The organism is Variovorax sp. RA8 (assembly GCF_901827175.1).
GTDB lineage: Bacteria > Pseudomonadota > Gammaproteobacteria > Burkholderiales > Burkholderiaceae_C > Variovorax.
The window spans coordinates 2,908,495-3,019,856 of sequence record NZ_LR594662.1; the positions used below are offsets into that span (position 1 = coordinate 2,908,495).

Annotated in this window: 104 protein-coding genes, 1 tRNA gene and 1 pseudogene (2 of these 106 only partly in view); 50 read left to right on the forward strand and 56 right to left on the reverse strand. The window is 68.1% G+C overall.

Annotated features, from left to right (window positions below; all coding sequences use genetic code 11):
* A protein-coding gene (gene tsaD / locus E5P3_RS13695) for a tRNA (adenosine(37)-N6)-threonylcarbamoyltransferase complex transferase subunit TsaD (RefSeq protein WP_162586486.1) crosses the window boundary here: on the forward strand, positions 1-998 show its 3' portion. Its footprint begins 55 nt before the window's first position; only the last 998 of its 1,053 coding nucleotides appear in the window; its start codon lies off the left edge, out of view; the stop codon is at positions 996-998.
* Here tsaD and E5P3_RS13700 read toward each other — a convergent pair.
* The 3 genes from E5P3_RS13700 to E5P3_RS35795 all read right to left on the reverse strand — a co-directional run bounded on the left by E5P3_RS13700 (position 943) and on the right by E5P3_RS35795 (position 2,512).
* Positions 943-1,689, reverse strand: coding sequence for an alpha/beta hydrolase (locus E5P3_RS13700; RefSeq protein ID WP_162586487.1), 747 nt, complete (start codon positions 1,687-1,689; stop codon positions 943-945). The two genes, tsaD and E5P3_RS13700, sit on opposite strands and share 56 nt — an antisense overlap.
* A 213-nt stretch (positions 1,690-1,902) precedes the next feature.
* Positions 1,903-2,262, reverse strand: coding sequence for an Hsp20/alpha crystallin family protein (locus E5P3_RS13705; protein WP_162586488.1), 360 nt, complete (start codon positions 2,260-2,262; stop codon positions 1,903-1,905).
* 49 nt (positions 2,263-2,311) lie between these two features.
* On the reverse strand, positions 2,312-2,512 hold the full coding sequence (locus E5P3_RS35795) for a hypothetical protein (protein ID WP_232073522.1): 201 nt from the start codon (positions 2,510-2,512) through the stop codon (positions 2,312-2,314).
* Between E5P3_RS35795 and E5P3_RS13710 the strand changes: the two genes are divergently transcribed.
* From E5P3_RS13710 to E5P3_RS13830, 25 genes are all read left to right on the forward strand, one after another.
* Positions 2,511-3,665: a branched-chain amino acid ABC transporter substrate-binding protein gene (locus tag E5P3_RS13710; protein ID WP_443083248.1), complete on the forward strand. Its 1,155-nt coding sequence runs from the start codon at positions 2,511-2,513 to the stop codon at positions 3,663-3,665. The two genes, E5P3_RS35795 and E5P3_RS13710, sit on opposite strands and share 2 nt — an antisense overlap.
* The gene (locus E5P3_RS13715; protein ID WP_269474006.1) at positions 3,662-4,870 is read left to right on the forward strand and encodes a pyridoxal phosphate-dependent aminotransferase; all 1,209 of its coding nucleotides are present in this window, start codon (positions 3,662-3,664) and stop codon (positions 4,868-4,870) included. The genes E5P3_RS13710 and E5P3_RS13715 overlap by 4 nt, the downstream gene beginning before the upstream one ends.
* 90 nt (positions 4,871-4,960) lie before the next feature.
* Positions 4,961-5,227: a 30S ribosomal protein S15 gene (rpsO, locus tag E5P3_RS13720; protein ID WP_007837783.1), complete on the forward strand. Its 267-nt coding sequence runs from the start codon at positions 4,961-4,963 to the stop codon at positions 5,225-5,227.
* A 220-nt stretch (positions 5,228-5,447) separates the two neighbouring features.
* Positions 5,448-7,748 carry a polyribonucleotide nucleotidyltransferase gene (gene pnp, locus E5P3_RS13725; protein WP_162586491.1) on the forward strand — a complete coding sequence of 767 codons (2,301 nt, stop codon included), beginning with the start codon at positions 5,448-5,450 and terminating at the stop codon, positions 7,746-7,748.
* 78 nt (positions 7,749-7,826) lie between these two features.
* Complete coding sequence (locus tag E5P3_RS13730) at positions 7,827-8,825, forward strand: NAD(P)H-quinone oxidoreductase (protein ID WP_162586492.1); 999 nt, start codon at positions 7,827-7,829, stop codon at positions 8,823-8,825.
* A gap of 14 nt (positions 8,826-8,839) precedes the next feature.
* Positions 8,840-9,592 carry a triose-phosphate isomerase gene (gene tpiA / locus E5P3_RS13735; protein WP_162586493.1) on the forward strand — a complete coding sequence of 251 codons (753 nt, stop codon included), beginning with the start codon at positions 8,840-8,842 and terminating at the stop codon, positions 9,590-9,592.
* A gap of 39 nt (positions 9,593-9,631) precedes the next feature.
* Entirely contained in the window at positions 9,632-10,054 is a 423-nt protein-coding gene (gene secG, locus E5P3_RS13740; protein WP_162586494.1) for a preprotein translocase subunit SecG, read from the forward strand.
* Between the two features lie 158 nt (positions 10,055-10,212).
* A tRNA-Leu gene (locus tag E5P3_RS13745) sits at positions 10,213-10,297 on the forward strand.
* A 57-nt stretch (positions 10,298-10,354) separates the two neighbouring features.
* Positions 10,355-10,714 (forward strand): NADH-quinone oxidoreductase subunit A, encoded by a 360-nt coding sequence (locus tag E5P3_RS13750; protein ID WP_068678761.1) that lies wholly within the window; start codon positions 10,355-10,357, stop codon positions 10,712-10,714.
* Positions 10,715-10,726: 12 nt separating this feature from the next.
* The gene (locus tag E5P3_RS13755; protein ID WP_021008163.1) at positions 10,727-11,206 is read left to right on the forward strand and encodes a NuoB/complex I 20 kDa subunit family protein; all 480 of its coding nucleotides are present in this window, start codon (positions 10,727-10,729) and stop codon (positions 11,204-11,206) included.
* 13 nt (positions 11,207-11,219) lie between these two features.
* Positions 11,220-11,828, forward strand: a complete 609-nt coding sequence (locus E5P3_RS13760; protein ID WP_162586495.1) for an NADH-quinone oxidoreductase subunit C — start codon at positions 11,220-11,222, stop codon at positions 11,826-11,828.
* Between the two features lie 7 nt (positions 11,829-11,835).
* Complete coding sequence (locus E5P3_RS13765) at positions 11,836-13,089, forward strand: NADH-quinone oxidoreductase subunit D (protein ID WP_162586496.1); 1,254 nt, start codon at positions 11,836-11,838, stop codon at positions 13,087-13,089.
* 8 nt (positions 13,090-13,097) lie between these two features.
* Positions 13,098-13,628: an NADH-quinone oxidoreductase subunit NuoE family protein gene (locus E5P3_RS13770; protein ID WP_162586497.1), complete on the forward strand. Its 531-nt coding sequence runs from the start codon at positions 13,098-13,100 to the stop codon at positions 13,626-13,628.
* Entirely contained in the window at positions 13,625-14,968 is a 1,344-nt protein-coding gene (gene nuoF, locus E5P3_RS13775) for an NADH-quinone oxidoreductase subunit NuoF (RefSeq protein WP_162586498.1), read from the forward strand. The genes E5P3_RS13770 and nuoF overlap by 4 nt, the downstream gene beginning before the upstream one ends.
* Positions 14,969-14,983: 15 nt before the next feature.
* Positions 14,984-17,140 carry an NADH-quinone oxidoreductase subunit NuoG gene (gene nuoG / locus E5P3_RS13780; protein WP_162586499.1) on the forward strand — a complete coding sequence of 719 codons (2,157 nt, stop codon included), beginning with the start codon at positions 14,984-14,986 and terminating at the stop codon, positions 17,138-17,140.
* Positions 17,137-18,213 carry an NADH-quinone oxidoreductase subunit NuoH gene (gene nuoH, locus E5P3_RS13785; RefSeq protein WP_068678772.1) on the forward strand — a complete coding sequence of 359 codons (1,077 nt, stop codon included), beginning with the start codon at positions 17,137-17,139 and terminating at the stop codon, positions 18,211-18,213. Before nuoG ends, nuoH begins: the two co-directional genes overlap by 4 nt.
* Before the next feature lie 11 nt (positions 18,214-18,224).
* On the forward strand, positions 18,225-18,743 hold the full coding sequence (gene nuoI, locus E5P3_RS13790) for an NADH-quinone oxidoreductase subunit NuoI (protein ID WP_162586500.1): 519 nt from the start codon (positions 18,225-18,227) through the stop codon (positions 18,741-18,743).
* A 40-nt stretch (positions 18,744-18,783) separates the two neighbouring features.
* Positions 18,784-19,431 (forward strand): NADH-quinone oxidoreductase subunit J, encoded by a 648-nt coding sequence (locus E5P3_RS13795; RefSeq protein WP_162586501.1) that lies wholly within the window; start codon positions 18,784-18,786, stop codon positions 19,429-19,431.
* Positions 19,428-19,736, forward strand: coding sequence for an NADH-quinone oxidoreductase subunit NuoK (gene nuoK / locus E5P3_RS13800; protein WP_028248920.1), 309 nt, complete (start codon positions 19,428-19,430; stop codon positions 19,734-19,736). Before E5P3_RS13795 ends, nuoK begins: the two co-directional genes overlap by 4 nt.
* Before the next feature lie 10 nt (positions 19,737-19,746).
* Positions 19,747-21,780: an NADH-quinone oxidoreductase subunit L gene (nuoL, locus tag E5P3_RS13805; protein WP_162586502.1), complete on the forward strand. Its 2,034-nt coding sequence runs from the start codon at positions 19,747-19,749 to the stop codon at positions 21,778-21,780.
* Positions 21,781-21,803: 23 nt separating this feature from the next.
* The gene (locus tag E5P3_RS13810; protein WP_162586503.1) at positions 21,804-23,282 is read left to right on the forward strand and encodes an NADH-quinone oxidoreductase subunit M; all 1,479 of its coding nucleotides are present in this window, start codon (positions 21,804-21,806) and stop codon (positions 23,280-23,282) included.
* Positions 23,283-23,307: 25 nt separating this feature from the next.
* Positions 23,308-24,795, forward strand: a complete 1,488-nt coding sequence (gene nuoN / locus E5P3_RS13815; RefSeq protein WP_162586504.1) for an NADH-quinone oxidoreductase subunit NuoN — start codon at positions 23,308-23,310, stop codon at positions 24,793-24,795.
* Positions 24,796-24,800: 5 nt separating this feature from the next.
* Positions 24,801-25,106, forward strand: coding sequence for a DUF2818 family protein (locus E5P3_RS13820; RefSeq protein WP_162586505.1), 306 nt, complete (start codon positions 24,801-24,803; stop codon positions 25,104-25,106).
* A 173-nt stretch (positions 25,107-25,279) separates the two neighbouring features.
* Complete coding sequence (locus E5P3_RS13825; RefSeq protein ID WP_162586506.1) at positions 25,280-25,870, forward strand: NUDIX domain-containing protein; 591 nt, start codon at positions 25,280-25,282, stop codon at positions 25,868-25,870.
* Between the two features lie 11 nt (positions 25,871-25,881).
* Entirely contained in the window at positions 25,882-26,325 is a 444-nt protein-coding gene (locus E5P3_RS13830) for a DUF1178 family protein (RefSeq protein ID WP_162586507.1), read from the forward strand.
* Between the two features lie 24 nt (positions 26,326-26,349).
* On the opposite strand, the gene E5P3_RS13835 is transcribed toward E5P3_RS13830, so the two are convergent.
* Complete coding sequence (locus tag E5P3_RS13835) at positions 26,350-28,134, reverse strand: ABC transporter transmembrane domain-containing protein (RefSeq protein ID WP_162586508.1); 1,785 nt, start codon at positions 28,132-28,134, stop codon at positions 26,350-26,352.
* A gap of 78 nt (positions 28,135-28,212) precedes the next feature.
* On the opposite strand from E5P3_RS13835, the gene E5P3_RS13840 reads away from it, so the two are divergent.
* The 10 genes from E5P3_RS13840 (at position 28,213) to E5P3_RS13885 (ending at position 39,166) form a co-directional block, all read left to right on the forward strand.
* On the forward strand, positions 28,213-28,761 hold the full coding sequence (locus E5P3_RS13840; RefSeq protein ID WP_162586509.1) for a MarR family winged helix-turn-helix transcriptional regulator: 549 nt from the start codon (positions 28,213-28,215) through the stop codon (positions 28,759-28,761).
* Complete coding sequence (locus tag E5P3_RS13845) at positions 28,742-30,220, forward strand: efflux transporter outer membrane subunit (RefSeq protein ID WP_162586510.1); 1,479 nt, start codon at positions 28,742-28,744, stop codon at positions 30,218-30,220. Before E5P3_RS13840 ends, E5P3_RS13845 begins: the two co-directional genes overlap by 20 nt.
* 29 nt (positions 30,221-30,249) lie before the next feature.
* Positions 30,250-31,557: an HlyD family secretion protein gene (locus E5P3_RS13850; RefSeq protein WP_162586511.1), complete on the forward strand. Its 1,308-nt coding sequence runs from the start codon at positions 30,250-30,252 to the stop codon at positions 31,555-31,557.
* Positions 31,558-31,571: 14 nt separating this feature from the next.
* Complete coding sequence (locus tag E5P3_RS13855; protein WP_162586512.1) at positions 31,572-33,143, forward strand: DHA2 family efflux MFS transporter permease subunit; 1,572 nt, start codon at positions 31,572-31,574, stop codon at positions 33,141-33,143.
* Positions 33,144-33,305: 162 nt separating this feature from the next.
* On the forward strand, positions 33,306-34,076 hold the full coding sequence (locus E5P3_RS13860) for an ABC transporter ATP-binding protein (protein WP_162586513.1): 771 nt from the start codon (positions 33,306-33,308) through the stop codon (positions 34,074-34,076).
* Positions 34,077-34,787 carry an ABC transporter ATP-binding protein gene (locus E5P3_RS13865; RefSeq protein WP_162586514.1) on the forward strand — a complete coding sequence of 237 codons (711 nt, stop codon included), beginning with the start codon at positions 34,077-34,079 and terminating at the stop codon, positions 34,785-34,787.
* A 31-nt stretch (positions 34,788-34,818) separates the two neighbouring features.
* Positions 34,819-36,012 (forward strand): ABC transporter substrate-binding protein, encoded by a 1,194-nt coding sequence (locus E5P3_RS13870; RefSeq protein WP_162586515.1) that lies wholly within the window; start codon positions 34,819-34,821, stop codon positions 36,010-36,012.
* Between the two features lie 28 nt (positions 36,013-36,040).
* Positions 36,041-37,228: an ABC transporter substrate-binding protein gene (locus tag E5P3_RS13875; RefSeq protein ID WP_162586516.1), complete on the forward strand. Its 1,188-nt coding sequence runs from the start codon at positions 36,041-36,043 to the stop codon at positions 37,226-37,228.
* Between the two features lie 68 nt (positions 37,229-37,296).
* Entirely contained in the window at positions 37,297-38,172 is an 876-nt protein-coding gene (locus E5P3_RS13880) for a branched-chain amino acid ABC transporter permease (protein ID WP_162586517.1), read from the forward strand.
* Between the two features lie 13 nt (positions 38,173-38,185).
* Positions 38,186-39,166, forward strand: coding sequence for a branched-chain amino acid ABC transporter permease (locus E5P3_RS13885; RefSeq protein WP_162586518.1), 981 nt, complete (start codon positions 38,186-38,188; stop codon positions 39,164-39,166).
* Here E5P3_RS13885 and E5P3_RS13890 read toward each other — a convergent pair.
* Positions 39,163-39,558, reverse strand: coding sequence for a type II toxin-antitoxin system VapC family toxin (locus E5P3_RS13890; protein WP_162586519.1), 396 nt, complete (start codon positions 39,556-39,558; stop codon positions 39,163-39,165). The two genes, E5P3_RS13885 and E5P3_RS13890, sit on opposite strands and share 4 nt — an antisense overlap.
* The gene (locus tag E5P3_RS13895) at positions 39,555-39,800 is read right to left on the reverse strand and encodes a FitA-like ribbon-helix-helix domain-containing protein (protein WP_162586520.1); all 246 of its coding nucleotides are present in this window, start codon (positions 39,798-39,800) and stop codon (positions 39,555-39,557) included. Before E5P3_RS13895 ends, E5P3_RS13890 begins: the two co-directional genes overlap by 4 nt.
* 70 nt (positions 39,801-39,870) lie before the next feature.
* On the opposite strand from E5P3_RS13895, the pseudogene E5P3_RS13900 reads away from it, so the two are divergent.
* Positions 39,871-40,809: pseudogene (locus tag E5P3_RS13900) on the forward strand (SMP-30/gluconolactonase/LRE family protein).
* Between the two features lie 12 nt (positions 40,810-40,821).
* On the opposite strand, the gene E5P3_RS13905 reads toward E5P3_RS13900, so the two are convergent.
* Genes E5P3_RS13905 through E5P3_RS13920 form a run of 4 tightly spaced genes read right to left on the reverse strand, consistent with a single transcriptional unit; the run spans position 40,822 to position 45,815 of the window.
* Complete coding sequence (locus E5P3_RS13905) at positions 40,822-41,562, reverse strand: aspartate/glutamate racemase family protein (RefSeq protein ID WP_162586521.1); 741 nt, start codon at positions 41,560-41,562, stop codon at positions 40,822-40,824.
* 26 nt (positions 41,563-41,588) lie between these two features.
* Complete coding sequence (locus E5P3_RS13910; protein WP_162586522.1) at positions 41,589-42,977, reverse strand: amidase; 1,389 nt, start codon at positions 42,975-42,977, stop codon at positions 41,589-41,591.
* Positions 42,970-44,460 carry a dihydropyrimidinase gene (gene hydA, locus E5P3_RS13915; RefSeq protein ID WP_162589680.1) on the reverse strand — a complete coding sequence of 497 codons (1,491 nt, stop codon included), beginning with the start codon at positions 44,458-44,460 and terminating at the stop codon, positions 42,970-42,972. Before hydA ends, E5P3_RS13910 begins: the two co-directional genes overlap by 8 nt.
* 29 nt (positions 44,461-44,489) lie before the next feature.
* Positions 44,490-45,815, reverse strand: coding sequence for an MFS transporter (locus E5P3_RS13920; protein WP_162586523.1), 1,326 nt, complete (start codon positions 45,813-45,815; stop codon positions 44,490-44,492).
* 262 nt (positions 45,816-46,077) lie between these two features.
* Between E5P3_RS13920 and E5P3_RS13925 the strand changes: the two genes are divergently transcribed.
* The gene (locus E5P3_RS13925; protein WP_162586524.1) at positions 46,078-46,779 is read left to right on the forward strand and encodes a GntR family transcriptional regulator; all 702 of its coding nucleotides are present in this window, start codon (positions 46,078-46,080) and stop codon (positions 46,777-46,779) included.
* 24 nt (positions 46,780-46,803) lie between these two features.
* Here E5P3_RS13925 and E5P3_RS13930 read toward each other — a convergent pair whose 3' ends face one another.
* On the reverse strand, positions 46,804-47,907 hold the full coding sequence (locus tag E5P3_RS13930) for a glycosyltransferase family 2 protein (protein ID WP_162586525.1): 1,104 nt from the start codon (positions 47,905-47,907) through the stop codon (positions 46,804-46,806).
* A 242-nt stretch (positions 47,908-48,149) separates the two neighbouring features.
* On the opposite strand from E5P3_RS13930, the gene E5P3_RS13935 reads away from it, so the two are divergent.
* On the forward strand, positions 48,150-48,725 hold the full coding sequence (locus E5P3_RS13935) for an NnrU family protein (protein ID WP_162586526.1): 576 nt from the start codon (positions 48,150-48,152) through the stop codon (positions 48,723-48,725).
* Here the strand turns inward: E5P3_RS13935 and E5P3_RS13940 are convergent.
* The 4 genes from E5P3_RS13940 to E5P3_RS13955 form a co-directional block, all read right to left on the reverse strand.
* On the reverse strand, positions 48,700-49,359 hold the full coding sequence (locus E5P3_RS13940; protein ID WP_162586527.1) for an FABP family protein: 660 nt from the start codon (positions 49,357-49,359) through the stop codon (positions 48,700-48,702). The genes E5P3_RS13935 and E5P3_RS13940 overlap by 26 nt on opposite strands.
* Before the next feature lie 111 nt (positions 49,360-49,470).
* A complete protein-coding gene (locus tag E5P3_RS13945; protein WP_162589681.1) occupies positions 49,471-50,490 on the reverse strand; it encodes a lipocalin-like domain-containing protein in 1,020 nt (339 codons plus the stop codon).
* A gap of 35 nt (positions 50,491-50,525) precedes the next feature.
* Positions 50,526-51,596, reverse strand: coding sequence for a PLP-dependent cysteine synthase family protein (locus E5P3_RS13950; RefSeq protein WP_162586528.1), 1,071 nt, complete (start codon positions 51,594-51,596; stop codon positions 50,526-50,528).
* A gap of 11 nt (positions 51,597-51,607) precedes the next feature.
* A complete protein-coding gene (locus E5P3_RS13955) occupies positions 51,608-54,160 on the reverse strand; it encodes an FtsX-like permease family protein (RefSeq protein ID WP_162586529.1) in 2,553 nt (850 codons plus the stop codon).
* Positions 54,161-54,283: 123 nt separating this feature from the next.
* Between E5P3_RS13955 and E5P3_RS13960 the strand changes: the two genes are divergently transcribed.
* A complete protein-coding gene (locus tag E5P3_RS13960; protein ID WP_162586530.1) occupies positions 54,284-55,930 on the forward strand; it encodes a phosphoethanolamine transferase in 1,647 nt (548 codons plus the stop codon).
* Positions 55,931-55,956: 26 nt separating this feature from the next.
* Here the strand turns inward: E5P3_RS13960 and E5P3_RS13965 are convergent, their stop codons facing one another.
* From E5P3_RS13965 to E5P3_RS13990, 6 genes are read right to left on the reverse strand one after another with little or no spacing between them, the layout of a single operon-like run.
* Positions 55,957-56,904 carry a PDR/VanB family oxidoreductase gene (locus E5P3_RS13965; RefSeq protein ID WP_162586531.1) on the reverse strand — a complete coding sequence of 316 codons (948 nt, stop codon included), beginning with the start codon at positions 56,902-56,904 and terminating at the stop codon, positions 55,957-55,959.
* Positions 56,901-58,196 (reverse strand): amidase, encoded by a 1,296-nt coding sequence (locus E5P3_RS13970; protein WP_162586532.1) that lies wholly within the window; start codon positions 58,194-58,196, stop codon positions 56,901-56,903. Before E5P3_RS13970 ends, E5P3_RS13965 begins: the two co-directional genes overlap by 4 nt.
* Complete coding sequence (locus tag E5P3_RS13975; RefSeq protein WP_162586533.1) at positions 58,193-59,377, reverse strand: CaiB/BaiF CoA transferase family protein; 1,185 nt, start codon at positions 59,375-59,377, stop codon at positions 58,193-58,195. The genes E5P3_RS13970 and E5P3_RS13975 overlap by 4 nt, the downstream gene beginning before the upstream one ends.
* Before the next feature lie 19 nt (positions 59,378-59,396).
* Complete coding sequence (gene hutU / locus E5P3_RS13980) at positions 59,397-61,079, reverse strand: urocanate hydratase (protein WP_162586534.1); 1,683 nt, start codon at positions 61,077-61,079, stop codon at positions 59,397-59,399.
* Positions 61,076-62,050 carry an NADPH:quinone oxidoreductase family protein gene (locus tag E5P3_RS13985; RefSeq protein WP_162586535.1) on the reverse strand — a complete coding sequence of 325 codons (975 nt, stop codon included), beginning with the start codon at positions 62,048-62,050 and terminating at the stop codon, positions 61,076-61,078. The genes hutU and E5P3_RS13985 overlap by 4 nt, the downstream gene beginning before the upstream one ends.
* An 11-nt stretch (positions 62,051-62,061) precedes the next feature.
* Complete coding sequence (locus E5P3_RS13990; protein WP_197893965.1) at positions 62,062-62,835, reverse strand: class II aldolase/adducin family protein; 774 nt, start codon at positions 62,833-62,835, stop codon at positions 62,062-62,064.
* Between the two features lie 59 nt (positions 62,836-62,894).
* On the opposite strand from E5P3_RS13990, the gene E5P3_RS13995 reads away from it, so the two are divergent.
* On the forward strand, positions 62,895-63,842 hold the full coding sequence (locus E5P3_RS13995; protein ID WP_232073133.1) for a LysR family transcriptional regulator: 948 nt from the start codon (positions 62,895-62,897) through the stop codon (positions 63,840-63,842).
* Positions 63,843-63,870: 28 nt separating this feature from the next.
* Here E5P3_RS13995 and E5P3_RS14000 read toward each other — a convergent pair whose 3' ends face one another.
* The 10 genes from E5P3_RS14000 to E5P3_RS14045 form a co-directional block, all read right to left on the reverse strand.
* Positions 63,871-65,007 (reverse strand): ABC transporter substrate-binding protein, encoded by a 1,137-nt coding sequence (locus E5P3_RS14000; RefSeq protein ID WP_162586536.1) that lies wholly within the window; start codon positions 65,005-65,007, stop codon positions 63,871-63,873.
* Positions 65,008-65,030: 23 nt separating this feature from the next.
* Positions 65,031-66,206: a DUF1116 domain-containing protein gene (locus tag E5P3_RS14005; RefSeq protein ID WP_162586537.1), complete on the reverse strand. Its 1,176-nt coding sequence runs from the start codon at positions 66,204-66,206 to the stop codon at positions 65,031-65,033.
* The gene (locus E5P3_RS14010) at positions 66,203-67,816 is read right to left on the reverse strand and encodes an ATP-binding cassette domain-containing protein (protein WP_162586538.1); all 1,614 of its coding nucleotides are present in this window, start codon (positions 67,814-67,816) and stop codon (positions 66,203-66,205) included. The genes E5P3_RS14005 and E5P3_RS14010 overlap by 4 nt, the downstream gene beginning before the upstream one ends.
* Before the next feature lie 56 nt (positions 67,817-67,872).
* The gene (locus E5P3_RS14015) at positions 67,873-68,814 is read right to left on the reverse strand and encodes a branched-chain amino acid ABC transporter permease (protein WP_162586539.1); all 942 of its coding nucleotides are present in this window, start codon (positions 68,812-68,814) and stop codon (positions 67,873-67,875) included.
* A complete protein-coding gene (locus E5P3_RS14020; protein WP_162586540.1) occupies positions 68,811-69,680 on the reverse strand; it encodes a branched-chain amino acid ABC transporter permease in 870 nt (289 codons plus the stop codon). Before E5P3_RS14020 ends, E5P3_RS14015 begins: the two co-directional genes overlap by 4 nt.
* Positions 69,677-70,306 (reverse strand): hypothetical protein, encoded by a 630-nt coding sequence (locus E5P3_RS14025; RefSeq protein WP_162586541.1) that lies wholly within the window; start codon positions 70,304-70,306, stop codon positions 69,677-69,679. The genes E5P3_RS14020 and E5P3_RS14025 overlap by 4 nt, the downstream gene beginning before the upstream one ends.
* Positions 70,307-70,356: 50 nt before the next feature.
* Positions 70,357-71,721 (reverse strand): aromatic ring-hydroxylating dioxygenase subunit alpha, encoded by a 1,365-nt coding sequence (locus E5P3_RS14030; protein WP_162586542.1) that lies wholly within the window; start codon positions 71,719-71,721, stop codon positions 70,357-70,359.
* An 855-nt stretch (positions 71,722-72,576) separates the two neighbouring features.
* Entirely contained in the window at positions 72,577-73,935 is a 1,359-nt protein-coding gene (locus E5P3_RS14035) for an NAD(P)H-dependent oxidoreductase (RefSeq protein ID WP_162586543.1), read from the reverse strand.
* 3 nt (positions 73,936-73,938) lie between these two features.
* On the reverse strand, positions 73,939-74,814 hold the full coding sequence (locus E5P3_RS14040; protein WP_162586544.1) for a phytanoyl-CoA dioxygenase family protein: 876 nt from the start codon (positions 74,812-74,814) through the stop codon (positions 73,939-73,941).
* Positions 74,811-75,500: a GntR family transcriptional regulator gene (locus tag E5P3_RS14045; RefSeq protein WP_162586545.1), complete on the reverse strand. Its 690-nt coding sequence runs from the start codon at positions 75,498-75,500 to the stop codon at positions 74,811-74,813. The genes E5P3_RS14040 and E5P3_RS14045 overlap by 4 nt, the downstream gene beginning before the upstream one ends.
* A gap of 117 nt (positions 75,501-75,617) precedes the next feature.
* On the opposite strand from E5P3_RS14045, the gene E5P3_RS14050 reads away from it, so the two are divergent.
* Positions 75,618-76,037 carry a DUF4189 domain-containing protein gene (locus E5P3_RS14050; protein WP_162586546.1) on the forward strand — a complete coding sequence of 140 codons (420 nt, stop codon included), beginning with the start codon at positions 75,618-75,620 and terminating at the stop codon, positions 76,035-76,037.
* A gap of 23 nt (positions 76,038-76,060) precedes the next feature.
* On the opposite strand, the gene E5P3_RS14055 is transcribed toward E5P3_RS14050, so the two are convergent.
* From E5P3_RS14055 to mutL, 8 genes are all read right to left on the reverse strand, one after another.
* Positions 76,061-77,020 (reverse strand): Bug family tripartite tricarboxylate transporter substrate binding protein, encoded by a 960-nt coding sequence (locus E5P3_RS14055; protein ID WP_162586547.1) that lies wholly within the window; start codon positions 77,018-77,020, stop codon positions 76,061-76,063.
* Between the two features lie 178 nt (positions 77,021-77,198).
* Positions 77,199-78,413, reverse strand: coding sequence for a CaiB/BaiF CoA transferase family protein (locus E5P3_RS14060; protein WP_162586548.1), 1,215 nt, complete (start codon positions 78,411-78,413; stop codon positions 77,199-77,201).
* Positions 78,414-78,521: 108 nt separating this feature from the next.
* The gene (locus E5P3_RS14065) at positions 78,522-79,433 is read right to left on the reverse strand and encodes a LysR family transcriptional regulator (RefSeq protein ID WP_162586549.1); all 912 of its coding nucleotides are present in this window, start codon (positions 79,431-79,433) and stop codon (positions 78,522-78,524) included.
* A gap of 184 nt (positions 79,434-79,617) precedes the next feature.
* Positions 79,618-80,268, reverse strand: a complete 651-nt coding sequence (locus E5P3_RS14070) for an ABC transporter ATP-binding protein (RefSeq protein WP_162586550.1) — start codon at positions 80,266-80,268, stop codon at positions 79,618-79,620.
* A gap of 61 nt (positions 80,269-80,329) precedes the next feature.
* Positions 80,330-81,259 (reverse strand): tRNA (adenosine(37)-N6)-dimethylallyltransferase MiaA, encoded by a 930-nt coding sequence (miaA, locus tag E5P3_RS14075; protein WP_162586551.1) that lies wholly within the window; start codon positions 81,257-81,259, stop codon positions 80,330-80,332.
* Positions 81,249-82,508, reverse strand: coding sequence for a multidrug effflux MFS transporter (locus E5P3_RS14080; RefSeq protein ID WP_174263068.1), 1,260 nt, complete (start codon positions 82,506-82,508; stop codon positions 81,249-81,251). The genes miaA and E5P3_RS14080 overlap by 11 nt, the downstream gene beginning before the upstream one ends.
* Before the next feature lie 51 nt (positions 82,509-82,559).
* Entirely contained in the window at positions 82,560-83,522 is a 963-nt protein-coding gene (locus E5P3_RS14085) for an alpha/beta hydrolase (protein WP_162586552.1), read from the reverse strand.
* Between the two features lie 168 nt (positions 83,523-83,690).
* A complete protein-coding gene (gene mutL / locus E5P3_RS14090; protein WP_162586553.1) occupies positions 83,691-85,553 on the reverse strand; it encodes a DNA mismatch repair endonuclease MutL in 1,863 nt (620 codons plus the stop codon).
* A gap of 60 nt (positions 85,554-85,613) precedes the next feature.
* On the opposite strand from mutL, the gene E5P3_RS14095 reads away from it, so the two are divergent.
* Positions 85,614-86,264, forward strand: coding sequence for a DedA family protein (locus tag E5P3_RS14095; protein WP_162586554.1), 651 nt, complete (start codon positions 85,614-85,616; stop codon positions 86,262-86,264).
* A gap of 76 nt (positions 86,265-86,340) precedes the next feature.
* Here E5P3_RS14095 and E5P3_RS14100 read toward each other — a convergent pair whose 3' ends face one another.
* From E5P3_RS14100 to tsaE, 4 genes are all read right to left on the reverse strand, one after another.
* Entirely contained in the window at positions 86,341-86,628 is a 288-nt protein-coding gene (locus E5P3_RS14100) for a glycine zipper domain-containing protein (protein WP_162586555.1), read from the reverse strand.
* A gap of 146 nt (positions 86,629-86,774) precedes the next feature.
* Positions 86,775-90,353, reverse strand: coding sequence for an indolepyruvate ferredoxin oxidoreductase family protein (locus E5P3_RS14105; protein WP_162586556.1), 3,579 nt, complete (start codon positions 90,351-90,353; stop codon positions 86,775-86,777).
* Positions 90,354-90,478: 125 nt separating this feature from the next.
* On the reverse strand, positions 90,479-91,984 hold the full coding sequence (locus E5P3_RS14110; RefSeq protein ID WP_443083284.1) for an N-acetylmuramoyl-L-alanine amidase: 1,506 nt from the start codon (positions 91,982-91,984) through the stop codon (positions 90,479-90,481).
* Positions 91,985-92,049: 65 nt separating this feature from the next.
* Complete coding sequence (tsaE, locus tag E5P3_RS14115; RefSeq protein ID WP_162586557.1) at positions 92,050-92,550, reverse strand: tRNA (adenosine(37)-N6)-threonylcarbamoyltransferase complex ATPase subunit type 1 TsaE; 501 nt, start codon at positions 92,548-92,550, stop codon at positions 92,050-92,052.
* On the opposite strand from tsaE, the gene queG reads away from it, so the two are divergent.
* Entirely contained in the window at positions 92,536-93,603 is a 1,068-nt protein-coding gene (queG, locus tag E5P3_RS14120; protein ID WP_162586558.1) for a tRNA epoxyqueuosine(34) reductase QueG, read from the forward strand. The genes tsaE and queG overlap by 15 nt on opposite strands.
* Positions 93,604-93,607: 4 nt before the next feature.
* Here queG and E5P3_RS14125 read toward each other — a convergent pair whose 3' ends face one another.
* The gene (locus tag E5P3_RS14125; protein WP_162586559.1) at positions 93,608-94,039 is read right to left on the reverse strand and encodes a hypothetical protein; all 432 of its coding nucleotides are present in this window, start codon (positions 94,037-94,039) and stop codon (positions 93,608-93,610) included.
* A 13-nt stretch (positions 94,040-94,052) separates the two neighbouring features.
* Positions 94,053-94,964, reverse strand: a complete 912-nt coding sequence (locus E5P3_RS14130) for an AEC family transporter (RefSeq protein WP_162586560.1) — start codon at positions 94,962-94,964, stop codon at positions 94,053-94,055.
* Between the two features lie 107 nt (positions 94,965-95,071).
* On the opposite strand from E5P3_RS14130, the gene E5P3_RS14135 reads away from it, so the two are divergent.
* From E5P3_RS14135 to E5P3_RS14150, 4 genes are all read left to right on the forward strand, one after another.
* Positions 95,072-96,049, forward strand: coding sequence for a tripartite tricarboxylate transporter substrate binding protein BugE (locus E5P3_RS14135; RefSeq protein WP_162586561.1), 978 nt, complete (start codon positions 95,072-95,074; stop codon positions 96,047-96,049).
* 76 nt (positions 96,050-96,125) lie between these two features.
* Positions 96,126-97,040: a site-specific tyrosine recombinase XerD gene (gene xerD / locus E5P3_RS14140; RefSeq protein ID WP_162586562.1), complete on the forward strand. Its 915-nt coding sequence runs from the start codon at positions 96,126-96,128 to the stop codon at positions 97,038-97,040.
* Positions 97,015-97,812: a DUF72 domain-containing protein gene (locus E5P3_RS14145; RefSeq protein WP_162586563.1), complete on the forward strand. Its 798-nt coding sequence runs from the start codon at positions 97,015-97,017 to the stop codon at positions 97,810-97,812. Before xerD ends, E5P3_RS14145 begins: the two co-directional genes overlap by 26 nt.
* Positions 97,809-98,789 carry a Bug family tripartite tricarboxylate transporter substrate binding protein gene (locus tag E5P3_RS14150; protein WP_162586564.1) on the forward strand — a complete coding sequence of 327 codons (981 nt, stop codon included), beginning with the start codon at positions 97,809-97,811 and terminating at the stop codon, positions 98,787-98,789. The genes E5P3_RS14145 and E5P3_RS14150 overlap by 4 nt, the downstream gene beginning before the upstream one ends.
* 23 nt (positions 98,790-98,812) lie before the next feature.
* Here E5P3_RS14150 and E5P3_RS14155 read toward each other — a convergent pair whose 3' ends face one another.
* From E5P3_RS14155 to E5P3_RS14175, 5 genes are all read right to left on the reverse strand, one after another.
* Positions 98,813-101,278, reverse strand: a complete 2,466-nt coding sequence (locus E5P3_RS14155) for a hypothetical protein (protein WP_162586565.1) — start codon at positions 101,276-101,278, stop codon at positions 98,813-98,815.
* Positions 101,239-101,979, reverse strand: a complete 741-nt coding sequence (locus tag E5P3_RS14160; protein ID WP_162586566.1) for a hypothetical protein — start codon at positions 101,977-101,979, stop codon at positions 101,239-101,241. The genes E5P3_RS14155 and E5P3_RS14160 overlap by 40 nt, the downstream gene beginning before the upstream one ends.
* Entirely contained in the window at positions 101,936-103,054 is a 1,119-nt protein-coding gene (locus E5P3_RS14165; protein ID WP_162586567.1) for a hypothetical protein, read from the reverse strand. Before E5P3_RS14165 ends, E5P3_RS14160 begins: the two co-directional genes overlap by 44 nt.
* The gene (locus tag E5P3_RS14170; RefSeq protein WP_162586568.1) at positions 103,047-104,321 is read right to left on the reverse strand and encodes a hypothetical protein; all 1,275 of its coding nucleotides are present in this window, start codon (positions 104,319-104,321) and stop codon (positions 103,047-103,049) included. Before E5P3_RS14170 ends, E5P3_RS14165 begins: the two co-directional genes overlap by 8 nt.
* Positions 104,322-104,886: 565 nt before the next feature.
* Positions 104,887-105,693, reverse strand: a complete 807-nt coding sequence (locus tag E5P3_RS14175) for a ferritin-like domain-containing protein (RefSeq protein ID WP_162586569.1) — start codon at positions 105,691-105,693, stop codon at positions 104,887-104,889.
* A gap of 37 nt (positions 105,694-105,730) precedes the next feature.
* Here E5P3_RS14175 and E5P3_RS14180 point away from each other — a divergent pair, with 37 nt between their 5' ends.
* Together E5P3_RS14180 and hslO are read left to right on the forward strand one after the other, a co-directional pair.
* Complete coding sequence (locus tag E5P3_RS14180; RefSeq protein ID WP_068680588.1) at positions 105,731-106,255, forward strand: gamma carbonic anhydrase family protein; 525 nt, start codon at positions 105,731-105,733, stop codon at positions 106,253-106,255.
* Positions 106,256-106,277: 22 nt separating this feature from the next.
* Positions 106,278-107,276, forward strand: coding sequence for an Hsp33 family molecular chaperone HslO (gene hslO / locus E5P3_RS14185; protein WP_162586570.1), 999 nt, complete (start codon positions 106,278-106,280; stop codon positions 107,274-107,276).
* Between the two features lie 7 nt (positions 107,277-107,283).
* On the opposite strand, the gene E5P3_RS14190 is transcribed toward hslO, so the two are convergent.
* The 6 genes from E5P3_RS14190 to kdsA all read right to left on the reverse strand — a co-directional run.
* A complete protein-coding gene (locus E5P3_RS14190; RefSeq protein ID WP_162586571.1) occupies positions 107,284-108,243 on the reverse strand; it encodes a hypothetical protein in 960 nt (319 codons plus the stop codon).
* An 18-nt stretch (positions 108,244-108,261) separates the two neighbouring features.
* A complete protein-coding gene (locus E5P3_RS14195) occupies positions 108,262-108,726 on the reverse strand; it encodes a hypothetical protein (protein ID WP_162586572.1) in 465 nt (154 codons plus the stop codon).
* Between the two features lie 94 nt (positions 108,727-108,820).
* Positions 108,821-109,096: a cell division protein FtsB gene (gene ftsB, locus E5P3_RS14200; protein WP_162586573.1), complete on the reverse strand. Its 276-nt coding sequence runs from the start codon at positions 109,094-109,096 to the stop codon at positions 108,821-108,823.
* Positions 109,097-109,115: 19 nt separating this feature from the next.
* Positions 109,116-110,399, reverse strand: coding sequence for a phosphopyruvate hydratase (gene eno / locus E5P3_RS14205; protein ID WP_162586574.1), 1,284 nt, complete (start codon positions 110,397-110,399; stop codon positions 109,116-109,118).
* Positions 110,400-110,454: 55 nt separating this feature from the next.
* Positions 110,455-110,745, reverse strand: a complete 291-nt coding sequence (locus tag E5P3_RS14210; RefSeq protein ID WP_162586575.1) for a DUF1330 domain-containing protein — start codon at positions 110,743-110,745, stop codon at positions 110,455-110,457.
* Positions 110,742-111,362: the 3' portion of a 3-deoxy-8-phosphooctulonate synthase gene (kdsA, locus tag E5P3_RS14215; protein ID WP_162586576.1), read on the reverse strand. The gene runs 234 nt beyond the window's last position; the window shows 621 of its 855 coding nt (coding positions 235-855); its start codon lies off the right edge, out of view; the stop codon is at positions 110,742-110,744. Before kdsA ends, E5P3_RS14210 begins: the two co-directional genes overlap by 4 nt.

Below are 111,362 nucleotides of genomic sequence, written 5' to 3' on the forward strand. Positions count from 1 at the left end.
AGTCGAGCGCCAGCGGCCTGCCGCGCCTGGTCGCCCACGCCCTGCACAGCCAGATCGCAATGCACCAGGCCTATGGCGGCGTGGTGCCCGAACTCGCGAGTCGCGACCACATCCGGCGCGTGCTCCCGCTGGCGCAGCAGGTGCTGTCGGAAGCCGGGCGCGGGTTGACCGATATCGACGTCGTCGCCTACACGCGCGGGCCGGGGCTGGCCGGCGCGCTACTGGTAGGTGCGGGCGTGGCCTGCGCCCTGGGGGCGGCCCTGGCCAAGCCGGTGCTGGGCGTGCATCACCTCGAGGGCCATCTCCTGTCGCCCTTCCTGAGTGCCGATCCGCCCGAATTTCCTTTCGTCGCGCTGCTGGTGTCCGGCGGGCACACGCAGTTGATGCAGGTGAACGGCGTGGGGCGCTACGAGCTGCTTGGCGAGACCATCGACGACGCGGCCGGCGAGGCCTTCGACAAGAGTGCCAAGCTGATGGGTCTGCCTTATCCCGGCGGCCCGTGGCTGGCCAAGCTGGCGGAGCAGGGCGATCCCGCCGCCTTCAAGCTGCCGCGGCCGCTGATGCACAGCGGCGATCTCGACTTTTCCTTTGCGGGGCTCAAGACAGCGGTGCTGACGCAGGTCCGCAAGCTCGGCGACGCGCTGGAAGCGCGCAAGGCCGACCTGGCGGCTTCGACCCAGGCGGCGATCGTCGAGGTGCTGCTGAAGAAATCCCTTCGCGCCCTCGAGCACAGTGGGCTGCAGCGCCTGGTGGTCGCCGGCGGCGTGGGGGCCAATCGCGAGCTGCGCGCGCAGCTGGATGCAGCTTGCGCAAAGCGTGGCGTGCGGGTGCACTACCCCGAGCTGCATCTTTGCACCGACAACGGCGCCATGATCGCGATGGCCGCCGCGATGCGCTTGCAGGCTGGCCTGCAGGCCGCTACGGATCGCTACGGCTTCGACGTCAAGCCGCGATGGCCACTGGCCTCGCTGGGTGTGCCGGAGCCGCAGTTCGGCTAGGCGCATGCCTGCGGGTGCTGTGCGAGGGCAGCGGCAGCACGTCGAGCATCTTGCGCCAGAGCTGCGACCACTGAGGCCAGTCGTGGCCCCCCTCGGTCGTGAACACGCGCCCGGCCGGCAGGGCGTCGGCAAGGAGGCGATGGTTGGCGGCGAAGCGGTCAGCCAGTCCGAAGCCGAGGTAGAGCGGCGGCAACTCCTTGGCCGGCTGGTCGGCGGCATATTGCTGAAGCCAGGGCCAGAGCTTGCGATCGACCTCCTGGTCCGGCGGAGGGCCCTCGGGCGCCTTCCAGGCGCGCAGGCCGCCGGCCTTGTGGATCTCGGCGCCCAGCGGGCGTCGCCCCAGGTAGGGGGCCAGCGCCACGATGCCGTCGACGGTGCCAGGCTTGGCCAGTTCGTGGATCAGGGCGCCGAAGCCGCCGATCGAGATGCCGACCAGCCAGAGCGACTTGTAGCCCAGGGCCCGCTGCGGCTGGAGGATGTCATGGTGCAGCCGTTCGATGAAGGTCTGGTCGTAGTAATAGGAGACGTCGGCATCGACCAGCAGGGCGTCCGCCGCCAAGTCGCGTTCCCGGACCGCACTGATGAAGCCTTCGCGTTCGAATTCCTCGGGCTTCAGAAAAGCGCCCGGCAGGAACACCAGCAGGGTGTCCGAGCGGGCGTCGTTGCTGGCAGGTTTCAGGTGCGTTTTCATGGGTGCTTCATCAAGCGCGTGTGACTTCTTTTTTTGCCGCATTCGCGGCCCGGCTCAGGCTCGCGAACTAGGAACAAAGCATTGAAAAAACGCCACAAATGTGACGTTCTTGGCACATATTTTGTGGTCAGGAATGAAAAAGGCCGGCAACAAAAAGTTACCGGCCCATTGAGAATGTTGTGTTTTAGCGCTTCGGAAACACCTTGTGCCCGCTCAGTGGATCGCCAATTGGGTCACATTGCTGACCGGGACTTGCTTGCCGAGCTTCAGGGTCAAGACGCCGTTCTCGAGTTTGGCCTCGCTGGCAGCGGCATCGATGTCCTGCGGCAACTCGTAGGCGGCCTTGAACTGGCGCTTGGCGTCGGCCTTGCTCTCGATGCGGACCACCGCACCTTCAATGCCGATCGTGAGGTCCTCGCGCGCGAAGCCCGGCACGTCGAGGGTCACCGTCCAGCTCTTGTCGTCCTGCTCGACGTTGAGCGAGCGGCGCGCGGCGACGAAGGTGTCGGCCACGAAGCGGTCGTACGCATTCGGCACAAAGCGGGGGGTACGAAGAACGGGGGCGAAAAACATGATGTGGTACTCCTGGATGAACACAATGGGGACAGGAAATGTGTGTCCCTTACACTGCGCGGCCTTTCAACAGAGTGCCGCTTGCCACCTCAATTAGGCGCGGGGGCAAGCGTTTCAAGATGAGTTCTTCCAGCTTTATTTGCCGTCGCTCGGCCTTGAAATTTGCGGCTGCGGCGCTATGCGCGGCCGCGGCATCGGCGACGTATGCGCAGCCTGCCGGACCGATCCGGCTGGCGCTGATCGAAAGCATGAGCGGGCCTTTCGCCAACACCGGCGAGGCGGTGTTCCGCAACCTGCTCTGGGCCGTGGAGCGCGTGAACGCGCGCGGCGGCGTCAAGCTGCCGGGCGGCGCGCGCTTCCTGCAGCTGGACCGGTACGACAGCAAGGGCCAGAACGAAGAGGCGCTGTCGGCGCTGCGCGCGGCAATCGACGACGGCGCGCGCATCGTGCTGCAGGGCAACTCGTCGGCCACGGCGGCGGCGCTGCTGGATGCGATCGAGAAGAACAACGAGCGCGATACCTCCCGCCGCGTGCTCTTCCTCAACTACTCGGCGGTCGACCCGGTGCTCACCAACGAGCGCTGCAGCTTCTGGCACTTTCGCTTCGACGCTCACGCCGACATGCGCGTCACCGCACTGATGGACGTGATGAAGAACGATGCCGCGCTCAAGCGCGTCTACCTGATCGGTCAGGACTACAGCTTCGGCCAATCGGTCCTGCGCGAGTCGAAACGCCAGCTCGCCCAACTGCGGCCGGACGTGCAGATCGTCGGCGAGGAACTGCATCCGATGGGCCGCGTGAAGGACTTCGCGCCCTATGCGAGCAAGATCCTCGCGAGCGGGGCGCAGGCGGTGGTCACGGGCAACTGGGGCAACGACCTCACGCTGCTGGTGAAGGCGGCGCGCGAGGCGGGCTTCAACGGGAGCTTCTACACGTTCTATGGCAATGCGCTCGGCGCGCCCGCGGCCATCGGCGATGCCGGCATAGGCCGGGTGGTTGCGGTCGCCGACTGGCTGCCCAATGTGCAGACGCGCGAATCCGAGAGCTTCTACCGTGCGTTCCGGGAACGCTTTCCCAAGCCGGCCGATGACTACGTGCACATGCGTATGCAACTGCTCGTCGAGGCTCTGGCGCAGGCCATCGAGCGCGCCGGCAGTGTCGACATCGTGGCGGTCGCTCGCGCGCTCGAGAAGGCCGAGGTCAGCCTGGCCGGCCAGGGTGGCCGCATGCGCGCCGCCGACCACCAGTTCCAGCAGGCCCTGGTGGTCGGCGTGATGGATCGGCAGGGCAGTCCCGGCGTGAAGTTCGACGTCGAGGGATCCGGCTACGGCTTCCGCGTGGTGCGCACCATTCCTGCCGAGCGCGCCGAGATGTCCACCAGTTGCAAGATGCAACGCCCCTGAACAGCAAGGAAAGAACCAAGATGCGCGAAGCCATCCACAACCTCGAAGCCTCCAAGATCCGCGAGGTCGCCAATGCCGGCATGGGCCGTGCCGACGTATTGGCCTTCTGGTTCGGCGAAGGCGACGAGGTGACGCCGGAACCGATCCGCCGGGCGGCCATCGAGTCGCTGCAACAAGGCGAGACTTTCTATGCCCACAACCTCGGGCTGCCTGAGCTGCGCGAGGCGGTCGCACGCTATATGAGCGGGCTCCATCCGGCCATCGATGCGGGGCGCATTGCCATCACGTCGGGCGGCGTGAGCGCCCTGATGCTGGCGGTGCAGGCCCTGGTCGACGCCGGGGACGAGGTGGTGGCGGTCACGCCGGTGTGGCCCAACCTGATGGCGCAGCCCGCGATTCTGGGTGCGCGCCTGCGCAGTGTGCCTCTGGTGCCGAGGGAGGGACAGTGGACGCTGGACCTGGATGCGCTGCGCGCGGCCGTGACGTCCGCGACCAAGCTGCTGATTCTCAACGCGCCCAACAACCCGACCGGCTGGACTCTGACGCGCGCCGAGCAGCAGGCGATCCTCGACCATTGCAGGCAGACGGGCACCTGGATCCTGGCCGACGAGGTCTACGAGCGCCTCTACTACGAGCCGACGTCCAACGGATGCGCGCCCAGCTTCCTCGACGTGGCGGCGCCGGATGACCGGCTGGTGGTGGTCCACAGCTTCTCGAAGAGCTTCCTCATGACTGGCTGGCGCCTCGGCTGGCTGGTATTGCCGCCGGCGATGGTGGACGGCATGGGCAAGCTGATCGAGTTCAACACCTCCTGCACCAGCGTGTTCACCCAGCGCGCGGGCATCGCGGCGCTCGCGCACAGCGCGGAGATCACGCCGGGCGTGGTGGCACACCTGAAAACCTGCCGCGACACGCTGGTGCCCCTGCTGGCCGGGCTCCCCGGTGTGCAGGTCGCGCCGGCGCGCGGGGGCATGTACGCGTTCTTCCGTCTCGAGGGGTTCGACGATTCGCTGGTGCTGGCCAAGCGCCTGGTGGCCGAGGCTGGGCTCGGCCTGGCGCCCGGCAACGCCTTCGCGCCGGAGGCGCAGGGCTGGCTGCGTTGGTGCTTTGCGTCCAAGGATCCGCAGCGCCTGGTACTGGGTGTGGAGCGGCTGCGGGGCTGGCTCGCGGAACAGCCCGGGCCTGATCGGGGCGACGATATATAATCCCAAGGCTTTGCATGCCGCAAGGCGCACGGCGAGCGCAGTTCCACCGCTCGCCGCAAGTCAAACATCCCGGAACAGGAAACTCATCAAATGATCGCAGCCTCCATCAAGGCCGAAGTTGTCAAGGACAACGCCCGCGCCGCCAACGACACCGGCAGCCCTGAAGTGCAAGTCGCACTGCTGACCGCCCGCATCAACGAACTCACCCCGCACTTCAAGACGCATGCCAAGGACCACCATGGTCGCCGCGGCCTGCTTCGCATGGTGAGCCGCCGCCGCAAGCTGCTGGACTATCTGAAGTCCAAGGACGCCGACCGTTACACCGCGCTGATCGCCAAGCTGGGTCTGCGCAAGTAAGCTGATTCGCATGAAGGAACGCCTGGGTTAGTCCGCTAGCTCAGGCGTTTTTTACTTCGCGAATCGAATCAGGAGTGCCGTACAGAGCGAAGCTGTGTCATTCCAATGGAGCTTTTCCCCGAGCTTCCCTGGAATGGCATCGTGTTCTGCAAAGCGCCCCATCCCCGCGGAACCTGCGATTGCCGCAGGCCGAACCGCCCACAAGAAACAGGAGCTAGACATGAGCCTCTTCAACAAAGTCACCAAGACCTTCCAATGGGGCGACAAGACCGTTGTCCTCGAAACCGGTGAAATCGCCCGCCAGGCCAGCGGCGCTGTCCTGGTCGACATCGAGGGCACCGTGGTGCTGGCGACGGTGGTCGCCTCCAAGTCCGCCAAGCCCGGCCAGGACTTCTTCCCGCTGACCGTCGACTACATCGAGAAGACCTACGCAGCGGGCAAGATCCCCGGCAGCTTCTTCAAGCGCGAAGCCAAGCCGAGCGAACTGGAAACCCTGACCTCGCGCCTGATCGACCGCCCGATCCGTCCGCTGTTCCCCGAGGGCTTCCTGAACGAGGTGCATGTGGTGATCCACACGCTCTCGCTCAATCCTGAAGTCGATGCCGACATCGCCGCGATGATCGGCGTGAGCGCCGCGCTCTCGATCTCCGGCATTCCCTTCAACGGCCCGATCGGTGCTGCGCGCGTGGGTTACGTCAACGGCCAGTACGTGCTGAATCCGGGCCAGACCGCCCGCAAGGAATCGCAGATGGACCTGGTCGTGGCCGGCACCGAAGCGGCCGTGCTGATGGTCGAGTCCGAAGCGCTGCAACTGAGCGAGGAAATCATGCTCGGCGGCGTGGTGTTCGGTCACGAGCAGGCCGGCGTTGCGATCAACGCGATCCATGAACTCGTGCGTGAAGCCGGCAAGCCCGTCTGGGACTGGCAGCCGGCGGCCGAGGACGAAGCCTTCGTCGCCAAGATCAAGGGCCTGGCGGAGGAAAAGCTGCGCGCCGCCTACCAGATCCGCAGCAAGCAGGCCCGCACGCAGGCCCTGCGCGAGGCCAACGCGAGCGTGATGGAGTCGCTCAAGGAAAGCGGCGAGGCTTTCGACGCGGGCAAGGTCAGCGACCTGCTGTTCGCCATCGAATCGAAGATCGTGCGCGGCCAGATCCTATCGGGCGAGCCGCGCATCGACGGCCGCGACACCCGCACCGTGCGCCCCATCGAGATCCGCAACGGCGTGCTGCCCCGCACCCATGGCTCGGCGCTGTTCACGCGCGGCGAGACGCAGGCGCTCGTCGTCACGACCCTGGGTACCGAGCGTGACGCGCAGCGCATCGACGCATTGGCTGGCGAGTACGAGGACCGTTTCCTGTTCCACTACAACATGCCTCCCTTCGCCACCGGTGAAGTGGGCCGCATGGGCTCGACCAAGCGTCGCGAAGTCGGCCATGGCCGCCTCGCAAAGCGCGCCCTCGTAGCCTGCCTGCCGACCAAGGAAGAGTTCCCCTACACGATCCGCGTGGTGTCCGAGATCACCGAGTCGAACGGCTCCTCGTCGATGGCCTCGGTCTGCGGCGGCTGCCTTTCGATGATGGATGCCGGCGTGCCGATGAAGGCGCATGTGGCCGGCATCGCCATGGGCCTGATCAAGGAAGACAACCGCTTTGCGGTGCTGACCGACATCCTGGGCGACGAGGATCACCTGGGCGACATGGACTTCAAGGTGGCCGGCACGACCAACGGCATCACCGCGCTGCAAATGGACATCAAGATCCAGGGCATCACCAAGGAAATCATGCAGGTCGCCCTGGCCCAGGCCAAGGAAGCACGCATGCACATCCTGGGCAAGATGCAGGAAGCGATGGGCGAGGCCAAGGCCGAGGTGTCCAGCTTCGCGCCGCGCCTGTTCACGATGAAGATCAACCCCGAGAAGATCCGCGACGTGATCGGCAAGGGCGGCTCCGTGATCCGTGCGCTGACCGAGGAAACCGGCACCCAGATCAACATCGACGAGGACGGCACCATCACCATCGCCTCCACCGATCCGGCCAAGGCCGAGGAGGCCAAGAAGCGCATCGAGCAGATCACGGCGGAAGTCGAGATCGGCAGGATCTACGAAGGCCCGGTCACCAAGATCCTGGACTTCGGCGCGCTGGTCAACCTGCTCCCCGGCAAGGACGGCCTGCTGCACATCAGCCAGATCGCCCACGAGCGGGTGGAGAAGGTGACCGACTACCTCAGCGAAGGTCAGATCGTGAAGGTCAAGGTGCTGGAAACGGACGACAAGGGTCGCGTCAAGCTGTCAATGAAGGCGCTGGCCGAGCGTCCGGCCGGCATGGAGTCCAGCGAGCGTCCGCCGCGCGAGGAGCGCGGCGAGCGGCGCGAGCGGGGTGAGCGGGGTGAGCGCGGCGATCGTCCGCCTCGCGGCGAGCGCGCACCGCGTATGGACAGCGGCGAGCCGGCGGGCGAGCAGGCCGTGGCCGTCGAGCATGACTCGCGTCCGCAAGAGCCCACCGGCGGGGACCGCCAGTTTTGAAAGGCGAGGGCGGTGACGTTGTTGCCGTCGTTCCATCCTGCGCCCGCCCTCGATGGCGGGCGTTCAGCCGAGAAAAGCATGAAAGCCATTGAAATCACTTCCTTCGGCGCACCCGAGGTGCTGCGCTTGGCCGAGCGGCCTGTGCCGGCCACCGGCGCGGGCGAACTGCTGATCCGCGTGGCCGCCAGCGGCGTGAACCGGCCCGACGTGCTGCAGCGCACCGGCAACTATCCGGTGCCGCCGGGTGCCTCGGATCTTCCCGGCCTCGAGGTCGCTGGCGAGATCGTTTCGGGCGATGCCGCGGCCATGAAGGAGGCCGGCTTCGCGGTCGGCGACCGCGTGTGTGCGCTGGTTGCGGGCGGCGGCTACGCCGAGCTCTGCGTGGCGCCGGTGGCCCAGTGCCTGCCGGTGCCCAAGGGCTGGAGCGATGTCGAGGCGGCCTCGCTGCCCGAGACCTTCTTCACCGTCTGGAGCAACGTGTTCGACCGCGGCCGCCTGCAGAAAGGCGAGACCCTGCTGATCCAGGGCGGCACCAGCGGCATCGGCGTGACCGCGATCCAGCTCGGCAAGGCCTTCGGCGCCACCGTGATCGCAACTGCGGGCAGCGACGAGAAGTGCGAAGCCTGCAGAAAGCTCGGCGCCGACCATGCGATCAACTACAAGACGGCTGACTTCGCCGAGGAGGCCAAGCGCCTGACCGGCGGAAAGGGCGTCGACGTGATTCTCGACATGGTGGCGGGTGCCTACGTGCCGCGTGAGATCGAATGCCTGGCCGAGGACGGCCGGCTGGTGATCATCGCGGTGCAGGGCGGCACCAAGAGCGAATTCAACGCGGGCCTCGTGCTGCGCCGGCGGCTGACCATCACCGGTTCGACTCTGCGGCCGCGGCCGGTTGCGTTCAAGGGCGCGATCGCCAAATCCTTGCGCGAGAAGGTGTGGCCGCTGCTCGAGCGGGGCGCCGTCAAACCCGTGATCCATAGCGTCTTTGCGGCGCAGGGCGAGCCCAGCGGCGCCGCCCAGGCCCATGTGCTGATGGAATCGAACCAGCACATCGGCAAGATCGTGCTGACCTGGTGAACGACGACAAAGACATGACGACGAAAAAGAAGCTCATCGCCGGCAATTGGAAGATGAACGGCAGCCTGGCTGCCAACGAAGTGCTGGCGAAAGCCCTTCTACAGGGCGTAGGCGCGCCGGCCTGCGAGGTTGCGGTGTGCGTTCCGGCGCCTTACCTGGCGCAGATGCAGGCGCTGCTGGCCGGCTCGCCGATCGCACTCGGCGCGCAGGACCTGTCGGCCCAGCCGCAGGGCGCGTTCACCGGCGAGCAATCCGCCGCGATGCTGAAGGATTTCGGCGTGCGCTACGCAATCGTGGGTCATTCGGAACGCCGCCAGTACCATGGCGAGACGGATGAAGGGGTGGCGGCGAAGGCCGCCGCCGCGCTTGCCAACGGCATCACGCCCATCGTGTGCGTCGGTGAGACGCTGGCGCAGCGCGAGGCGGGGCATACCGAGGAGGTGGTCAAGCGCCAGCTCGCGGCGGTCATCCATGTCAATGGCCATTGCATCAGCGAGATCGTGGTGGCCTACGAGCCGGTATGGGCCATCGGCACGGGCAAGACCGCGACGCCCGAGCAGGCGCAGTCGGTGCACGCGCTGTTGCGTGCGCAACTGCACCATGCAGCGAACGAACATGCGGCGGGCATTCGCATCCTGTACGGCGGCAGCATGAACGCCGCCAACGCGGCCGAGCTGCTGGCCCAGCCCGACATCGACGGCGGCCTGATCGGCGGCGCTTCGCTCAAGGCCCCCGACTTTCTGCAGATCATTGCTGCGGCACGCTGAACACTGCGCAGCCGCGAACGAATTTAGGAGTTAGAACGAATGAACGTGGTCCTCAACATCCTCGTGGGCGTGCAGATGCTCGCAGCGCTCGCGATGATCGGGCTGATCCTGATCCAGCACGGCAAGGGCGCCGACATGGGTGCCGCCTTCGGCAGCGGCAGCGCGGGCAGCCTGTTCGGTGCGAGTGGCAGCGCGAACTTCCTTTCGCGCACCACCGGTGTGCTGGCCGCGGTCTTCTTCGCCTGCACCCTCCTGCTGGCCTACTTCAGCCATGCGCGTCCCACCGGCGGCGGCAGCCTGCTCGAGCGGGCCGCGATCGGCACGGCGGCGCCCGCACCTGCGCCGGCCGCATCGGGACCGGCCTCACAGATTCCTTCGGGCAACGCGCCTGTCGCACCGCCCGCGGGTGCACCTGCACCGGCCGCGCCGGCTTCGGGCGCTGCACAGATCCCGACCAAGTAAGCCGGCGCCCTTTGGAACCGCAGTGATCGCGACTGGAAGTTCCTCGTCGTTTCAGTGCGTCGCTAAAAGAAAACGGCCCCGTTTCAGGGTAAACTCTAAAGCTGTCCGGAAAGCCAAAACCTCACAGGTTCCTCATGCCATCCGGACATGCAAACACCGCCGTCGTGGTGAAATTGGTAGACACGCTATCTTGAGGGGGTAGTGGCGAAAGCTGTGCGAGTTCGAGTCTCGCCGACGGCACCAAATCTCGCCGGCAGGAAGCTTCATCTTCCTGCCGGCGTTAAGCGGTAAAAGACCCCGATGAACCTCGATTCCTACCTCCCCGTCCTGTTGTTCATCCTGGTCGGTGTCGGTGTCGGCGTAGCGCCTCAGGTTCTCGGTTACATCCTCGGCCCCAACCGGCCAGACGCGCAAAAGAATTCGCCCTACGAATGCGGCTTCGAGGCCTTCGAAGACGCGCGCATGAAGTTCGACGTGCGCTATTACCTGGTGGCGATTCTCTTCATCCTTTTCGACCTCGAAATCGCCTTTCTCTTCCCGTGGGCGATCGCGCTCAAGCAGATCGGTCCGGTCGGCTTCTGGGCCATGATGATTTTTCTCGCCATCCTCGTCGTGGGCTTCGTCTACGAATGGAAAAAGGGTGCGCTCGATTGGGAATGACAAGGAACCACGATGGCCATTGAAGGCGTCATGAAAGAAGGCTTCGTCACCACGACCTATGACTCGGTCGTGAACTGGGCCAAGACGGGATCGCTCTGGCCGATGACCTTCGGCCTCGCCTGCTGCGCGGTTGAGATGATGCACGCGGGCGCCGCCCGCTACGACATCGACCGCTTCGGCATGCTGTTCCGTCCGAGCCCGCGCCAGTCCGATCTGATGATCGTGGCCGGCACGTTGTGCAACAAGATGGCGCCGGCCCTGCGCAAGGTCTACGACCAGATGCCCGAGCCGCGCTGGGTGCTCTCGATGGGCTCGTGCGCCAACGGCGGCGGCTACTACCACTACAGCTACTCGGTCGTGCGCGGCTGCGATCGCATCGTGCCGGTCGACGTCTATGTGCCGGGCTGCCCGCCCACCGCAGAGGCGCTGCTGTACGGGATCATCCAGCTGCAGCAGAAGATTCGCCGTACCAACACGATCGCGCGAGCCTGAGAAGCGAGAGACGATGACCGACTTTGCGATTTCTCCCGAGGCACTGCACGCCCAGATCTCCGAGACGCTCGGCAACAAAGCCAAGAGCGTGACCGTCGCGCTTGGCGAAGTGACAGCGGTGGTTCCTGCTGCCGACTACCTCGAGGCCGCGCGGCTGTTGCGCGATGCACCCGGCTGCAAGTTCGAGCAGCTGATCGATCTCTGCGGCATGGACTATTCCGACTACCGCGAAGGCGAGTGGGAAGGCGAGCGCTTCTGCGTGGTCTCCCATCTGCTGTCCGTGAGCCTGAACCAGCGCGTGCGTCTCAAGGTCTTCGTGCCCAACGAGGACCTGCCGGTGGTCGACTCCCTGACCGGCATCTGGAGTGCCGCGACCTGGTTCGAGCGCGAAGCCTTCGACCTCTACGGCATCGTTTTCGAGGGTCACGACGACCTGCGCCGCATCCTGACCGACTACGGCTTCATCGGCCATCCCTTCCGCAAGGACTTCCCGGTCTCCGGCCACGTCGAGATGCGCTACGACGCGGAGCAGAAGCGCGTGATTTACCAGCCGGTCTCGATCGAGCCGCGCGAGATCACCCCGCGCGTGATTCGCGAAGACAACTACGGCGGATTGCACTGAAACCGATATGGCCGACATCAAGAACTACACGCTCAACTTCGGACCCCAGCACCCCGCGGCGCACGGCGTGTTGCGCCTGGTGCTCGAGCTCGACGGCGAGGTGATCCAGCGCGCCGATCCCCACATCGGGCTGCTGCACCGCGCGACCGAGAAGCTCGCCGAGACTCGCACCTACATCCAGTCGCTGCCCTACATGGACCGGCTGGACTATGTCTCGATGATGAGCAACGAGCACGCCTACTGCCTTGCCATCGAGCGGATGCTGGGCCTCGAGGTGCCGCTGCGCGCGCAGTACATCCGCGTCATGTTTGCCGAGATCACCCGCCTGCTGAACCACTTGTTGTGGCTGGGGGCGCATGGCCTGGACTGCGGTGCGATGAACATGCTCATCTACTGCTTCCGCGAGCGCGAGGACCTGTTCGACCTGTACGAGGCGGTGTCCGGTGCTCGCATGCACGCGGCCTACTTCCGCCCGGGCGGCGTCTATCGCGACCTGCCGGACGCGATGCCGCAATACAAGGTCAGCAAGATCAAGAATGCAAAGGCAATCGAGAAGCTCAACGAGAACCGCCAGGGTTCGATGCTTGATTTCGTCGACGACTTCTGCAGGCGCTTCCCCCAGATGGTCGACGAGTACGAGACGCTGCTCACCGACAACCGCATCTGGAAGCAGCGCACCGTCGGCATCGGCGTGGTCACGCCCGAGCGCGCGCTCAACCTGGGCTTCACCGGCCCGATGCTGCGCGGCTCCGGCGTCGAATGGGATCTGCGCAAGAAGCAGCCCTACGACGTCTACGACAAGATGCAATTCGACGTGCCGGTCGGCAAGACCGGCGACTGCTACGACCGCTACCTGGTGCGCGTCGAGGAGATGCGCCAGGCCAACCGGATCATCCAGCAGTGTTCGGCCTGGCTGCGTACCAACCCCGGCCCGGTGATCACCGACAACCACAAGGTGGCAGCCCCCGCCCGCGAATCGATGAAGGCGAACATGGAGGAGCTGATCCACCATTTCAAGCTCTTCACCGAAGGTTTCCACGTGCCCGAGGGCGAGGCCTATGCGGCCGTCGAGCACCCCAAGGGCGAGTTCGGCATCTATCTTGTCAGTGATGGCGCCAACAAGCCCTACCGCCTGAAGATCCGTGCGCCCGGCTTCCCGCATCTGGCAGCGCTCGACGAGATGTCGCGCGGCCACATGATCGCCGATGCGGTCGCGGTGATCGGCACCATGGACATCGTCTTCGGCGAGATCGACAGGTGAGCGAACGAATGACTTCCGACACCACCCACAGCACCCAGGCGCCGCTGTCTGACGCCACCCTGGCGCTTTTCGCGCGCGAGGTCGACAAGTACCCGCCGGCAGGCAAGCAGTCGGCCGTGATGGCCTTGCTCACGATCGTGCAGAAGGACGAGGGCTACGTCAGCGTGCAGCGCGAGCGCGAGATCGCCGCCTACCTCGGCATGGCGCCGATCGCGGTGCACGAGGTCACGACCTTCTACAACATGTACAACCAGCAGCCGGTGGGCAAGTTCAAGCTCAATGTCTGCACCAATCTGCCGTGCCAGCTGCGCGACGGCGCGGTTGCGCTCGCGCATCTCGAGAAGAAGCTGGGCATCCAGATGGGCGAGACCACCGCCGACGGCATGTTCACCCTGCAGCAGAGCGAGTGCCTCGGCGCCTGTGCCGATTCGCCCGTGATGCTCGTCAACGACCGCACCATGTGCAGCTTCATGAGCAACGAAAAGCTCGACCAGCTGGTCGACGGCCTGCGCGGCGCGAAGGCGGAGGGCGCGCAATGATGACACCCGAGCAAGTGCTCTCGCAGTTCCAGGCGACCGGCGTCCAGACCTGCTTCCACGATCGCCACATCCAGCCCCAGATCTATGCCGGCCTCGATGGCACGAACTGGCGCCTGGCGGACTACGAAGCGCGCGGCGGCTATAAGGCGCTGCGCAAGATCCTCAGCGAGGGCCTTACGCCCGAGCAGGTGATCGCCGAGGTCAAGGCCTCAGGCCTGCGCGGCCGCGGCGGCGCAGGCTTCCCGACCGGTCTGAAGTGGAGCTTCATGCCCCGCCAGTTTCCCGGGCAGAAGTACCTGGTCTGCAACTCGGACGAGGGCGAGCCCGGGACCTGCAAGGACCGCGACATCCTGCAGTTCAACCCGCACATCGTGATCGAGGGCATGGCCATCGCCGCTTACGCGATGGGCATCACCGTGGGCTACAACTACATCCACGGCGAGATCTTCCAGACCTACCAGCGTTTCGAAGAAGCGCTGGAAGAGGCGAGGGCGGCCGGCTTCCTGGGCGACAACATCCTGGGCAGCAGCTTCAGCTTCCAGCTGCATGCGTCGCACGGCTTCGGTGCCTACATCTGCGGCGAAGAGACGGCGCTGCTGGAGTCCCTCGAAGGCAAGAAGGGCCAGCCGCGCTTCAAGCCGCCGTTCCCGGCCAGCTTCGGCCTCTACGGCAAGCCGACCACCATCAACAATACCGAGACCTTCGCGGCGGTGCCCTGGATCATCGTCAACGGCGGTCCGGCCTACCTCGAGTGCGGCAAGCCGAACAACGGCGGCACCAAGATCTTCTCCGTCAGTGGTGACGTCGAGCTGCCCGGCAACTACGAAGTGCCGATGGGAACCCCCTTCTCCAAGCTCCTCGAGCTCGCGGGCGGCGTGCGCAAGGGCCGCCAGCTCAAGGCCGTGATCCCCGGCGGCTCGTCGGCGCCGGTGCTGCCGGCCTCGATCATGATGGAGTGCACGATGGACTACGACTCCATCGCCAAGGCCGGCTCCATGCTGGGCTCGGGCGCGGTCATCGTGATGGACGACAGCCGCTCCATGGTCGAGTCCCTCAAGCGTCTCTCCTACTTCTACATGCACGAGTCCTGCGGCCAGTGCACCCCCTGCCGCGAGGGCACGGGCTGGATGTGGCGCGTGGTGGACCGCATCCACAACGGCCATGGCAAGGCGAGCGACATGGACCTGCTGAACTCGGTCGCCGACAACATCCAGGGGCGCACCATCTGTGCGCTGGGCGACGCCGCCGCGATGCCGGTGCGGGCCATGATCAAGCATTTCCGGCACGAGTTCGAAGCCTTGATTCCCGGGTATGTGCCCACGGCACCGGTCAAGGCCTGAGCGAGAAAACAAGACATGGTTGAAATCGAACTCGACGGCAAGAAGGTCGAAGTGACCGAAGGCAGCATGGTGATGCATGCGGCCGACAAGGCGGGTACCTACATCCCGCACTTCTGCTATCACAAGAAGCTCAGCATCGCGGCCAACTGCCGCATGTGCCTGGTCGACGTCGAAAAGGCGCCGAAGCCCATGCCGGCCTGCGCCACGCCGGTGACGCAGGGCATGATCGTGCGCACCAAGAGCGACAAGGCCATCAAGGCCCAGCAGTCGGTCATGGAATTCCTGCTGATCAACCATCCGCTCGACTGCCCCATCTGCGACCAGGGCGGCGAGTGCCAGCTGCAGGACCTGGCCGTGGGCTACGGCGGCTCCTCCTCGCGCTACGAGGAAGAGAAGCGCGTGGTCTTCCACAAGGACGTGGGTCCGCTCATCAGCATGGAAGAGATGAGCCGGTGCATCCATTGCACGCGCTGCGTGCGCTTCGGCCAGGAAGTGGCCGGTGTCATGGAGCTCGGCATGACGCAGCGCGGCGAGCATTCCGAGATCGAGACCTTCCTCGGGGATTCGGTCGACTCCGAGCTGTCGGGCAACATGATCGACATCTGCCCGGTCGGCGCGCTCACTAGCAAGCCCTTCCGCTACAGCGCCCGCACCTGGGAGCTGTCGCGACGCAAGTCGGTGAGCCCGCACGATTCGACGGGTGCCAACCTGATCGTCCAGGTCAAGAACAACCGCGTGATGCGCGTGGTGCCACTCGAGAACGAAGACGTCAACGAGTGCTGGATCGCGGACCGCGACCGCTTCTCCTACGAGGCGCTGAACGGGCCCGAGCGCCTGACGCAGCCCATGCTGAAGCAGGGCGGCCAGTGGCAGCAGGTCGACTGGCAGACCGCGCTCGAATACGTGGCAAACGGTCTCAAGCAGATCAAGGCAGATCATGGCGCGCACAGCATCGGTACGCTGGCGAGCCCGCACAGCACGCTGGAAGAACTGCACCTGGCCAAGCTGCTCATGCAGGGCCTGGGCAGCGCCAACATCGACCACCGCCTGCGCCATGCCGAGTTCCGCGCCTTCGAGGGCGTGCGCTGGCTGGGCACCTCGATCGCCTCGCTGTCGCAGCTGCAGCGCGTCCTGGTGATCGGCAGCAACCTGCGCAAGGACCATCCGCTGTTCGCGCAGCGCATTCGTCAGGCCGTGCGCAAGGGCGGAGCGCTGAGCGCGATCACGTCGCCCGAGCTGCTGGCCGACGATGAGGCCTGGGCCATGTCCGTCGCAAACGCCGTGCGCGTGCCGGCGCACGACTGGATCGACGCGCTCGCCGAGATTGCCGGCGCGATCGCCGCGACGACTGGTGCCGCCGCCCCGATCGCCCGCTCTGCCGAAGCTGGCGACCAGGCCAAGGCCATCGCTGCCTCCCTGCTCGGCGGCGAGCGCAAGGCCATCCTGCTCGGCAATGCCGCTGCCCACCACGCAGAGGCCGGCGCGCTGCTGGCACTGGCGAACTGGATAGGTGCCCAGACTGGCGCCAGCGTCGGCTACCTGACCGAGGCCGCCAATACAGTCGGCGCCCAACTCGTCGGCGCATTGCCGATGGATGCAGGGCTGAACGCGGGCGAGATGCTGTCGGGTGCGCTCAAGGCCGTCCTGCTGCTCAACACCGAGCCAGTCTTCGACTCGGCGGCCGGCACCCAGGCAGCCGACGCGCTCACGCATGCCCAGATGGTCGTGACCTTGAGCCCCTTCAAGGCCAATCTCGAATTCAGCGACGTCCTGCTGCCGATCGCGCCTTTCAGCGAAACGCCCGGCAGCTTCGTCAACGCCGAGGGCCGCGTGCAGGGCTTCCATGCCGTGGTGAAGCCGCTGGGCGAGACACGCCCCGCCTGGAAGGTGCTGCGCGTGCTGGCCAACCTGCTGGGCCTGCCGGGCTTCTCCTTCGAGTCGGCGGCCGACGTGCAGGCCGACATCGGCCTGGACCAGGGGCTGCTGCCGGCCGTCAGGCTGAGCAACGCCACCGCGGTGCGCCCTGGCAGCGAACGCGCCGCCCCGGCCGCGGCGCCCGTGGTCGCCTCCATCTACCAGCTCGACTCGATCGTGCGTCGTGCACCGTCGCTCCAGCTCACCGCTGATGCACGAGCTGCGTATGCCGGGGCCGCGCAGGAGGTGCTCGCATGATCGACACCCTTCATGGCTTCGGCCTCGGCCTGGTCGCGGCCCCGTGGTGGACCTCCGTCGCCTGGCCGGTGATCTGGACGCTGATCAAGATCGTGGTCGTGGTGCTGCCGTTGATGGGCGCCGTGGCCTACCTCACGCTGTGGGAGCGCAAGGCCATCGGCTTCACCCAGATCCGTCTGGGCCCGAACCGCATCGGTCCGTTGGGCTTGCTGCAGCCCATCGCCGATGCGCTCAAGCTGCTGACCAAGGAAATCATCCTCCCCACGGTCGCCAACAAGGGCCTGTTCCTGCTGGGGCCGATCATGACCATCATGCCGGCGCTCGCCGCCTGGGCCGTGATTCCCTTCGGCCCCGAGGTCGCGCTGGCCAACATCAATGCCGGCCTGCTCTTCGTCATGGCCATCACCTCGCTCGAGGTCTACGGCGTGATCATTGCCGGCTGGGCCTCGAATTCCAAGTACGCCTTCCTGGGCGCGCTGCGCGCCTCGGCGCAGATGGTGAGCTATGAGATCGCAATGGGCTTCTGCTTCGTCGTCGTGCTCATGGTGTCCGCCAGCCTCAACATGACCGACATCGTGATGGGGCAGGGCAAGGGCCACTTCGCCTCGATGGGCATCGGCTTCCTGTCGTGGAACTGGCTGTCGCTGCTGCCGATCTTCGTCGTCTACTTCATCTCGGGCCTGGCCGAAACCAACCGCCATCCCTTCGACGTGGTGGAAGGCGAGTCGGAAATCGTCGCCGGCCACATGATCGAGTACTCGGGCATGAGCTTCGCCATGTTCTTCCTGGCCGAGTACGCCAACATGTGGCTGGTCTCGATCCTGTGCGCCGTGCTGTTCCTCGGCGGCTGGCTGCCTCCCTTCGATTTCCTCGGCTTCATCCCCGGGTGGATCTGGCTGGGGCTCAAGACCTTCGTCGTGGTCACCATGTTCCTGTGGGTCCGCTCGACCTTCCCGCGCTTCCGCTATGACCAGATCATGCGTCTGGGCTGGAAGATCTTCATCCCGGTCACGCTGGTATGGCTGGTGGTCGTGGGCGCCTGGATGCAGACCCCGTTCAATATCTGGAAATAACTGGAATCGCCATGGCTGCGACCACTGCAACTACGAACGCCCCGTTCTCGCTCAAGGACTTCCTGTCCAGCTTCATGCTGGTCGAGCTGTTCAAGGGCCTGGCCATCACGGGAAAGTACGCCTTCAGCCGCAAGATCACGGTGCAGTTTCCAGAAGAGAAGACGCCGCTCAGCCCGCGCTTCCGCGGCCTGCACGCGCTGCGCCGCTACGAGAACGGCGAGGAGCGCTGCATTGCCTGCAAGCTCTGCGAAGCCGTGTGCCCTGCGCTCGCCATCACCATCGAATCGGACGTGCGCGACGACGGCTCGCGCCGTACCACGCGCTACGACATCGACCTGACCAAGTGCATCTTCTGCGGCTTCTGCGAGGAGAGCTGCCCGGTCGACTCCATCGTCGAGACCCACATCTTCGAATACCACGGCGAGAAGCGCGGCGACCTGTACTTCACCAAGGACATGCTGCTGGCCGTGGGCGACCGCTACGAAAAAGAAATCGCCGCCAACAAGGCGGCCGACGCCAAGTACCGCTGAGGCGGACTTGGCCCGATAACAAATACAACGAAACCGATCCATGGACGTCAAGACCGGTCTGTTCTACCTGTTCGCCGCGGTGCTGCTGTTCGCGGCCTTCCGCGTCATCACCTCGCGCAACCCCGTGTATGCGGCGCTGTACCTGGTGCTGGCCTTCTTCCAGGCGTCGGCCATCTGGCTGCTGCTGCGTGCCGAGTTCCTTGCCATCGCGCTGGTGCTGGTCTACGTCGGCGCCGTGATGGTGCTGTTCCTGTTCGTGGTGATGATGCTCGACATCAACGTCGACGCATTGCGGCAGGGCTTCTGGAAGCATTTCCCGCTCGCCGCGGGCGTCGGTGCGCTCATTGCGCTGGAGATGGCCGCGGTGCTGATGGGCGGCTTCCGCCTCGCCGAGCCGCGCCGTCCGATGGCCACCGGCCCCGACACCTCCAACACCCTGGAGCTCGGCAAGCTGCTCTATTCCGAATACCTCTACCCGCTCGAAATAGCAGCCGTCATCCTGCTCGTGGCCATCGTCGCGGCCATCGCCCTGACGCTGCGCACGCGCAAGGACAGCAAGTACGTGAACCCCTCCGACCAGGTGCGCGTGAAGGCACGCGACCGCGTGCGCATCGTGCAGATGCCCGTGACGCAGGCGGCCCAGCCCGTGGCCGATGAAGCGCCCGCGGCCGGGGAGACCAAGGCATGACCCTCACGCTCGGACACTTTCTCTCGCTCGGCGCGATGCTCTTCGCGCTGTCGGTGATCGGCATCTTCCTGAACCGCAAGAACCTGATCGTGCTCTTGATGTGCATCGAGCTGATGCTGCTCGCCGTCAACATGAACTTCGTCGCCTTCTCGTACTTCCTGGGCGACATGCACGGCCAGATCTTCGTGTTCTTCATCCTGACAGTCGCCGCGGCAGAATCGGCGATCGGGCTGGCGCTGCTGGTGCTGCTGTTCCGCAACAAGTCGAACATCAACGTCGACGAACTCAACGCGCTCAAGGGTTAAGGACAATCAAATGAGCGCAACACTCTCCGCATCCGCACTGCTGGCAGTGCCGCTGGCACCCCTGGTCGGCTCGCTGCTCGCCGGCGTGTTCGGCACGAAGTTCGGCGGCAACCGCTTCGGCCGCCGCGCCTCGCACTCGATGACCATCCTGGGCGTGTTCATCGCCTTCGTCATCTCGGCCATGACGCTCAAGAGCGTCGTGGTCGACGGCGCGCGCTTCAACGCCACGATCTACGAATGGATGATCGTCGGCGGCATCAAGATGGAAGTCGGCTTCCTGGTCGACGGCCTCACAGCCATGATGATGTGCGTCGTGACCTTCGTCTCGCTGATGGTGCACATCTACACCATCGGCTACATGGAGGAGGACGAGGGCTACAACCGCTTCTTTGCCTACATCTCGCTCTTCACCTTCTCCATGCTGATGCTGGTGATGAGCAACAACATGCTCCAGCTGTTCTTCGGCTGGGAAGCCGTGGGCCTGGTGTCCTACCTGCTGATCGGCTTTTGGTACAACAAGCCCAGCGCCATCTTCGCCAACCTCAAGGCCTTCCTGGTCAACCGCGTGGGCGACTTCGGCTTCATCCTCGGCATCGGCCTGATCGCCGCCTACGCCGGCACGCTGAACTACGGCGAGGCCTTCGCCAAGGCGGATGAACTGGCCAAGCTGGGCTTCCCCGGCACTGACTGGATGCTGATCACCGTGATCTGCATCTGCCTGTTCATCGGTGCCATGGGCAAGAGCGCCCAGTTCCCGCTGCACGTGTGGCTGCCCGACTCGATGGAAGGCCCGACCCCGATCTCGGCGCTGATCCACGCGGCGACCATGGTCACCGCCGGCATCTTCATGGTGGCGCGCATGTCGCCGTTGTTCGAGCTGAGCGACACGGCCCTGTCCTTCGTGCTGGTGATCGGTGCGATCACCGCGCTCTTCATGGGCTTCCTCGGCATCATCCAAAACGACATCAAGCGCGTGGTGGCCTATTCCACGCTCTCCCAACTGGGCTACATGACGGTCGCGCTGGGCGCCTCGGCGTACTCGGTGGCGGTGTTCCACCTGATGACCCACGCCTTCTTCAAGGCGCTGCTGTTCCTGGGCGCTGGCTCGGTGATCATCGGCATGCACCACAACCAGGACATCCGGTGGATGGGCGGCGTGCGCAAGTACATGCCCATCACCTGGATCACGTCGCTGCTGGGCTCGCTGGCGCTGATCGGCACGCCGCTGTTCGCGGGCTTCTACTCGAAGGACAGCATCATCGAGGCGGTGCACGAGAGCCATCTCTGGGGCGCCAGCTTCGCCTACTGGGCCGTACTAGCGGGCGTGTTCGTGACGGCCTTCTATTCGTTCCGGATGTACTTCCTCGTCTTCCACGGGAAGGAGCGCTACGACCAGAATCCGGATGCGCACCACCACGAGCCCGACGCGGAGCCCGACCACGGCCATCACGACGACCATTCCAAGCCGCACGAGTCGCCCTGGGTGGTCTGGCTGCCGCTGGTGCTGCTGGCCATTCCGTCGGTCGTGATCGGCTACATGACCATCGAGCCGATGCTCTATGGCGAGTTCTTCAAGGACGCGATCTTCGTCGACGCCGACAAGCATCACGCGATGAAGGAAATGGCCGAGGCCTTCCACGGCCCGATGGCCATGGCCCTGCATGGCCTGACCGCACCGCCGTTCTGGCTGGCGCTGGCCGGCGTGGTGCTGGCCTGGTACATGTACCTCGTCAACCCGGCGCTGCCCGAGGCCATCAAGCGCGCCTTCGGCCCGGTCTACCGGCTGCTGGAGAACAAGTACTACATGGACTGGATCAACGAGAACCTCATCGCGCGCGGCACGCGCGCCCTGGGCATGGGCCTGTGGAAGGGCGGCGACCAGGGGATCATCGACGGGGCCATCGTCGACGGCTCCTGGAAGGCGATCGGCCGCATTGCCGGCGTCGTCCGCTGGATGCAGTCCGGCTACATCTATCACTACGCTTTCGCGATGCTCCTGGGCATCTTCATCCTCATGACGTATTTCGTCTGGTTCAACAGATAAGCGCGCGCTGGAGAAAAACAAAAATGGGTCTGTTGAGCCTTGCCATCTGGGTGCCGATCGTCTTCGGCGCCGTGCTGCTGGCCATCGGTCGCGAGCAGCACGCGAGCATCGTGCGCTGGATCGCGCTCGTCGGTTCGATCGTGAGCTTCCTGGCCACCGTGCCGCTCTACACGCGCTTCCAGAACGGCACCGCCGCGATGCAGTTCGTCGAGAAGAGCAACTGGATCGAGCGCTTCAATGTCCACTACCACGTCGGTCTCGACGGCCTGTCGCTGTGGCTGGTGCTGCTGACGGCCTTCATCACCGTCATCGTGGTGATCTCGGCGTGGGAAGTGATCACCGAGCGCGTCAACCAGTACATGGGCGCCTTCCTCATCCTCTCGGGGCTCATGATCGGTACCTTCTCGGCGCTCGACGGCGTGCTGTTCTACGTCTTCTTCGAAGCCACGCTGATCCCGATGTACCTGATCATCGGCATCTGGGGCGGTCCGAAGAAGATCTATGCCGCCTTCAAGTTCTTCATCTATACGCTGCTCGGCTCGCTCCTCACTCTGGTCGCGCTGATCTACCTGTACAACCGCTCGGGCGGCAGCTTCGACATCCTGAGCTGGCACCAGCTGCCGCTGACGGCCAGGGAACAGACCTTCCTGTTCTTCGCCTTCTTCGCGGCCTTCGCGGTCAAGGTGCCGATGTGGCCGGTCCACACCTGGCTGCCCGACGTCCACGTCGAGGCTCCCACCGGTGGCTCGGCCGTTCTGGCGGCGATCATGCTGAAGCTGGGCGCCTATGGCTTCCTGCGCTTCTCGATGCCGATCGCGCCCGATGCCTCGCACGAGTGGGCCTGGCTCATGATCGCGCTGTCGCTGGTCGCGGTGATCTACGTCGGCCTCGTGGCGCTGGTCCAGCAGGACATGAAGAAGCTGGTGGCTTATTCGTCGGTGGCCCACATGGGCTTCGTCACGCTGGGCTTCTTCATCTTCAACGAGATCGGGATCTCGGGCGGCATCGTCCAGATGATCGCGCACGGCTTCGTGTCGGGCGCCATGTTCCTGTGCATCGGGGTGCTGTACGACCGCGTGCACTCGCGCCAGATCGCCGACTACGGCGGTGTGGTCAACACCATGCCCAAGTTCGCGGCCTTCGCCTTGCTGTTCGCAATGGCCAACTGCGGGCTGCCCGCGACCGCCGGCTTCGTCGGCGAATGGATGGTGATCATCGGCGCCGTGCAAGCCAACTTCTGGCTGGGCCTGGGCGCGGCAACGGCGCTGATCTTCGGTGCGGCCTACACGCTGTGGATGTACAAGCGCGTCTACCTGGGCCCGGTGGGCAACGATCACGTCAAGGCGCTGGACGACATCAACGCCCGCGAGTTCCTCATGCTTGCCCTGCTCGCGATCGCGGTGCTGTGGATGGGCCTGTATCCCAAGCCCTTCACCGATGCGACCAATGCCTCGGTGAGCGAACTGCTGCGCCACGTGCAGACGTCCAAGATTCCAGGCTGAGTGGCCAGGTCCCCAAGAGAACGAGATGATTGACAAACTCAGCTGGATGACGATCTACCCCGAGGTGGTGCTGCTGGTCATGGCCTGCATCATCGCGCTGGTCGACCTGTCCACGACCGACACCCACCGCACGCGCACCTACGTGCTGACTCTGCTGACGCTGGCCGTGGTGGCCGTACTGACCGGCATGCAGGCCACCGACGCCACCAGCCACTACGGCTTCGGCGGCATGGTCGTGAGCGACCCGATGGGCAACTGGCTCAAGTGCTTCGCCTCGGTGGCGCTGATGGTCACGCTGGTCTACGGCCGGCCCTATGCGGCCGACCGCGGCATGCTGCGCGGCGGCGAGCTCTTCACCCTGAGCATGTTCTCGCTGCTGGGCATCTTCGTGATGATCTCGGGCAGCAACTTCCTGGTGATCTACCTCGGCCTGGAGCTGCTCACGCTGTCGAGTTATGCGCTGGTCGCGCTGCGGCGCGACAACGCGGTGGCCAGCGAGGCCGCGATGAAGTACTTCGTCCTCGGGGCCATGGCCAGCGGCTTCCTGCTCTACGGCCTGTCGATGATGTACGGCGCCACCGGCTCGCTCGACACCACCGAGGTCTTCAAGGCCATCGCCAGCCGCAAGGTCAACCATCAGGTGCTGGTCTTCGGGCTGGTGTTCATCGTGGCCGGCCTGGCCTTCAAGGTCGGCGCCGCGCCGTTCCACATGTGGGTGCCCGACGTCTACCAGGGCGCTCCCACGGCCGTCACCCTGATGATCGGCGCCGCGCCCGAACTCGCAGCCTTCGCCATCATCATCCGCCTGCTGGTGGAAGGGCTGCTGCCGCTCGCGATCGACTGGCAGCAGATGCTCGCGCTGCTGGCCATCGCCTCGCTGCTGGTGGGCAACCTGGCGGCCATCGCGCAGACCAACCTCAAGCGCATGCTGGCCTACTCGACCATCTCGCAGATGGGCTTCATGCTGCTGGGCATGGTTGCGGGCGTGGTCAACAACAGCACCTACAACGCGCAGTTCGCGTACAGCGCCGCGATGTTCTACATCGTGACCTACGTGCTGACCACGCTGGCGAGCTTCGGCATCATCCTGTTGCTGGCGCGCGAGGGCTTCGAGAGCGAGGAGATCACCGATCTCGCCGGCCTCAACCAGCGCAGCCCGCTCTATGCCGGCGTGATGGCCATCGCCATGTTCTCGCTGGCGGGCATCCCGCCGCTGGTCGGCTTCTACGCCAAGCTGGCGGTGCTGCAGGCGCTGATCGCCTCGGGCCAGGGCCTGTACATCGCGCTGGCGGTGTTCGCGGTCGTGATGTCGCTGGTCGGCGCGTTCTACTACATCCGCGTGGTCAAGGTCATGTACTTCGACGCCCCGGTGACGGCGAGCACGGTGTCGGCGCCGCGCGATGTGCGCGCCGTGCTGGCGCTCAATGGCGCGCTGATCCTGATCCTGGGCATCGTGCCCGGCGGCCTGATGGCGCTATGCGCCAAGGCCATTGTCGCGACACTGGCCGGCTGAGGGCCGTGTCGCAGGGGGCGTCCGTCTGGGTGGTGCTGCTGGTCGCGCTTCTTGCGGCCAACCTGCCCTTCGTGAACGAGCGCCTGCTCGGCGTCGTGCCGCTCGCGGCGCGTGCCAAGTCGCTGGCCCTGCGGCTGGGCGAGCTGGTCATTCTCTATTTCGCGGCCGGCGGCATCGGGCTCCTCTTCGAGCGGCGCGCCGGCCAGATCGCGCCGCAGGGCTGGGAGTTCTACGCGGTGACGGCGGCGCTGTTCGTCGTGCTGGCGTTCCCGGGCTTCACCTGGCGCTACCTCCTCAAGCACCGGAAATGACATGAGCCCCCACGCTTTTCACTTCGAGTATTCGCTGCCCCCCGAGGGGGCTGAATGCCGCGGCTCCAAGCCTGCCTGTGCAGGCTTGGACGGCATGAAGAGCCGACGCGTCTCGCGACGGCGCGACCTGCAAGGTAAGTCCTCCCTTATGGCGGCCCGGCGGGAGGCCTGACATGGACGACGCGCATCTGAAGGAAGAGGGCACTGCCAGCGAGGAGCTCTTCAAGGGCAACTTCCTGCATGCCAGGCGCGACACCGTGCGCCTGCCCGATGGCAAGAGCGCAACCCGCGAGTACATCGTCCATCCCGGGGCGGTGGTGGTCGTCCCGCTGCTCGACGATGGGCTCGTGGCGATGGTGCGCCAATACCGCTACCCGATCGACCGGGTGATGACCGAGTTTCCGGCCGGCAAGCTCGACCCGGGTGAGGACCCGTTGTTCTGCGGCCAGCGCGAGCTGCAGGAGGAAACCGGCTACACGGCACGCGAATGGGCCTATGCCGGCGCCATGCACCTCGCGGTGGCCTATTCGACCGAGATCATCCACATCTATTTCGCGCGTGGCCTCACGGTGGGTAGCCAGCAGCTCGATCACGAGGAGTTCGTCGAGGCGACCACGGCCACGCCCGCGCAATTGCTGGACTGGTGCCGCGACGGCACCGTGTCGGATGCCAAGACCCTGACCTGCACGCTCTGGCTGCAGAACGTCCTGTCCGGCGCATGGGTGCTCGACTGGCAAACCACTGCTTCGCCCGCGGGCGGCTGATAATCCGCCCAATGAAGGTCCTCAATCTCCAATGCGCGCACGGCCACGGCTTCGAAGGCTGGTTCGCATCCAATGACGACTTCGAGACGCAGCTCGCCGGCGGCCTCGTGTCCTGCCCCATGTGCAGCAACACGGCCATCACCAAGTTGCTCACTGCGCCGCGCCTGAACCTCGGCAGCGCCAAGCCGCCCGCCGAGGCTGCCCCGGCGCCCGTTGTCGCCCAGAACGACTCGCCCGAGGGGCGGTGGATGCGCGCGGTGCGCGAGGTCATGGCCAAGACCGAGGACGTCGGCGACCGCTTCGCCGCCGAGGCGCGCAAGATGCACTACGGCGAGGCCGAGGAGCGCGGCATCCGCGGCCAGGCCACGCGCGAGGAGGCCCGCGACTTGCTGGAGGAGGGTATTTCCGTCTTCTCGCTGCCGTTGCCGCCGGCCCTGAAGGAAACGCTTCAGTAGGCGGCTGCGCGGCCGCCTCTTGTCTCAGGCTGCGAACTGCAGCGCTGCCAGGCGCGCGTAGACGCCGTTTTGCGCAACCAGCGCGGCGTGCGTTCCCTGTTCCACGATGCCCCCGTGGTCGAGCACGACGATGCGATCGGCCTTCTGCACCGTCGCCAGCCGGTGCGCGATGACCAGCGTGGTGCGGCCCGTCATCGCCGATTCCAGCGCGGCCTGCACCATGCGCTCGCTCTCGGCATCGAGCGCGCTGGTCGCCTCGTCGAGCAGCAGCAGCGGCGGGTTCTTCAGCATGGCCCGCGCGATCGCGATGCGCTGGCGCTGGCCACCCGACAGGCGCACGCCACGCTCGCCGAGGAAGGTGTCATAGCCCTCGGGCAGGGCCCGCAGGAAACCGTCGGCAAAGGCCGCGCGCGCCGCGGCATGCACCTCCTCGGCGCTGGCTTCGGGCCGGCCGTAGCGGATGTTCTCGAAGGCGCTGGCGGAGAAGATCACCGCGTCCTGCGGTACCAGCCCGATGCGCGTGCGCAGGGCGTCGAGCGCCAGGTCGGCGAGCGGCGCCCCGTCGAGCAGGATGCGGCCTGATTGCGGATCGTAGTAGCGCAGCAGCAGCTGGAACACCGTGCTCTTGCCCGCGCCGCTCGATCCCACCAGCGCCACCGTCTCCCCGGGTGCGATGTCCAGGCTGAAGTCCCGCAGCGCCGGCGTGCCGGGGCGCGAGGGGTAGTGGAAGGTGACCCGCTCGAAGCGCACCGCACTCCCGGCCTCCGGCACCGTGGCCGGCGCGGGCCGGTCCGGCGACACGATCGCCGGCTTCGCGTGCAGCAGCTCCATCAGCCGCTCGGTGGCGCCTGCCGCGCGCAGCAGGTCGCCATACACCTCGCCCAGCACCGCCGCGGCGCTCGCCAGGATGATCACGTAGACCACCGTCTGCCCAAGGTGCCCGGCGGTGATGTCGCCGTGCAGCACCGCCTGCGTGCCCTGGTACAGCCCCCACAGCAGCGCAGCAGAGGTGGCAATGATGATGAAGGCGACCAGCACCGAGCGCGCCTTGGTGCGGCGCACGGCGGTGCGGAAGGCGCTGTCGGTCGAGGCGTCGAAGCGCGCCGCCTCGCGCCCCTCGGCCGTGTAGCTCTGCACCACGGGAATGGCGTTCAGCACCTCGGCCGCGATGGCGCTCGAATCGGCCACCCGGTCCTGGCTGGCGCGCGAAAGCCGGCGCACCCGGCGGCCGAACCACATGCTGGGCAGCACCACCAGCACCAGGATGCCCAGCACCTGCACCATCACGTAGGGATTGGTCCAGACCAGCATCGCCAGCGCGCCGGCGCCCATCACCGCATTGCGCAGCCCCATGCTGAGCGACGACCCGACCACGGTCTGGACCAGCGTCGTGTCGGCCGTCAGGCGCGACAGCACCTCGCCGGTCTGGGTAGTCTCGAAAAAGGCCGGGCTCTGGCGCAGTACATGGGCGTAGACCGCATTGCGCAGGTCCGCCGTGACGCGCTCGCCCAGCCAGCTCACCGTGTAGAAGCGCGCCGCCGAGAAGACCCCGAGCGCCACAGCGACACCGAAGAGGGCCAGGAAATGCCCGCGCAGTGCCATCGTCTGCGCGCCGCGGTCGGCGCCCACCAGGCCGCCATCGATCAGGCTGCGCAGGGCGACCGGGAACACCAGGGTGGTCATGGCTGCCAGGACCAGGAATACCGCGGCCAGGGCGATCTGGACGCGGTAGGGCCGCAGGAAGGGCGAGAGGCCGGAAAGCGATCGGGGCGCGCCCTTGGGCGCGGGCGACGAGCGAGGGGAAACCATGGGGTCGCATTCTACCGAACGCTTGCCCTTTCAAAGGTCGCCTTGACAATTACTGTCACGGCAACTATTATTTCTGGCATGCCTGCTTCCACCGATCCTGCCGCTGCCGTCCCGCCGCCCGATCCCGGGGGCGAGACGGTCGGGTTCTACAAGCCCGATTCGTACAACGCCGAGGAGAGTGTCGGCCACATGATGCGGCGCATCACCACCATGCTCTCGCAGGCGGTTGCCAGCCAGATGTCGGAGCCGAGCGGCCCGACCTTCCCGCAGTGGGCACCCCTGTTCAAGTTGCACATGGGCCACGCGACCACGGTCGCCGAACTCGCGCGCGAGTGCCAGCTCGACACCGGCGCCATGACCCGCCTGCTCGACCGGCTGGAGGCCAAGGGCCTGTGCCGGCGCGTGCGCTCGGTCTCCGATCGCCGCGTGGTCAACATCGAGCTGACGGAGGAGGGGCGCGAAGCCGCGCGCCAGGTGCCGCATGTGCTGTGCAGCGTGCAGAACGAACTCCTCACTGGCTTCAGCGCCGAGGAATGGACGCAGCTCAAGCACTATCTGCGCCGCCTCCTGGACAACGCCCAGGCCATCGCGGCCCGTGGAGAAAAGAATGACCCCGCTTCTTCCTGAAACCGCCCGGCGACCCGTGGCGGTGCTCGCCGCTGCCGCCGCGTTGTTCCTCGCCGGCTGCGCCGACATGGGCCGCATCGACTCGCACGCCAGCCTGCGCGACGCCGCTTCGATCGGCCTCACGCCCGAGGCCGCCGCCATGACCGTACCCACCGTCGACAGCCAATGGTGGATGGGCTTCGGCGATGCCCAGCTCAACGCCCTGGTGGACCAGGCGCTGCAAGGCAATCCAAACCTGCAGGTGGCGCGATCCCGCCTCGAGCGCGCGCAGGCCGCAATCGGCGCTGCCGAGGCCGCCCGCCTGCCAAAGGTCGACGGGCAGCTCGACCTCAACAAGCAGAAGTTCAGCAGCAACTACATTTATCCCGCGCCCCTGGGCGGCTCGCGGCAAGAGCTCGGCACGCTGCAGCTCAATGCCAGCTGGGAGCTGGATTTCTTCGGTCGCAACCGCACCGCCATCGAGACTGCAGTCGGCAGCACCAATGCCGCGGCGGCCGATGCGGACGCGGCACGAGTCCTGCTGGCGAGCAACGTGGCACGCGCCTATGTCCAATGGGCCCGCCTCGATGACCAGCTGACGGTGGCCCGGCGCACGCTCTCCCAGCGCGAGGAGACCCTCAAGCTGGTGCGCGACCGCGTCTCGGCAGGCCTCGACACGCGCCTCGAGCAGTTCCAGAGCGAAGGCGGCCTGCCCCAGGCGCGCCAGCAGATCGAGTCGTTGAACGAGCAGATCGCCCTCGCACGCAATGCGCTGGACGCGCTGGTGGGCCAGCCCGGGGCCACCGGGGCGCTGGCGGCGCCGAGGACCGACGGCCTCCGTCCGATCGCACTGCAGCCCACGATCCCCGCCGACCTGCTGGGCCGGCGCGCCGACATCGCCGCTGCGCGCTGGCGTGTCGAGGCCGCGACCAGCGACGTCGCCAATGCGAAGACCCAGTTCTATCCCAACGTCAACCTGGTCGCCTTCGCCGGTTTCTCGGCGCTCGGCTTCGGCCAGCTCACCAAGTCGGGCAGCGAGCAGTGGAGCGTGGGCCCGGCGGTGCGGCTGCCGATCTTCGAGGGCGGCCGACTGCGCGCCAACCTGCGCGGCAAGACGGCCGACCTCGATGCCGCGATCGAGAGCTACAACGCGGCCGTGCTCGACGCGGTGCGCGACGTGGCCGACCAGGTCGCGACTGCCCAGTCCGTCGCGCGCCAGCAGGCCGAGCAGGCCGCCTCCCAGCGTGCCGCCGAATCTGCCTACGACATCGCGGTGCAGCGCTATGGCGCGGGCCTGGGCAACTACCTCAACGTGCTGACGGCCGAAACCACTGTGCTCGCCGAACGCCGCCAGGCCGTCGACCTGTCTGCGCGCGCCCTCGAAACTCAGGTGGGGCTCGCGCGCGCACTGGGCGGCGGCTGGCAGCCGCCGGCGCAGGCCACCGCCGATGCCGGCCGGACGGCGTCCCGACACCCCTGAACACATTGCGCGATTCCGAAGGACATTCCATGGACAGCAACAACACACCCGATGCGAACGTTCCGGCCGAGGCGCCGGCCTCCAACGGCAAGCGACGCCGCGCCCTCACCGCGCTGGCCGCCGCCGTGGTCGTGGCCGGCGCCGGCTGGGGCGCGTACGAATGGCTGGTCGCCAGCCACTACGAGTCGACCGACAACGCCTACGTGCAGGGCAACGTGATCCAGATCACGCCCCAGATCGGCGGCACGGTGATGGCCATCATGGCCGACGACACCGACCTGGTGAAGACCGGCCAGCCGCTGGTGCAGCTCGATCCCGCCGATGCCAAGGTCGCCCTCGAGCAGGCCGAGGCGGCGCTCGGGCAGGCGGTGCGCCAGGTCCGCACGCTCTACGCCAACAACGGCTCGCTGGCCGCGCAGGTCTCGCTGCGCCAGGCCGACATCGTCAAGGCGCAGAGCGACATCGCCCGTGCGCAGGACGACCTCAGGCGCCGCCAGGCGCTGTCGGGCAACGGCGCGGTGTCGAAGGAAGAACTCAACCACGCCGAAACCACGCTCGCCAACGCGAAGAGCGCGTTGGCCGCGGCGCAGGCCGGCGTGATCGCGGCGCGCGAGCAGTTGGCCAGCAACCAGTCGCTCACCGAAGGCACCAGCGTCGAGGAGCACCCCAGCGTGCAGGCCGCCGCCGCCAAGGTGCGCGAAGCCTATCTCGCGACGCAGCGCGTCGCGCTGCCCGCCCCGGTGGAAGGCTACGTCGCCAAGCGCACCGTGCAGCTCGGCCAGCGCGTGGCGGCCGGCACGCCCATGATGTCGATCGTGCCGCTCAACCAGCTGTGGGTCGATGCCAACTTCAAGGAAGTCCAGCTTCGCAACATCCGCATCGACCAGCCGGTGAAACTCATCGCCGACGTGTACGGCAAGAAGGTCGAGTACACCGGCCATGTCGCCGGCCTCGGCGTGGGCACCGGCGCCGCCTTTGCGCTGCTGCCGGCGCAGAACGCCACCGGCAACTGGATCAAGGTGGTGCAGCGGGTGCCCGTGCGCATCGCGCTCGACGCCGAGCAGCTCAAGGCCAACCCGCTGCGCGTGGGCCTGTCGATGGACGTCGAGGTCGACGTGCGGCAAAAGGGCGGCAAGATGCTGGCCGATGCGCCGCGCGCCAGCGCGCTGGCCCAGACGCAGGTCTACAGCCAGCTCGACCAGGGCGCCGATGCCGAGGTGCAGCGCATCATCGCGGCCAACCTGGGCCGCGGCGCGGCGCTCGCGAACACGGCCTCCAAGCCACCCGTCGCCACCGTGCCGCCCGCCGGCCCGCGCTCGCACGTCAACCCGATCTGAGGCAGGGCACGACGATGGCGACCGCAGCAACGCCCGCCCCGCCCGCCGCCGTTCATCCGCCGCTCGAGGGCTCGGCCCGCCTGTGGGGCACGATCGCGCTCTCTGCGGCGACCTTCATGAACGTGCTCGACACCTCGATCGCGAACGTATCGCTGCCGGCCATCTCGGGCGACCTGGGCGTGAGCTCCACGCAGGGCACCTGGGTCATCACCAGCTTCGCAGTCGCCAATGCGATCGCCGTCCCGCTCACCGGTTGGCTGACCCAGCGCTTCGGCCAGGTGCGGCTGTTCATGACCAGCGTGCTGCTGTTCATCATCAGCTCCTGGCTGTGCGGCCTGGCGCCCAACATGACCATGCTGATCGCCTTCCGCGCGTTGCAGGGCTTCGTAGCCGGGCCGATGATCCCGCTGTCGCAGACGCTGCTGCTGTCGAGCTACCCGAAGGCCAAGGCCGGGCTGGCGATGGCGATGTGGTCGATGACCACGCTGGTCGCGCCCGTCATGGGGCCGCTGCTGGGCGGCTGGATCACCGACAACATTTCCTGGCCCTGGATCTTCTACATCAACATCCCCGTGGGCCTGCTCGCCGCAGGCATCACCTGGGGCATCTACCACAAGCGCGAGAGCACCACGCGCAAGGTGCCGATCGACGGCATCGGCCTGGCGCTGCTGGTGCTGTGGGTAGGCTCGCTGCAGCTCATGCTCGACAAGGGCAAGGAGCTCGACTGGTTCCACTCGCCCGAGGTCGTCGCGATGGCGGTGGTGGCGGCGGTCGGCTTCGCCTTCTTCCTCGTGTGGGAGCTGACGGACAAGCACCCGGTGGTCGACCTGTCGCTCTTCAAGCGGCGCAACTTCTGGTCCGGCGCGCTCGCCACCGCGGTGGCCTACGGCCTGTTCTTCGGCAACGTGGTGATCCTGCCGCTGTGGCTGCAGCAGTTCATGGGCTACACCGCCACGCAGGCCGGCATGATCATGGCGCCGGTGGGGCTGCTGGCGATCGTGTTCTCGCCGATCGTCGGCCTCACGGTCGGCAGGATCGATCCGCGCCGCTATGCGACCTTCTCCTTCCTGGTGTTCGCGCTCGTGCTGTGGATGCGCTCGAACTTCAACACCCAGGCCGACTTCTGGACCATCATGATCCCGACCGTGATCCAGGGCGTCGCGATGGCCTTCTTCTTCATCCCGCTGGTGACGATCACGCTCTCGGGCCTGTCGCCCGATCGTATCGCGGCGGCCTCGGGCCTGTCGAACTTCGCGCGCATCACCGCGGGCGCCATGGGCACCTCGATCGCGACCACCCTGTGGGAGAACCGCGCCGCGCTGCACCATGCGCAGCTGGTCGAGTCGGTCAACCAGGGCAGCCCGGCGACCCAAAGTGCCATGGCCGGGCTGAGTGCGAGCGGCTTCTCCGCCGAGCAGGTGCTGGGACAGATCAACCGCCTGGTGGACCAGCAGTCCTTCATGCTGGCAGCCAACGACGTGTTCTACGCGTCGGCGGTGCTGTTCCTGCTGCTGATTCCCTTCGTCTGGCTGGCGAAGCCTGCGCGCAGCGGCGGCGCATCGGACGCCGCCGCAGGCGCGCACTGATTCCTCTCGCGGCGAGTCGTTCCCGCACCGCAGCATAGGCATTTGCCCCAGTAGGCAAGTCCTGCTGCGGCTGCAAACAATGCGTTCCGCGCAGCCATGGTGGCGCGCTCAGATGGACCGCATGACCGATCTTTCCTTCCAGCACCCGGGCGACCGCGCGAGATGAGCGACATCATTCTCGAGACACGTCAGCTCACCAAGGAATTCAAGGGCTTCACCGCCGTCAGCAAAGTCGATCTGAAGGTGGTGCGCGGCTCGATCCATGCCTTGATCGGACCCAACGGCGCGGGCAAGACGACCTGCTTCAACCTGCTCACCAAGTTCCTCGAGCCGACTTCGGGGACCATCCTCTTCAATGGACAGGACATCACGGGCGAGCGCCCGGCGCAGATCGCGCGCCGCGGCATCATCCGCTCCTTCCAGATCTCCGCCGTGTTCCCTCATCTCACCCTGCTCGAGAATGTGCGCCTGGGCCTGCAGCGCGCGCTCGGCACCTCCTACCATTTCTGGAAGAGCGAGAAGACGCTCAAGCCGCTCGAAGTCCGCGCCCGCGCGCTGCTGGCCGAGGTCGGCCTCGAGGAGCTCGCCGACGAGCAGACCGTGAACCTGCCCTACGGCCGCAAGCGCGCGCTCGAGATCGCGACCACGCTCGCGATGGAGCCCGAGCTGATGCTCCTCGACGAGCCGACACAGGGCATGGGCCACGAGGATGTGCACCGCGTGGCCGAGCTGATCAAGCGCGTCTCGGCCGGCCGCACCATCCTGATGGTGGAGCACAACATGAGCGTGGTCTCCACCATCGCCGACACGATCACGGTGCTGCAGCGCGGCGCCGTGCTGGCCGAGGGGCCGTATGCCGAAGTCTCGCGCAACCCGCAGGTGATGGAAGCCTACATGGGCACCACCGACGGCCAGCTGCAGGGAGCCCATTGAATGAGTGCTCCTGCACTTGAGATCAAGAACCTGCAGGCCTGGTACGGCGAATCCCACGTGCTGCACGGCGTCGACATGGTGGTTCAGCCGGGCGAGGTCGTCACGCTGCTCGGGCGCAACGGAGCAGGGCGCACCACCACGATGCGCGCCATCCTCGGCCTGACCGGCGCGCGCAAGGGCAGCATCAAGGTGCACGGCGTCGAGACCATCGGCATGCCCACGCACCGCATCGCGCACCACGGCATCGGCTACTGCCCGGAGGAGCGCGGCATCTTCGCCAGCCTGTCGGCCGAAGAAAACCTCATGCTGCCGCCCGCGCTCAAGGGCACGGACAAGGGCATGTCGGTGGAGGAGATCTATGCCATGTTCCCCAACCTGGCCGAGCGCCGCCACAGCCAGGGCACGCGCCTGTCCGGCGGCGAGCAGCAGATGCTGGCGGTGGCGCGCATCCTGCGCACCGGCGCCAGGCTGCTCCTGCTCGACGAGATCTCGGAGGGACTGGCCCCGGTGATCGTGCAGGCTTTGGCGCGCATGATCCACACCTTGCGCGGCAAGGGCTACACGGTGGTCATGGTGGAGCAGAACTTCCGTTTTGCCGCGCCACTGGCCGATCGTTTCTACGTGATGGAGCACGGCCGCATCGTCGAAGCCTTCGGCGCGGCCGAACTCGACGCCAAGATGCCGGTGCTGCACGAGCTGCTCGGCGTCTGAACCGCTCACTTTTTTTCTTGAAGGAGACACCATGAAGACTGCATTCACCGCGATCGCGCTGGCCGTCGGCGCCCTGGCCCTGGCTTCCGGCGCGCAGGCGCAGGAGAAGGTCAAGATCGGCTTCGTCACCGACATGTCCAGCCTGTATTCCGACCTCGAGGGCAAGGGCGGCGCCACCGCGATCGAGATGGCGATCGCCGACTTCGGCGGCAAGGCGCTGGGCCAGCCCATCGAGCTGATCACGGCCGACCACCAGAACAAGGCCGACATCGCCGCCTCCAAGGCGCGCGAATGGATCGACACCGCCGGGGTCACCATGATCTTCGGTGGCACCAACTCCGGCACCGCGCTGGCCACGGCCAAGGTGGCGCAGGAGAAGAAGCGCGTCTACTTCAACAACGGCGCCGCCAGCTCGGCGCTCACCAACGAGCAGTGCAGCCCCTACACCGTGCACTACGCCTACGACACCGTCGCGCTGGCGAAGGGCACCGGCGCCACGGTGGTCGAGCAGGGCGGCAAGAGCTGGTTCTTCCTGACGGCCGACTACGCATTCGGCCATGCGCTGGAAGCCGACACCACCCGCATCGTGAAGGAGAAGGGCGGCACGGTGGTGGGCGCGGTGCGCCATCCGCTCAATGCCTCGGACTTCTCGTCCTTCCTGCTGCAGGCGCAGAACTCCAAGGCGCAGATCCTCGGGCTCGCGAACGCGGGCGGCGACACCATCAACTCGATCAAGGCCGCCCGCGAATTCGGCATCGGCAAGACGATGAAGGTGGCGGGCCTGCTGGTGTTCCTGAGCGACATCCACAGCCTGGGCCTGAAGAACACCGAGGGCCTGCTGCACACCACCAGCTGGTATTGGGACTTGAACGACGACACGCGCAAGTGGGCCGCGCGCTACTTCGAAAAGACCAAGCGCATGCCGACCGACATCCAGGCGGCCGACTACTCGGCCACCATGACCTACCTGAAGGCGGTCGAGGCCGCCAAGACCACCGATTCCGACAAGGTGATGGAGCAGCTCAAGAAGATGCCGATCAGCGACTTCTTCGGCAAAGGCCAGATCCGTGCGGACGGCCGCTATGTCCACGACATGTACCTGGTGCAGGTCAAGGCTCCGTCCGAGTCGAAGAAGGAGTGGGACTACCTGAAGGTGGTCAAGACGCTGCCGGGCGACCAGGTCTTCACGACCAAGGCCGAGTCCAAGTGCGCGCTCTGGAAATGACCCGGATCCATTTGCAAGGAAAGAACACATGAAGAACAAGTTTGCACTGTCAGGCGTCGTCCTCGGCCTCGCCCTGGCAGCGGGCGCAGCCCAGGCGCAGGTCAAGATTGGCTTCATCACCGACATGTCCAGCCTGTACGCCGACGTCGAGGGCCGCAACGGCGCCACGGCGATCCAGATGGCCATCGACGACTTCGGCGGCAAGGTCAACGGCCAGCCCATCGAGCTGCTCACGGCCGACCACCAGAACAAGGCCGACATCGCCGCCTCCAAGGCGCGCGAATGGATCGACACGGCAGGCCTGACGATGCTCTTCGGCGGCACCAATTCCGGCACCGGCCTCGCGATGGCGAAGGTGGCGCAGGAGAAGAAGCGCGTCTTCATCGTCAACGGCGCCGGCACCTCGGCGCTTACCAACGAGCAGTGCAGCCCCTACACCGTGCACTACGCGTACGACACCGTGGCACTCGCCAAGGGCACGGGCGGCGCGGTGGTGGGGCAGGGCGGCAAGAGCTGGTTCTTCCTGACCGCTGACTACGCCTTCGGCGCGGCACTCGAGGCCGACACCGCCAAGGTGGTCAAGGAGAAGGGCGGCACGGTGGTCGGCGGCGTCAAGCATCCGCTCAATGCCTCCGACTTCTCGTCCTTCCTGCTCCAGGCGCAGAACTCCAAGGCCCAGATCCTGGGCCTCGCGAACGCGGGCGGCGACACCATCAACGCGATCAAGGCGGCCAAGGAATTCGGCATTACCAAGTCGATGAAGATGGCGGGCCTGCTGGTCTTCATCACCGACATCCACAGCCTCGGCCTGAAGAACACCGAGGGCCTGCTGCTCACCACCAGCTGGGACTGGAACATCGACGACAGGACGCGCGCCTTCGGCAAGAAGTTCTTCGACAAGACCAAGCGCATGCCGACCGACATCCAGGCCGCCGACTACTCGGCCACGATGACCTACCTGAAGGCGGTGCAGGCCGCCGGCACCACCGATGCCGACAAGGTGATGGAGCAGCTCAAGAAGACGCCCGTCGACGACTTCTACGCCAAGGGCCGCATCCGCGAGGACGGGCGCTTCGTGCACGACATGTACCTGGTGCAGGTCAAGAGCCCGGCCGAGTCGAAGCAGCCGTGGGACTACTACAAGGTCGTGAGCAAGCTGCCGGGCGACCAGGTCTTCACCACCAAGGCCGAGAGCAAGTGCGCCCTCTGGAAGTAGCGCTCGCGCCCCAGGCTGCTGCCCGGCTGGCCGGGCGCGGCGGCCCTGCTGAAGAAAAATAGCATCCAATGACCATTTCCTTTCCAGCACTGCTGAGCCAGCTCCTCCTCGGGCTGGTCAACGGATCGTTCTACGCGATCCTGAGCCTCGGGCTCGCGGTGATCTTCGGCCTGCTCAACGTCATCAACTTCGCGCACGGCGCGCTGTTCATGCTGGGCGCGGTGCTGGCGTGGATGGCGATGAACTACTTCGGCATCAACTACTGGGTGATGCTGGTGGCGGCGCCGATCGTCGTCGGCCTGTTCGGCATCGTGATCGAGCGGCTGCTGCTGCGCTGGATCTACAAGCTCGACCATCTCTACGGCCTCTTGCTCACGCTCGGCCTCACGCTGCTGATCGAGGGCGTGTTCCGCTCCGTCTACGGCGTCTCGGGCCTGCCCTACGACACGCCCGATGCGCTGGCGAGCGCCACCGACCTCGGCTTCATGATCCTGCCCAACTACCGCGCCTGGGTGGTGGTGGCCTCGCTGGTGGTCTGCTTCGCGACCTGGTTCGTGATCGAGAAGACGCGCCTGGGCGCCTACCTGCGCGCCGGGACCGAGAACCCGCGGCTCGTGGAGGCCTTCGGCGTCAACGTGCCGCTGATGGTCACGCTGACCTACGGCTTCGGCGTTGCGCTCGCCGCCTTTGCGGGCGTGCTGGCCGCGCCGGTGATCCAGGTCTCGCCGCTGATGGGGCAGAACCTCATCATCGTCGTCTTCGCGGTGGTGGTGATCGGCGGCATGGGTTCGATCATGGGTGCCATCCTCACCGGCCTGGGCCTGGGCGTGATCGAGGGACTCACCAAGGTCTTCTACCCCGAGGCCTCGTCCACCGTCGTCTTCGTGATCATGGTCATCGTGCTGCTGATCCGGCCGGCCGGCTTGTTCGGCAAAGAGAAGTGAAGCGGCCCGCGTGATGAAGAACAACAACGTCTCCCTCGTCCTGTACGGCCTGCTGCTGCTCGGACTGATTGCCGCGCCCTTCCTCGGCGCGTACCCGGTGTTCGTGATGAAGCTCATGTGCTTCGCGCTGTTCGCCTCGGCGTTCAACCTGCTGCTCGGCTACACGGGGCTGCTGTCCTTCGGCCACGCGGCCTTCCTCGGCGGCTCGGCCTATGTGGCCGGGCATGCGATGAAGGTCTGGGGCCTGTCGCCGGAACTGGGCCTGATCGCCGGCACCCTCACCGGCGCGCTGCTGGGCTGGCTCTTCGGCGTGCTGGCGATCCGGCGCCAGGGCATCTACTTCGCGATGATCACGCTCGCGCTGGCGCAGATGGTCTTCTTCATCTGTCTGCAGGCCAAATTCACCGGCGGCGAGGACGGCCTGCAGGGCGTGCCGCGGGGCAAGCTCTTCGGCCTGCTCGACCTGCAGGACGACCTGATCATGTACTACGTGGCCTTGGTCATCGTGGTCGTCGGCTTCCTGCTGATCGTGCGCACCATTCATTCGCCTTTCGGCCAGGTGCTCAAGGGCATCAAGGAGAACGAACCGCGCGCGCTCTCGCTGGGCTACGACGTGGCGCGCTTCAAGCTGCTGGCCTTCGTGATCTCGGCCGCTCTGTCGGGCCTGGCCGGCTCGCTCAAGACACTGGTGCTGGGCTTCGCCACGCTGTCCGACGTGCACTGGACCGCCTCGGGCCAGGTGATCCTGATGACACTGGTGGGCGGCCTGGGCACGCTGTCCGGTCCGCTGGTCGGCTCGGCGGTGGTGGTGCTGCTCGAAAACAAGATCGGAGAATTCGGCCACCTGCTCGCCAGCCTCACCTCCATCGAATGGTTCGGCACGCTGGGCGAGTCGGTCACCATGGTCACGGGCCTGATCTTCGTGATCTGCGTGCTGGCCTTCCGGCGGGGGATCATGGGCGAGATCATCGCCCTGGTGACGCGCAAACGTTAGCTCTCAGAAAGTGCCACCGCGTGAGTTGGGAATGCGCGCAGCAACTTCTTGTCCTTGGTTACGAGCTTGGCGTTGAGCTGAATCGCCAATGCAATGAATTCGCAGTCATAGGCGGAACAGTCGCTGTCGCGCACCAATTCAAGCACGGCCCGCGAATCAACCTCGAACTCTGATTCGGCCAGTAGGCTTTCGGCCTCTGCCTGCAGGCTGCACGCCTGCTCGAAGCCAAGAACCTTCCTCCTGACATAGCCAGCAAGAATGTTCCGAAACCCGCTGCGCCACAGAACAGGAGCAGCCCAGTCCGGGTCTCGTTCGAACAGCTTCTCGGCCTCTGCGGTGTAGTCGCCAGGTAGATAGAGATAAGCCAATACACTCGAGTCCACCACGATCATTGGCGTCCTTCACGTTTCAGCGCATCAATGTCACGCGCTCGAAACTTGCCCTTCGGCAGAGCGGCACGCAGCTCCCGCGCTCGCGCCAACCTTTCGTTGGGGGCAACTTTTGCGGGCAGAAGCGCTGCCTCCAGGCACACAATTGCTTCACTGTTCATGCTGCGACGATGAGCCTCCGCGGAGAGCTTCAAGCGGTCATACACGGCATCTGGAATGTTCTTTAGAGTGAGGGTCGTAGGCATGTCAATCTCCAACCGTAATGGAACCATTATGGTTCCGCATGAGAGCGCTGTCACTTCCATGGCAACTACCATGTGGCACCCCGCCCAACGCTACCCCGACCCCGCCATCGAGATCCTCGATCCGCGGTTTGCCAGGTACCGCCTGATGAGCGCAGCAGTCGAGCGCCTGGCCACCGGCTTTCGCTGGGCCGAAGGCCCGGTGTGGTTCGGCGATGGCCGCTACCTGCTGTGGAGCGACATCCCCAACAACCGCGTGCTGCGCTGAGATGAGGAGACCGGCGCCGTCAGCCACTTCCGCAAGCCGTCGAACTTCGCCAACGGCCACACGCGCGACCGGCACGGGCGCCTGCTCAGCTGCGAGCACGGCACCCGCCGCGTGACACGCACCGAGTACGACGGCAGCATCACCGTGATCCTCGACCGCTTCGAGGGCAAGCGCCTCAACTCGCCCAACGACATCGTGGTCAAGTCCGACGATTCCATCTGGTTCACCGATCCGCCCTTCGGCATCCTCGGCCATTACGAAGGGCACGCGGCCGAGCCGGAACTGCCGACCAACGTCTACCGCGTCGACGGCCAGACGGGCAAGGCCACCGTGGTCTGCAATGACATCGAGCGGCCCAATGGACTGTGCTTCTCGCCCGACGAGAGCCTGCTCTACGTGGTCGAGTCGGGCAGCACGCCGCGCCGCATCCGCGTGTTCGACCTGAGCGAAGACGGGCAAAACCTGAAGAACGGCCGCGTGTTCGTCGAGGCCGATCCGGAAGGCTCGCCCGACGGCTTTCGCTGCGATGTCGACGGCAACCTGTGGGCCGGCTGGGGCACCGGCGAGGGCCGCGATGGGGTGCGGGTGTTCGCGCCCGACGCCACGCCCATCGGCCGCATTGCGCTGCCGGAGCGCTGCGCCAATGTCTGCTTCGGCGGACCGGCGCGCAACCGGCTCTTCATGGCGGCGAGCCAGTCGCTCTACGCGCTGTACGTCAATACGCAGGGCGTGCTCGGCGGCTGAACGCTCGGAAGGTCAGGGGGCGAAGCGCCGCGACAGCGCATCCGGCAGGCCGATCGCCGGCTTCGGCGCGGGCCGCCTGAAGGTGCCCGCGCTGGCCTTGCGCACGCGCAGTGTCGCCAGCGCCTCGGCCTGCTTCACGGCGGCGGCCATCTGGTCCACCACGGGCACGGGGATGCGGTCCTTGACCTTGTCGGCCAGGCCGGCCAGCGGCGCGCCGGCGAGGATCACCACGTCGGCCTCGTCCTCGTCGACCGCGCGGTTCGCCAAGTCCACCAGCAGCTGTTCCTTCTCGTCCTGCACATCGGCGATGGAGGCGAAGCGGCCTTCGAGCATGCGGATGCCGGCCAGGCGGCCCATGAGCCCGTGCGATTCCACGCACTCCTCGTACCAGGGGCCGAGCGCCTGCGCAAAGGTCACGATCGCAAAGCGCTTGCCGAGCATGCAGGCGGTCAGCATCGCGGCCTCGGCCATGCCGACCACCGGAATGTCGAAGAGCTCGCGCGCGCCGAACAATCCCGGGTCGCCGAAGGCCGCGATGACGGCCGCGTCGAAGCCCTCGTGGTGCTCGGCCAGCATCTCCAGCGCGACCGCGCCGCCGATCTGCGCCTCGGCGCGCGTGGCGATGTAGGGGAAACCGCGCGGCGCCGTGAGTGCGACCAGCTCCGTGCCGGCGGCCGCGGCGGGCAGGGCGGCACTCATCAGCCGGTCCGTGATGCCCTGGCTGGTGTTCGGGTTGAGGACGAGGATGCGCATCGAGTGTTCCTTTGAATCAGGCGCGGCTATGCCGCCGTGTTGCCGGCCCGGGCCAGCACTGCTTCGACGGCACGGGCCGCGTCGAGCAGTTGCCGGTCCCGTCCGCGTGCGGCAATCAGCTGCAGACCGACCGGCAGGCCGTCGCGCCCGTGGCCGCAGGGAATGGAGATGGCGGCCGCCATCGCATGGTTCACGAAAGGCGTGAAGACCGCGTGCGCGCGCGGCTCCACCGCATGGCCGCCGATATGCGTGGGCCCGAGCCGGTCGTGGCGCCAGGCGACGCAAGGCGCGGTCGGGCAGATCAGCAGGTCGTGGTGCACCAGGAAGCCGGCCAGCGTCGATGCGATGGCGGCGCCCGCGGCGCGCGCACGTGCCACGTCGGCCCCGGACCACTGCAGTCCGCGTTCGATCTGGCGCGCCACATCGGGATCGAAGACGGAAGCGTCGCGCCGCCAGGCCTCGCCGAACAGGTGGGCGAGCCCGGTGTGCTGCAGCGGCATCAAGGCGGCCTCGTCGGCATCCTCGGGCCAGGCCGGGTCGGCATTGGCGATGCCGAAGCCGGCCGTGCGCAGCGCCTCGATCGCGCTGGCGATGCACGCCCCCACGTCCTCGTCCACCGGCACGTCGAGGCCCAGGCGCGGGCTGAAGGCCACGCGCAGCTGGGTCGCGACGCGCAGCGGGGCCGGGTCGGGCAGCAGGCTCGACGCCGGGTCGCGGGGGTCGTTGCCGGCCATTGCCTCGAACATCAGCGCGGCGTCGGCGACTGTGCGGGCGATCGGCGCGATCGCCTGGAGTCCGATGAAGGCATGCGGGAAACCGAAGGGATCGGGGATGGCGCCGAAGGAGGGCTTGAATCCCACCACGCCCACGTGCGCGGGCGGTCGGCGGCTCGAGCCGCCGCCGTCGGTGCCGAGCGCGAGCGGCGCCAGCCGCGCGGCCACCGCGACGGCGCATCCGCCCGAGGAGCCGCCCGGCGTGAGGGCCGGGTCCATCGGATGGCGCGTGAGGCCGTAGACCTTGTTGGTGGTCAGTCCCTTGCAGGCGAACTCCGAACTGTTGCCCATGCCGATGACCAGCGCACCCGCGGCCCGCAGCCGTTCCACCGCCAGCGCATCGCGCGGCGCGACGAAGTCCTGGAACAGCCGCGAGCCCTGCGTCACGCGCTGCCCCCTGACCCAGATCACGTCCTTCACCACCACCGGCACGCCGGCCAGCGGCATCGGCTCGCGGCGGGCGACGCGCGCGCGCAGGGTCTCGATTTCGGCGTCGAGCGAGGCGGGGACGTCGCCCACCACCGCATTGAGCACACCGTTGCGCGATTCGATGTTCTGCAGGAAAGCTGCCACCACGTCGCCGGGGTCCAGCGTTCCTTCCTGTACGCGCTGCGCGATCTGCGAGGCGTCGAGCTCAAGCATGCGGAGTGGCCTTCGCGAGCTTGGCCAGCGCGTCGGGCAGGTTGCCCACATAGCCGCCTGCCGTTGCATCGCCGGGCTTCGGGCGCGCCATCTCGGGCTTGCCGCAGGGCAGGAACTCGCCATGGCCCGAAGGCGCGCAGGGCTTGCCCTCGTCCCACACGCGCTCGCCGCGCACCAGGGTGGTCACGGGCCAGCCGATGACCTGCATGCCTTCGTACGGCGTGTAGTCCACGTCGTGGTGCAGCAGGCGGTTCTCGATGGTGACTTCCTTGTTCGGGTCCCAGATCGCGATGTCGGCATCCGAGCCGATCGCGATCGTGCCCTTGCGCGGGTGCAGGCCATAGAGCCGCGCCGGGTTGGTCGCCGTCAGGCTCACGAACTGGTTGAGCGTGATGCGCCCCGTGCGCACGCCTTCGGAGAACAGCAGCGGCAGGCGCGTCTCGAGACCCGGGATGCCGTTGGGAATGTGGCGGAAGGCCACCTCCTTGCCGCCGGGCTTCTTGCCCTGCGGATCGTCGAAGCGAAACGGCGCATGGTCGGAGGAGACGATGGTGAAGAGCCCGTCGGACAAGCCCTCCCACACGACGCGCTGGTTGGCCCTGTCGCGCGGCGGCGGGCTGCAGACGCACTTCGCGCCCTCGTAGCCGCCGCCCAGGTCGTCCGCGCTGAGGAACAGGTACTGCGGACAGGTCTCGGCATAGAGGCGCATGCCCCGGCCACGGGCCCAGCGGATCTGCTCGATGGCCTCCCGGCCGGACACGTGCACGATCAGGATCGGCACGTCGACCAGTTCCGACAGCGTGATGGCGCGGTGCGTCGCCTCGCGCTCGATCGCCATCGGGCGCGAGGTCGCGTGGAACAGCGGCGCCGTGTGCCCGGCTTCCTCCAGCGTCTCGGTGAGCCAGGCGATGCAGTCGGCGTTCTCGGCATGGATCATCGCCAGCGCACCGTGCCGGCGCGCCACCGCGAGCAGGCGCAGGATCTGGCGGTCGTCCAGCTTCATGTCGTCGTAGGTCATGTAGATCTTGAACGACGTGTAGCCCTCGGCGATCAGGGCCGGCAGCTCCTCGCGCAGCACCTGCTCCGTGGGGTCGGTCACGATCATGTGGAAGGCGTAGTCCACCACCGCCTTGCGGCCGGCGCGCCGGTGGTAGTCCTCGACCGCAGCGCGCAGCGACTGGCCCTTGATCTGCGCGGCGAAAGGGATCACCGTGGTGGTGCCGCCGCAAGCGGCCGAGCGCGTGCCGCTGGCAAAGTCGTCGGCCATCCGCAGGCCCTCGTCCATCGGCTGGTCGAGGTGGCAATGGGCATCGACGCCGCCGGGCAGCACCAGCTTGCCCCGGGCATCGATCTCGTCGCGGCCGCGGGCAAGCTCGTGGCCCAGGGCGACCACCCGGCCGCCGCGGATGCCGATGTCGGCCTGCATGGTTTCCGCGGCGGTGGCGACCAGGCCGTTGCGGATGACGGTGTCGAAGCCTTGCACTTGCGTCTCCTTCTGCTTGTCGCCGGCGCTCAATGCCCGGCGTCCTTGAGGTCGATGCGGGACGTTTCGCGCGCCGCGAAGGCGGCCACCGCGATCAGCGCGCAGACGACGGCGAGGTAGATGGCCACCGGCGTGGTCGAGTTGAAGCGCGCGATCAACGCGGTGGCGATGATCGGCGCCAGCGCGCCGCCGAAGACGCCGGCGAACTGGAAGCCCAGCGAGGCGCCCGTCACCCGCACGCGGGTCGCGAACAGTTCCGGCAGGAAGGAGGCGAGCGGCGAGAACATGAAGGACACCAGCACCATGCCCACGAAGGAGGCCGCCATGATGGCGAGCGGGTCGCCCGTCTGCACCATCTGCATGAATGCGAAGGCCCAGAGCGCGCCGCCGATGCCGCCGATCATGAGCACCGGCCGGCGGCCGATGCGGTCGGACAGCCAGCCGGCCACCGGGATGAAGATCATCTGCGCCACCGCGCCCAGCAGCACCGCGTTGAGCGCGATCGACTTGGGCAGGCCCAGCTGCGTCGGCACGAAATACAGCAGGAACAGCGTGAACACGTAGAAGGCGATGTCACCGCCCAGCCGTGCGAAGAAGGCAATGGCGAGCTGCGGCTTGTAGTGGCGCAGCACCTCCATGATCGGCGCGTGCTCTTCATGGCCCTTGGCCTCCTTCTCGAACACCTTGGACTCCGCCACGTTCATGCGGATGTACAGACCCACGCCCACGAGGATGGCGCTCATCAGGAAGGGAATGCGCCAGCCCCATGACAGGAAGGCCTCGTCGGACACCTGCCAGGTGACGAGCGCGAAGGCGCCGTTGGCCAGCAGCAGCCCGATGGGCGCGGCAATCTGCACCACGGAGCCGAGCAGGCCGCGCCGCTTGCCCTCGGGGTCGAGCTCGTTGACCATGATCGCCGCGCCGCCCCATTCGCCGCCCAGCGCCAGGCCCTGGACGATGCGCAGCACCACCAGCAGGATGGGCGCCCACATGCCGACCTGGCCGAAGGTCGGCAGGCACCCGATGAGGAAGGTGGCCAGGCCCATCATCAGCAGCGTGATGAAGAGGATGGACTTGCGGCCCAGCTTGTCGCCGAAGTGCCCGAACACCGCCGCGCCCAGGGGGCGCGCGACGAAGGCCACGCCATAGCTGGCGAAGGAGAGCAGCGTTGCCACCAGGGGCTCGCTCTGCGGGAAGAACAGCTTCGGAAAGACCAGGGCCGCGGCCGAGCCGTAGATGAAATGGTCGTAGAACTCCAGCGTGGTCCCGGCCAGGCTGGCAGCTGCCACGCGCTTGGTCGATGAGGGGCTGGCTTCGCGTTCGGCTGTCCCGCCGATGGGCATGGTTGCGTGCATTCGCGTGTCTCCGTGTGTGATGGATGTGAGGGGCTGGATGGTGGCGTTGGGCGAAAGATAGGCGATAACCGATGTGCAATCAAGAAGAAATTTGTACATCGCGCAGAACATTTATGTTCTACGGCAAGACTTAATGGATAACCCCTACTTCGCAGTGGCTCGCTGCAGGGTGTGGAGAAGAAACAAGCCTCGAAGTTGAAGGATTGGCCACAGAACCGCCATACAATTTGAAGAGATCTGATGTTCAAAAGGAATCGAGACAATGGCCAAGACCACCAGCACGGACGTTGATGCGCCCGGCGGACCTTCCGTCGAGGAGATCAGCGAGCGGATCCTCCAGGCCATCTGGGAACACCGGCTGCCGCCCGGGACCAAGCTGGTCGAGGAGAAGCTGTCCGAGGTCTTCGGCGTGAGCCGCACCAAGATCCGGCTGGCGCTCGGCAGGCTGTCGCACGACAGCATCCTCACGGTCGAGCCCAATCGCGGCACCTTCGTCGCGAGTCCGACGGTCGAGCAGGCACGGCAGGTGTTCAATGCGCGGCGCGTGCTGGAGCCGGCGCTGCTGCGCGACCTGGCCGGCCACGTGCGGCGCGAGCAGCTCGCACGCCTGCGCAAGAACATCGCGCTGGAAGGCGAGGCGCGCGAGCGCAACGACCGGCGCGCGACCATCCGGCTCTCGGGCCAGTTCCACCTCCTGATCGCCGAGCTCGGCCAGAACCCGTACCTGCACAAGTGCATCCGCGAGCTGTGCTCGCTGACCTGCCTGGTGATCGCGCTCTATGACGCGCCCGGAACGCCCGCCTGCCCGCACCACGAGCACGACGCCATCGTCGATGCCCTGGAGCAGGGCGATGCCGAGCGCGCCTGCATGCTGATGATCGAGCACCTCACGCACGTCGAGAACACGCTGCGCCTGGAGATGCCCGGGGACGAGGAGATCGACTTGCGCGCCGTATTCGCCTGAACGGCACTCCGGCTCAGGCCAGGCTCAGGCGCGGCGCAGCAACTTGCGCAGCACGGTCTTGAGCGGGCTCGCCCCGAAGATCAGTTGCGAATACGAGACGAAGAGCGCGCGGGGCAGCAGCACGCTGCCGTAGTAGTAGATGCGGTACTGCCGCGGCCCCTGGCGCGTGTCCGGGTGGCGCAGCGCGCGCCGCAGCAGGCCGAGGTCCTTGCCTTCCCCGGACAGCCAGCGTTCGAGGAAGCTGAGCCAGAGATAGCCCCCCTGGTCGTCCAGCGGCCGCCACAGCGCGGAGGCGCCGCACTGGTGGCGTTCGAGCTGCGCGCGCAGCCACAGGTCGAAGCGCGCGGCGCGCTGCCGCATCGCCTTGATCTGCGCCACCGACACCATCGAACCCTTGGTCGCGGAGGCGCCGTGCACCCGGTAGCGCGTCAGCGGCTCGGGAATCCAGGCGCAGGGGCTGAGGAGCGCCGCGGCCGTGCACAGCTGCAGGTCCTGGTACATCATCCGGTCGGCGTCCAGCGGGCCGATGGCCTCCAGGACTTCGCGCCGGAAGGCCAGGCCCGAGGTCAGCGAGAGCACGAGGCAGGACGCCGCCTTCAAGGTCTCGGCGGCCAGCCAACCCTCCGGTGCACGGCCGCCGGGATAGTAGGGCGTCAGGCCCAGATGGGGCTGGTCCTGCGAGAAGCGTTGCATGGCGTTGTGCGCCCATCCGGGAAAGTGCCCGCCCACGCGCCGGCGCAGTGCTTCCAGCACTTTCTCGATGCGTTGCGGCGCGATGGCGTCGTCGGCGTCGAGCAGCAGCACCACGTCGCCGGTGCAGGCGGCGAGGGCGGCGTTGGTGGCGGCGCAGATGCCGCCGTTGGGCTGGTGGATGGGCCGGACCTGCGCGAAGCGCGCCGCGTAGCCGTCCAGGATCTGCGCGCTGTCGTCCGTCGAGCCGTCGTTCACCACCACGATCTGGTGCGCCGGCACGGTCTGGCCGAGGCAGCTGTCGAGACATTCGGGCAGGAAGCGGCCGTAGTTGAAACAGATGATCGCGATGCTGACCTTCGGCACGGCCGGCAGCTCGGCCAGGACCATGGGCTCGATCGCGAACGGTGCCTCGAACGGGATCTTTTCGAATTTCACGTCAGCGACCTCAAAGGCCACGAGGGGCGGCGTTGCGGATTGTGCCTGCGGATTGCAGGTAGTTCGCAAGTGTTTCAGCAGTACCTGGTCATGGTCGTCAGCGAGGGGGATGTCGCGCTCGAGGGCCTGATCGCCTTCAACGCGGCCCACGATGTCGCCATCGCGAACGAGCCCTAGGACACGAGCCCGCCGCGGCTGCTGGTGCCAGAATGTGGCGCGCTGCAGTGCAGTCCGGAGAATCCATGTCTCTTCTGGTCATCGGCCTCGTCCTGTTCCTTGGCATTCACTCGGTGTCGATCGTTGCGCCGGCCTGGCGCGACACGCAGGTCGAACGCCGAGGCGAAAAAGTCTGGAAGGGCATCTACTCCCTGGTTTCGCTCGGTGCGCTGATCCTGGTCATCTATGGCTACGGCGTCGCGCGCCAGGCTCCGCTGGCGATCTATGCACCGCCGCTCGCGCTGCGGCACGTCGCGCTGCTGTTGATGCTGCCGGTGTTTCCCCTGTTGTTCGCGGCCTACCTGCCCGGGCGCATACAGCGTGCGGCCAAGCATCCCATGCTGCTCGCAGTCATGCTCTGGGCAGCAGCGCACCTGCTGGCCAATGGCTCGCTGGCCGACGTGCTCTTGTTCGGATCCTTCTTCATCTGGGCCCTGGCCGACCGGATTGCCGCCGGACGTCGCGCCGTGCCGCGTCGCGTGCCCGGCGCCCCGCCGAGCACGCTCAATGATGTCGCAGCGCTCGTGGGAGGCCTGGTGGTCTACGCCGGCCTCCTGTTCCGGGCGCACGCCTGGCTCACCGGGGTGCCGCTGCTGGGCTAGGGCCGCCGACGCCCAGGGGGTTCGGGGAGGGCTCGCCGACCTTCGTCAGCGTGTTGCGATCGGTGTGGTGGAAGGGCTCGGCAAGCCCCTGGATCTGCATCACGGTGTCCTGGTCGTAGGACCAGGTCCCGTCGGCGTTGAAGACGACCTCGATACGCCACTCCAGCGTGGTGAAGGCGTGCTCGATGAACGGGTTGGAGACGATGCCGTTCACCAGGCTCCCGTGGGTGGCCACGAGCTCGAAGCGATCCGCGTCCGGGCTGGCCTGCCCGCTGGCCATCGCGATCTGGCCGCGCGGGATTGCCAGCGTGTGCATGACGGTGCCGCTGGCAGGCTCCCACAGCCAGTAGCCGACCTGGTCGTGATACATCTTGCGGAGGCCAGGCTTGTGGATGAAGGTGTGATAGCGCAGGCCGTAGAGCACCTGCGGGCCGTTGGTCTGCGGGTCGATCGGCTGCAGCTCGTAATGCTCGACGTAGACCTGCGTCTTCGGCCCCTGCGCCTTGGGCTTGACGTCCACGCCCTTCTCGCCGCGCCACAGGCCTGCCATCCGGCGCAGGGGGCCGAGGTTGTCGAGGGTTCGTCCATCCAGGTCGGAGGGCTCGGTGTAGATGTCGTCGGGGAACTTGGACATGGGCGGGGGCGATCGATGGGGGTTGCGGGGCGCCTTGGCGGCCGGAGAGCGGGCGCTTCCGGCGACACGGATTCTGCCGTGTTCATTCCGGCCGGCGGGACGATCGCCGCGCTACATCCGCAACGGCTGCGCGTACCCGGTCATCTCCAGGTACCCGCGTCCGATGCGCCGGCCGCTGCCGTCCAGCAGATCGCTCACGCCCTCCCAGTAGACGCCGCCGGTCGAGCCGCGGCTGTCGAGCTCCTGGTCGTCGAGCAGGGACTGCACGGTGAAGGTGCCCGCGGGCGTGTCGATGCGCCAGCGCAGCGGATAGACGGCCCGGGTGCGCGGACTGGTCCAGGGGTTCGTGCCTTCGAATCGGACTTCATCGGTGCCGAACACGCGCAGCTGGCCATCGGCAGTGCGCAGCGAGCCGCCGAACCACAATGCCGAGCCGTCGCGCCGGCGGATCCGGAAGGCCATCAACGCGCCGCCGTCGTCGAGGTTCATGCCGACCCAGTCCCAGCCCGCCGCATCGGGATGCAGGTAGGCGTTGCTCCACTCGTGGTCCAGCCACGCGCGGCCCTGCACATCGAAGCCTTGGCCCTGAATGCTGAGGCGGCCCTGCGTCGCGAGCTGGGGTTCGCTGTAGTAGTAGCTGGCCTGCTCGGCCTCCGGCCCCTTGCGCGACAGGCCGTCCCTGCCCTGCAGCAGCACCGGGCGGGTCGGCGTGAAGCGCAGGTCGAGCGTGAAGCCCTCGGCCGGCAGGCGGCCCGTGTAGCCGCCGGCGTCGCGCCTGAGCGTCCAGTTGCGCAGCCGGATGTCGGTATCTCCCTCGGCGGCGGACGCGATGCCGAAACCCGCGCGCGCGATGCGCTGGTCGTGCCACAGCCTGCGCGCCTCGAGGTCGGTGATGGCCGCGTGCGCGAAGATCATCTGCCGTGCCGCGAAGGCCGAGCGCATCTGCTGCGTGGCGTCCACGCGCGAGCGGAAGAAGGTGAGCTGGAAGCCGAACTCGCGCGTGCCGGAGCGGGCATGCCCGGTGATGTACCACCACTCGGTACGCAGCTCTGGATGGCTGCCGAAGTCGCGCGGGAACTGCATCGTGCGCTCGGGCAGCGCCCATGCGGCCGGCATTGCCAGCGCCGTCATGGCGAGCAGGGCGCGCCGCGACAGTCCGTGCGGTCTCACTGGAGTACCGCGGCCTGCACGCGCGCCTCGGCCGCGCGGCAGTCGCCGAAGTTCTGCGCCACCCAGCCGAGGTCGTGGTAGCTGGGCAGGTAGCGCTCGCCTGCGTCGCACAGCAGCGAGAGGATGGAACCCTGCCGCCCGGCCGCGCGCATCTCGCCGGCCAGCGCCAGCATGCCGATGAAGTTGGTCCCGGTCGAAGGCCCGACCTTGCGGCCCAGCAGCCGGGAGAGCACGCGCATCGCGGCCACCGATTCGACATTCGGCACTTCGACCATGCGGTCCACCAGCGAGGGGATGAAGCTGGGCTCCACCCGCGGCCGGCCGATGCCTTCGATGCGCGAGCCCTGCGCCGTCAGCGTCGCATCGCCGCTGCGGTGGTAGGCCGCGAACACCGAGCCCTCGGGGTCGGCCACGCAGACCTGCGTGCCGTGGCAGCGGAAGCGCACATAACGCCCGATGGTGGCGCTGGTGCCGCCGGTGCCGGCACCCACCACGATCCAGGCCGGCACCGGATGCCGCTCGTGCGCCATCTGCTGGAACATGCTCTCGGCGATGTTGTTGTTGCCGCGCCAGTCGGTGGCGCGCTCGGCGTAGGTGAACTGGTCCATGTAGTGGCCGCCCTCGCGCTGCGCCAGCGCGCGGGCCTCGTCGTACACCTGCGCCGCGTGGTCGACGAAGTGGCAGCGGCCTCCGTAGAAATCGATCTGCGCGATCTTCTCGGGCGAAGTGCTCTTCGGCATCACCGCGATAAAGGGCAGGCCCAGCAGGCGCGCGAAGTAGGCCTCGCTCACCGCAGTCGAACCGCTCGAGGCCTCGACGATGGTCGTGCCTTCGCCGATCCAGCCGTTGCACAGCGCGTAGAGGAAGAGCGAGCGTGCCAGCCGGTGCTTGAGGCTGCCGGTCGGGTGCGTCGATTCGTCCTTGAGGTAGAGGTCGATGCCGTGCGCGGCGAAGCCTGGCAGCAGCAGCGGGATCAGGTGCGTGTCGGCGCTGCGCTGGTAGTCGGCCTCGATGCGGCGGATCGCGCTCGCGAGCCAGCCGGCGCAGGCGGAAGAGGATGCATTCATGGCCGGCATTGTCACCAGTCTTCCTTGACCGCCAGCACCGCGTCGCGCGAGGCCGCCGCGCGCCCGGCCAGCCAGGCGGTGACGGTGCCGGCCGCCATCACCGCGGCGCACAGCGCGGCCAGGCGGCCCCAGGGCAGCAACAGGTCCATGGTCCAGTGGAAGCTCTGCGGGTTGACCACATGCACCAGCACCACCGCCACCGCGAGCCCGAGCCCCAGGCCCGCGGCCGCGCCGATGGCCGTCCACGCCGCGCCTTCGCCGGCCACCACCGCCAGCACCTGCGCCCGCGTGAAGCCCAGGTGCGCGAGCAGCCCGAACTCCTTGCGCCGCGCCAGCACCTGCGCGCTGAAGCTGGCCGCGATGCCGAACAGCCCGATCCCGATCGCCACCGCCTGGAGCCAATAGGTGACGGCGAAGCTGCGGTCGAAGATGCGCAGCGAGGTCGCGCGCAGCTGCCCGACGGAGGCGATCTCGACGGGCTCGGCCGTGCCGAGCTCGCGCGCGGCCAGGGCACGCACGGCCTGCTGGACCCGGGCTCCGTCTGCGCCCGGCGCCAGCCAGAGCGCGACATCGCTCACGCTGCGGTCGCCGGTGAGGCGCTCGAAGTCGTGCGCGTTCATGGTGATGGCGCCGAACTGCCGCACGTAGTCGCGCCACACGCCGGCCACGAAGAAGCGCGCACCGCCGCCGAAGGCACGCTCCAGCGGCTCGAAGCGGGTGCCGGGCCTGGCGCCGTAGAGCTCGACCATCGCCTCGCTCACGTAGACGCCGATCGCATCCGCGGGCACCGGCTGCGCCGCGCCCAGCAGCGGCAGCGAGCGCGACGCGTCTTCATCGAGGCTGCGCGATATCAGCGTGACCGAGGGCCGCGTCGGATCGAACAGCAGCGCGCGCGTGCGCAGCGTGCCGCTGCGCGCCACGCCCGGCAGCGCCGTCAGCGCCTGCACGAAGGCCGGCGTGAAGGCCGCCTGGTCGCCGCCGACCGAGCCGCCACCGCCGCCGCTCGCGCTGCGCACATAGAGATCGGCCGGCAGCACCACGTCGAGCCACTGCGTCACCGACTCGCGAAAGCTCGCCACCATCACCGTGAGCGCGACTGCCAGGCTGAGGCTCGCAACCACGCCGCTGACCGCGACCGCAGCGGTGGCGCGCATGCGCCGCGCGCGCTCGATCGCCAGCATCGGCAGCACCCGCCGCGCGAAGACCGGTGCCAGGCGGTCGTAGAGCAGCGCGATCAGCCAAGGCAGGGCCGCGATGCCGCCCACCAGCAGGAAGCCCACCGAGAGATACGCCGCGATCGGAATGCCGAAGACCGCCGGTGCCATGGCCAGCGCGATGCCGGCAGCGACCAGCAGCAGCGCCAGCTTGTGCGCGCCCCCTTGCGCATGCGCCGCGCCCAGGCCCTTCAGCGTCTGCGCCTCGGGCAGCGCCTGCGCCGCGCGCGCGGGCCACCAGCCGCCGACCGCCGCGGCCAGCAGGCCCAGGCCGCCGTAGAGCAGGGCCGGCCCCCACCGCCAGCGCAGCGTCGGCGCCACGCCCTCGAAGTAGCCGCCGCCGAGGTCGCCGCCCAGCACCCGCAGGCCGAAGGCGGCGAGCGCGGTGCCGAGCGCAAGCCCTGCAATGCTGCCGATCAGGCCCAGCGCCAGCGACTCGGCCAGCACCAGCCGCAGCCGCTCGCGTGGCGTGAGCCCGAGCACGCCCAGCAGCGCGAACTGCTGCGCGCGCTTGGCCACGCTCAAGGCCAGCACCGAGAACACCAGGAAGGCACCGGTGAACAGCGCCACCAGCGCCAGTACCGTGAGATTGACGCGGTAGGCCCGCGAGAGATTGCTTACGCGCTCGGCCGCGTCGCCGGGCTCGGCGATCTGGATGTTCGGGGGCCACCCCGGCGACTCGCGCAGCGCGCGCATGAAGGCCGTGCGGTCGGCGCCGGGCACGAGCCGCAGGTCGATGCGGGTGAGCTGTCCGCCGCGGCCGAACAGGTCCTGGGCCGCGCCGATGTCCATCACCGCCAGCGCGGCGCCGCCGGCCGCGACCTGGCCGGCGATGCGCAGCTCGCGCGTCTGCGCGCCGATGCGCAGCGGCAACCGGGTCGCGCCTTCGCCGAGCGCGTTGCGTGCGGCCGCGTTGAGGAACACCGTGTCCGGCGCCAGCAGCGCGAAGCGGTCGGCACCGTCCGCCGGCCGCGGCATCAGTGCGGGTGCGATCGTGGGCAGCACCAGCGCGTCGACGCCGAGCACGCGCAGCGGCAGCCGGCGCGCATCGGCGGCCAGCGCCACGGCCTGCGTTTCTAGCACCGGGCTGGCGAGCTGGACCTGCGGCATCTGCGCGACACGGCCGAACAGCGACTCGTCGAAGCCGCCCTGCGCGGCGCGCAGCTCGAGGTCGGGCTGGCCGTTGACCGAGCGCACCGCGCTGGAGAACTCGTCCAGTGCCGAGGCGTTGATCAGGTGCACCGAGAAGGCCAGCGCCACGCCGAGCATGACCGCGAGCACCGCCGCGGCGCTGCGCCAGGGGTGGTGGCGGAGTTCCTGCCAGGAGAAGGTGCGGAGGAGCGCGCGCATCTGCCGGCCATTGTCGGCGACAGCTTTGGCCCGCCGCAAACCTCGCAAATTGTCGCGAAATGCACTGCCGCTCGTGGCGCGCCAGCAACATCGCGGGCCTTCGAATCAAGCCGCTGGCTGTCCATGCACGCCTCACCCCCTCACCAGACTCTTCGCCGGCGCGCCGGCGGCTTCGCAGGCGAGCCGGCCGTACTGGCGGTCCTGCTCTTCACGCTGGCCTGGCTGTTCGACCTGGGCCTGCGCGATGCCTCCAGGGTGGCACTTGTGTTCATGTCCGGCGCCTGGCTGCTGATGTTCCTGCCACCGCCGGCGCGTCCGCGCGCCGTGGCCGAGAACCTGTGGCGCCTGGGCTTCGCGCTCGACCTGATGCTGCGCACCTGCTTGATGGACCTGTACCAGACCCGACCCGACTCGGCGCTGGTGATGGAGGCTGTCGGCAATACCTCGGCAGTGGAGGCGTGGGAGTTCATGCGGCACCACGCCGTGCGACTGGGCCTCTACCTCCTGCCAGGCCTCGGCTTCGCCGCTGTCGCACTGTGGTCGCGGCGCTGGCGTGGATGCATCGACGCGCACACCCCGCGGCGCGGCCGCCTTGCCATGCTCATGCTGCTGTTCGTGGCGCTGCACGTCAATCCCGCGCTGCGTGCCTCGAACCCCTTCGCGTCCTGGTGGACCCAGGCGTCGGGCTACATGGACTACCAGGCCCACATCCGGCTGCTCGCGGCCACGCGCGAGGCCTCGGCGCAGCGGGTGGCGGCACTCGACGTGCGGTACACCGGACCCGCGCGCAACACGCTGGCCTTCGTGATCGGCGAGAGCGTCAACCGCAACGACTGGAGCCTCTACGGCTACGACCGGCCCACCTCGCCGCTGCTGCAGCGCAGGGCCGGGGAACTGGTTGTCTTCCGTGACGTGCTCGCCGCGTATCCCGCCACCGTCGGCGCCGTCCAGATGATGCTGACCTGCAAGGACCGCCACAGCCCGCCCGCTGCCGAGCCGCTGTGCCCCAGCGTCACGCTGCTGGCGAAGGCCGTGGGCTACAAGACTTTCTGGATCTCCAACCAGCACGACCGGTACATCAACCAACGTTTCGCCCAGGAGGCCGACGTGCGGCAGCTCGAGAACACGGGCGGCGGGCGCGGCGACCGCAGCCTGGACGAGCGCCTGGGTCCGGCTTGGCAGGCCGCGCTGGACGATCCCGCGCCGCGCAAGCTGATCATCGTGCACCTGCTGGGCGCCCATCCGCACTATGAAAGCCGCCGGCCGGACGCGTTTGCCCGGTTCAACGGAATCGACGACGCGGTGTCGCGGCGCCTGCGGCAGGAAGGGCGCATGCCCTGGATCGTCGACCAGCGCAACGAGTACGACAACGCGCTGCTCTACCACGACCACGTGGTCTCCGGGCTGCTCGAGCAGTTCATACGCGTTTCCGGCGACGGACCCCGCAACTTTCTCTACACCTCGGACCATGGCCAGGAAGTGGGACACACGCGCAACTACGCCGGGCATACGGACGGGCCACCGGGCTATGAGGTCCCGATGTTGCTCTGGACCTCGACGCCGATGGAACGCGCCGAGCGGGACCAGCTTGCCGCGCGTGCCTACCAGAACGACCTGCTCGAGTGGACGCTGCTGGACCTGCTCGGCATCTCCATCAAGGGCGGGGAGCCCTGGCACTCGGTGGTGGGGCCGGCTTTCCGCGAGTCGCCGCGCGGGCTGGGCTGGGAGGGTAGCGCTACGGGCCTGCGCGGTGCCAAGTCCGGCCCGTAGCACGACCGCGATCGGCATCGAAGGAATCAGAGATCGAGAACGAGCTCCGGCGTCAGCGAACGCGAGACGCAAGTGCAGATCACCTTCCCCTCAGCCCGCTCTCGCGCGCTCAACGCATGGTCGCGGTGATCGGGCGTGCCCTCCAGCACGGCGGTCATGCACATGCCGCATTCGCCGCGCCTGCAGTCGTGGAGCGGGTCCACTCCGGCTTCGATCAGCGCGTCCAGGATGCTCTGGTTGGCGGCGACCTCCAGCGTGCGGCCGGAGGCGCGCAGCTCGAGGCGGATGGGACGGTCGTTGCTGAGCGCCACGGCGCCGTTGAAGCTCTCGTAGTGCACCCTGTCGGCCGGCCAGCCGTGCGCTGCCGCGCGCTCCAGCACACCGGCGATCAGCCCGCGCGGTCCGCAGACATACAGGTGGCGCGCCTCGCCCGGGTTCGCGAGGATTGCGTCCAGCGGCATGCCGCGCGAAGGATCGCCCTCGTCGCAGTACAGCGTGGCACCGGGCAGCGCGGCCGCTTCCTCGCGGTAGGCCATGCGCTGCGCGCTGCGCGCGGCGTAGTGCAGCTGCATCGGCTCGCCGCGCGCCGCCAGTGCCCGTGCCATGCAGAGGATGGGCGTGATGCCGATGCCGCCGGCGATCAGCAGGTGCTCGCGCGCGCCTTCGGCCAGGGGAAACTCGTTGGCCGGGCCCTCGGCGTCCAGCGTGTCGCCGATCGCGAGCGCATGCATGGCGGCCGAGCCACCGCTGCCGGCGGGCTCGCGCAGCACCGCGATCTCGTAGCGCTCGCGCTCTTCGGGCGCGCCCACCAGCGAATACTCGCGCACTGTTGCATGCCCGCCGGGCAGCATGAGCTTGAACTTCACATGTGCGCCCGGCGCGAAGGCCGGCAGCGGGCCGCCATCGGCGTGGCGCAGCTCGATGCGGCGGATGTCCTGGGCTGCGGGCTCGGCCCGCGTCACGGAGAGTTTCATGGTGCGTTTGCCAGGATGGGGTGAAGGCTCGCAGCAGCGGCCAGCAACTCGCGCTCGCGTTGCGGATGGCCGACCAGTTGCACGCCGATCGGCAGGCCCTGCGGCCCGTGCAGTCCGGGCACGTTGACACAGGGCAGGCCAAGCAGGGTCCAGACGCGGCTGAACACCGGGTCGCCCGTGGCGGCCAGGCCGGCCGGCGCCTCGCCTGGCGCGGCGGGCACCAGAAGGGCGTCGAGGCCCTGCATCAGCGTGCCGAGCGTGCGGCGGCCTTCGCCGGCCTGCGCCAGGGCCTGCCGGTAGTCGGCCTCGCTGCAGTCCCGGCCGCTCTGCAGCAAACCGTGCAGGGCGGCACTGAGCTGTTGGGGATACAGCCGCCATTCGACGTCGAGCTGGCGCGCGGCCTCGTAGGCCATCACGGTCTTCTGCGCATTCAGCAGACCCGCCGCGGCAGCGGGCAGGGCGATGTCGCGCAGGCCGGCGCCGGCCGCGCCCGCGAGCCTCACGGCCTGCTCGAAGACGGCGACGCCGCCGGCATCGGCCGCCGGCCACTCGTGGGTGCGACACACGCCGAGGCGCAGCGTATCCGGCGCGGGCGGCTGCAGCGGCTCGAAGGGCGTGCCGCTCATTGCGCAGCGCATCAGCTCCAGGTCTTCCGCGCTGCGCGCCAGCCAGCCGAGCGTGTCCAGCGAGGGCGAGAAGGGCTTGATGCCGTCCAGGCTGGCGACGCCGAACCCGGGCTTGAGCGCGAACACGCCGCAGTACGAAGCCGGACGGATCAGCGAGCCCGCGGTCTGCGTGCCGAAGGCAATCGGCACCATGCCGGCGGCCACCGCGGCGGCGGAGCCGCTGGAGGAGCCGCCCGGCGTGTGCGCCGGGTTGCGCGGATTGGCGGTGGGGCCGGGCTGGAAATAGGCGAACTCGGTGGTCACGGTCTTGCCCATCACGACCGCGCCGGCCGCGCGCGCCGCGGCAACGCAGTGCGCGTCCGCGGCGGGGCGGAAGCCCTCGTAGATTGGCGAGCCGTAGCGCGTGGGCAAGTCCGCGGTAGCGATGATGTCCTTGACGCCCAGCGGCACGCCGCCGAGCAGGCCGGGGAGGCCGCGAGCATCGAGGGCGCGCGCGGCGGCCAGTGCGCCTTCGGCATCGAGGTGCTGCCAGGCATGGATCTGCGGCTCGCGCTCTGCGATGCGTTCGAGCGCGGCGCGGGCCACGGCCTCGGCGCTCAGTTCGCCGCGCGCCAAGGCCTGCCGCAGCGCGACGGCCGTCATGTCAATATAAGCCGTGTTGCTCATGCCAGTACTCCCGAGTTGCGCAGTGCCGCGATCTCTTCGTCGCTGCGGCCGAGGATGTCGCGCAGCAGCGCATCGCCGTGCTCGCCCACCATCGGCTCGCGCACCGCCTCGGCCGTGCCCCCGCTGGCGAAGCGGGCCGGCTGCGGCACGATGCCGACCTGCCCGAACACCGGGTGCGGCACGCGCGTCTCGAGCCCGCGTGCGCGCGCCTGCTCCGAAGCCATGGCCTGGCCGAGGTCGTGCACCGGGCCGGCCGGGATGTCGTGGGCCTGGCAGCGCGCCACCGCCTCGTCGACGGTGAGCGTGCAGAACCACTCGGCGATCAGCGCACGCAGCTCGGCCTGGTGGGCGCGGCGTGCGGCGCCCTGGGCAAATCGCGGGTCGGCGGCCAGCTCGGGCCGGCCCATCGCCGCGCACAGCTGCGCGAACAGGGCGTCGGTGGGCACGACGATGGTCAGGTGGCCGTCGCGCGCGGCGAAGCAGTCGACCGGCACCGTCACCGGGTGGCGGCTGCCCACGCGCTGCGGGGCGCTTCCCGTGGCCTGCAGCTGGGCCAGGCCGGTCATCTGCAGCGACATCATGGCGTCGAACATCGCCAGGTCGATGGTCTCGCCGGTGCCGGTGCGCGTGCGGGCCTGCAGGGCAGCCAGCACGGCCCAGGAGCCGAAGAGGCCGGTCCACAGGTCGCTGATCGATTCGCCAGTGGCGGTGGGCGGGCCGGCAGGATCGCCGGTCAGCGACATCAGTCCCGACATGCCCTGGATGATCAGGTCGTACGCCGGCAGCCCCGTGGCCGGGCCCTGCTGGCCGAATCCCGAGATGCTCAGGTAGACCAGCCTCGGGTTGATGGCTCGCAGCGTGTCCGCATCGACGTGCAGCCGCTTCGCCACGCCAGGGCGGAAGTTCTCCACCACCACGTCGGCCGTGGCCGCGAGCGCCGCCACGATGGACTGCGCGCGTTCGTCGCGCAGGTTCAGCGCCAGGCTTTTCTTGTTGCGGTTGATGAGCGAGAAATAAACGCTGCGGCCTTCGAGGAAGGGGCCGAAGTGGCGCGCGTCGTCGCCGGCCGGCGCCTCGATCTTGATCACCTCGGCGCCCAGGTCCGCGAGCAGCGCGGTGCAGTACGGCCCCGAGAGCACGCGCGACAGGTCGATCACGCGCAGGCCCGTCAACAGTCCCATGGATGTGTCTCCTTTGAATTCAAAGCGAAGGCAATCGCAGGCCATGCCGGGCCGCGGTCTCGATGGCGATCGGGTAGCCCGCATCGGCATGGCGCATCACGCCGGTGGCCGGATCATTCCACAGCAGCGTCTCGATGCGCCGCGCGGCGTCGGCCGAGCCATCGGCCACCACGGCCATGCCGGCATGGGTGGAGTAGCCGATGCCCACGCCGCCGCCGTTGTGCACGCTGACCCACGAGGCGCCGCAGGCGGAGCTCAGCAGCGCGTTGAGGATCGGCCAGTCGGCCACCGCGTCGGAGCCATCGAGCATGCCCTCGGTCTCGCGGTTGGGGCTGGCAACCGAGCCCGAGTCCATGTGGTCGCGGCTGATGGCCACCGGTGCCGAGAGTTCGCCGCTGGCGACCATCTCGTTGATGGCGAGGCCCGCGCGATGACGCTCGCCCAGGCCGAGCCAGCAGATGCGCGCAGGCAGGCCCTGGAAGCGCACATGCTCGCGCGCCAGCGACAACCAGCGCTGCAGCGGCCTGTCATCGGGGAAGAGCTGAGCGAGGCGTGCATCGGTCTTGTAGATGTCCTCCGGGTCGCCCGAGAGCGCGACCCAGCGGAACGGCCCCTTGCCGCTGCAGAACAGCGGACGCACGTAGGCCACGACGAAAGAGGGGAACTCGAAGGCCCGCGCCAAGCCACCGTCGAAGGCGACCTGGCGGATGTTGTTGCCGTAGTCGAAGACCGGGATGCCCATGTCCTTGAAGGCCAGCATGGCTTCGACATGCGTCACGATCGAATCGCGCGCCGCCGCCTCCACCGCGGCCGGGTCGGCGGCACGCTGTTCGTTCCATCGCTGCTCGCTCCAGCCCGCGGGCACGTAGCCGTTGCGCAGGTCGTGCGCCGCGGTCTGGTCGGTCACCACGTCGGGCCGCATGCCGCCTGCCTGCGCGCGGCGCACGAGCGCGGGCAGCACCTCGGCGGCATTGCCCAGCAGGCCGACCGAGAGGCCGATGCGGCGTTCCCTGGCGTCGGCGACGAGCGCCAGCGCCTCTTCCAGGTCGCGCGCCTGCCGGTCGAGGTAGCCGGTGCGCAGCCGCATGTCGATGCGGCTCTGCCGCGCCTCGACCACCAGCACCGCGGCGCCGGCCAGGCGCCCGGCCAGCGGCTGCGAGCCGCCCATGCCGCCCAGGCCCGCGGTCAGCAGCCAGCGGCCGGCCAGCTCGCCGCCGAAGTGCTGGCGCGCGACTTCGCAGTAGGTCTCGTAGGTGCCCTGCACCGTGCCCTGGCTGCCGATGTAGAACCAGGAGCCGGCAGTCATCTGGCCGTACATCATCAAGCCCTGGCGCTCGAGCGTGTTGAAGTGCTGCGCCGTGGACCAGTGCGGCACGAGGTTGGCATTCGCGATCAGCACGCGCGGCGCGCCCGCGTGCGTGCGGAACACACCCACCGGCTTGCCCGACTGGACCAGCAGCGTCTCGTCCGGCCGCAACTGTTCGAGGCTGGAGACGATGCGCTCGTAGGCCTCCCAGTTGCGCGCCGCCTTGCCGATGCCGCCGTAGACCACCAGCTCCTCGGGCCGCTCGGCCACCTCGGCGTCCAGGTTGTTCATGAGCATGCGCAGGGCGCCCTCGATGCTCCAGTCGGCGGTGTTCAGGCGGGTACCGCGCGGGGCGCGCACCGGGTGGGGCCCTGCGGGTGTCGATCGTTCGTTCATGGCATGTCTCCCGAGGAGTCGGCCAGCAGCACGCTCTTGCCGACCGTGCCGCGCGCCGCCAGGTCGCGCAGCGCCAGCGGGAGTTCCGCGAAGGGGTAGCTGCGCCCCGGCGCGATGCGGATCGCGCCGCGCGCATGCAGGTCCAGCAGCGCATCGACGGCGCGCTGCACCTGCGCGAGGCTCCAGTCGTGCGACCAGTAGACACCCAGCGCCGATAGGTTCTTCAGCAGCAGGCGGTTGGCGGGGATCTGAGGGATCTGCCCGCTCGAGAAGCCCACCAGCAGCAGCCGCCCGTTGCGCGCGATGCAGCGCAGGCTCTGCAGGGTGGCGTCGCCGCCCACGGTGTCGACCACCACGTCGGCGCCGCCGTGCTCGCGCACGATGTCGGTCCAGGGGTCTTCCATGCTGACGACCTCGTCGGCGCCCGCGGCGCGGCAGGCCTCGAACTTGGAACGGTTTCCCACCAGCGCGATCGAGCGTGCGCCGGCCGCGCGCACCAGCTGCAGGCAGGCCAGGCCCACCCCGCCGGCCGCGGCGTGCACCAGCACCGTTTCGCCCGGCTGCAGCCGGGCGCGCTCGTGCAGCGCGATCCACGCCGTGGGCCACACCACCGGCAGCGTCGCGGCCGCGGCGTCGTCCAGGCCCTCGGGCAGGCGGATCGCCATCGTCTCGCGCACCGCGGCATAGTCGGCGAAGCCGCCCCATTCCACCTTGCTGGCGATGCGCTCGCCCACGCGCAGCGTGCTGCCCGGCGGCGCCTCGACCACGCGGCCGGCGATCTCCTGCCCGGGCGAGAAGGGCGGCGGCGGCTTCACCTGGTACTGGCCCTTGAGCATCAGCAGGTCGGAAAAATTGAGCGCGGCTGCCGTGACCTGCACCAGCACTTCGCCGGCATGGGGCACGGGGCGCGGCACCTCGAGGCGCTGGACCGCAGCGATGCCGGTGGGCTGGTCCACCAGCCAGGCTTTCATCGTTGGCGTGTTCATGAGAGAGAGGAAGAGACGTGGAGGACTTCGGCCATGAGCGGCTGGCACTGGAACCAGCCGAAGTCCGAGGTGCCGACCTGGCGCGCGATGTCGCGCGCCTGCTCGGCCGGGAGGGTATGCAGCGACCCGGCGGCCTCGGCCAGCAGCTGGATGCGGCAGCAGCGGTCCATCAGCACGAACCACCAGAGCGCCTCGTCCACCGTGTGCCCGACCGTCAGCAGGCCGTGGTTGCGCAGGATGGCGGCCTTGTGCCGTGCCAGCGTGGCGGCGATGCGCTGGCCCTCGGCCATGCCGAGCACCAGGCCCATCGGCTCCTCGAAGACGACGTGGTCCTCGAAGAAGGCGCACACGTCCTGGTTGATCGGCGCCAGCGGCCGCCCCAGCGCGGCCCATGCGGTGCCGTGTACCGGATGGCCGTGCGCGGCGCACATCACCTCGGGCCGTGCGCGGTGGATTTCCGCATGGATCGCGAAGGCCGCCGCGTTGATCGGCGCGCCCTTCACCACCTGGCCGTCGTGCCGCACCAGCGAGAGGGCGTCGGCCCGCATCGTGGCATAGGGCAAGCCGAAAGGGTTGACCCAGAAGTGGTCGGGCATCATCGGATCGCGCACGCTCACATGGCCTGCCACGCCGACGTTCAGGCCATGCCGCGCGAGCAGGCGAAAGCCCGCGGCCAGGCGTGTCTTGACGTGCCTGCGATGCGTCTGCGCATCCTCGAAGCTCGGCGGCCTGCCGGCGGGCTCGAATGCGATGGGGTTGATGTCCGTCACGCGCGGTCCCCGTGGCAGCTCGGACTAGAATGAATTTTCCCCACCGTCCCGGAAGCGCAGTGCCCTCTGTACAAGGCGATCGAACGGCAGGCGAGGGCAGCACGGAGATCCGCGCGCCCGACTTCTCGCTGCGCCAGCTCTCCTACTTCGTCGCGGTCGCGCGCCATCAGTCGCTGCACAAGGCGGCCGACGCGCTGCATGTGTCGGCCCCCGCGGTCTCCGCCGCCATCGCGCACCTCGAGGCCACGCTCAACGTCCAGCTGTTCCAGCGCCGGCACGCGCGCGGCCTGGTGCTGACCGAGGCCGGCAGTGCCTTCGCCGTGGAGTGCCGCAACCTGCTGCAGCAGGCCTGGGAGCTCGGCTCCGGGCGGCTGATGGACCACCACGAGATCCAGGGCCACGTGCACCTGGCGTGCCTCTTCTCCTTCGCGCCCTTCGTCATCCCGCCGCTGATGCGCCAGTTCGCCGATCGCTTTTCGAAGGCCCGGATGTTCTGGCACGAGGGCCATCACGAATACCTGCTCGAAGGTTTGCAGACCGGTGCCTTCGACCTGGCGCTGATGTACGACTTCGAGGTGCCCTCGGGCATCGAGTGCATCGTGCTGCGGCCCGCGCCGCTGCAGGTCGTGCTGCCGGCGGGCCATCCGCTGCTGCGCAGGTCGAAGCTTACGGTCCGCGAGCTCGCGACCGAGCCGCTGATCCTGCTGGACCTGCCGCGCACGCGCAACTACATGCTGTCGGCCTTCAGCGCCGACGGCGTGGCGCCGCGCATCGCGCACCGCGTCTACTCGATGACCATGCTGCTGGGGCTGGTTGCCAACGGCCATGGCTTCTCGCTCCTGAACTTCTGCCCGCCCAACACCCATTCGCGCGAGCTGGAGTCCACGCTGCGCACGCCGAACCTGGTGCTGGCGCATTCGCATCGCTATCGCTTCACGCGTGCCGCCGCGGCGGTGGTGGAGATCGTCACCACGCTGGTCGACGACCTGGCGTTCACCGCCAGCTGAGTCCGCGTCAGGGCGCATCGCCGGCTCCCTACTGGGCCGAGGCAAGTTCGAACTTGCCCGCCTTCACCGTCAGCATGACCACGCTCTCGGGCTTGGTGCCGAAGTGGTCGTCGGGCGCGTAGGCGTAGAGCGCCGTCACGCCGACATGGTTCTTCGTGGCTTCGATCGCATCGCGCACGGCGACCGGGTCGGTGCCGGCCTTGCGGATCGCCTCCATCAGCAGCATCGCGGCGTCGTAGCCGTTGCCGGCGAAGGTGGCGGGCAGCTTGCCGTACTTCTTCTCGAAATCGCGCACGAAGCGCTCCACCACCGGCTTCTGCGTGTCGCCGGCAGGTAGTGAACTGGTCACGTAGAGCTTCGACGAGGGCAGCAGCACGCCGTTGGCCGAATCGCCGGCCAGGCGCAGGTAGTTGAAGTCGTTGGCCGAGTGCGCAAGGTACAGCGGTGTCTTGATGCCCAGGGCGCGGTGGTTCTTGGTCGAGATCGCGAGGCCCGGGCCGGTGGCCCACACCACCGTGGCCTGGGCGTCGGAGCCGCGGATCTTGGTCAGCTGCGGCGAGATGTCGGTGTCGGAATTGCCGAAGGTTTCCTTCCCGACGATCTGCACGCCATACTCGCCCGCCAGCTTCTCCAGCGAATCTCGCCCGCTGGTGCCGAAGGCCACGTCGGAATTCAGGATGGCGATCTTCTTGATGCCCTTGGCCTGCATGTCTTTGAGCATCGCGGTCTGCACCACCACGTCGGTCAGCGGCGCGAGGAAGGAGAACTTCTTCTGCTCGGGCGGCAGCACGATGCCGCGCGAGGCACCGTTGGCGATCATCGGCACCTTGGCCTTCTCGATGGTGTCGACCACCGCGAAGGAGGAGCCGCTGCTCATCGGGCCGACGATCGCGACCACCTTCTCCTGCTCGATCAGCCGCTTGGCGCCCGACACCGTCTTGGTGTTGTCGCTCTCGGAGTTGACGTTGATGAACTGCACCTTGCGGCCGTTGATGCCGCCTGCCGCGTTCACCTGCTCGACCGCGAGCATGGCGCCGTCGAGGCCGGGCTGGCCCAGCGAGGCGACGAAGCCCGAGGTTTCGAGCAGGCCGCCGATCTTGATGTCCTGCGCGTGGACGCCGGCGGAGACGAGCAGGGCGAAGGCAAGGGCTGTGAAGCGTTTCATGGTGGGTTCCTTCAGGTTGCAAATCAGTGAATGTCGAGATCGGCGAGCGCGTGCTCGAAGTGCGCGGCCGAGGCCTGCCAGATGCCGCCGCCGATGCGGCCGCGCTGGCCCCGTGCGTCCAGCACGCCGAGCGCCACGACCGGCGTCTTGCCCGTGTCGGCCACGGCGCGCGCCGAGAGGCCGCAGCGCGCATTCGATGCGGCGAAGGCCGGGTGCACGTCCCACAGCAGCGCGCGCGCGAGCTGCTCGGGCGGCTCGGGCAGCCAGGCGCCGAGCACCTGCTGCTGCAGCGGCGCATGGGCGAAGGCCATGGCACCGAGGCCGAAGGCTTCGACCAGCGCGCTGTCGCCGATCGCGGGCAGCCGGTCGGATTCGGCGATGCCGTCCTCGAGCTTGCCCACCGGCGGCGAGGATGCGGCCGTGTACCAGCGGCCCGGCCGGCCTGCCAGCTGCAGGCCCATGTGCACGCCGTTGCCGCCCATGGCGGTGACGAAGGCGCTGCCGGGCACACCCTCGGCGGCGCCCAGCATGCACTTGACGGCGGCCATCCAGAGGTTGAGGAAGAAGCTCGGCGAGGTCGACAGGAACTGCTGCGCCTCACCGGCGGGCAGGGCCAAGGCCTGCAGCAGCAGGGCCGTGGCGGCCTGCGTGCGCCCGTGGCAGTCGTCGCCATCGGCCAGCGCCTGGTCGGCGATCGGCAGCAGGTCGATGCCGCGCCGGCACGCGGCGCGGATGGCGTCGGCGAAGGGGCCGTTGAGCCAGCGCAGGTGTGTCACAACCTCGGGGCCGGGCAGCCCCAGGCGCAGGGCCGGGCCGCTGCCGCCATTGAGCGGCGCATAAGCAGGCCCGGCCGTGCCCGCGGCATCGTGCACCACCTGCACCTGTTGTGAAGGGGAGAGCACAGAGGCCAGTGGTACGGCGCAGCGGTGGTCCTGCGCGGGTGCGAGGCGGACCTCGCCGGCCGACAGCATCGCGAGCGCCTGCGGGCGGTCCTCGGCCCAGCCTTCGAACACGAGGGCCGCGGCGGCCGAGTTCGCGACCGGGGCCGGTACGGCGGCCGCACTCTCGAAGGCCGGGCCGGCGTGCAGCACGGTGCGCTCCGGGAAGTCGATGGCCTCGCCGGCACGCTGCAGGTCCACCAGCCGCGGGCGCACCCGCGTGATGGCATCGAAGGCGAGGGCGTCTGCTTGCGTCCTCATGCCACCGCCACCATCGGGTCGTTCGCCGCCGCCGGATCTTCGCCGCCCCAGCCGAGGTAGGCCTGCGTGATGTCCGGCCGCTCCAGCAGCTCGCGGCTGCTGCCCTGGGCCACGAGCCGGCCGTTGACCAGGATGTAGGCGCGGTCCGCCACCTGCAGCGCCGAGCGTGCGTTCTGCTCCACCATCAGCACGGTCACGCCCAGCTGCGTGAGGCGCGGCAGCGACTCCAGGATCTCGCGCGAGACCTGCGGCGCGAGGCCGAAGGAAGGCTCGTCCAGCATCAGCAGCCTGGGCCGGTTCATGAGTGCGCGGCCGATCGCGAGCATCTGGCCCTCGCCGCCCGAGAGCGTGCCGGCCTGCTGGTGCAGCCGCTCGCGCAGCCGCGGGAAGAAGCGCAGCACTTCCTCCAGCACCTCGTCCATCTCGGCGGCGGCGCGGCCCATGGGCCACAGCAGGTTCATCAGCCCGGCCTTGCGCACCTGCGCATAGCGCCCGACCAGCAGGTTGTCGCGCACGCTCAGCGCGGGGAACAGGGCGCGGCCCTCGGGCGCGAGGCTGATGCCGAGGCCGGCGCGCGCCTCCAGCGGCACGCCCGCGAGATCGGCTCCGTTGAAATGCAGCCGGCCGGCGGCCAGCGGCTCTGCGCCGGCGATGGCCTTCAGCAGGGTCGACTTGCCCGCGCCGTTGGCGCCGATCAGCGCGACGATCTCGCCCTGGCGCACCTCCAGGCTGACCTGGTCCAGCGCCGTGAGGCCGTCGTAGCGCACGCCGAGCCCGTCGATGCCGAGCAGCTGCGGCGCGATCGAGGCGGTGGCGGCCGGCCGCACCGTGGCGGCCACGTCGGTGTTGCCGAGGTAGGCCTCGATCACGGCAGGGTCGGCGCGCACGTCGTCCGGCAGGCCGCGCGCGATCATGCGGCCATGGTCGAGCACCACCATGCGCTCGGCCAGCCGGCCCACGAAGCCGAGGTCGTGCTCGACGAAGACCACCGTGGTGCCGCGCTGGCGGATGCGCAGGATCACCTCGACCAGCAGGTTCTTCTCCACCGTGTTGAGGCCGGCGCCGGGCTCGTCGAGGATCAGCAGCTCGGCGCCCGTGGCCAGCGCGCGCGCCACCGCGAGCAGGCGCTGCTGGCCGGCCGTCAGCTTGGAAGCCGGCGCGTCGGCGAGGTGGTCCAGCCCGACCACCTGCAACTGCCGCAGGGCCTCTTCGCGCAGCTGCTTCTGCACGCGCGCGGCGCGGCCGATGCCGACCAGCCCGTCGAGCACGCCGCTGTGCGTGCGCGCCACGCCGGCCGCCATCACGTTCTCGCGCACCGACAGGCCGCGCAGGACCTCGGCACCCTGGAAGGTGCGCGCCAGGCCGCGGCGGTTGACCTGCTCGGGCGGCAGGTGGTCGATGCGCTCGCCCTTGAAGTGCACCTCGCCGCTGTTCGCGGGCACCGCGCCCGAGATCACGTTCAGCATGGTGGACTTGCCCGCGCCGTTGGGGCCGATGAGGGCGAGGATCTCGCCCCGGACCACGTCGAAGGACACGGTGTCGAGCGCCTGCAGGCCGCCGAAGCGGCGGCTCACCGCACGCACGTCCAGGAGGATTTCTTTCGCGCTCATTGGAATACCTTCGCCTCCGGCTTCGGTGCTATTCGCCTTCGGAGCGGCAGTGCGGCTCATGCAGCCGACTCCTTGCGCGCAGGCACGAAGCGCCTGTACAGGTCGATCAGCCCGGCCAGCAGCCCGCGTGGGCAATAGATCATCACCACCACCAGCAGCACGCCGTAGATCACCACGTCGTAGCGCCCGAAGGGCTTGAGCAGCTCGCTGATCAGCACCACGAAGAACACGCCGAAGAGCACGCTCCAGATGCTGGCGAAGCCGCCCAGCGCCACGATCAGCAGCAGCCGGATCGAGAAGCCGACGTCGAAGGGCCCGGGGCTGATGTAGCCCAGCCAGTGCGCATAGAGCGCGCCGCCCAGCCCGGCGTAGGCGCCGCTGAGCGCCATGATCTGCCGCTTGAGCCGCGCGCTCGCGATGCCGATGGAGCCGGCCACCGGTTCGCTCTCGGCCACCACGCGCATGGTCAAGCCGGCCGGCGACTGCACGAGGTTGCCCGCCAGCAGCATGCCCGCGAGGCAGGCCAGCCAGGCGAGCGGGTAGATGGCCATGTCGGAGCTCAGCGCGAAGCCGGCAATGGCGAACGGCTTGATGTCGGAGAGCCCGTCCTGCCCGCCGGTCACGGAGCGCCACTCGACGAAGCCGACGTGCACGATGATGCCGAAGGCCAGCGTGGCCATCGCGAGGTGATGGCCGCGCAGGCGGAACACCAGCCAGCCGATGCCCCAGGCCACCAGCGTCGAGAGCGCGGTGGCGAGCACCAGCCCCAACCACGGATCGAGGCCCAGCGACTTGGTGGCCACCGCCGACGCATAGGCGCCCAGGCCCACGAAGGCCGCATGGCCGAGCGAGATCTGCCCGGTGTAGCCCATCAGCAGCGACAGGCCCAGGGCGGGCAGCGCGAACAGCGCCGCCACCACGAAGAGGTTGGTCAGGTAGGCATTGCCCACCGCGTAGACGGCGGCCAGGAAGGCGGCCAGGAGCAGCAGCTTTTTCATCGCTTCACCGTGCCGAGTTCGCCGAGCAGTCCGCCCGGGCGCAGGAAGAGGAAGACCAGCAGCATGACGAACGCGATCGCATTCTTGAAGCCCGAGCTCAGGTAGCCGGTGGCGAAGGCCTCGAGCAGCCCGAGCACCAGCCCACCCAGCGCAGCGCCGATCGGATTGCCGAAGCCGCCGATGATGCAGGCCACGAAGCCCTTGATGCCGAGCGAGATGCCGCTGTCGTATTGCATCAGTGCGATCGGGGCGACGATCACGCCCGCGATGGCGCCCGTCAGGCCCGACAGCAGGAAACCGATGCCGCGCATCGCGCCGGTGGGGATGCCCATCAGGCCGGCGGCGCGAGGGTCCATGGCGCACGCGCGGTAGGCCTTGCCGAGGTAGGTGCGCGTGTAGAACACGTAGAGCGCCACCATCAGCAGCGCCGCGCTGCCCAGGATCCAGAAGGCCTGCGGCGGCACCGTCACGCCGCCGAGGCTGATCGGCTGCTCGCCCGAGAAGGCGGGCAGCGGCTGCGCGTCGGTGCCCCAGACGATCACCGCGACGCCCTGGAAGGCGACGCCGACGCCGATCGTGATGATGATGCCGCGCATCACGTCCGGGCCCGCGGGCCGGATCGCCACGCGCTCCATCACGACGCCGAGCAGGCCGACCAGCAGCACCGAGGCGCCGATGGCCACCGGCAGCGGAGCGCCGAAGCCCAGCAAGCCGACTGCGCCGAGCGCGCCGAGCATCGATGCGTCGCCCTGCGCGAAGTTGACGATGCCGGTGACGTTGTAGACCGCCGTGTAGCCGATGGCGATCAGGCCGTAGATGCAGCCCACCACCAGGCCGGAGGCCAGGTACTGGAAGAACTCGGTCATGCCGAAGTTCCCGAGGGCGCGACCTGCATCCACGACTCGGAGAAGGCGAGGAAGGCGGTGCTCTTCTTCGTGTCGGCGAAGTCGCGGATCGCGATGCGGCCCTTCAGCGGCTTGCCGTTGATGGTGACCTCGGCCTCCGAGGCGTCGATGAACAGGCTGTACATCTGGTGCTCCTTGGTCGGCCCCTTCTCGGCCGGCATGTCGACCGCGTAGGGCTGGCCCAGGCCGCCCCAGGTCATCACCACCTCGAAGCCGTCGGACTTCACGATCTCCTGGTAGCGCGAGCGCGTGTCGCCGGCGCGCTGGACCTCGGTGGCCGCGAGGTAGCTGATGGCGCCGATGCCCGGCGAGACGCGGAAGGAGGCGAAGCGCGAGAAGAACTTGTCGACCAGGAAGCGCGCGAGCGCCTCGTTGTCGCTGATGCAGAAGTTGTGCACCTCGGGCAGGCCGCGGGCCTCGCCGGGCTGGTCGAGCACCAGCACGCCGCTGCCCATGCCGTAGGGCGAATAGACCACGCGGAAGAAGGTGGCCAGGCCGGTCCAGGGGCCGTCCTGCGTCTCCTTCAGGTAGATGCCGGGGTTCTCGCCGGTCCAGTCGACGCGGCCGGGGTGGATGGGGGATGGCATGGAAGGACTCTCCTCGGATGACGACGTGGTTGTGATTTCGAAAGGCCTCTTCAGGCCACGGTCTCGCGCTGGCGCTCGGCGAACTCGCGGATCAGCGTGCGCACTTGCTGCAGCCGGTCGGGCTGTTCGTGGTGCGGCCCCTTGACGACGATGTCGGTGATGGCCTTGCCCACGGCGCGCAGCAGCGCACCGTCGGCCTCGCGGTCATCGCCGCGCGCGGGCACCGGCACGACCGTGTCGTGCGTGTAGGTGGGGATCAGGCCTGCGCTGCGCACCGGCGAGAGCGTGGGCTCGCCGCCCTCGGCCACGCGGCGGATCTGGCGGCGCAGGAGCTGGCGCAGCATGGCGACGCCGCGGTCGCAGCGCGTGAGATTCTCCAGCGCGTGGATGGCGATCGGGCGCTGCGAGATCTGCGCGTCGTAGTCGCCGGGGATGCGTTGGCGCTCTTCGTAGGGGCGATTGCCGCCCTGGCCGAAGAAGTCCACCGACTCGGCGCCGCACCGGCTTTCGTCGGCCAGGCCGCGCGGATCGGCATCGGGATGGAAGTGGCGCCAGCCGATGATGCGGCAGGTGGTGTCGTCCACCGGCGTGGTCCAGCGCGTGATGGCGACACGCGCGAACTCCTTCGGGGTCGAGCCGTCTTCCCACACATGGCCCACCTGCGCCAGGTTGGGCAGCAGGATGTCGTTGGAGCGCACCCAGACGTTGTCGCCCCAACGGCGCGTGGTCACGTAGATCATGCCGGCGGGCGTAGGCACGAAGTCCATCTCCGGCAGCTCGCCCCAGGCATCGGCGAAGTGCGAGAAGCTGATGCGCGTGTGCAGGAACACGGCGTGCGCCGGGTCCATCACGTTCTCGTGCACCTGCAGCCAGTTGCAGGGGTAGGTGATGTAGTAGGGCACCAGGCGGTCGCCCGGATGCTCGTAGGAGTCGTAGATCGGGAACTCGGGCTTGAGCGCGGGCGGGCCGAAGTAGCCGAAGATCAGGCCCTTGTACTCGTGCACCGGATAGGCGCCGTGGCATAGGCTGTGGCGCAGGGTGGACTCGGGCGGGTCGCCGGGCGTCTCGAGGATGGTGCCGTCGACGCCGAAGAGCCAGCCGTGGTAGCAGCAGCGCAGGCCGTTCTCTTCGCAGATGCCGAATTCGAGCGAGGTGCCGCGGTGGCTGCAATGCGGCTCCAGCAGGCCGAGCTGGCCGTTCTTCGCGCGGAACAGCACCAGCGTCTCGCCGAACATGCGCACCTTCATCGGCAGCTCGCCGACTTCGGAGGACAGCGCCACCGGCTGCCAGAAGCGGCGCAGGTATTCGCCGGCCGGCGAGCCGCGCTCGACGCGGGTGAGCTCCGCATCTTCGGACGGCGTCTGTTCGCGCTCGTAGGCCGAATAGGGTTTGATCAGCAAGACCTTGTTGGACATCCTTGACTCCGTGCAATGGCCCGTGGGACGGGCGATGCGGTGGATCGTAGGGAGGGTCGGTGGTCTGGACAATTCACATGATCGCTGAGGAAGCTTCAGTTTTTCCGAACGTCAGGGGTTACCCGCACCACGATGAGTTGCGGTGAACCAAAGAGGGGGAGGGCGCCTCGCGGCGGTGCCTCGGGCTCTCCTGCGGATTCGCGTTCGACAAGTCAGAGGCATTGCGCGCCGCGGAAGGCGGTCTGCGGCCCGGGCTCCTACTGGGGCGGTCGGCGCTTCGCGCCGACTCCGTTGCGGTGCTCGCCTGGGGGCGGCGCCGCAGAACTCGCTGCGCGCCCTGCGGGCGCTGCGCTCAGACAGCTGCGGCGAGTCAGTTCACGAAGCGCGGCTGTCCTTCGGCAGGCGCGCCCGCCCCCAGGCTGCGCTCCTCACCGCCCCAGAAGTCGCCCGGGCCGCAGACCACCTTCCGCGGAGGACACGTCGGGGGTGCGCTACCGCCCGCAACGAGCGCCGGGTGCTTTTCTAGATACCGGCACATCGTCTCTCGCAAAGGTGCCTGCGGGTGTGCGGGGCGGCGTGCCTCTGTGGCGCCGAGAAGCGCAGTGCAGCCGGCCGGCACGCCTGCCGAAGGACAGGCGTGCTTCGTAATCTGACTTGCCGCGGCTGTTTGAGCAGAGTGAACGAAGTGAACGTCGCGAGTTCCGCGGCAGGCCGGCTGCGCGAGCATCGCAGGGGAGTCGGCGCGAAGCGACGACCGCCACAGTGGCACGCCGCCCCGCACACCCGCAGGCGCCTTTGCAGCGCGCAGACTCGAATCACCGGACTGCGCTTCCCGCGTTCGATCGCGGACAAATATCAGGCGGCCTTCGCGCGCTCCGGCGCGAACATCGTCTCCATCTCGTGGCGCAATTGCCAAGCGTGCGTCGAGGTGTCCATCGCCACGTCGGCCCAGCAAAGGCTCTGCCCCTTCTTCACCGGCCGCACCAGCTTCACGTTGTGCGCGAGCCCGAGCGGCAATCCACCGAGCCGCGTCGAGCGCTCGGCCGGCAGCAGCTTGCCCCACACGGTGTAGCCGCCTTCGCCGTCGAGCGTTTCACCGGCGGCGAGGTCGCGCTTGGCGGTGGCCACCACGTCGGCGTTCCAGCACGTCGCCACGCCGGTGGGCTCGCCGCGCAGCGCCACGCTCGCCACCGAGACGCCGACCTCCAGGCCGATCAGGTGCCACCGCTTGTAGAGCGTGAAGTAGCGCCCGCTCGGATCGGTGTGGGCGTTGTATTCCTCGAAGCAATTCTTGATGTACTCGGTCTCGGCCTCGACCGTGACCCACACGCCCATGCGGATGTCGTAGGGAATGCGGCGGCCGTCGGCCTCCAGCGATGAGACCACCTCCACCATGCCCTTGCGCTCGAGCACGCCGCCCTCGCTCCTCGGCCGCGTGACGAAGGGGATGTCCTCCACGCTGGCCGGCGGGTAGAGCAGGCCGTCCGAGGGTACGCCCAGGCCGGTCGCATTGGCCACCGCCGCGCTCTCGATCGAAGGCTTGGACCCATCGAGGAAGCTGTTGAACATCTTGGGGTTGAGCCCGCCGCGCTTCGCCTGCTCGGGCGTGAGGCCGTAGTGGCCCCACACCGTCTCGGGCGTCGACTCGCTGAAATGCGGCAGCCACTTGTGGCCGCGCCCGGCCGCCACCACCGGGAAGCCGCAGGTACGCGCCCAGTCGACCAGGTCGCAGATCAGCGCCGGCTGGTCGCCGAAAGCCAACGAATACACCACGCCGGCCTGCTGCGCGCGTCGCGCCAGCAGCGGGCCGCAGAAGGCGTCGGCCTCCACCGTCACGTTGACCACGTGCTTGCCGTGCGCGAAGGCGTCGAGGCAGTGCTCGACCGCGGCCACGGGATTGCCGGTGCACTCGACCACGATGTCGATGGAAGGCTCGCGGGTCACGGCCTGCCAGTCCTCGGTGATCCAGGTGGTGCCGTTGCTTAGCGCTTCCTGCGCCGAGCGGGCCGCTGCACGCCCGGGCACCCAGCCCACGCGTTCGAGGTTCGTGCGCGCCGCATCGGGCGACAGGTCGGCGATGGCCACCAGTTGCACGCCCGGCGTGCGCGGGATCTGCGCCAGGTACATCGCACCGAACTTGCCGGCGCCGATCAGGCCGATGCGCACCGGCTTGTTCTCGGCGGCGCGCTGCTGGAGTCGTTGATGCAGGCTCATCGCTCAGGCCTCCACGGTGTCGATGTTTTCCAGCGAGGTGCGAAGCGCGCTCTCGGGCAGGCCGTCCTTCCACGGCGTCTCGACCGGGCAGGGGTTCAGCAGGCAGTCGTCGGGCAGCAGCGCAATCGGTGTGAAGTCGCGGTGCGCGATGTACTCGGGCCGCTTGAAGCGCCGGATGTGGTTGCTGACCGCGCACAGGCTCAGGTACACCGCCACCCGGTTGAACGGCGAGAGGTTGCTTCCCGAGGCATGCACCAGGCAGCTGTGGAACAGGATCATCGAGCCGGCCGGACCCTTGGGCGCGACGATGCCCCCGTGCTTTCCGCCGGCGCGATCCACCAATTGCCCGATCAGTGCGTGGTCGATGGTCCACAGCGGATAGCTCGTGGTCGTGAGGTCGTGCTGTGCCTCGATCACGCCCTTGCGATGGCTGCCGGGGATGAACATGAGCGGCCCGTTGAACTCGCTCACGTCGTCGAGGAAGATCGCCACGTTCATCGCGCGCTCGGTCGGCATCAGGTCGTCGTTGAGCCAGGTGCCGTAGTCCTGGTGCCACTGCCAGACGTCACCCTCGAAGGCCATCTTGCCGTTGATCTTGAACTGGTGCATGTAGACCTCTTCGTCGAAGAGGTCCATCACCGGGCCCACCATGCGCGGATGGCGCGCCAGCCGGGCGAAGGGCTCGCTGATCAGGTGGGCTGCGAAATTCGTGCGCACCGCGTCCGAGCCCTTCTCGCGCACGTTGAAGGCCTCGCGCCGGCTGTAGAGCGCGGGCACCGCGTCGGTCAGCACTTTGGTCTCCTCGGGAGAGAAGTGACCGGGGAAGAAGAGGTAGCCGTCGCGCTCGAACTGCGCGCGCTGCTCGGGGGTGAGTCTCATGCGGTGTCTCCGTGGGTGGCGTTGGCGGAAAGACGTTCGGCCAGGCGCGCGCCCAATGTCTGGGCGGCCTGCGTGACATGCGCGTCGCAGAGGTGTGCAGCCCGGTCGGCATTGCCGGCCGCGATGGCCTTCGCGATGGCTTCGTGCTCGTCCCACAGCGACTCGCGCTGCGGCACGGACTGCAGCACCGCGCCCATCGCGCGGCGCAGATGGCGCCAGTGCTGGTCGGCGCTCTGCGCGATCAGCGGGTTTCCGGAGGCGGCGTAGATGGCGTGATGGAAGGCGGCATCGGCCTCGATCATGGCTTCCACGCTGCGGCCGCGCGCGGCACGGCGGCCGCGTTCTATCAGCTTCGGGTCGATGCGATGGCGCTGCGCTGCGGCGAGCCGCGCTGCCAGCACGTCGAGCGCACCGCGCACCTGGTAGACCTTGTGCATCCACTCGACGTCCAGCGGCGCCACCAGCAGGCCGCGGCCGGGCGCGTCGAGCACGAAGCCGTCCTTCTTCAGCAGGCGCAGCGCCTGCAGCACCGGCTGGCGCGAGACGGCGAGGCGCCGGGCCAGGTCTTCCTGCGTGATGCGCTCGCCGGGCGCCAGCGAGCCGCTGCTGATGGCGTCGTGCAGGGCGCGGTAGACCTGGTCGACGAGGTCGGGGGCGGCGGCGATCTGGAGCAGCTGGGCAGGCATGAGGTCGATTCTGAACTCTGTATACAGAGTACGGTGTTCGCCACGCCTCGACACTGGGACAAACGCTAAGCCGCAGTGCCGCGCGATGCCGGGTGCTGATTCAAAATGGGCAACGCAATGAACTTTCAATCACACGCTGTCAGGGTGCTTGGCGCCCTTGCGCTGCTTGGGTGCTGCGGCCCGTCGAGCATCGCAGCGCAACCCGCCGACGCCGGCGCAGGCCGAGCTCCGAGTTGGGGGGCAATCGCCTCCGTCCAGGGCTGGCACGGCTATTCCTTCAACTATTCGTCTCGCGACGCGGCGGAGCTGGCGGCCCGCGCCCGGTGCGATCGGGCAGCGGGCCGTCCGGGCGCCTGCGTGGTCCTCACCTACTTCGATCGTTCCTGCGGCGCGCTCGCAAAGGGCAACTATGGGGAGTGGGGCACCGCCATCGCGCCCACGGCGGCCGCCGCGGCGAAGGCTGCGGCCGTTCAGTGTGAAAACCACCTGCCGACCGAGCCCTGCAAGGTCGTCGTCAGCGTGTGCTCGCCAGGCTGAGCGGGGTCTGTTCGGCCACTCGCTCAATGCGCCTGCTTCGGCAGGTTCAGGCTCTGGAGCAGCGGCACCCAGCGATTGAACTCGGTGTCGACGAACTTCGCCAGTTCCTCCGGGGTGCCGCCGCGCGGCTCCATGCCGACGGCCCTGGCCCGTTCGACGAACTCCGGGTCGGCGATCACCTGGTTGACCGCACGGTTGAGGCGCTGGATCGCTTCCTTCGGGGTGGCGGATGGCACCGACAGCGAATACCAGAGGACGGACTCGAGGTCGTAGCCCTGTTCCTTGAAGGTCTGTGCCTCCGGCACCTGGGGCATCCTCTTGCTGTCCATCACGCCCAGGACCCGGAGCTTGCCGCTGCGGACATGCGGCAGCGAACCCGTGATGGAGGTCCCGTGGATGTCGATCTCGCCGCCCAGCAGCGCCTGGATTGCGGGGGCGTCGCCGTTGAAGGGGATGTGCGTCGTGCTGAAGCCGTTGCTCTTCTCGAAGCTGAGGGGAGCCAGGTTGGTCAGGATGGCCGCACCCGGCGAGCCCCGGTTGATCTTGCCGGGGTGGGCCTTGGCATAGGCGACCATCTCCCGGATGTTCTTGTAGGGGAGGTCGGCCCGCCCGACGATGATCGCCGGCTGATAGGCGATCTGGGAGACCGGCGCGAAGTCCTTCTTGGGGTCGTAGGGCAGCTTGTCGTAGAGGATCGTGTTGTTGGCCAGCGTCCCGAGCGACGACACCAGCACCGTATTGCCGTCCGGCCGCGACCGTGCCACGTAGTCGGCGGCGACGATGCCGCTGGCGCCCGGCCTGTTCTCGACGATGACCTGGGTTCCGCGCTTGTTGAGCTCGACCGCGAGGATGCGCACGTACTGATCGGTGCCGCCACCGGCGGCAAAGGGAACGACGATCCTGACGGGCTGCTGCGCCTGGGCGGTGCCCAGCGCCGCGAGAAGTCCGACCAACACGCCGGAGATGAACTTCCGATAACTCATTTTGTCTCCTGATTGACTCTCATATGGGCCGGCGGGCCCCGTCCCGGCCGGCGCCGCGGCGGCAATGTGCAGCCGGGTCCGACTCGCCGGGCCAGTCTATGGCGGGGCACGGCGCGTGGACGTGCAAGGAATGAAAAGCTGCTTTGTATGCCGTGCACGCGCACTGGCGCGCGAGCCGTCACTCTTCGGGTTGGGACTTGATCACGCCCGCCGCCTGCAGAGCCGCGATGTCCTCGGGCCCGAATCCCGCCTCGCGCAGCAGTTCCTGCGTATGCGCCCCGTGGGCCGGCGCAGCGTGGGTGGTGGGGCGCGGCGTGTCGCACAGTTCGTACGGCAAGCCGAAGCTGGGATAGCCCGGCCGGTCGCCGTTCGGTGCCGCGTCGATCACCATGCGACTCGAGCGGAAGTCGTCGCCTGCCGCCGCCTCGCTGTAGCTGCGGACCACGCCCACCACGATGTTGTTGCGCGTGAGCAGGTCCACGCACTCCTGCGTGCTGCAGCGCGAGAGCCGGCCGCCCACCGCCTCCTTCATCGCGGGGCGGTGGGCGACCCTCAACTCATTGGTGAGGAAGCGCGGATCGGTCGCCAGCTCGGGGCAGCCGAGGGTCTCGCACAGCCGCACCCAGTGCGATTGGACGTAGGCCGACACCACCACCATCCCGTCGCGGGTGTGGAAGATGTCCGCCGCCGGCGCATTCATCGGCTGGCCGTCGCCGCTGCGGGTGGGTTCCACGCCGCGCACCATGTAGTCACTCCAGTTCGGCAACTGCAGGTTGAGCGCCACCTCCAGCAGCGACACGCGGATGGTCTCGCCGAGGCCGGTGCGTTCGCGGCGGAACAGCGCCGCAAGGGTGGCCTGTGCCGCCACCTGCACGGTCGCGGCATCGATGATGGTGGCGCCTACCTTCTGCGGCAGCCCCTGGGGCTCGCCGGTGACCGACATCATCCCGCTTTCCGCCTGTGCCGCGATGTCGTAGCCGGGCCGGTCCCGCGACGGCGCGTCCGCGGGGAAGCCGGCGATGGACACGTGGACCAGGCCGGGGTGCTGCGCGCGCAGGGCCCCGGCGCCCAGCCCGAGCGCTTCGGCGGCGCCCGGCCGCAGGTTCTGCACCAGCACGTCGGCGCCTGCGATGAGGCGGCCTGCGATCTCCTTGCCTCGCGGCTGGCGCAGGTCGAGGGCGATCGATTTCTTGCTGCGGTTGTAGGCCCGCAGCATGGCCAGGCCGAAGTGGCCGGTGTGGCGCGCCATGTCGCCTTCCATCGATTCGATCTTCACCACCTCGGCGCCGAGGTCGCCGAGCGTCATGGCGGTGCCGGGCCCTGCGATGTAGTTGCCGAGTTCGATGACGCGGATGCCCTGCAGGGGCGCAGGAGCGGTGGATCTGTCGTTCATGCGCGGGACTCTAGGATTGCGCGACGACGCGCGGAAGGCAGCAATCGCAAAGCTGCTTTGCACCATGCGCCGAAAGATAGCCCGGCCCGGCCCGTGCCGAGCCGGCGCTCAGCCGGCGTCGCCTTCGCGCAGCGCCTCGGCGATGAAGTCGACGAAGGCCCGCACCTTCAAGGGCAGTGTGCGGCTCTGGCGGAACACCGCGTAGATGCCGTTGGAGAAGCCGCGCACCGCGAAGCGGTGCCCGGGCAGGAGCCGCACCAGCGAGCCGTCCTGGATGCAGCTGCGGATGGTGGGCTCGGACAACAGCGCGATACCCATGCCGCCGATCGCCGCGAGCCGCAGCAGCTCGCCGTTGTTCGAACTGAGCACGCCTTGGATCGCCAACGCCTGCTGCTCACCGTGGTCGTCGATGTACTTCCAGGTCGTGGCCTCCTGCTCTCGCCGATAGGTGAGGCAGCGCACCTGCGCCAGGTCGGTCGGGTGCCGGATGCGTGGGTGCGCCTTGACGAAGGAGGGGCTGGCCACCAGCACCTCGTCGCTGCTGAGCAGCCGCTTGATCACGAAGCTCGAATCATTCGACTCGCCGGTGCGGATGTCGATGTCGAAGTCCTGCTCCACCAGGTTGACCGGGTGCTCGGACAGCTCGATCTCCACCTGGATGTCGCGGTACTGCTGGGCGAAGCGCGGTAGCAGCGGCGCGATCACGCGCAGCCCGATCTGGGTGCGCGAGTGGATGCGCAACCGCCCCTCGGGCCGCAGCTTGGCGTTGCGCGCGGCCTCCTCGGCCTCCGCCATCGCCTCCAGCACCACCTCGGCCCGCTGGAGGAAGGCCTGCCCGGCCTCGGTGACCTTGAGCTTGCGGCTGGTGCGGTCGACCAGTTGCGCGCCCAGCTCTTGCTCCAGCGCGCTGATGCGGCGCGAGATGGTCGCGGGAGACAGGCTGAGGCTGCGCGCCGCAGCCGAGAGGCTCCCCTTGCGCGCGGTGATCACGAAGATCCGCAGGGTGTCGAGCGCCTTCATGTCGAAAGATGAAAAGGGGTGCGGAGGCTGGCGAAACGCAGAGGCGGCCCGTTCCTATGATTTGCGCGCGCAGCTTTTCCAGCAAGGAGGCCGGCGATGGATTTCGGAATCTTCATTCTGATGCAGCTGCGAAACAAGCATAAGGCCTCGCACCAGATCCTGCGCGGCGCGGTCTTGCGCGCCGCTACCCGGGCGCGATGCCGCCTGCGCTCAGGTGCAGAACACGATCGGCCCGCGCCGCGGCCGCCTCCGAATGCGTGACCAGCACCAGCGAGGCGCCGTGCTCGCGCGTCTGCGCAAACAGCACCTCCATGACCTTCGCCGCCGTGCCCGGGTCGAGATTGCCGGTGGGCTCGTCGGCCAGCAGCAGCGCCGGCCGGTGCACCAGCGCACGCGCGATCGCCACCCGCTGCAGCTGGCCGCCGCTCAGCTGGCCGGGCAGGCGCCCGCCGAGGCCCGCGAGGCCTACTGCCTCGAGCATGTGGGCCACGCGGGCAGGGTCGGTCCGCTTCAGCAGCATCAGCGGCAGGGCGACGTTCTGCGCCACGTCCAGGTGCGGCAGTACGTGGAAGGCCTGGAACACGAAGCCCACGTGCCGGCGGCGCCAGAGCGCGCGCGCTTCGCTGTCGAGCGCGCCGATGTCGACGGCGTCGTGCACGATGGTCCCGGCATCCCAGCTGTCCAGCCCGGCCATGCAGTTGAGCAGCGTGGACTTGCCCACGCCCGATTCGCCCACGATGGCGACGAACTCGCCGGGCGCGACCTCGAGCGAGACCTGTTCGAAGACGATGCTGTCGCCGTAGCGCTTGGCCAGGCCCTGGACCTTCAACGTCATGGCGTGCCTTCGCCTGCGGCTGCGGCCGCAGTGCGGTGGGCCTTCGGGCAGGCCGTGCGCCTCATGCGATCTCGCCCACGGCGGCCACGATGCGCGCGATCGCATCGGGGGCTTCGGCCGGCACCACGCGGCGCGCGGGCATGCTGCGCAGCCAGGTGATCTGCCGCTTGGCGAGCTGGCGCGTGGCCGCGATGCCGCGCTCGCGCAGCTCGGCCAGCGGCCACCTGCCATCCAGCGCCTCCCAGGCCTGGCGGTAACCGACGCAGCGCATCGAGGGCAGGTCGGGAACGAGGTCGCCGCGCGCGCGCAGCGCCTGCACTTCGTCGACGAAGCCGGCGGCAAGCATTGCGTCGAAGCGCTCGGCGATGCGCTGGTGCAGCCAGGCGCGTTCCGTCGGCTCGAGCGAGAAGAGCGCGACCGGCGGCAGGCCGCCTGCGCGTTCGGACGCATGGAAGCTGGAGATGGCGCGCCCGCTGGTCAGCCATACCTCCAGCGCGCGCTGGATGCGCTGGCTGTCGTTGCGCGCGAGCCGCGCGGCGGTGGCCGCATCGACCTGGGCCAGCTGCGCATGCATGGCGGGCCAGCCCAGCGCCGCGGCATCGGCCTCGAGCTGCCGGCGCAGCTCCGGATCGGCAGCCGGCATTGCATCGATGCCCTCCGCCAGCGCCTTGAAGTACAGCATGGTGCCGCCCACCAGCAGCGGCAGCCGGCCTCGCGCGCGGATCTCGGCGACCAGCCGCGTGGCATCCGACACGAAGGCCGCCGCGCTGTAGGGCTCGCGCGGATCGCGGATGTCGATCAGGTGATGCGCAACCTCGGCGCGCTCGGTGGCGGTGGGCTTGGCCGTGCCGATGTCCATGCCGCGGTAGACCAGGGCCGAATCGACGCTGACGATCTCCACCGGCCGCGCGCGGGCGATCGCCAGCGCCGCCGCGGTCTTGCCGGAGGCCGTGGGTCCGGCCAGGGCCACGTAGCCGGCCTCAGTGGCCATGGGGCTCGCCGTGGCGGCGCACCAGGGTCCAGGCGACCAGCGCGATGCACACGCTCCAGAACCACATGCCCAGCGCCAGCGGCAGCACGGTGCCGTCCATGCGCGCGCCGAGCCAGCCGCCGATGCCGAAGGCCGCCAGCATCATCAGGAAGCCGTTGATCGCCGAGGCCGCACCGGCGGCCTGTGGGAAGGGCCCGACGGCGCCGGTCTGGCCGCAGGGCTGGTGCACGCCGTGCGCCAGCATGGTCAGCGTGGCCAGTGCGACGATGGCCCACACCGTGTGCACCCCGGCCAGCGCGAGCAGGCCCATGGCGGTGCCGCCGAGCAGCGTCAGCCATGCAGCGCGCGCCACGCTGCCGCGCACGCCGAAGCGCGGCAGCCAGCGCCGGCAGACGAAGGTGCCTGCGATGTAGGCCACCGAGTTCCAGAGCATCACCAGGCCGTACTGGGTCTTGCTGAGGCCGAGCACCTGGATGAAGACGAAGGAGGAGGCGGCGAGGAAGGTGAAGAGCAGGCCGTACGCAGCCGTCGTGAGCGCTGAGAAGGCCCGGAAGGTGGGATGGCGCAGCACCATCGCCCAGGTGGCCGCGAGCACCGGGAGGCGCAGCGCTTCGGGGTTGCGCCGGGCCAGCGACTCGTCGAAGCGCAGCCACACCAGCGCCAGCGCGAGGGCGCCGAACAGGGTCGGCACCGCCAGCGCCGTGCGCCAGCCGAACAGGTCGGACACCAGGCCGCCCACCGGTGCGCACGCGCAGGCGATCAGGCCGAGGCCGGTGAGCGCGCGCGACATCATGCGTGCGCCGTCGGCCGGCTGGTACAGGTCGCGCACGATCGCGCGCCCGGCCATCACCGCGGCGCCCATGGCCGCGCCCTGCAGCGTGCGCCAGACGATCAGAAGCTCGATAGAGGCCGCGACGGCGCCGCCGATGCTCGCGATCACGTACGCGGCAAGGCCCCACAGCAGCACCGGCCGGCGGCCGAAGCGATCGGACAGCGGGCCGAGCACCAGTTGAGAGCAGCCGAAGGCCAGCAACAGCGCGCTCAGCGTGAGCTGGGCCTGGCCCATGGGTGCGCCGAAGCCCGCGGTCAGTGCGGGCAGGGCCGGCAGGTAGAGGTCGGTGGTGACGGGCTGGATGCCGAGCAGCAGCGCCAGCAGCAGGACCACGAGGCCGGGAGACATGCGCGAGGCGGGCGGCTCGGCTGCGGGGGCGACAGCAGGGGCGGCAGCGGGTGCTGCGATGGGCGACATGCGCCCGAGGGTAACAAATGCGATGCGGCGCGGCGGAGGGCCCGTCAGGGCTCAGATCTTGTGCGGCAGCGCCGGGGCAGCGTCGCGCTGATGGGCGGGCATCGCCGGACGGGCAGCAGGCGTTGCGTGCGGCGTCGCCGCTTCTTCCTGCGCCGCCAGTACGGTCGGCGGCTTCATGCGGAACAGCTGGCCCAGGGCGGCGCGGTATTGGGCCTGTCCGATCGAACCAGTGCTGTGGTGCGAGCCACCCTCGACCAGCACGAATTGCTTGGGTACCGTGGCGGCTTCGTAGAGCTTGCGCCCGAGCGTCGGGTTGATCAGGCTGTCGGCGCTGCCGTGCACCACCAGCAGCGGGGCGCCGATGCGCTTGACCTTGGCAATCGCCTCGAAGCGCTGCGTGATGAGCGGGCCGAAAGGCAGCCAGCCCCACTTGAAGCTGCCGACCACGTCGGCAATGGAGGTGAAGGTGCTCTCGACGATGGTGCCGCTCTCGTCGTTCACCTGCGAGGCCAGGTCGATGCCGATCGCGCCTCCGAGCGAGTGGCCGAAGATGTAGCGGTGCTGCTTCGGGTGGCGCGCCGCCAGCCAGATCCAGGCGGCACGCGCGTCCTCGCGGGCCGAGTCCTCGGAGGGCAGGGCCTTGCTGCTCTTGCCGAAGCCGCGATAGTCGATGGCCAGCACCGAGAAGCCCAGTTCGTGCATGCGCCGCATGCGCGGTGCCGAGCCGGCCACGTTGTACTTCGCGCCGTGCAGGTAGAGCAGCACCGGGGTGTCGGCCGATTCCGGCGCGCCGCCGAGCCAGAGGCCGTGCAGCCGGGCCGGCTGGCCAGTGACCTTGGAATCGAAGTCGATCCAGACATGCTCCATGCCCTCGCTCATGGCCTCGGAGTTGCCCCAGCTGCGGTCGCTGGGCTGGAAGATCCATTCGCGCTGGCGTTCGTCGAGGGTGGAGCAACCTCCGGCCAGCAAGGCGACCAGGGCGGTAGCGGAGGCGAAGAGGGACCAGGACTTCATCGGAAGGCAGAATGACAGAAGTTTGAGAGAAAAGTTCACTCAAGACTGCTGCAACGGCCGTGCCCGGCTTCTCGATGACGCGTGAAAACCCTTGGTGGCGCGGCCAACTTGCAACAAATGTGCGGAAGTTGGCGCGATGCGGAATCTGAAGGACCCCGAAGGCGTGCCTCAGCGGCCGCGCATGAACAGGCCGTCCAGCTCCCGGACCGAGAGCTGGCGCCACGTCGGTCGACCATGGTTGCATTGGTCCGAGCGCTCGGTGGCTTCCATCTGGCGTAACAAGGCGTTCATCTCGTCGATCGTCAGCCGGCGGTTGGCGCGCACCGCGCCGTGGCAGGCCATGGTCGAGAGCAGCTCGTTCCGGGCTCGCTGCACGACGGTGCTGGCGTCGTGCTGGGCCAGTTCGGCCAGCACGCCGCGCGCCAGTTCCACCGGGTCGCCATCGGCCAGGGTGCCGGGCACCGCGCGCACCGCCAGCGTGCGGGGGGAGAAGGGCGTGATCTCCAGTCCCAGCGCGGGCAGCACCGCGGCGCAGGCCTCGGCGGTGGCGACTTCCTGGGGCGTGGCGGCGAAGGTGGCGGGGATCAGCAGCGGCTGGCTGGCGATGGCGGCGCCGCCCAGCTGGGTCTTCAGGCGCTCGTAGACGATGCGCTCGTGGGCGGCATGCATGTCCACGATCACCAGGCCCTGGCTGTTCTCCGCCAGGATGTAGATGCCTTGCAGCTGGGCCAGGGCGCGGCCGAGGGGCCATGCTTCATCGCCGTGGGCGGCGGGCTTGGCGGAGGGCGCCTGCTCGAAAGAGGCGGCGGGTGGCGCCTCCTGCGCTGCCGAGGCGCGAAACGATGACAGGGGCGCGACGACGGGCTCGCGCCGCTCGCCGGGCCACATCGCGGCGGCATCGCCCAGGCCGCGCTCGGCGGCGAAATGCATCGCCGGCTGGGTCCATGCCGGTGCGGCCGGTGCGCTGCGCGGCTTGAAGAAGGGCGCAGCCGGGACCGAGGCCGCATCGCCCGCGCGCGGCGCCGCCAATGCGTTCTCGATCGCATGGCGCACCGCCTGGTGCACCTCGCGCCCGTCGCGGAAGCGCACCTCGATCTTGGTGGGATGCACGTTGACGTCGACCCGCGCCGCATCGATCTCGAGGTACAGCGCATAGACCGGCTGGCGCTGGCCGTGCAGCACGTCCTCGTAGGCGCTGCGCACCGCATGGGCCAGCACCTTGTCGCGCACGAAGCGGCCGTTGACGTAGAAGAACTGCTGGTCGCCGCGCGAGCGCGCCGCATCCGGGATGCCGGCGCGGCCCGTCACGCGCACCGGCCCGGCGGCATGCTCGACCGCCACGCTCTGTGCAACGAACTCCTCGCCCAGCGCATCGGCCAGGCGCGGGTCGCGCGCTTCGGCGGCGCGCCATTGCTCGACCAGCTTGCCTTCGTGCCAGACCGCGAATCCCACCTCGGGGCGAGCCAGCGCATGGCGCCGCACGGCCTCGATGCAGTGGGCCAATTCGGTGGCGTCGGTCTTCAGGAACTTGCGGCGCGCCGGCGTGGCGAAGAAGAGCTCGCGCACCTCGACCGTGGTGCCGGTGGCGCGTGCCACCGGACGCAGTTCGCCGGTGCGGCCGTCGAGCGCAAAGGCGCCGTCGGCACCGGCCGCGCGCGAGAGCAGGCTCAACTCGGCGATGGCATTGATGGCGGCCAGCGCCTCGCCGCGGAAGCCCATGGTGCCCACGGTTTCCAGCTCGCCGAGGCTTGTAATCTTGCTGGTCGCGTGGCGGCGAAGCGCCAGCGGCAGTTCGTCGCGCGGCAGGCCCTGGCCGTCGTCCTCGACCGAGATCAGGCGCACGCCGCCGGCCGCGAGCCGCACCGTGATCTGGCGCGCGCCGGCGTCGAGGGCGTTGTCGAGCAACTCGCGCACCACCGAGGCCGGCCGCTCCACCACCTCGCCAGCCGCGATCTGGCTGATCAGTTCGTCGGGGAGTTCGCGGATGGGGCGGCGCACGGCCGAGGGGAGGGCAGAGGGAAGGGCGCTCACACGGCCATTCTAGAAGGCCTTCCGGAGGGCGCCTGGGCCGCACCCGGATAATGCGCGGCCATGGAAATCATCAGCTTCTTGGTCGACTTCATCCTTCATGTCGACAAACACCTGGAGACCTTCGTCATCGCCTACGGCCCCTGGGTGTATGCGCTGCTGTTTCTCATCGTCTTCGTCGAAACGGGGCTCGTGGTCATGCCCTTCCTGCCGGGGGACTCGCTGCTCTTCATCGTGGGCGCGTTGTGCGGCGCGGGGCTCATGAGCCTCGGGATCGCGGTGCCGGTTCTCATTGCCGCAGCGATTCTGGGTGACCAGTGCAACTACAGCATCGGCCGCTACTTCGGGCCGAAGGTCTTCCAGTGGGAGAGTTCGCGCTTCTTCAACCGCAAGGCCTTCGACCAGGCGCATGCCTTCTACGAGCGCTACGGCGGCATCACGATCGTGCTGGCGCGCTTCATGCCGTTCATCCGCACCTTCGCGCCCTTCGTGGCCGGGGTGGCCGAGATGTCGCGCGGCAAGTTCAGCGCCTACAACATCGGCGGCGCGCTGCTGTGGGTGGTGGGCCTGTGCACGGCGGGCTATCTGTTCGGCAACCTGGCTTTCGTGAAGGAGCACCTGGACAAGATCATCTGGGCACTCATCATCGTCCCCGGCCTGATTGCGATCTTCGGCGCTTGGCGCGCAAGCCGCGCGCCCTCTTCGGTTCGCTGATCGCGCGGGGAGCATCCACAAAAAAGGCGTGCCATCGGCACGCCTTTTCGTTCATGCGTCGAACGCAGGCTCAGACTCAGTACGTCGGCCCGTTGTAGGGGTAGTAGCCGCTGCGCTGGCCACGATAGTAGTTGCGGTCGTAGTTGCGCTCGTCGGCGCGACGACCCACCTGGTTGCCGATCACGCCGCCGATGGCGGCGCCGCCCACCGTGCTGGCCGTGTTGCCGCCGATGGCATTGCCGATCACCGCACCGCCGACCGCGCCGCCGGCCGTGCCCCATTGCTCGTTAGGTCCTGCTGCGCAGCCCGCCAGCGTCATGATTGCCGTGGCCGCACCGGCCGTGATCCAGAGACGTGTCTTCATGTTGTCCACCTTTCGATGAGTGATGAGACATTGTCGAAAACTGGCGTCCGGCGCTTGTAGGAGTCTGCCGCACCCCCTTGCCCGAGAGTGCGCGGATGGGGTGTGCAACAAGAAGCATCGCCGAAGTCGTCCGCGCGAGCGCCGCGTCAGCGCTCAGAGGCGGTCACCGCGATGCCGCGGATCTGCCCGGCGGCGCGCGAAGGCGCGGGCCGCGGGAAGGCCTTGGAGTCGAAGCGGTACAACAGTTCGGCTTCGCGCACCCGCGCGAGCGCGACGTTGGCCTGCTTCACATGGCCGAAGCCGCGCATTTGCATCGGCAGCAGCGCGATCTCGGTCGCGATCTTCAGGCGCTCGGCATTCAGCGAAGCCAGCAGCGACTCGATGCGTTGACGGTAGTCCTCGATCAACGCGCGCTCCATGCGCCGCTCGTCCGTGTAGCCGAAGGGATCGAGCGCCGTGCCGCGCAGCCGGCGGCCCTGGGCCAGCAGCTTCAGCACCGGCATCATCCAGCCGCCCAGGCGCAGCTTGCGCGGCGGCCGGCCGTCGCGTGCGCGGCTCAGTCCCGGCGGGGCCATGTAGAACTCGAGCCGGAGCGCACCCTCGAACTGCTCCTGCAGCGAGCGCGCGAATTCGCCATCGGTGTAGAGACGGGCCACCTCGTACTCGTCCTTGTAGGCCATGAGCTTGAACAGCCCCTGCGCCACCGCGCGCGTCAAGGGCAGTGCGGGGTCGGCCTGCAGTGCAACCTCGCGCTGCCGCACCGCGGCCACCGTGCCGGCATAGCGCTCGGCGTAGGCGGCGTTTTGATAAGCGGTGAGGTGGGACGTGGCGCGTTCGACCAGCGCGTCCAGCGGCTCGGGCTGCGCGGTCTCGGCCGATGTGCCGCGCAGCAGCGAGACGGCGGCTTGCGGGTCGTGCGCGGCGAGCCGGCCCAGCGAGAAGGCGAGCTTGTTGTTGTCCACCGCCACGCCGTTGAGCTCGATCGCGCGCAGCAGGGCCTCGAGGCCCACCGGCACCAGGCCGCGCTGCCAGGCATAGCCGAGCGCGAGGATGTTGGAGACGATCGAGTCGCCGAGGAAGGCCTGGGCCAGGGCTTGCGCGTCGAGCGTCTCGACGCGCTCGGCGCCGGCGGCGAAGCGCAGCTTGTCGAGCAGCTGCGGCGCCTTGAGGCTGGCGTCGGGATTGTGCAGGCTCTCGGCCACCGGCGTTTCGTGCGTGTTGGCCAGGATGCGGGTGCGGCCGTGTCGCACGGTGGCGAGCGCGTCCGCCGAGGCGCCCACCACCAGGTCGCAGGCCAGCAGCGCATCGGCCTGCTGCGTGTCGATGCGCACCTGGTTCAGGCGCCAGTGCACGTCGGCCATGCGCACGAAGCTGAGCACCGAGCCACCCTTCTGCGCGAAGCCCATGAAGTCGAGCACGCTGGCGCTCTTGCCCTCCAGGTGCGCGGCCATCGCGACCAGCGCGCCGACGGTGACGACGCCGGTGCCGCCGACGCCCGTTACCAGCAGGTCGTAGGGGCCGGTCCAGGCATGCGGCGCCGGTCGCGGCAGCGCGTTCACGCGCTGCATGAAGGCGTCGGCGCCGTTGGCCAGCGCACCGGTCTTCTTGCGCATGCCGCCGCCCAGCACGCCCACGAAGCTGGGGCAGAAGCCCTGCGCGCACGAGTAGTCCTTGTTGCAGCTGCTCTGGTCGATCTTGCGCTTGCGGCCCAGCGGCGTCTCCGTCGGCAGCACGGCGACGCAGTTGCTCTGCACCGAGCAGTCGCCGCACCCTTCGCAGACGCGGTCGTTGATGTAGAGGCGCCGCGCGGGATCGACCAGCTCGCCTTTCTTGCGGCGGCGGCGCTTCTCGGCGGCGCAGGTCTGCTCGTAGATCAGCACGGTGACGCCGGGCACCTCGCGCAGGCGCCGTTGCACCGCGTCGAGCTCGGCGCGGTCGTGGAATTCCGTGCCGGCAGGGAAGCGCTTGCGCAGGCCCTTGTACTTGCCGATATCGTCCGACACCACCACCACCTGTTTCACGCCTTCGGCCTCGACCTGGCGGGCGATGCCGTCGACGCTGATGAGGCCGTCCACCGGCTGGCCGCCGGTCATCGCCACCGCGTCGTTGAAGAGGATCTTGTAGGTGAGGGTGGCCCGCGCCGCGACCGCCTGGCGGATCGCGAGGTAGCCCGAGTGGTAGTACGTGCCGTCGCCGAGGTTCTGGAACACGTGCGGCACGCGGGTGAACATCGCGTGCGAAACCCAGTCCACGCCTTCGCCGCCCATCTGGATCAGGCCCTCGGTCTCGCGGTCCATCCAGCTGGCCATGAAGTGGCAGCCGATGCCGGCCTGCGCGTGCGAGCCCTCCGGCACGCGGGTGCTGGTGTTGTGCGGACAGCCGGCGCAGAAGTAAGGCAGGCGCTTGACGCTGTCGCTGGCATTGGACAGCAGCTCGGGCGGCGTGAAGTCGCGCACCAGGTGGCGCCGGTCGAGGTCGGGGAAATGAGTGGCCAGCCAGTCGGCGACGACCTGGATCAGGCGCGAGGGCCGCAACTCGCCGACGGCGCTCACCAGCGGCCGGCCTTGCGCGTCCTGCTTGCCGACGATGACCGGGCGCTCGGGGGCGTTGTAGAACATGGAGCGCAGCTGCTCCTCGACCACAGGGCCCTTCTCCTCGATCACCAGCACCTCCGCGAGGCCCTGCATGAAGCAATGCATGCGGGTCGGCTCGACGGGGTAGGTCAGGCCCAGCTTGTAGATCCGCAGGCCGTGGAGAGCCAGCGCCTCGGTGGTCACGTCCAGCCGGCGCAGCACCTCCATCAGGTCGTAGTGCGCCTTGCCGGCGGTGACGATGCCGACCGACGCGCTGGCGCTCTCGACGATCTGACGGTCGATGCTGTTGACGCGGGCGAAGGCGCGCACCGCGTCGAGCTTGGCGTGCAGGCGCTCTTCGATCTTCAGCGAGGGCAGGTCGGGCCAGCGGTAGTGCAGGCCGTCGGCCGGCGGCGCGTAGCCGGTGATGCGGCGCACGGTGTCGCCGTCTTGCCAGGTCGCGGCACGGGCGTTGACGAGGTCGAGGTCGACCGTGGAGCCGCTTTCCACGATTTCCGACAGCGCTGTGAAGCCCACCCAGTTGCCCGAGAAGCGCGACAGCGCCCAGCCGTACAGCCCGTACTCCAGGTATTCGGCAACGCAGCCCGGCGAGACCACCGGCGCATGCCAGGACTGGAAGGCCTGGTCGCTCTGGTGGGGCATCGAGGAGGACACGCAGCCATGGTCGTCGCCGGCGACCATCAGCACGCCGCCATGGGGCGAGGCGCCATAGGCGTTGCCGTGCTTGAGCGCATCGCCCGCGCGGTCCACGCCCGGCCCCTTGCCGTACCACATCGCGAACACGCCGGCGCAGGTGCGCTCGGGGTCGGCCTCGACGCGCTGGGTACCGAGCACCGCGGTGGCGCCGAGCTCCTCGTTGATGGCGGGCAGGAATCGGATGCCGCTCTCGTCGAGCTTCTTGCCGGTCTTCCACAGCGCCAGGTCCACCATGCCCAGCGGCGAGCCCCGGTAGCCGCTGATGAAGCCGCGCGTGTCCAGGCCGACGGCCGCATCGCGCTGGCGCTGCATCAGCATCAGCCGCACCAGCGCCTGGGTCCCGGTGAGGAAGACGGACCCGCCGCTGGCCCAGAGGCTGTCGCTCAGGCGGTAGTCGGGGCGGGCAAGGGGCGCGGGGGCAGGGGTGTCGGCCATGGCGTTGGATTTACCTCGCGAGACTAACGCTGGATGATGACGAAGGATGCAGGAATTCGCCGAAGCCCGCATGCCGTGCGATGGCCGTGCGGGACGACGGCATGTCGCACGGCAAGTCGAAAGGCTTACAGCTCGCGGCTGCGCGCCAGCGGCGGGTTCTGCGCGAAGTAGCGGTGGATGCCGCGCATCAGGGCATCGGCCAGGTCTTCCTGGTAGGCCACGCTGCGCAGCTTGGCCTCTTCCTCGGGGTTGCTGATGAAGGCGGTCTCCACCAGCACGCTCGGAATGTCGGGTGCCTTGAGCACCGCGAAGCCCGCCTGCTCGACGCGCGGCTTGTGCAGCCGTGCGCCGATGCCGCGGATCTCGCCGAGCATCGCGCCGCCGAGCTTGAGGCTGTCGTTGATCTGCGCCGTGGTGCTCATGTCGAGCATGGCGCGCTGCACCTGGGCCTCGTGCGAGCCGACGTTCACGCCGCCGACCCGGTCGGCCTGGTTCTCCTTGTTGGCGAGCCAGCGCGCGGCGCTGCTGGAGGCGCCGGTGTGGCTCAGCGCGAACACGCTGGCGCCGCGCGCATCGGGATTGGTGAAGGCATCGGCATGGATGCTCACGAACAGGTCGGCCTGCACGCGGCGGGCCTTCTGCACGCGCGTGCCCAGGGGGACGAAGAAGTCGGCGTCGCGCGTGAGGAAGGCGCGCATCGGGTTGCCGTTGACGCTGCTGGCGTTGATGCGGTCGCGCAGCCGGTGCGCGACCTGCAGCACGATGTCCTTCTCGCGCGTGCCGTTGGGACCGATGGCGCCGGGGTCCTCTCCGCCATGCCCGGGATCGAGGGCGACGATGATGATGCGGTCGGTGCGGCTGGCGGTGGCCGTGCTGCCGTTGCCGTTGTGGTTGTCGTTGTTGCCGCGTGCCATGGCCGATGGCGTCACGGGGGGCATCACCGGTGCCGTGCCCACGACCGGCGGCAGCGGCGCGGGCGCGACCAGCGCGGGGCCGGGCGCGCTGCCACCGGAGGGCGTGGCCGGGCGCATCGATTGCTGCGCCATCAGGTCGCCCAGCGGGTCCGCCGCGCGCGGCGCCGGCCGCAGCGGCGCGGGCGTGTCGCCGGGGGCGCCCGCATTGCGCGGCGCGATGCCGGCGACGGTGCTGTCGCGGCCCTGCGCCTTGGGCGCATCGCGCAGGCGCTCGGCGATCAGCGCCTCCATGGGATCGATGGCCTGCTGCGGATAGAGGTCCAGCACCAGCCGGTGCTGGTAGGCCGCCACCGGCGCCAGCGAGAAGACCTGCGGCGCCACCGTCTGCTTCAGGTCGAACACGATGCGCACCACGCTCGGCGCGAACTGGCCTACGCGCAAGCCGTTGATGTAGGGGTCCCCGGGCTTGATCTTGCCGACCAGCTCGCGCAGGGCCGGATTGAGATCGATGCCTTCGATGTCGACCGCCAGTCTCGGCGGATTGCCGACCACCAGCTGCTGCGAGTGCAGGCGGCCGTCGGATTCGATGGTGACGCGCGTGTAGTCGTTCGCCGGCCAGACACGCACCGCCACGATGGTGGCGCCGCGCGCGATCTCGTGCACGCCGAGCAGCAGGGCGAGGCTGCCGCCTTGCAGGAGCAGCGAGCGTCGGTTCATGCCGTTGCGGTTCACTGGAGTACCTTCGCCTACGGTGCTACTCGCCTTGGAAGCGGTCCGGCGGTTCATGCGGCGGCAGCGTCGATCAGGCGGCTGCCGAGCGCGGTGTTCGCCTGCAGGGTTACGGTGCGGGTGTCGTCGGTCATTGCTTCGATTTTAATAGCAAGGTCGGCAAGTGGAATGCGCCCTGCAGCTTTGTCGGGCCACTCCGCGAGCTTGAGGCCGGGGCCCGCGAAGATGTCGCGGAAGCCGGCGTCGTCCCATTCGTGGGGGTCGCTGAAGCGGTAGAAGTCGAAATGGAAGATGGCGAGCCCGCCGGGGGCCTCGTGCGGCTCGACGACCGCGTAGGTCGGGCTCTTGATGCGCGAGCCGATCCCCAGCGCCCGCAGCAGGTGGCGAACGAAGGTGGTCTTGCCGGCGCCGAGGTCTCCATGCAGTGCGATGAACGCGTCGCCCAGCGCTTGCGATGACGCGAGCTTGCCCGCGAGCGCGTCGCAGTCGTCCTCGCTCAGCCAGCGCTGCACCAGGGTTCGCGTTTCTACAATCGGCAGGTGATCGGCAGCCATCAACTCGTGAGTCGGATTCGGGCCTGGGCCCGGGAGCTCGGATTCTCCCAAATCGGGATCGCGGGTGTCGATCTGTCGAGCGCGGAGGATGGACTCGCGCAATGGCTGGCGCAGGGCTTCCACGGCGAGATGCACTACATGGCCGCGCACGGCACGCGGCGCGCCCGCCCGGCCGAGCTGGTGCCGGGCACGGTGTCGGTGATCACGGCGCGCATGGACTATCTGCCGCGCGGCACGCCCGAGGACTGGCAGGCCGTCGAGTTCGACCGGCTGCAGCGTCCGGGCGAGGCCATCGTCTCCGTTTACGCCCGCGGCCGCGACTACCACAAGGTGATGCGCGGGCGCCTGCAGCGGCTGGCCGACCGCATCGCCGAGGCAGTGGGGCCCTTCGGCCACCGCGTGTTCACCGATTCGGCGCCGGTGCTCGAGGCCGAGCTCGCCTCGCGCAGCGGCCAGGGCTGGCGCGGCAAGCACACGCTGGTGCTCGACCGCGAGGCCGGCTCGATGTTCTTCCTGGGCGAGATCTACGTCGACATGGCCCTGCCGGCGAGCGCGCCGGTCAGCGCGCATTGCGGCAGTTGCAGCGCCTGCATCGAGATCTGCCCCACGCGCGCCATCGTGGCGCCCTACCGGCTCGATGCGCGGCGCTGCATCTCCTACCTGACGATCGAGCATGCGGGGCCGATTCCGCTCGAGCTGCGGCCGCTGATCGGCAACCGCATCTACGGCTGCGACGACTGCCAGCTGATCTGCCCCTGGAACAAGTTCGCGAAGAAGAGCGCCTTGCCGGATTTCGATGCGCGCGACGGGCTGGGCGGGCGCCAGCTCGGCGAGCTCTTCGCATGGAGCGAGGAAGACTTCCTGCGCTTTACCGAGGGCAGCGCGATCCGCCGCATCGGCCACGAGCGCTGGCTGCGCAACATCGCAGTGGCGCTGGGCAACGCGCTGCGCGCCGGCCGCCAGGAGGCGCGCGCCGCCCTCGCCACGCGCCGCGACGACCCCAGCGAGCTGGTGCGAGAGCATGTCGAATGGGCTCTCGGCCAGGGCGAGTGAGGCCTCAGCGCCGCAGGATCGCCGAGACCTGGGCGGTACCGGCATCGAGCGAGCGCATCGAGCTCAGCCGCAGCGAGGCGTACTTGAGGATCGGGTTGTTGATGAGCTTGCCGACGAAGTGGCCGTTGAAGCGGGCGTCCCTGCAGCCGGTCATGTCGAGCTCGAGCGAGGCGTTGACCGGCGAGACGAAGTCGGTGCTGGAGCCGCTCAGGATGCAGGCCGCGTCGGGCAGCTGGCCGCGCACGCTGCCGTCCGCGGCGATCTGCAGGCTGCCGTCGTAGACCGCCGGAGGGCCCTGTGCGCCGGTGTCCTGCTGCGTCAGGTACAGCAGGAACGGCCCTTGCCATCCGCCGTGATAGCGGGTGTACTCCTGCGCCTGCGCCTCCCCCTGCAGTTGGGCGAGCAATGTCGCAGCGAGAACCAGCAGGGTGCGCATGGCGAGATGGTAGTCATCCCTGGCGGACCAGCGAAAGCGCGAAGGGAAGGCTGGCAACGCCCAGCAGGGTGGAGAGCGTCACCAGACCCGCAACGTAGGCGCCGTTGTAGCCCATACGCGCCGCCAGCACGTAGGCGCTGGAAGCGGTGGGCACGGCGGAGAAGGTCATCAGCACGGCGGCCTGGGCTGCATCGAGCCGCAGGGCCAGCGCCAGGCCCCAGGCGATCAGCGGCAGCACCAGGTGCCGGATCGCCAGCACCGAGACGGCCAGCACCTTGCCGCGCGCCAGCGTCGCGAACTGCATGCCCGCCCCCGCGGCCATGAGCCCCAGCGCCAGCGAAGCGGCGCCGATGCGCGTGAGCGTGGGCTCCAGCCAGCGCGGCACGCTGAAGCCCAGGAGATTGGCCACCAGCCCGCTCAGCGTCGCGATGATCAGCGGGTTGCGCAGCAGCTGGCGCGCGAAGCCGCTCTGCGCATGCCGTGCCATGGGCCAGACCGCGGCGATGTTGAAGAGCGGCACGCACACGCCGATGAGCACCGCGATCATCAGCAGGCCGGCCGGTCCCGCCATGCGGTCGGCCAGCGCCAGGCAGATGAAGGAGTTGAAGCGGAAGGCGATCTGCGCGCTCGCGGCGTGGTCGCTGCGGTCGATGTGCGTGCGCAGCCCGGGCAGGAAGGGCAGGGCGTAGGCCAGCGCGATGCCGGAGAGTCCGACGCCCACGCCGGCAGTCAGCAGGTGCGACGTGGCGCCGAAGTCGAGCGGGCTGCGCACGATCGAGTGGAACAGCAGCACGGGGAAGAGAAAGTAGTAGACCAGGCTCTCGACCTGGTCCCAGACGCGCCGGTCCAGCGGCGTGTAGCGGCACAACAGCCAGCCGCAGGCAATGAGGGAGAAATCGGGGAAGAGCAGCTGGGCGTAGTTCACCGGCCGAGGATAAACGGCGTCTTTCCATGGGTTATCCACCAACTGGCGGGTCGGCCAAGCCGTTAGCATCGCGGTTTTCGACTCTTAGATTTCCAGGAGCCTCCTTCATGCAACGTCGTCAATGGAACGCACTCGCCGGCGCCGCCGCGCTGGCGCTGGTCGCCGCCCCGGCCTGGGCCCAGAACTATCCCAACAAGCCCATCGAGCTGCAGGTGCCCTTTGCGCCAGGCGGTACCACCGACATCATCGCCCGCGTGATTTCCGAGCCGCTGAGCAAGCAGCTGGGCCAGAGCGTCGTGGTGATCAACAAGGCGGGCGGCGGCGGCATCGTCGGTGCGGCCGAGACCGCGCGCGCCGCGCCGGACGGCTACAAGCTCGGCGTGGCGACGGTGTCGAGCACGGCCGCCAACCCGGCGATCAACCCGAAGGTGCCGTACGACCCCGTCAACGACTTCACGCCTATCGTCAACATCGCGGCCACGCCGAACCTGATCGCGGTGCACCCGAGCTTCCCGGCCAAGAACTACGCCGAGTTCGTGGCCGAGATCAAGAAGAACCCGGGCAAGTACTCCTACGCGTCGTCGGGGACTGGCGGCATCGGCCATCTGCTGATGGAGCTCTACAAGAGCCTGAGCAACACATTCGTGACCCACATCCCCTATCGGGGCGCTGGCCCGGCGCTCAACGATGTGGTCGGTGGCCAGGTCCCGATCATCTTCGACAACATTCCCTCGGCGCTTCCCTTCATCAAGAACAAGCAGCTGGTGCCGATCGTTGTCGCAGCTCCGCAGCGCCTGAAGGACCTGCCCAACGTGCCGACCTTCAAGGAAGTGGGCCTGGAGCCCGTCAACCGCATGGCGTATTACGGCATCCTCGGCCCCAAGGGCCTGCCGAAGGAAGTGGTCGACAAGATCAATGCGGGCGTGAAGAAGGCGGTCGAGGACCCGGCGGTGCGCAAGCGCATCGAGGACACCGGCTCGCTGATCGTCGCCAACTCGCCGGAGCAGTTCGCCGAGCAGATCAAGGCCGAGTTCGCGGTCTACAAGCAGGTGGTGGTCAAGCAGAAGCTCACGCTGGACAATTGAGCCCCGCCTGACCAAGCGCTCCCGCAAGGCCGCCCGCGATCCACCGGGCGGCTTTTTCTTTGCTATCTTGCCTGCCATGACCGCGGCCCTCGACACGCTCCCCGCCACACCGGAGATCGACGATTTCATCGACGCACTCTGGCTCGAGGACGGGCTGTCGAAGAACACGCTGGCGGCCTACCGGCGCGATCTGGCGCTGTTCGCGCAATGGCTCCATGCGCAATGCGGCCGGGCCCTGGACGCCGCGCGCGAAAGCGATCTGCAGGCCTACATGGGCGCGCGGCTCACGGCCCGGGGCAAGGCGACCTCGGCCAACCGGCGGCTCACGGTGTTCAAGCGCTATTTCCGCTGGGCCGTGCGCGAGCGGCGCATCGGCGCCGATCCGAGCCTGCGTCTGGTGCCTGCCCGGCAGGCGCCGCGCGCGATCAAGACCCTGTCGGAGAAGCAGGTGGACGACCTGCTCTGCGCGCCCGACGTCGACACGCCACTGGGCCTGCGCGACCGCGCGATGCTCGAGCTGATGTACGCGAGCGGGCTGCGCGTGAGCGAGCTGGTGGCGCTCAGGGTCTTCGAGCTGAGCCTCAACGACGGCGTGCTGCGCGTGCTGGGCAAGGGCAGCAAGGAGCGGCTGGTCCCCTTCGGCGGCGAGGCGCGGCGCTGGATCGAGCGCTACATGCGCGAGTCCCGGCCGGCCATCCTCGACGGGCAGCAGACGCCGGACCTGTTCGTCACCGCGCGCGGTGCGGGAATGACGCGCGTGATGTTCTGGATCATCGTCAAGAAGCATGCGCGGGCGGCCGGTATCGATGTGCCGCTGTCGCCCCACACGCTGCGCCATGCCTTCGCCACGCACCTGCTGAACCACGGCGCGGACCTTCGCGCGGTGCAGCTGCTGCTGGGCCATGCGGACATCTCGACCACCACCATCTACACGCATGTGGCGCGCGAGCGCCTGAAGCAGTTGCATGCGAAGCACCATCCCCGTGGCTGAAGGCCCGCCCGCCGCGCTGCACGTGGGCTGCGCCGGCTGGAGCTTGCCGCGCGCGCAGTGGCCGCATTTTGCGGCCGATGGCTCGCACCTGGAGCGCTATGCGGCGCGCCTCGACATCGCCGAGATCAACACTTCCTTCTACCGGCCTCACCGGCGCGAGACCTACGCGCGCTGGGCCGCCAGCACGCCAGCCCACTTCCGCTTCGCAGTCAAGTTGCCCAAGAGCATCACGCACGAAAAGCGGCTGGTCGACGCGATGCCGGAGTTCGAGGCTTTCCGCCTGCAGGTCGACGGCCTGGGCGACAAGCTGGGCTGCCTGGTCGTCCAGCTGCCGCCCAGCCTGGCCTTCGAAGAGCCCACGGTGCCGCGCTTTCTCGGCGCACTGCGGCGGCGCCACCAGGGCCCGGTGGCGCTGGAACCCCGGCACCCGAGCTGGTTCGCGCCGCAGGCCGAACAGCTCCTCGCGCGCTTCCGGGTCGCGCGGGTGCTCGCCGATCCGGTGCTCCACGACGATGCGGCAGCGCCGGGCGGATGGCCCGGGCTGGTCTACCTGCGGCTCCACGGTTCGCCGCGGCGCTATTGGTCTTCGTACTCCGACGCCGTGCTGCAGCAGCTCGCCCAGCGCCTGGGCCAGGCGCGGGAGGAAGGCGCGCAGTGCTGGTGCGTGTTCGACAACACGGCCAGTGGCGCGGCTGTCGCCAATGCCCTGACGCTCGCGGTGATGATCGATGTCGCGCCAGAATGGCAGGCTCGCAAGGAAGCACATCGATGAACTGGAAATCCTGCTTTGCTGCCCGAGCGGTGGCACTGACCCTGGCCTGCTGCGCTTTCATTCCCGTTGCATACGCGCAGGCCGTGCCCAAGACCATCCGCCTCGTCGTGGCCTACCCGACCGGCGGCGTCAGCGACGTCGTCGCGCGCGCGTTGGCGGACAAGCTGGCCGCCCAGCTGGGCAGCACGGTGGTGGTCGAGAACAAGGCCGGCGCCAGCGGCACCATCGGCATGGACGCGGTCGCCAAGGCCGCGCCTGACGGCGCCACGCTGGGCTTTGCAGCCATCAGCCCGCTGGTGCTGAACCCGCACCTCGGCAGGTCGCCCTTCGACCCCTTGAAGGACATCGCGCCGGTGGCGAGCGTCATGTATTCGCCGGTGCTGCTGCTGGCCACGGAGGCCACGGGCACGCGCGATTTCCGCACGCTGATGGAGGATGCCCGGGCCCGGCCCGGCGCGGTGCGCTGGGCCACCTCGGGCCAGGCCTCGCTGGGCCACATCGTGCTGGAGCAACTGCGCAGTGCGGCGCGGGTGGACATCACCCATGTGCCCTACAGGGGCGGCGCGCAGCAGATGAACGATGCGCTCGGCGCCCAGTTCGAGATCCTGTCGATCAACGCCGGCCCGTCGGTGGCGCCGCACATCCGCTCGGGCAAGCTGCGCCCGCTCGCGGTGGGCGCGCCGGACCGGCTGCAAAGCCTGCCGAAGGTGCCGACGCTGGCCGAGCTGGGCTTCCCGTCGGCCAACCTGAGCTCCCTGTTCGGCGTGTTCGCCCCCGGCAACACGCCCGCCATCCTGATCGCCAAGTACAACGCCGAGATCAACAAGGCGCTGGCCAGCCCCGAGCTGCGTGCCCGGCTGCTGGCCACCGACAACGTGCCCACCGGCGGCGGGGCGGAGGAATTTGCCGACGAGATCGAGGCCGAGTACGAGAGCAATGCGCGGATCGTGAAGGCGGCGGGGATCAAGGCCGAATAGGCGTCGGGGCTTGCCGATGCCCATCACGATTGCCGCTCGAACTCGGCGAAGCAATCGATGTAGTACTTGTGAAGCCTCGCCTTTGCCGCAGGTGAATTGGCACGGTCGATCGTGCGCTGCGCCGCGGCCCGTGTGGCGGGGAGCAAAATTTGGTACCCGGCCGGATATCTTGTTATCCACTCCCTGCATAGTCGGATTGCTCTACTGGTGTTGACGTCGGTGCTGTCCAACCGCCCATGCTCGTCGGTATCGACCGGGCCTTGCTTCGAGGCTTCGTCGAGGGTCTCGGCGAGGTATTTGGCCAGCCTGGGATCTAGGTGCCCTGTGCGCGTCCCCGCAATCAATGCCAACGTGCTCGCCATTTCCCATTCATCCTGCAAGAACGCTGGCACCCGCTCCTGTTCAAACCTGTTGAGGAATGCAAGGGCGATGTCGGCAGGAAATCGGGTGTTCGAATCGACTCGCCGAAGCCAATTATTGACGAGTCGCCGCCAATCGGGATTCCCGCTCGGCAAAGCCCAGCTGAGCCTCGCCAACGTTGGCGCGAGGTTGGCATTCGGGCTGTAGCGTTGGATGTGAAGAGCGGCCTTGCTTCCATCCGCGGGGCTGTTCGTACACCCTGCCCACAAACTCACCAGATGGCTCGCCTTCGCGTATTTCGACGAGTCCAATGAGTCCAGCTCGTCGTTCACCGGATCGCCAACGCCGAGAGTGCGCAGCTGCTCTTCGGCCATCCTCTTGGTGTCGTCACCAAGGGGCCATGCCCCCTGGCTTCGAAGCCTGCTTGCAATTTCTTGGACCTCTTTGCCATTCAGGTAGTGCAGCCTTTCCATGATCCACATCTCGATGCTGTCCGCGTCCGGATGGCCGCGGGATCTGTTGAACAAGGCTTCGAGGGTCGGCAAGGTCTCCGGGTTCGATCGCCCAGTCTCGTGAAGTGGCCTGATCAGCGCCATGGCGGCGAGAACCGGCATGTCGCTGCCGGCGCGCCACCTCTGCAACAGCGTCGCGCGCACTTCGTTTGCGCGGCGTCTGGTTTCGTCGTCTTTGAGCAGGCCTCGGTGCTCGAACACGACCAGCATTCCCGCCCAGGCGCCATCGGTGCCGCATGGCATGGCATTGTTCTGGTCCCAAAGTTTGAATATTCGGTCGATGATGCGGATGCGCCGGGGCGTGTCGAGGCTGTCCTGGCACACCAGCAACTGCAGCAGTGACATGCCGGCAGGTTCGAGCGAGCCCAGCAGCCTCGTGACGAACGCGTAAACGCAGTCGGCTTCGTGGAAGTCCAGGTCGAGAGGCAGCCACCAGCGAGCGCGGATCCCGCAAAAGTCAGGCGCATCACGGGGATTCACCCGACAGCCTATACGCCCCCCGCCGATCAGTTGCAGGATGGGCGCTCCCTCGGACTGCACCATGCCGCGGATGAGGCTCAAGGGATCCCGGCATCGCACTTGCTGAAGCAGGCCAACAGCTGTCTCCAGGTCTTGCAGACATTTCTCGGCAAGCGTGGCGGGCTCGCTGCCGGTCGACGCAATGTGCGGTGGCTCGGTCTGTCGAATCTGCTCGACGTATTCCCGCAGCAGATCGCCGTATTCGACGGACGACGACGATGCGCTGGCATCGATCGGCCCGAGCTCGCCAAGCTCATCGAAGCTCAGACCGACGGATACCCGCTGGATCTGAAACGAATCCGTCGGCGCCAGGATGTGCTTCACCAGCGGGATGGGAACGCCAGGCGTTGGCGCCTCTATCGGAGCAACACCCTGCGCGCGCATGGCCAGACTTTCCCATTCGGGCTGTCCCTCGCGGAGGTCGAAGGGGACCTGATTCAGCAGCTTCTCGGCAACGTCGGGATATCTTTCGCACAGCAACCGGGCCATGGCGAGTGTCCATTCGATAGCTTCTCGTGCGTCTACCTGGAAGAACGGCGGAATCAGGCGGGGCAAGCCCCGAAGAAGGTCTTCATGGGGTGACCCAGTCAGCTTCTGTAACTCGGTGAGCATTTGTTCGAACTTCTCTCGTGCGTCTGCCGGAATGGATGGCCCATGCAGCAGGCCCCGAAGAATGTCTTCGGAGAGCAGGTCGCTCGGCTTTGGCAATTCCGAAAGCAGCTTTTCGAACAAGGTCCGCACGGCTGCACTCACCCGAGGAACTTCTGCAGGCTCGAGGTGGCGCGAGTTCACGATGCACAGGTTGACAACTTCCGCTTCGTCGAGAGGAGTTTCGAACTTTGCTGCGAGTGCCGAATGGAATGGCATGCGGAACAGCACAGGCCTGCCGTTCAGGGAGAGGGACTTGCTCTCGTCATGCCGGCCGAGAGACCACGTCTCGGAACGCCAGGAGAGCTCATCGAAATATCTCCACCTCATTCTGCGATGTCGAAAGACCTGGAGCCAAGTGTGCAGCGCCGGCAGATCTTCCAGGCGGCAGGGCAACTGTGCGGGATTCGTCAGCGCGATGGATTGAGCCCAGTCGAAGTAGTCGTGCACGGCTTCATCCGCCGACCGGAGAGGGCCATGGCTCGGAACGCCTTTTCCAACGTTTCCACATGCGCGCCTTTGGGCCCGAGCCGATCCGATGCCGTGCGCAGAAGCAGCCATCTTGCGCGCAGTTGCCATGGCGGGAGCGCGGCGGTCGACTGCCGTGAGTGAGTGCTCAAGTCGTTTTCCGGGCACACAGCGAAGAGACTCTTGGCTGCGTCCCGCGCTCGTTGCGTCAACCCGGAAGCGAGCAGCGCTGCGATGATGCGCTCGCCCAACTGCAGGCGTTGAGGCGCAGTCATCTCGGTCTCGATGTCCGTCGCCAGCTTGAGCACGCGATCGGCCCGGTCACAGGGCAGCGACTCGAAATGGTTCAAGAAGACGGAGTCCAGGAATGGCGACTGCGCGTTCGATTCGTCCTCCATGCGCAGCAACTGGCGCAGGAGTCCTTGAGGGTTCAGGCAGGCCGGTGCGTCGCCCAATGAAGGCAGCAAGCGGCGGGTGGGGATGCCCCATGCCCAGGCCCAGTTGCACGGTACGTCCATCTGCCGGAGCATGTCCGCGACGGCGAGCAAGAGGTTGATGCACTGTCCCACTTCGTACCCGTTGACTTGCGTCGCGTCGACGTTGAGAACCGAGTCCTTCAAGACGATCGCGGAGTCACGCTCAAGTGAGAAATGGCATTCCAGATGCGTCTTGAGATCGTCCAAGGCCAAGGCTAGGCCGGTCTGGCATCTGATCGTCAGCACGGGGCCGTATGTCACTCTGAATGAAAGCTGCCCGGTGCGCGCGGCAAACAACCCGATCTCCGGATGAAGCAAAGGCAAGGAATGCCAAAAGGCCCGCGCATTCTTTCGGATCTGTGATCCTTGCGACCTCTTCCAGGTAATGGCGGTGTTCTTCTTCCACGTACCAGTGTGGTCCTGACTTCAAGAGCAGGTTGAAGTGGGACGCGGTGCTCAATCCGCCCGATATCTCCAGCCAGTCGTAGTCGAACCCGAGTTCGCGAAGGGTCTTCTTGAGCGCCAGCACCTGCTGATCGCGCCGATTGCGTTGATCGGCTTCAAGGCAGTTCTTCAGCACCGTCTTGGCGTGCCCGGGCTCCAGGCTTGCGAGGCTCTCCAGAACCTTCACGATGGCGGGACGGTGTTCGGGTTCCTGACGATAGAGTTCGACGAGCGCATCAGCGGACCGCTTGCCGAGCCGAGCGACACGAACGTGCGCCTCGATCAACTGGAGCAGCATTTCGTTCTTGACGCGGTAGACCTGTTCGTCGAAGCCCGTCAGGAGCGAGTCGCCGACGCACTCCCACTGCTTGCGCGCAGGCCCGCCCTTCAGCACAGGGTTGCCCAGGATCAGCGCCGCGCCGGCGAACAAGTCATCGGCCTCGAGTTGCCGCTCTTTCGATGTGGACGACAGCAGGCTTGCGCAAGTCCAAGCCAGTTCGAGCGCCCAGTCCAGCGATGGCCCCGGCGCCCCTGGGTCCGGGTCCAGTAGCCCGGTGTTTCGTGCCGCGCAGTGGCAGAGGAGCGCGGCTGCTTGCACGCAAGCCCGTGGCTCAAGGGCAGCAGGCTGTTGCGCGTACTGCAGCAGATGATCGATGAGGCGGCGCTGCTCTTCTGGCGTGGCGATGAGTTCGATCGACAGGCGTAGATCGTCGAGCGATTGCGGCTGCCAGTTCCGTGCCTCCAACATGGTGCGAGCCCTGCCGGACATGGTGCGCTCCCGGCCAAAGCTGCCGTGTTCGAACCGATCCTCGTGCAATCCCACGACTTTCTCAAGCATCTCCAGCCGGTTCAGTCGATGGCCCGAGGGTTGCCGCCGTGTCATGAAGGTGATGCAGCGGCAGCCCCAACTCCATCCGCGCAACGAAGGAGGGGATGCCTGCCTGTCCCGACACATCCAGCGATCGCAGGATGCGCAGGACTTGCTCGGGCTCCAGATGCAGCGCGGCTGCCCGCCATCGGCCGAGCACCTCCAGACACATCAGCTGGACGTCGCGCGAGGCGGTTGCGCTGCTGGGCAATCGATCCAGAAGCCCCACCAGCATCCACATCAAGTCTTTCAGATGTCTTGGCGCCTGAAGATTCATGTGCGACAGCGCATCGCTGCGAAGCAGATAGGCCATGCCCGCCTGCGCCAGCGCGCTCACGTCGTCCAGCGGCGGGACGGGGGTGCGCAACAGGTCGGTGGCTTCGCGCAGCAGCAGCAGCCCGAGCTCATGCAGGAAGTGGGGTGCCGCAACGCCCGTGGGCTTTTCGTCCGCGCCGAATCGGAAATGCAGCGGACCCTCTGGCCCCCGATGCCTGGCCAGTCGGAGCAGGTGGCGCGCGCGCGGTGCGAAGGTGGCCGACTGCAGCAGCTTCAAGAAGAGCTCGGGCGAGTTTTCATCGAAGGCGCGCGGAGGCTTGAGGTCTGCGCGCCTTCGGCGGCACAGCCCGTCCACGATCCCGATGCTCTCGAGTGCCTCGGCAATCGGCATTTGAGAGATGCAGCGCGCGAACGCCTGCCGGGCGGCGGGTCCTGTCCACTGCTGGAAGGCCCGCAATGCCCATTCCGCCTCGGTACTTGCTTTGCGCTTGAGGGCACCTTTGAACAGCTCTTCGACGAAGAACACGAGCGTGGCGTCCTCTTCCGCCGTTCGCTGCATGCCGACCTGAGCCACAAGCACTTGACGGAGTTCCTCGGCAACCAGGCTGGGCTCGACGTACGTCACCTCGTCGTTGCACCATGCCTGTATCCAGTGCTTCAGCATGGTTTCGCAAGCGGAACGGTCCGCAGGCTGCAGAGCGGGCTGTGACAGGGCCTTGCAAAGCACCGGCAGCCATTGCGGGGAGCTCAGCAGTTCTGGAGAAGTTGCCAGGCAAGCCAGGGTCGCCTTGACGAGGCTCCCGCGCACAAAGGCCGTGTCAGCCTCGGCGAGCCCGCCGTTCAGCGCGCGCATCAAGAGGGCAACGCCATATTTGGCGGCGGGCGCGCCGGCACCGATGAGCAATGTGCCGAGGTCCACCAGCGCTGTCAGCTCCTCGTGGGCGACAGGGGTGTCCAGCATCCACCACGGCGCCGTCACGTCCGATCCACCTTGGGGTGTTACGAGACGGAGGCGCCTGCTTGCCAGCAATTCCATGAATGGTGGCGCAGGCTGATGTTCGTCCAACGTAACCGACCATAGTGGCGGATGGCGCGCTCCAATGCCGACCAACTGTCCTTCAAGGCCTGCTGCACCGCAGCCGGTGACATGACCTGTGGGGAAGAAGGGCGTTCAAGGTCACCAGGGGGCGGGCGCTTCAACCCTTGCTTCTCGGTTTCGGGCTCAGTGTGCTCGACGACGGAATTCGAGTTGTGCGAGGGCGGGATGCGAGTGATGCGCGGGGTCATGATCGACAGCCGGGGCCGTATGAATGGTCGTGACAGTCACGGGGGCCCTATCGGCTCGACGGACAGTGCTCATCGGGTGGCTGCGCAAGCACGCACGCCGGCGGCGCGTGCCCAGTAGGGGTACTACCGCTTCGTAACCCGCAGGAACTCGCGGTTCCATGTGCCCGGCGATCCATGCGACGGCGGACCGAGCTTGGTGAAGCGCGCACACCGCAGCTCAGGGAGCAGCCGTGGTGAAGCTATTCGTTCCGCAGCGCTTCGAGTTCTTCGTGAGTGAAACCGGCGTGCGCCCGCGCCTCCAGGTTGAAGGGTGGGCGCAGGCGCGGCGCCTCGTGGCGCCGATAGAGCACGCGGTAGTGGGCGACCGGGTCCAGCCCCTCGCGCTCGCACAGCCACCGGTACCAGCGGTTGCCGATGGCCACATGGCCGATTTCGTCACGCAGGATGATGTCCAGGATTTCGCAGGCCTTGATCGCCTCCGGCGTGTTCACGCGCCGGAGCTTGGCCTGGATCAGCGGCGTCGCATCGAGCCCGCGCGCCTCCAGCGTGCGCGGCACCAGCGCCATGCGCGCCAGCGCGTCGTGCCGGGTCTTCTCGCACATGGTCCACAGGCCGTCGTGGCCGCTGAAGTCCCCGTAGCGCCAGCCCATGCCGCGCAGGTGCTCGTGCAGCAGGGTGAAGTGCAGGGCCTCCTCGTCGGCCACGCGCAGCCAGTCGCGGTAGTAGGCCTCGGGCATGCCGTCGAAGCGCCAGGCGGCGTCGAGGGCGAGATTGATGGCGTTGAATTCGATGTGACAGATCGAGTGGACCAGCGCTGCCCGGCCCTCCGGTGTGAAGGGTGATCGCTTCTCCACCGCGGTGGCGGCCACGCGCAACGGCCGTTCCGGGCGGCCGGGCACGCCGGCTTCATCGCCTTCGGTGCGCACCGGCGCGGCAGGCGCCTGATGCGCCCGCATCCGCGCCGCGGCGGCATGGGTCGCGGCCACCTTTTGCTCGGGGTCGGTGAGGCGCAGCGCGGCCAGGGCGTCGAGGCGGGGGTGCTGCATCCCTACAATTCTAGTTTTGCACTCTGGAGACTCCGCGATGGCCCTCTACGAACTCGACGGCGTGGCGCCGCAACTGGGGCAGGGCGCTTATGTCGCCGACAGCGCGCAGGCCATCGGCCGCGTCGTCATGGGCGACAACGCCAGCCTCTGGTTCGGCGTGGTGGCGCGCGGCGACAGCGACACGCTGACCATCGGCCGCAACAGCAACATCCAGGACCTCTCGATGCTGCATGCCGATGCCGGCGTGCCGCTGACCATCGGCGAGAACGTGACCGTGGGCCACCACGTCGTGCTGCACGGCTGCACCGTGGGCGACAACTCGCTGATCGGCATCGGCGCGGTGGTCTTGAATAACGCGAGGATCGGCCGCAATTGCATCGTCGGCGCCGGCAGCGTCGTCACCGAGGGCAAGGAGTTTCCCGACAACTCGCTGATCATCGGCGCGCCGGCCAAGGTGGTGCGCACGCTCGACGAGGCCGCCGCCGAGCGGCTTCGGAAGAATGCCGATCACTATGTGGAAAACGCCCGCCGCTTCGCGAAGGGCCTGAAGAAGATCGGCTGAACGCCGTTTCGGAGAGACTGCCTTGAGCGAGTTGCACAAGTTCCTGTTCGACGGCCTGCCCGTGCGCGGCATGATCGTGCGCCTGACCGACGCCTGGCAGGAGATCCTGTCGCGGCGCGCCTCGAACACCGCCACGGGCGCCTATCCCGTGCCCGTCACCGAGCTGCTCGGCGAGATGACCGCGGCGGCCACGTTGATGCAGGCCAACATCAAGTTCAACGGCGCGCTGATCCTGCAGATCTTCGGCGACGGGCCGCTCAAGGTCGTGGTGGCGGAGGTCAAGCCCGACCTCAGCCTGCGCGCCACCGCCAAGGTGCTGGGCGAGCTCGATGCCGATGCGCATCTGTCCGACATGGTCAACGCGACCGGCAAGGGTCGTTGCGCGATCACGCTCGATCCCAAGGACAAGCTCCCTGGCCAGCAGCCCTACCAGGGCGTGGTGCCGCTGGTCGACGCGGACGGCCGAAAGCTCGAGCGCCTCAGCGATGTGCTGCAGCACTACATGCTGCAGAGCGAGCAGCTCGACACCACGCTCGTGCTCGCCGCCGACGACAAGGTGGCGGCCGGGCTGCTGATCCAGCGCCTGCCCGTCAAGGGCGAGGCCAACCTCGAGGGCACCGGACGCGGCGCGAGCGATCCGATCAGCGTGGACCAGATCGGCCACAACGAGGATTACAACCGCATCGCCATCCTCGCCGCGAGCCTGACGCGCGAGGAACTGCTCACGCTGGATGTCGAGACCATCCTGCGCCGCCTGTTCTGGGAAGAGAAGCTGCTGCGCTTCGAGCCGCAGAGCGGCATGCTGGGCCCGCACTTCGCCTGCACCTGCGGGCGGGAGCGCGTGGCGCAGATGATCCGCGGGCTGGGTCAGGCGGAGGCCGAGTCCATCCTCATGGAGCGCGGCGACATCGAGGTCGGCTGCGATTTCTGCGGCAAGCAGTACCGCTTCGACGCGGTCGATACGGCCCAGATCTTCACCGCGCCGGGCGACCAGTTGCCGGCGAGCCCGGTGATGCAGTAACGCGCCTTCAGCGCGCGCCGGTCTCGAAGCTGCCGAAGCGGATGTCCGGGGCGCTGGTGTTGTGGCGCGAAGGAATGCTGCGGCCGAAGCGCACGTCGGCCGCCTCCAGCGTCCTGACCTCGGGCAGCGGCTTGCGCTGCTCGGTGCCTTCCGGCGTGGCTCGCCACGCCACCTCGCTCATGTCCGCGTTGTCCGGCGCCACGTACATCGAGCGCAGCACCGCGAAGCGCGGCCCCTGCCTGCGGCCCGGCTTCGTGGCCACGTCGAGCGTGGTGCGCGCTTCGCTGATCTCGCGCACGTCGACCTTCGCCTCGCCGCCGTTCGCGAACCGGAGCTTGAAGGCAAGCGGCCGGGTCTCGATCGCGATCGATGCGATGCGGGCCACCGGTCGGCCCGCCTGCTCGACCGGGCCCATCACGAAGGAGGAGCCGTACACGCCATCGCCGAAGCGGGCCGGGGGCAGCGGCTTGATGCGCCAGTAGCCGTCGGACGGGTACATCACCAGCGCCTCCAGCGGCTTGGCGCCGGTCTTGGCGAAGACCTGGATCATGTGGAAGCCGCGATCGGACCGGCCGTCCACGCGGACCGGCACGCGCTCGGGCCGCCAGAAGGAGGGGAGGGTGATGCCCACGATCTGCCATCGCGGACCGTCGTGCAGCACCACTCGCCGCTCCTCGAAGCTGTAGCGCGGATCGGTCGGGTGCGTGCTGCCGTCGAAGTTGCAGCCTGAGAAATCGGGCGCCGTGCGGTCCTGCTCGATGGTCGCCAGGTAGGCGGGCGGCAGCGCCTCCACGCGGAAGCGGCGGATGTTTGCGCCGTCGAGGTTGAGGGACACGTTGTCCTCCTCGGCGCAGGCAGTCGCATGGGTGTCGTTGCTCACGGTGGCCCGAGCCGGGGCGGCCGAGACCGCTGCCGACGACAGCAGGGCCCACAGCAGGGCCGCCGCACGGAATCTGAGATGCCTCATTTGTTCGGACCCTTTCCTCTAGGTGGAGCGCCTGGCAACGAGGTCGCTGAACAGCCTGTGTTCGCACGCAGGGTCGGAGCACTTCTCGCATGCCCAGGACCACGCGGCAGTGCCCTCCAGTGCAGCGGGGCGGCGATCATCGGCATCCGCTGCGGCGTTGATTGCGTTCCACGCGTTGGCAAGTTGCTCCTGGCCTTCGCCGTGCACCACCGCAAAGCTCAGCTTCGCGTCCATGAGGGCCTTGCGCAGCATGTCGTCGATCGGCGTCGGCGAGGCGGCCGCGATGAACAGGATGAGGGCGCCGCGGTGCGCCTCGAAAGTGCCTGGACCGATCGAGCACCCCGGCAGGGGCTCGATGACGAGCGAGGCTGCGACGCCGCGCTGCGCAAGCCGTTGCGCGAGGGCCTCGGCAAGCCTGGTCTTGCCGGTGTCATCTGCGCCGATCAGCGCAATCGCGCAACCGGCCGGGAGGACAGGCGTCATGAAAAAAGGTCCCCACGCTCTTTCACATCGTGTGGTCGCTGCCCCCTCGAGGAGGCGTTTTTCATCTTGGGGCGGCCCGGCGATGAAAAAACCATCAGCGCGTGATCTGCACGAACACTTCGTTGGGCTTGACCATGCCGAGCTCCTGGCGGGCGCGCTCCTCGACCATCTCCAGCCCTTCCTTCAGGTCATTGACCTCGGAGTTGAGCCGCTCGTTGGCGAGCGCGGCCTTCGCGTTGTGCTGCTTCTGCTCGGCCAGCTTGTCCTTGAGCTGCGCCACGTCGCGCACGCTGCCGCGCCCGGTCCAGAGCTGCCACTGGAGGACCAGCAGCAGAAGGACCAGGATGACTGGAACGATGCGCGAACGCATGGTGCCCTGTCCGCCGGGATCAGCGCAGGTTGTAGAAAGCCGCGCGGCCGGGATAGCTGGCGACGTCGCCGAGGTCTTCCTCGATGCGCAGCAGCTGGTTGTACTTGGCGATGCGGTCCGAGCGCGACAGCGAGCCGGTTTTGATCTGGCCGGCGTTGGTGCCCACCGCGATGTCGGCGATGGTGGAGTCCTCGGTCTCGCCCGAGCGGTGGCTGATCACGGCGGTGTAGCCGGCGCGCTTGGCCATCTCGATCGCGGCGAAGGTCTCGGTCAGGGTGCCGATCTGGTTGATCTTGATCAGGATCGAGTTGGCGATGCCCTTCTCGATGCCTTCCTGCAGGATCTTCGTGTTGGTGACGAACAGGTCGTCGCCCACGAGCTGCACGCGCTTGCCGAGGCGATCGGTCAGCAGTTTCCAGCCGTCCCAGTCGCCTTCGTGCATGCCGTCCTCGATGCTGATGATCGGGTACTTGTCGACCCAGGTCGCCAGCATGTCGGCCCAGCTGCCGGCCGAGAGCGTGAGGTTCTCGCCGGCCAGCACGTACTGGCCGTCCTTGTAGAACTCGCTGGCGGCGCAGTCCAGGCCCAGCGCGATCTGGGTGCCGGCGGCATAGCCGGCCTTGTCGATGGCTTCGAGGATCAGCTGGATCGCGGCCTCGTGGTTGTCGACGCTGGGGGCGAAGCCGCCCTCGTCGCCCACGGCCGTGCTGATGCCGCGGTCGTTCAGGATCTTCTTGAGTGCGTGGAAGACCTCGGCGCCATAGCGCACTGCCTCGCGCAGGCTGGATGCGCCCACGGGAATGATCATGAACTCCTGCAGGTCCAGGCTGTTGTTGGCGTGCGCGCCGCCGTTGATGACGTTCATCATCGGCACCGGCAGCTGCATGCCGCCCATGCCACCGAAGTAGCGGTACAGGGGCAGGCCCGACTCTTCGGCCGCGGCGCGGGCCACGGCCATGGAGACGGCCAGGGTCGCGTTGGCGCCCAGGCGGCCCTTGTTCTCGGTGCCGTCCAGGTCGTTGAGCGTGCGGTCCAGGAAAGCCTGCTCGCTGGCGTCCAGGCCCAGCACTGCCTCCGAGATCTCGGTGTTGATGTTCTCGACGGCCTTCAGCACGCCCTTGCCCAGGTAGCGGCCCTTGTCGCCGTCGCGCAACTCGATCGCCTCGCGCGAGCCGGTGGATGCGCCCGACGGGACCGCGGCGCGGCCCATGGTGCCCGATTCGAGCAGCACGTCGCATTCGACGGTGGGGTTGCCGCGGCTGTCGAGGATCTCTCGCCCGACGATGTCAACGATTGCACTCATTCAATTTCCTTCTGCAGTATCTGGATCTTTGGGGTCGTGTCGACCGCGCGTGCCGTCAGGCCGCACCTTCAACGACGACCATGCGCATGATGGCAGCTCCGGCGCGCGCTTCGCGCGCCTTGCCGTATTCCGGCGAGGCATAGAACTTATTCGCGGCATCGACGCTCGGGAACTTGAGCAGCACCAGGCGCTGCGGATGCCAGTCGCCCTCCAGCACCTCGACCTTGCCCCCGCGCACGCAGACCTCGGCGCCGTGCGCCTTCATGGCCTCGGAGGACCACTTCTTGTAGTCCTCGTACTGTGTCGGATTGGTGACTTCGACGTTCGCGATGATGTATGCGCTCATTGGAACGAGTTCTCCAGGAATGGGTTCTTCTTGGTGACGCGGTCGAGCGCCAGCAGCGTCTCGAGCAGCGCTTTCATGTGCTTGAGCGGCACGGCGTTCGGCCCGTCGCTGAGGGCCTTGGCCGGGTCGGGATGCGTCTCCATGAACAGTCCCGCCACGCCCACCGCCACCGCGGCGCGCGACAGCACCGGCACCATCTCGCGCTGGCCCCCCGAACTGGTGCCCTGGCCGCCGGGCAGCTGCACCGAGTGCGTGGCATCGAACACCACCGGTGCGCCGGTCTCGCGCATGATGGCCAGCGAGCGCATGTCGGACACGAGGTTGTTATAGCCGAAGCTGGCGCCGCGCTCGCACGCCATGAAACTGTCCTCGGGCAGGCCTTTTTCCTTGGCGGCCGCGCGCGCCTTGTCGATCACGTTCTTCATGTCGTGCGGCGCGAGGAACTGGCCCTTCTTGATGTTGACCGGCTTGCCCGACTGTGCCGCGGCGCGGATGAAGTCGGTCTGACGGCACAGGAAGGCCGGGGTCTGCAGCACGTCGACCACTAGGGCGGCGGCCGTGATGTCCTCTTCGGTGTGCACGTCGGTCAGCACCGGCAGGCCGAGTTCGCGCTTGAC

What these genes read in the sequence shown, in the direction of transcription:
- E5P3_RS13700 (WP_162586487.1), bottom strand. Translation starts at nt 1,689, where the DNA reads ATGAAAACGCACCTGAAACCTGCCAGCAACGACGCCCGCTCGGACACC.
- E5P3_RS13705 (WP_162586488.1), bottom strand. Translation starts at nt 2,262, where the DNA reads ATGTTTTTCGCCCCCGTTCTTCGTACCCCCCGCTTTGTGCCGAATGCG.
- E5P3_RS13710 (WP_443083248.1), top strand. Translation starts at nt 2,511, where the DNA reads ATGAGCGGGCCTTTCGCCAACACCGGCGAGGCGGTGTTCCGCAACCTG.
- E5P3_RS35795 (WP_232073522.1), bottom strand. Translation starts at nt 2,512, where the DNA reads ATGCTTTCGATCAGCGCCAGCCGGATCGGTCCGGCAGGCTGCGCATAC.
- rpsO (WP_007837783.1), top strand. Translation starts at nt 4,961, where the DNA reads ATGATCGCAGCCTCCATCAAGGCCGAAGTTGTCAAGGACAACGCCCGC.
- pnp (WP_162586491.1), top strand. Translation starts at nt 5,448, where the DNA reads ATGAGCCTCTTCAACAAAGTCACCAAGACCTTCCAATGGGGCGACAAG.
- E5P3_RS13730 (WP_162586492.1), top strand. Translation starts at nt 7,827, where the DNA reads ATGAAAGCCATTGAAATCACTTCCTTCGGCGCACCCGAGGTGCTGCGC.
- tpiA (WP_162586493.1), top strand. Translation starts at nt 8,840, where the DNA reads ATGACGACGAAAAAGAAGCTCATCGCCGGCAATTGGAAGATGAACGGC.
- secG (WP_162586494.1), top strand. Translation starts at nt 9,632, where the DNA reads ATGAACGTGGTCCTCAACATCCTCGTGGGCGTGCAGATGCTCGCAGCG.
- E5P3_RS13750 (WP_068678761.1), top strand. Translation starts at nt 10,355, where the DNA reads ATGAACCTCGATTCCTACCTCCCCGTCCTGTTGTTCATCCTGGTCGGT.
- E5P3_RS13755 (WP_021008163.1), top strand. Translation starts at nt 10,727, where the DNA reads ATGGCCATTGAAGGCGTCATGAAAGAAGGCTTCGTCACCACGACCTAT.
- E5P3_RS13760 (WP_162586495.1), top strand. Translation starts at nt 11,220, where the DNA reads ATGACCGACTTTGCGATTTCTCCCGAGGCACTGCACGCCCAGATCTCC.
- E5P3_RS13765 (WP_162586496.1), top strand. Translation starts at nt 11,836, where the DNA reads ATGGCCGACATCAAGAACTACACGCTCAACTTCGGACCCCAGCACCCC.
- E5P3_RS13770 (WP_162586497.1), top strand. Translation starts at nt 13,098, where the DNA reads ATGACTTCCGACACCACCCACAGCACCCAGGCGCCGCTGTCTGACGCC.
- nuoF (WP_162586498.1), top strand. Translation starts at nt 13,625, where the DNA reads ATGATGACACCCGAGCAAGTGCTCTCGCAGTTCCAGGCGACCGGCGTC.
- nuoG (WP_162586499.1), top strand. Translation starts at nt 14,984, where the DNA reads ATGGTTGAAATCGAACTCGACGGCAAGAAGGTCGAAGTGACCGAAGGC.
- nuoH (WP_068678772.1), top strand. Translation starts at nt 17,137, where the DNA reads ATGATCGACACCCTTCATGGCTTCGGCCTCGGCCTGGTCGCGGCCCCG.
- nuoI (WP_162586500.1), top strand. Translation starts at nt 18,225, where the DNA reads ATGGCTGCGACCACTGCAACTACGAACGCCCCGTTCTCGCTCAAGGAC.
- E5P3_RS13795 (WP_162586501.1), top strand. Translation starts at nt 18,784, where the DNA reads ATGGACGTCAAGACCGGTCTGTTCTACCTGTTCGCCGCGGTGCTGCTG.
- nuoK (WP_028248920.1), top strand. Translation starts at nt 19,428, where the DNA reads ATGACCCTCACGCTCGGACACTTTCTCTCGCTCGGCGCGATGCTCTTC.
- nuoL (WP_162586502.1), top strand. Translation starts at nt 19,747, where the DNA reads ATGAGCGCAACACTCTCCGCATCCGCACTGCTGGCAGTGCCGCTGGCA.
- E5P3_RS13810 (WP_162586503.1), top strand. Translation starts at nt 21,804, where the DNA reads ATGGGTCTGTTGAGCCTTGCCATCTGGGTGCCGATCGTCTTCGGCGCC.
- nuoN (WP_162586504.1), top strand. Translation starts at nt 23,308, where the DNA reads ATGATTGACAAACTCAGCTGGATGACGATCTACCCCGAGGTGGTGCTG.
- E5P3_RS13825 (WP_162586506.1), top strand. Translation starts at nt 25,280, where the DNA reads ATGGACGACGCGCATCTGAAGGAAGAGGGCACTGCCAGCGAGGAGCTC.
- E5P3_RS13830 (WP_162586507.1), top strand. Translation starts at nt 25,882, where the DNA reads ATGAAGGTCCTCAATCTCCAATGCGCGCACGGCCACGGCTTCGAAGGC.
- E5P3_RS13835 (WP_162586508.1), bottom strand. Translation starts at nt 28,134, where the DNA reads ATGGTTTCCCCTCGCTCGTCGCCCGCGCCCAAGGGCGCGCCCCGATCG.
- E5P3_RS13840 (WP_162586509.1), top strand. Translation starts at nt 28,213, where the DNA reads ATGCCTGCTTCCACCGATCCTGCCGCTGCCGTCCCGCCGCCCGATCCC.
- E5P3_RS13845 (WP_162586510.1), top strand. Translation starts at nt 28,742, where the DNA reads ATGACCCCGCTTCTTCCTGAAACCGCCCGGCGACCCGTGGCGGTGCTC.
- E5P3_RS13850 (WP_162586511.1), top strand. Translation starts at nt 30,250, where the DNA reads ATGGACAGCAACAACACACCCGATGCGAACGTTCCGGCCGAGGCGCCG.
- E5P3_RS13855 (WP_162586512.1), top strand. Translation starts at nt 31,572, where the DNA reads ATGGCGACCGCAGCAACGCCCGCCCCGCCCGCCGCCGTTCATCCGCCG.
- E5P3_RS13860 (WP_162586513.1), top strand. Translation starts at nt 33,306, where the DNA reads ATGAGCGACATCATTCTCGAGACACGTCAGCTCACCAAGGAATTCAAG.
- E5P3_RS13865 (WP_162586514.1), top strand. Translation starts at nt 34,077, where the DNA reads ATGAGTGCTCCTGCACTTGAGATCAAGAACCTGCAGGCCTGGTACGGC.
- E5P3_RS13870 (WP_162586515.1), top strand. Translation starts at nt 34,819, where the DNA reads ATGAAGACTGCATTCACCGCGATCGCGCTGGCCGTCGGCGCCCTGGCC.
- E5P3_RS13875 (WP_162586516.1), top strand. Translation starts at nt 36,041, where the DNA reads ATGAAGAACAAGTTTGCACTGTCAGGCGTCGTCCTCGGCCTCGCCCTG.
- E5P3_RS13880 (WP_162586517.1), top strand. Translation starts at nt 37,297, where the DNA reads ATGACCATTTCCTTTCCAGCACTGCTGAGCCAGCTCCTCCTCGGGCTG.
- E5P3_RS13885 (WP_162586518.1), top strand. Translation starts at nt 38,186, where the DNA reads ATGAAGAACAACAACGTCTCCCTCGTCCTGTACGGCCTGCTGCTGCTC.
- E5P3_RS13890 (WP_162586519.1), bottom strand. Translation starts at nt 39,558, where the DNA reads ATGATCGTGGTGGACTCGAGTGTATTGGCTTATCTCTATCTACCTGGC.
- E5P3_RS13895 (WP_162586520.1), bottom strand. Translation starts at nt 39,800, where the DNA reads ATGCCTACGACCCTCACTCTAAAGAACATTCCAGATGCCGTGTATGAC.
- E5P3_RS13905 (WP_162586521.1), bottom strand. Translation starts at nt 41,562, where the DNA reads ATGCGCATCCTCGTCCTCAACCCGAACACCAGCCAGGGCATCACGGAC.
- E5P3_RS13910 (WP_162586522.1), bottom strand. Translation starts at nt 42,977, where the DNA reads ATGCTTGAGCTCGACGCCTCGCAGATCGCGCAGCGCGTACAGGAAGGA.
- E5P3_RS13920 (WP_162586523.1), bottom strand. Translation starts at nt 45,815, where the DNA reads ATGCACGCAACCATGCCCATCGGCGGGACAGCCGAACGCGAAGCCAGC.
- E5P3_RS13925 (WP_162586524.1), top strand. Translation starts at nt 46,078, where the DNA reads ATGGCCAAGACCACCAGCACGGACGTTGATGCGCCCGGCGGACCTTCC.
- E5P3_RS13935 (WP_162586526.1), top strand. Translation starts at nt 48,150, where the DNA reads ATGTCTCTTCTGGTCATCGGCCTCGTCCTGTTCCTTGGCATTCACTCG.
- E5P3_RS13940 (WP_162586527.1), bottom strand. Translation starts at nt 49,359, where the DNA reads ATGTCCAAGTTCCCCGACGACATCTACACCGAGCCCTCCGACCTGGAT.
- E5P3_RS13945 (WP_162589681.1), bottom strand. Translation starts at nt 50,490, where the DNA reads ATGACGGCGCTGGCAATGCCGGCCGCATGGGCGCTGCCCGAGCGCACG.
- E5P3_RS13950 (WP_162586528.1), bottom strand. Translation starts at nt 51,596, where the DNA reads ATGAATGCATCCTCTTCCGCCTGCGCCGGCTGGCTCGCGAGCGCGATC.
- E5P3_RS13955 (WP_162586529.1), bottom strand. Translation starts at nt 54,160, where the DNA reads ATGCGCGCGCTCCTCCGCACCTTCTCCTGGCAGGAACTCCGCCACCAC.
- E5P3_RS13960 (WP_162586530.1), top strand. Translation starts at nt 54,284, where the DNA reads ATGCACGCCTCACCCCCTCACCAGACTCTTCGCCGGCGCGCCGGCGGC.
- E5P3_RS13965 (WP_162586531.1), bottom strand. Translation starts at nt 56,904, where the DNA reads ATGAAACTCTCCGTGACGCGGGCCGAGCCCGCAGCCCAGGACATCCGC.
- E5P3_RS13970 (WP_162586532.1), bottom strand. Translation starts at nt 58,196, where the DNA reads ATGAGCAACACGGCTTATATTGACATGACGGCCGTCGCGCTGCGGCAG.
- E5P3_RS13975 (WP_162586533.1), bottom strand. Translation starts at nt 59,377, where the DNA reads ATGGGACTGTTGACGGGCCTGCGCGTGATCGACCTGTCGCGCGTGCTC.
- hutU (WP_162586534.1), bottom strand. Translation starts at nt 61,079, where the DNA reads ATGAACGAACGATCGACACCCGCAGGGCCCCACCCGGTGCGCGCCCCG.
- E5P3_RS13985 (WP_162586535.1), bottom strand. Translation starts at nt 62,050, where the DNA reads ATGAAAGCCTGGCTGGTGGACCAGCCCACCGGCATCGCTGCGGTCCAG.
- E5P3_RS14000 (WP_162586536.1), bottom strand. Translation starts at nt 65,007, where the DNA reads ATGAAACGCTTCACAGCCCTTGCCTTCGCCCTGCTCGTCTCCGCCGGC.
- E5P3_RS14005 (WP_162586537.1), bottom strand. Translation starts at nt 66,206, where the DNA reads ATGAGGACGCAAGCAGACGCCCTCGCCTTCGATGCCATCACGCGGGTG.
- E5P3_RS14010 (WP_162586538.1), bottom strand. Translation starts at nt 67,816, where the DNA reads ATGAGCGCGAAAGAAATCCTCCTGGACGTGCGTGCGGTGAGCCGCCGC.
- E5P3_RS14015 (WP_162586539.1), bottom strand. Translation starts at nt 68,814, where the DNA reads ATGAAAAAGCTGCTGCTCCTGGCCGCCTTCCTGGCCGCCGTCTACGCG.
- E5P3_RS14020 (WP_162586540.1), bottom strand. Translation starts at nt 69,680, where the DNA reads ATGACCGAGTTCTTCCAGTACCTGGCCTCCGGCCTGGTGGTGGGCTGC.
- E5P3_RS14025 (WP_162586541.1), bottom strand. Translation starts at nt 70,306, where the DNA reads ATGCCATCCCCCATCCACCCCGGCCGCGTCGACTGGACCGGCGAGAAC.
- E5P3_RS14030 (WP_162586542.1), bottom strand. Translation starts at nt 71,721, where the DNA reads ATGTCCAACAAGGTCTTGCTGATCAAACCCTATTCGGCCTACGAGCGC.
- E5P3_RS14035 (WP_162586543.1), bottom strand. Translation starts at nt 73,935, where the DNA reads ATGAGCCTGCATCAACGACTCCAGCAGCGCGCCGCCGAGAACAAGCCG.
- E5P3_RS14040 (WP_162586544.1), bottom strand. Translation starts at nt 74,814, where the DNA reads ATGAGACTCACCCCCGAGCAGCGCGCGCAGTTCGAGCGCGACGGCTAC.
- E5P3_RS14045 (WP_162586545.1), bottom strand. Translation starts at nt 75,500, where the DNA reads ATGCCTGCCCAGCTGCTCCAGATCGCCGCCGCCCCCGACCTCGTCGAC.
- E5P3_RS14050 (WP_162586546.1), top strand. Translation starts at nt 75,618, where the DNA reads ATGAACTTTCAATCACACGCTGTCAGGGTGCTTGGCGCCCTTGCGCTG.
- E5P3_RS14055 (WP_162586547.1), bottom strand. Translation starts at nt 77,020, where the DNA reads ATGAGTTATCGGAAGTTCATCTCCGGCGTGTTGGTCGGACTTCTCGCG.
- E5P3_RS14060 (WP_162586548.1), bottom strand. Translation starts at nt 78,413, where the DNA reads ATGAACGACAGATCCACCGCTCCTGCGCCCCTGCAGGGCATCCGCGTC.
- E5P3_RS14065 (WP_162586549.1), bottom strand. Translation starts at nt 79,433, where the DNA reads ATGAAGGCGCTCGACACCCTGCGGATCTTCGTGATCACCGCGCGCAAG.
- E5P3_RS14070 (WP_162586550.1), bottom strand. Translation starts at nt 80,268, where the DNA reads ATGACGTTGAAGGTCCAGGGCCTGGCCAAGCGCTACGGCGACAGCATC.
- miaA (WP_162586551.1), bottom strand. Translation starts at nt 81,259, where the DNA reads ATGGCCACTGAGGCCGGCTACGTGGCCCTGGCCGGACCCACGGCCTCC.
- E5P3_RS14080 (WP_174263068.1), bottom strand. Translation starts at nt 82,508, where the DNA reads ATGTCGCCCATCGCAGCACCCGCTGCCGCCCCTGCTGTCGCCCCCGCA.
- E5P3_RS14085 (WP_162586552.1), bottom strand. Translation starts at nt 83,522, where the DNA reads ATGAAGTCCTGGTCCCTCTTCGCCTCCGCTACCGCCCTGGTCGCCTTG.
- E5P3_RS14095 (WP_162586554.1), top strand. Translation starts at nt 85,614, where the DNA reads ATGGAAATCATCAGCTTCTTGGTCGACTTCATCCTTCATGTCGACAAA.
- E5P3_RS14100 (WP_162586555.1), bottom strand. Translation starts at nt 86,628, where the DNA reads ATGAAGACACGTCTCTGGATCACGGCCGGTGCGGCCACGGCAATCATG.
- E5P3_RS14105 (WP_162586556.1), bottom strand. Translation starts at nt 90,353, where the DNA reads ATGGCCGACACCCCTGCCCCCGCGCCCCTTGCCCGCCCCGACTACCGC.
- E5P3_RS14110 (WP_443083284.1), bottom strand. Translation starts at nt 91,984, where the DNA reads ATGAACCGACGCTCGCTGCTCCTGCAAGGCGGCAGCCTCGCCCTGCTG.
- tsaE (WP_162586557.1), bottom strand. Translation starts at nt 92,550, where the DNA reads ATGGCTGCCGATCACCTGCCGATTGTAGAAACGCGAACCCTGGTGCAG.
- E5P3_RS14125 (WP_162586559.1), bottom strand. Translation starts at nt 94,039, where the DNA reads ATGCGCACCCTGCTGGTTCTCGCTGCGACATTGCTCGCCCAACTGCAG.
- E5P3_RS14135 (WP_162586561.1), top strand. Translation starts at nt 95,072, where the DNA reads ATGCAACGTCGTCAATGGAACGCACTCGCCGGCGCCGCCGCGCTGGCG.
- xerD (WP_162586562.1), top strand. Translation starts at nt 96,126, where the DNA reads ATGACCGCGGCCCTCGACACGCTCCCCGCCACACCGGAGATCGACGAT.
- E5P3_RS14145 (WP_162586563.1), top strand. Translation starts at nt 97,015, where the DNA reads ATGCGAAGCACCATCCCCGTGGCTGAAGGCCCGCCCGCCGCGCTGCAC.
- E5P3_RS14150 (WP_162586564.1), top strand. Translation starts at nt 97,809, where the DNA reads ATGAACTGGAAATCCTGCTTTGCTGCCCGAGCGGTGGCACTGACCCTG.
- E5P3_RS14165 (WP_162586567.1), bottom strand. Translation starts at nt 103,054, where the DNA reads ATGCTTGAGAAAGTCGTGGGATTGCACGAGGATCGGTTCGAACACGGC.
- E5P3_RS14170 (WP_162586568.1), bottom strand. Translation starts at nt 104,321, where the DNA reads ATGCTGGACACCCCTGTCGCCCACGAGGAGCTGACAGCGCTGGTGGAC.
- E5P3_RS14175 (WP_162586569.1), bottom strand. Translation starts at nt 105,693, where the DNA reads ATGCAGCACCCCCGCCTCGACGCCCTGGCCGCGCTGCGCCTCACCGAC.
- E5P3_RS14180 (WP_068680588.1), top strand. Translation starts at nt 105,731, where the DNA reads ATGGCCCTCTACGAACTCGACGGCGTGGCGCCGCAACTGGGGCAGGGC.
- E5P3_RS14190 (WP_162586571.1), bottom strand. Translation starts at nt 108,243, where the DNA reads ATGAGGCATCTCAGATTCCGTGCGGCGGCCCTGCTGTGGGCCCTGCTG.
- E5P3_RS14195 (WP_162586572.1), bottom strand. Translation starts at nt 108,726, where the DNA reads ATGACGCCTGTCCTCCCGGCCGGTTGCGCGATTGCGCTGATCGGCGCA.
- ftsB (WP_162586573.1), bottom strand. Translation starts at nt 109,096, where the DNA reads ATGCGTTCGCGCATCGTTCCAGTCATCCTGGTCCTTCTGCTGCTGGTC.
- eno (WP_162586574.1), bottom strand. Translation starts at nt 110,399, where the DNA reads ATGAGTGCAATCGTTGACATCGTCGGGCGAGAGATCCTCGACAGCCGC.
- E5P3_RS14210 (WP_162586575.1), bottom strand. Translation starts at nt 110,745, where the DNA reads ATGAGCGCATACATCATCGCGAACGTCGAAGTCACCAATCCGACACAG.